The organism is Streptococcus sp. 20925_1_44 (assembly GCF_041432435.1).
GTDB lineage: Bacteria > Bacillota > Bacilli > Lactobacillales > Streptococcaceae > Streptococcus > Streptococcus infantis.
This window is the reverse complement of sequence record NZ_JAPVZQ010000004.1, coordinates 172,343-263,041: the sequence shown is the minus strand read 5'-3', so window position 1 is coordinate 263,041 and position 90,699 is coordinate 172,343. Positions and strand designations below refer to the sequence as shown.

The following is a 90,699-nucleotide window of genomic DNA, read 5'->3' as shown; positions in this document are numbered from 1 at the left end:
ACTACAACTACTGCTGAGAATCCAACTCCTGGATCTAATGGTTCAACAACCACTACAACAACTGGAAACAAACCAGGACTTCCAAATACTGGTGAACGCAATAGTCTAATTGTTTCTGTTGCTGGTGTTGCAATGCTTATCGTAGCTGTAGGAACAGTTTTACATTATCGTAAAAAATAATCAACCAATGTAGAAGTGATGAGAATAGGGATTTTAAAGATAACTATCTTTGAAAACTTTATCTAATAACTTTACTTGTTAGATTCAAAAAGCGGACATGATTGTCCGCTTTTTGTTTACTTATTTTAATCATTTGAAGTCAGAAAAAAGCTTTGGACAATGATTCCCAAAACTTTCTTATGTCTGCTTTTTACAAGGGGTAGACCTTTTGAAATTCTTCTAAAACAACCTTGCTTTCAGGTGTAAACGTCAGACCTGCTTCCTCCAGCCACTCCGTGAAAAACTCCTCATGAACCTGACGCCAATAGGCTAAGGATTTATCGCCTTCACCTTCCTTGTAGGCATGGTCGGCTGACACTTGATAGAAAGGCTGAACGGAAACCTTTGTAATTTCGACAATGCAGACAGCCTGGTTCTGACTGTCTAAAATGACATCGAAAGTCCCTTCTTGGGGAAGGGGTTCGTCCTCTACTGCGTAGAGGTCGTAGGCTGAGGCTGTTGCTGTTTTTTCGCCTCTTAGAACCAAGTCAGCCAAGAGATCTGCTTCCACTCCAAAGGCCCAGGCATCTATCTCATCACCGATAGAGGAGTTGATTTGCTTGTAGGCGTTCCACATTTCTTGCGGTGTCATGGGTTCTCCTTTGTAATTTTTTACTTTCTTCTTTTACACGTTTGAGATGATCTGGATGGTCAATCTCTAAATTAAAAATCTCTGGAATAGAACTGTAATGGATAATACATTTGATATCCATTTGATTCATTTTTTGTATGAAAGAAGCATTCAGATATCCTGCTACGGCGAAATCTATCTTTTTCGTCCTTGCTTTATTTTGCATCTGTCTCAGCATTTCTAACATAATGGGACTTTCCATATCATGCCATTGACTATTTCTCACAGTGGCAAAAACAAAAGAAGTCAAATCATTCATTCCCACTACAATCTTTGAAATACCAGTTTCCAGTATCCTGTCCAAGTCAAAATAAGCTGACGGCAATTCAATCATTGTTCCAACTTTTCCAGTAAAACCATGCTGGCGCAATACTCTAATAGCTTGTTTTAACTGTTCAGCATCATTCACAAAAGGAAAAATAACAGACAGATTGGGATTGGTTTGATAAACTTCTGTAACGACATATGCCTCAGCCTGAAATTCATCTGGACACGCCAATAAACGCCTAGTCCCTCTATATCCAAATAATGGGTGGCGTTCATTAAAATACTCTTTAGTCCCGTCTAGACTATTTGCTTCTGCATTTGTTAACTCTGAAAAGCGATACCAGACTTCTTCATCTGAGTATAAATGGCAAATAGTGTCTAGATAATCTTTTACAAATTGCTGACAACTTGGTAACAGGATGTTTTGGTTGAGCTCTCTCAACAAGTATTCCCCACGAATCAAGCCGACGTGGTTCAATAACTGGGGATAAACTTTTTCATCAATTCTTTCGCCACTAAAAGCCAGTTGATTTTGCATGTTTTACCTTCCAATTCATGTAAGAGGTCTTGTCCAATTCTGGAAATCCTCGTAACTCTGCCTTCGCCTTCAATACTAATGGTGAGGCATTTTCTTGGGTCATCTGCTCAATAGGGACCCAAATGGTATTTGCTGAATCATTGCTTCCGTCAAAAACTTCCTGAGGAAGGGATTTTTGAGAGCGTTCTAAATCAAGTACAATATCATAAAAGGCCATGATATGATGTACGGCGAAGTCTTGCCCTTCTTCATGAACCAGCACATCATAAATCCTAGGATTTAAATACTGGCTAAGCATATAACCCGTCTCTTCCAGAACTTCTCTCTTGAGGGTTTCAGTCAGTCCCTCCCCTACTTCCTGGCTACCACCTGGTAGGTCAAAACGATGCTGATAGGGGCCTCTTGTTTTTTCAATACAGAGCAATTTTCCCTCTTGAAGACAGACTCCGTATACCCCAAAGTGATTTTTGATTTCCATCAGATTCTCCTACTTCAAGCTCCAACCACCATCAATAGTCAGAATCTGTCCCTGCATAGCACTCGCTTTCCCACTTGCTAGGAAGAGGCTGACTTCAGCTATTTCACTCGGCTCAATCCAGCGTTTGATAGGTGTTTCACTTGCTACCCAGTCTGCCAGACCACCTGGCTCAAAGTCAGCTGCTGTCATACCAGTCTTAACTGCACCAGGAGCAATGCCAAAGACCTGAATCCCAGCTTCAGCATAGTCTAGAGCTAACTGCTTGGTAAATCCTGCCAAGGCATGTTTAGACGAGGTATAGGCGTGCCCACCTCCACCTGCTAGGCTAGAGGCGATCGAGCACATATTGATGATGATACCCTTCTTTTTCTCCACCATTTGCGTTAAATAATGGCGGGTTAACTCCACTGGTGTCACATAGTTGATTTCAAAAATCTCTTGGATTTCCTGGGCAGATTGTTCCAGTAAGGGTTTGTAATCATCCAAAACTCCAGCAGTATTACAAAGAACATCCACCTGAGGACACCAATCAAAAATTGGTTCCAAGTCAAGCGTTAAATCACGTTGGAAAAAGTGGAAATCACCGTCTAAGACAGGATTATCTCCTTGATCAACACCATAAACCTGATAACCTTTTTCTAAAAATAGACGAGCTTGCGCCAGGCCAATCCCGGAGCTCACGCCCGTAATCAAGACCCGTTTAGTCATGGACTTCCACCCAATCCGTCGCTAAGACATCACAAGGAGTTGGACTCCACATAGAAAAACCTTCTCCTTCACCAGATACGTTGATGAGGAAATAGGGTGTCACTTCAAGGGCGACGCCATTTTGCTCAATGGTATCAAAAAGCTGCACATAGTTTTCAGCCCCACCCCATCCAGTACGTACATATTTCTTTTTTGCCTTTAGTCCAGGTAAAATTTCTTCAAATGTCATGTTTTTCTCCTTTGTTATCTATAAATCTTAATTTCATTATAACAAAAAACCGTTTTTCAACGGCTTTTTGACTGTGATTTCTTAAAATGCATTTTTTCCTAAGGCAAATCATTCCCTGCTGCGAGGTAAATCTCATACCATTCTTTTCGAGTCAGGTTGACATGACTTGCTTGGCTTGCTTCTATCAAATGTTTAGGGTTAGTTGTTCCTACTACTGCCTGCATCTTGGCTGGATAGCGTAACACCCAAGCGATAGCAATAGCTGATGAGCTCACACCGTATTTTAAGGCTAATCGATTTAGAACTTGGTTTAGTTGTTTGAACTTCTCATTGCCGACAAAATTCCCTTTGAAATATCCAAACTGCAAGACTGACCATGCCTGAATAACCATGTCGTTTAATTTGCAGTATTCAAAGACGCTACCATCACGCAAAGATGCCTTGTCACCTTCCATATTGACATGGAAACCTGATTCAAATCCTGGCGTGAAAGCTGCGCTTAGTTGTAATTGATTGATAGATAAAGGTTGTTTGACCTCTTTCTTCAGTAATTCCATCATCATAGGATTTTGATTGGACACACCGAAGTCTCGAACTTTACCTGATTTGTGTAGAATATCAAAGGCTTGAGCCACTTGATCAGCTTCCATCAAAGCATCTGGTCGATGGAGAAGTAAACTATCTAGATAATCAACCTGCAATCTTTTTAGAATCCCGTCTACTGATTCTAAAATATAATCTTTTGAAAAATCAAAATAGGTAAATTCTTCTATGCGAATGCCACACTTGGACTGGATCCACATCTTCTCTCGCAGGTCAGGACGATGTTTTAACACTTGACCCAGTAATTCTTCGCAACGACCTCCACCATAGATATCTGCCAAGTCAAAGGCATTGATTCCTACAGATAGGGCTGTTTCAACCAACTCCTCAACCTCTTTAACCGACTTGTCACTGATTCGCATCATGCCTAGAACGATTTCGGACAATTCTCTTTTCTCTTGACCAAATGGAATGTATTTCATGGCAATTTCCTCCGTTTTTCTTCATTATAAAGCAGAATGACACTTTTATCAACTGATACCTTGCAAAAGAAAGAGAGTGGGACAGAAATCGGTAATTCGTTAGAATTCGATTTCGTCGTCCCACCTCCGCACAGTTGAGTAGGACTGTAAAAGCTGATGAAATCAGCGTAGTAGAGCCCACTCAACCACTGCGTCTTACTCGGCAATCCAAAGACAATTGAGAGGCTAGGACTTTTGTCCCAGCCTCTTTAAATCTTAGCCAATCACACTTCCGTTTGGTACAGCTGGGTCCACTGTGAGAAGGGTTAATTTGCCATCATGTTCAGCTGAGAGAATCATCCCTTGGCTGACATATTTTTTCATCATTTTACGTGGTTTGAGGTTGGCAACGATTTGGACTTTCTTGCCGACCAATTCTTGTTCGTTTGGATAGTATTTTGCAATACCAGAAAGGATTTGACGATCTTGACCATCACCAGCATCTAAGCGGAATTGAAGCAACTTATCAGAACCTTCCACTTTAGAAACTTCTTTGACCTCTGCGACACGGATTTCAACCTTATCGAAGTCTTCAAACTTGATTTCTTCCTTGTTGAGTTTGAGTTCGACTTCATCTGGATTCCATTCTTTCTCGACGGCTGGCTTGTTGCCTTCCATTTGTTCCTTAATATAGGCGATTTCTTCTTCCATATCCAGACGTGGGAAGATTGGTGTTCCTTTAGCAACTACTGTTACACCTGCAGGGAAATCAGCCAAGCTCAAGTTTTCAAGGCTAGAAACTTCTGCTAGACCAAGTTGTGTCAAGACTGCACGACTGGTTTCCATCATAAATGGCTCAATCAAGTGAGCTACGACACGAAGGCTAGCTGCCAAGTGGCTCATCACACTTGCCAATTGGTCACGGTGCGCTTCGTCCTTAGCCAGTACCCATGGAGCTGTCTCATCGATGTATTTATTAGTACGTGAGATGAGGGTCCAGACTGCTTCAAGTGCACGTGGATAGTCAACTGCTTCCATGTAGGTATTGTAGTCAGCGATTGATTGTTCTGCCACTTGAGCAAGTTCATTGTCAAAGTCTGTTACACCTTCTACATAGGCAGGGATTTGACCATCAAAATACTTGTTAATCATTGAAACCGTACGGTTGAGGAGGTTTCCGAGGTCATTTGCCAATTCATAGTTGATGCGCCCTACATAGTCCTCTGGAGTAAAGGTTCCGTCTGAACCAACTGGAAGGCTACGCATGAGGTAGTAACGAAGTGGATCGAGACCATAGCGCTCTACCAACATTTCAGGATAAACGACATTCCCTTTAGACTTGGACATCTTGCCATCTTTCATGACAAACCAACCGTGGGCAATTAAACGATCTGGCAATTTGATATCCAACATCATAAGAAGGATTGGCCAGTAAATCGAGTGGAAACGAAGGATGTCTTTCCCAACCATATGGAAGACTGTTCCATTCCAGAACTTATCAAAGTTACCATGTTCATCTTGACCATAACCAAGAGCTGTCGCATAGTTAAGAAGGGCATCGATCCAAACGTAGACAACGTGTTTCGGATTTGATGGAACTGGCACACCCCAAGTAAATGTTGTACGAGATACTGCTAAGTCTTCCAAACCTGGCTCGATGAAGTTACGTAGCATTTCATTAAGGCGACCATCTGGAGTGATGAAGTCAGGATGTGATTTGAAAAATTCGACCAAGCGGTCTTGGTATTTGCTGAGGCGAAGGAAGTAAGATTCTTCTGAAACCCATTCAACCTCGTGACCTGATGGAGCGATACCACCCGTCACATTTCCAGCTTCATCACGGAAAACTTCCGCAAGTTGGCTTTCTGTAAAGAATTCCTCATCGGATACTGAGTACCAGCCAGAGTATTCACCTAGGTAGATGTCATCTTGAGCTAGCAAGCGTTCAAAAACCTGTGCTACTACTTTTTCATGGTAATCATCTGTGGTACGGATAAATTTATCATATGAGATATCCAGTAATTGCCAGAGTTCTTTAACTCCAACTGCCATGCCATCAACATAGGCTTGAGGTGTGATGCCAGCTTCTTCTGCTTTTTGTTGAATCTTTTGTCCATGCTCATCAAGACCAGTCAGATAAAAGACATCGTAGCCCATCAGGCGTTTGTAACGCGCTAGGACATCACAGGCGATGGTTGTGTATGCAGAACCGATATGAAGTTTACCAGATGGATAGTAAATCGGTGTTGTAATATAAAAATTCTTTTCAGACATAATATTTCCTTTCCAGGCTAATGAAACCTGTTTTTCTAACACTTCATTATACCATATTTTTAGTGATTTTCGATAGAGAAATCCATACAAAAACAAGACAGACTAATGTCCATCTCGTTTTTTATCTTTTAAATTATTCATAGCGAAGAGCTTCGATTGGATCAAGCTTAGAGGCTTTGTTGGCTGGTAAAACACCGAATATCATACCGATACCTGCTGAGACCGCTAAACTAAAGAGAGCGATTGGGATGGATACTCCAACCTCGATTCCTGCAATCAAGTTTTGAAGAAGAACTCCTGCAAGCATAGTCATTCCTGCAGCAAGCAGAAGACCAATGAAACCACCTAATAAGGTTAAAATCATGGATTCAATCAAGAACTGAACTAGGATATTAGCCCGTGTTGCTCCTAGCGCTTTGCGTAGACCAATCTCACGGGTACGCTCTGTCACAGAAACAAGCATAATGTTCATAACACCAGTACCACCGACAAAGAGGGAAATTCCTGCAATAGCACTAATAATCGTTGTTATGAAGCCGAAGAGTTGTTGTACTTCTTGGAAGGCGGCAGACGCATCTGCAACTTGATACTCCCCTTGTTGAAGCCCCGCAATCTCTGTCATTCTTCTTGCCAACTCTGGCCCCAAAGTCTGAGTCAAGCTCGTATCGTTAACACGGAAGACAATATTTGAAATCTCGTCTGTGTTAAAATTAGCTGCCAAGGAAATATTGGTCGTAATTGGTAGTCCTCCAACACCAAATGCTTTGGCTGCCTTGGCTTCTTTACTTGCGTAAACACCAATAACACGGTAACTAATCTCATTTACTTCAATAATTTGATTGAGGGCTTCTTTTGCTGAACCAAAAAGGCTATTGGCTAGTTCTTCATCTAGGATGATAACACTTGCAAAATCCTTATAATCTTGTGCTTTAAGTCCACGACCTGCAATGATTTCATTTTCGACCGCATCCATATAAGTGACATTCCCACCCGTCATGTTAGCGTGTTCGACCTTTTTATCCTTATAGGTCAAGGTCACATTGGCTGAGTTGGTTACATAGTAGCTATCCACTCCCTTGAGCTTTGCAGCTTCCTTAACCCAAGCTTCTTGAGGTTTTGGTGGTTCAACAAAAACTTCTTCTTGACCACCAGACAAGGTCAGGGCAGATTGTCTTTGTGTAAAGGAACCGTCCTTACTCTTGGTAGGTGAGAAGAAGACATGAATGTCTTTCTGAGACTTGGTCATGTTTTTATTGACCTGGCGAGACATAGAGTCACCCAAGGCCATGATCACGACAACTGAGGAAACACCGATGATAATACCAATCATGGTCAGGAAGGAACGCATCTTGTGGGCCATAATGGATGAAAAGGCAAATTTCAGATTCTGCATCTTAGTTTTCCTCCTTTTCTAATTGGACACTATCAGATGAAATGACACCATCTCGGATGACGATTTGACGTTTCGCATAGGCGGCAATTTCAGGCTCATGCGTAACCATAATGATGGTTTTTCCTTCTTTGTTTAATTCAACTAAGAGTTGCATGATCTGATTACCCGTTTTGGTATCCAGAGCTCCTGTTGGTTCATCAGCTAAGATGATAGAAGGATTGTTAACGAGTGCACGCGCAATAGCAACCCTTTGTTTCTGCCCCCCAGACAACTCCGATGGCAAGTGATGGCTACGCTCAGTCAATTCAACCTTTTCCAGATATTCTTCTGCTAATTTGCGACGTTTTGAAGCAGGAACCCCCGCATAAATCAAGGGAAGTTCGACATTCTGGAGAGCATTCATTTTGGACAAGAGAAAGAATTGCTGAAAGACAAAGCCAATCTCTTGATTTCGCACCTTGGCTAATTGTTTTTCACCCAAACCAGCCACTTCTTTTCCGTCTAGAAAATACTGACCACTTGTAGGAGTATCTAACATACCGATGGTATTCATGAGGGTGGACTTACCAGAACCAGATGGTCCCATAATAGCCACGAATTCTCCCTCGTGAACTTCAAGGTTAATGTTTTTTAGAACTTGAAGCTCTTGATCGCCATTTCGATAACTACGGCAGATATTTTTGAGGCTAATTAGTTGCTTCATCAGTCTTCACCTCTTTTCCTTCTTGCAAGGAAGCTGTTGGATTACTGATGACTTTTGCTCCATCTGTCAGACCAGATGTGATTTCTTGGTTTTCTGCATCTGCATTGCCCAATCCAACTTCAACTTTTTTGGCTTTTTGATTTTCATCAAGAATCCAAACGTAGTTTTTATCTTCTTCCATCACAATGCTGGTAATCGGAACAAGCAATGCCTTACTCATACTTTTCACTTCGACACTGACAGAAAAACCTTGTTTCAAATCGCCAATTTCACTAGTTACATCGACCGTATATGGGTATTTAGAACCTGAGTTTGACCCAGCTAAGCTACTACTTGCTTCGCTACTGTTCTTTGGATAATTTGAAATATAGCTAATCTTACCATTCCAAGTTTTATCTGGGTAAACCTTTGAAGTAAAGGTAACTTCTTGGCCTACAGATAGATTGGCAAGGTTGTACTCAGAAAGTTCTCCCTTGACCTGCAAGTTGTCGTTACTAACGATATGTACCAATACTTGGCTATTTCCTGTTGGAGATTTTGAAACATTGCGATTGACTTCGACAACTGTACCTTCTACAGTACTCAAAACTGTAGCGGCATCCAACTGTGCTTGAGCTTTTTCAAGTTGTGCCGCTGCATCTGCACGAACATCACGCGCATCACTGATTTGTGAATCGATAGAAGCTGTAGCTGATGTAGAAGATTGTGCTGGGGTTTGGTCCGTAGCGCCTTCAATCCCAGCTTGAGGGAGCACAGGTGTTGCTGCGGCGGTATTTCGAGCCTCATTCAATTCATTGATATGACGGTCAGCTTTAGCAACTGCACGACTGGCAGCATCATAGGCAGCCTGAGCTTCAGTACTACTATATTTAACAAGTGCTTGGCCTTCACTTACCTTATCTCCGACAGAGACCGAAACCTCATCCAAGTCACCTTTACTAGCATCATAATAAACATATTGTTCATTTTGAGCTGTTACGGTACCAGATAAGAGAACCGATGAAGCCACTGACCCCTCTTTGGCAAGAACGATTTTTGCAGTTTCGTCTTGTGTTGCAGCTTGATTTGGTTGTCTCAATAGAAGGACAGCAGCTGCTCCTACTACAAGAACTGACGTAACTCCTATAGCTGTAAATAGGGGCCATTTTTTAGCTTTTGACTTCTTTTTCATATCCATACCTCATTTATAAACATATATTAAGATTATAGCACAAGTCATAAAAATGGACAATTGCTTTCTGACCATCCAAAAACAATCGCCAAATCTTTTATTGTTGTGTTAGTTATATAATACAACTTCTTTTTTATTTTTGCAAGCATTTTCTTAAGAAATTTAAGCGTAGCAGATTTTTGCATTGACCTCCAAAAAAAGATAGAATATGACTAGAAAAAACCAAAGGAGCTTTCTTATGAGAGAATATGATATTATCGCCATCGGAGGAGGTAGCGGGGGAATTGCTACCATGAATCGTGCTGGTGAACATGGTGCTAAGGCGGCAGTTATTGAGGAAAAGAAATTAGGTGGCACTTGTGTCAACCTCGGCTGTGTCCCTAAAAAAATCATGTGGTATGGAGCCCAAATTGCAGAGAGTATCCACAAATATGGACCTGACTATGGATTCACAAATACTGGGAACGAATTTGATTATGCAACTCTTCGTAAGAATCGTGAAGCCTATATTGATCGTGCTCGCTCGTCTTACGATGGAAGCTTCAAGCGCAACGGAGTTGATTTGATTGAAGGACGTGCCGAGTTTGTCGATGCTCATACTGTCAGCGTTAATGGTGAGTTGATCCACGCTAAGCATATTGTGATTGCGACTGGAGCTCATCCTCATATCCCTGCTATTCCTGGTGCTGAACTAGGTGGTATCTCAGATGATGTCTTCGCCTGGGAAGAGTTGCCTGAATCTGTAGCCATTCTAGGTGCTGGTTACATTGCTGTCGAATTGGCTGGTGTGCTCCATACACTTGGTGTTCAGACAGATTTATTCGTCCGTCGTGAACGTCCGCTACGTGGATTTGATAGCTATATCGTTGAGAGTCTAGTTCAGGAAATGGAAAATACAGGACTAAACCTCCACACCCATAAGGTTCCTGCTAAACTTGAAGAAACTGAACAAGGTATTACCATTCATTTCGAAGATGGCAGCACTCATACTGCCAGTCAAGTTATCTGGGCAACTGGTCGTCGTCCAAATGTTAAAGGACTTCAACTCGAAAAAGCTGGTGTCACCCTCAATGAACGCGGCTTTATCCAGGTTGATGAATACCAGAACACAGTCGTTGACGGAATCTACGCTCTTGGAGATGTCACAGGTGAAAAGGAACTAACTCCTGTCGCTATCAAGGCTGGTCGTACCCTATCCGAGAGACTTTTCAACGGTAAAACCAATGCTAAAATGGACTACACTACTATTCCAACTGTAGTTTTCTCACACCCAGCAATCGGAACAGTCGGTCTGACTGAGGAAGAAGCTATCAAAGAGTACGGCCAAGAAAACGTTAAAGTCTATACTTCAAAATTTGCATCTATGTATTCTGCCGTTACTAGTCACCGTCAAGAAGCTCGCTTCAAGCTCGTAACAGCTGGTGCAGACGAAAAGGTAGTAGGACTTCATGGAATCGGCTACGGAGTTGACGAAATGATTCAAGGTTTCGCAGTTGCTATCAAGATGGGAGCTACAAAAGCTGACTTTGATGCTACTGTCGCTATCCACCCAACTGGCTCAGAAGAATTTGTAACCATGCGTTAAAAGAAAAGAGAGACCCCTTGGTCTCTTTTTTACTTTAAATCGGCCGTTACAAATTTGTAACCTTTTATTTTAAAAAAGGTTGACATTTATATCTCATTCAGTATAATAGTTACTATAATTTATAGAAGAGGTTAACTATTTTGAAAAAAGCACACATTTACGCTATCCCAGCTATCGGGGCTGCACTGATTGCAGTATTGGCCCAAATTAGTATGCCGATTGGTCCAGTTCCTTTCACTCTGCAAAACTTTGCTATTGGACTCATCGCTACTGTTTTTAGACCAAGGGAAGCTGTTCTTTCTGTTGGACTTTATCTATTTCTAGGTGCTATCGGTATTCCTGTTTTTGCTAGCGGAGGGGCTGGTTTTCATGTTTTGGTAGGACCAAGTGCTGGTTATCTTTGGTTCGACCTTGTCTATGCGGGACTTACTTCCTATCTCATTCATACAAATAGTGGCGTCTTACGTATTTTCTTTGCAAATCTCTTGGGAGATTCTCTTGTCTTTGTAGGTGGTATTCTCAGCCTCCACTTCTTAGCTGGTATGCCTTTTGATAAAGCAGTCGCAGTTGGTGTTATTCCCTTTATCATTCCTGATCTTGCAAAAATCGTTGCCATCAGTTTTATCGGCCGACCACTCCTTCAACGTCTCCGTACACAAGCTTATTTTTCAAGCAAATAAAAGAGGCCGGGATTTTCCCTAGCCTCTTTTTAATTAATCTTAGATGAACGTTTATTGATTCTTAAAAGCATCCACCATGATTTGAAATTCTTCATTTGAGAGGGTAATTCCTTTCCCCATCTTGGTGTGGTCAGGACTCCAGCTACGAATGTCAAACTTCGCTGGTGCACCATTAAAGCTGACACGATTGATTTCTTTGGTCCATCCTTTTTCATTTTCAGATAGAGTAAGCAAGTGTTCTTCAATTTCAAATGTAAATTCTGCCATGTTTTTCTCCTTTTTGTTCTCAATTGATTATTCGAAAAATCTTGTAGATTTCATAAAATTTTTATATAATGATGTAAAGAAGGGAGGCCGGAATGAAAGATTTATTAAAACAGGCTTTGCAAAAAGTCCATGATTTTGTCAATGGACATGAAGATTCCATTCCTGAAAAAAGCGATCCCCTAATTGCTAGACTTGAAGAAGCCCTAGCCCAAAAAAAGGCTGTACATATCATCTTTGCGGAAACGAGTTTTACAGGCGATATTATCAAGTATGATACTGACCGCCAACAAATTATCGTTAAAAATTTCGCTAAAAACGTCAGCCGTATTATTCGAGTGTCGGATATTCGAAGGGTAACTTTCGTTCCCTCTACTATCCAAACTGCTCAAAAAAGAAGATTTAAGAAAGAGTGAGATGCTTCTATCATCTCACTCTTTTTATCTTAGCGAATTTGTTCAAAATGAAGGTGAACAGCAATGTGGTCGCCGTAACCACTTCTCTCCAAATCACGTTGCAAACGGTAAGAGATATAGTGTTCTGCAATAGTGATATACCCTGCACCTAGTAAGCGATGCTCAACCATTGATTGAATCATACTGATAGTTGCACGTTCTACTTTTGCTTCTTCCAAATCCAATACAACCTTTTTAGTGACTTGGGCTAGGTTTTGGCGCAAATCGTCAGTCAATACATAGACTGTTTGAGCTGCCTTAAGGATAGCTTGGTAGATTTTATCTGGATCAAAATCAGCGACTTGTCCATCACGTTTGATTACTTGCATAGTTTTCTCCTTTTAATTGTTATTTTCTTTAATTTCTGCTAACATTTTTTCTTCTTCTGCTGTCAATTCATAGTTGTCCAGCAAATCAGGTCTACGTTGGTAGGTTTTCTTGAGGCTCTCATAGAGTCGCCACTGACGTATGTTTTCATGGTGTCCACTCATAAGAACATCTGGAACTAGCATTCCACGATAATCGTAAGGTCTTGTGTACTGAGGATATTCCAAGAGTCCTGATGAAAAGCTATCATCTTGGTGACTTGCTTCCTTCCCAATAACTTCTGGAATCAAGCGAACAGTCGCATCAATCATGGTCATCGCTGCTAGTTCTCCACCAGTCAAGACATAATCTCCAAGAGATATCTCATCGGTTACCAAGGTCTTAATACGCTCATCATAGCCTTCGTAGTGACCACAGATGAAGATAAGTTCTTCTTCTTGCGCCAAATCCTCAGCGTAAGCCTGATCGAACTGTTTCCCAGCAGGGTCTAAGAGAATCACGCGCGGGTTCTTTTTTTCAATGGCATCAAAGGCGTCAAAGATGGGTTGGGCTCTAAGGAGCATCCCTTGACCACCTCCGTAAGGTTCATCATCCACATGACGGGCCTTTTCAGCGTAGTCACGAAAATTATGATAGTGGATATCTAAGAGTCCTTTTTCACGAGCCTTGCCAACGATGGAATGTTCTAAGGGTGTGAACATTTCTGGAAAGAGAGTTAAAATATCAATCTTCATCGTCTAACCCTTCTAAGAGTTCAACATCCACACGGTTATTAGGAATATCTATATTGAGAACTACAGGCGGGATATAAGGTAAGAGTAAGTCTCGTTTGCCTTTTCGTTTGACTACCCAGACATCATTGGCGCCTGGCTGAAGGATTTCCTTGATGGTTCCAATCAAGTTATCTCCCTCATAGACTTCTAAACCGATAATCTCGTGGTAGTAAAACTCACCTTCATCGAGGTCATTGAGATTCTCCTCAGCAACCTTCAGACTGTGCCCCTTATATTTTTCGATATCATTGATATGGTACATATCTTTAAACTTGATGATATCGAAGTTTTTATGTTTACGGTGGCTTGCAATGACCACTGTTCGCACAAATTGATCTTTTTCATCAAATAAGGCAAGCTCTGCCCCTTTTTTAAAGCGTTCTTCAGCAAAATCCGTCACAGACAAGACTCGCATCTCACCTTGCAAGCCTTGGGTATTGACAATTTTCCCAACATTAAAGTAGTTCATCTGATCTCCTGTATCTGTTTCTCCCTTTATTTTATCATGTTATAGGGATTTTCACAAGTTGGAGAAAAGAGCAACTATGGATGGTTTCTTGCTAAAAAGCCTTCCAAATCTTGTTCATGCTGATACTTGATGGCTGCCTTCTTGTCTTTTTCAAAAATGGTCTTCGTTAGGTCAATATCGTTGATAGCTGCAATTGCCACTGTATAGTGAATGATATCTGCCAACTCCTTTGCCAATTCCTCGTTTGAATCTTGGACACCCTCTTTTCTACCGGAACGTCCATTTAAAACCTCAGCGACTTCTCCAACTTCTTCAACTAGTTTTATAAAGAGTCCTTCTTCTGTCCTAGATTGTTGATAATGGTCAAGTAAGTATTCCTCTAGTTGTCTAACTGTTAAATCTCTCATTCCTTCTCCTTGCAAAAAAAGCGAGACTATGTCCCGCTTTTCTTATTTTTCGTCAATAACGATTCTTACTTTTTTGTCTTCAGTTGGGACAGAGTAGACAATCGTTCTTATCGCAGAAATAGTGCGACCCTTACGACCGATTACACGACCCACATCGCTTTGGTCAAGATCCAAATGATACTCCAAAAATTCTGGTGTATCTTCAATCTTGATAGTTAAGGCATCTGGTTGTGAAATCAAAGGTTTCACAATTGCAATAATGAGATTTTCAATCGTATCCATCTGTCAACCTACTTTAAACTTATTTTGAGAATTTAGAATCGTGGAATTTCTTCAATACACCTTCTTTTGAAAGGATGTTGCGAACTGTATCTGAAGGTTGAGCTCCATCAGCCAACCATGCAAGAATACGGTCTTCTTTCAAAGTTACTTGGTTTTCTTCAACAAGTGGGTTGTAAGTCCCAACTGTTTCGATGAAACGTCCGTCACGTGGTGAACGTGAATCTGCAACGTTAATACGGTAGAAAGGTTTTTTCTTAGAACCCATACGAGTCAAACGGATTTTAACTGCCATTTTTAATATCTCTTTTCTTTTTATTTTTTATTTCGGTGAAATAGCTAAGCTATTTAGCACATGTTCTATTATAGCAGATTTCTGGATGGTGTCAAGAAAAAAACTTGACAGAGTTTAAATATTTTTAAATTTTTTAGACTAATAGGGATAAATTAGAAAGAAAAAATTAACTTCTACACCTACAAAGCTTACTCTGATCGACTTTATAACTGTCTAAGAAAAAAGTAAAGATTCATACAGTATCTAGATTTTCCAAAAATTCTTTATCATCAAATACTATTAACGAAACTATCCAAACCAAATTCGATGCATTGCTTCAAAGAATTTTTTAGTTGTTTGACTAGCGAGGTATTTATTAAAAAAATTTTTCAAATAATTGCCACATTGACACATAAATTCTTGCTTTCTAAATTTAAGTGTGATATATTTATAACATAAATTTAAGTGTTATATATTTATAACACAAAAAGGAGTCTATCATGAAAAAAAGTCAAAAAATGCGTGGCCTCATTGCAATGATTGCCGTAGCTCTCTTTATTGATTTTATTGTTTTATTTGGTTCTAACCTTAGTTGGGGACCCAAGTTAGTTATTGTTGGTATTTCAGTGTTAGGTCAAATTATAGCTATTTGGAGCTGGCTACATATGAAACCACGGCCTCATAAGATTCAGAAAGGTATGGGGAAGACTATTTTTGACTTGTCTGCTAAGCTTTACACGGTACTTTTATTTGCAGCAAGCATTTTTTATACAGTAGGGATTTGGGTTGCGACCCCAAGCGAAAGTTCTGGTATTAAAGAATGGATTTTGGGAATTGGCCTCGTTATTGAAGTGATTGTATTTGGTTTTTTCTGTTTGAAAAATGTCAAGGAAACTCCAGACGAACGCTTTTATGCTAATTTAGCCAAGGCAGCTAGCTTGATGTTTGTTTTTATACTAGGCGCACTGATAATCCTAGCAGTTATCATTGGGTATATAGGGTATCTCACTCTTCACATGGGCCAGATCTTTATTAGCATAGCTGCCTTGATTTTCATCTTTGCGGTTGTCTATTTTATCTTGGAACGGAGAGGATAAGCATGGCCAAAGAAAGCAAGATTATTACTAATCTCAAATCAATTCGTGAGTCCACAGGCATGACCCAGCAGGAGTTAGCCGACCTTATCGGCATGCGACGCGAGACAATTCTGCACTTGGAAAATAATCGTTACAATCCTTCGCTGGAAATGGCTCTTAAAATTGCTCAAGTTTTTGATTTGAAAGTAGAAGACCTCTTTGAACTCAGACAGAAAGAGGAAGCATAATTCTTTTCGAGACCTAGCATTAAGTTCATTGATTAATTAGGAATTGAAGCCAAAAGAAAAAATCCTTTGAAAATGTGCTCTTTTAAAATATAGTAATTCTTATGGCATTGATATCCCAAAACATTTAGATACGCTTGTTGAAAAAGGATATGCTATTATCGAAACCGCCTTTGACTCGCTTTACCATCTAAATGCTACTATGAAAAAGAGTATCCTTAAAAAGAAGGGTGTTACTGGACTCTCCAAGATGAAGGCCACCGAATTGAATCAAGCACTTCATGATCATTTTTCAGAAGAAGAATTAGCTAACCGCTTTTCGATTCGTGGCTATAAACTAACTCCAAAAGGTGAACAAGCTCTCAAAGACCATCAAGTAATCATTGACCTCCATCCTAAAAAGAATCTTTAATCAACCAAAGCTGGTTGATTTTTTTGTAATTTTTTAAAACACTTACAAATCATTACAATTATTGACAAATGCTTATAAAAAGAGTATAGTATTAAAAAAAGGAGGAATTCCTATGTACCAAGAACAACGATTAGAAGAAATCATAAAACTTTTAGAGGATAGAGGAAGTCTGTCAGCAAAAGAAATGGTTGACCATTTCCATGTTTCCAAAGATACCATCCGTAGAGATTTTTCAATTCTCGCAAAGGAAAAACGAGCAAGAAGAACTCATGGAGGTTTATTGCCAATTCAAAAGCAAAGGATTCTTGATTTTCAAGGTAGAGCAGAACAATCTTCTAAAGAAAAAGAGAAAATTGCTCATTTAGCTACCCAACTCATTTCTGATTCACAACTGATATTCTTTGATGTTTCAACCACTATACTTGAGTTAGCAAAAATTATAGATAAAAAAGTTACTATTTTCAGTCATTCATTAGATAACGCACTTATCTTAGGAAATAATGAAAATGTCGATTTTCATATTCTCGGTGGAAAATTTCATAGACAGAATCGTTTTTATTATTCACTAGAAGAATCCAATACTTTAGAGGGAATTAGATTTGATGTAGCATTTTTTGGCGCTGCTAGTCTTTCAGACGGACAAGTTAGTTTTGAGGATCAAGAAGATGTTCTCATGAAAAAAAGAGCATTTAAAACTAGTAAAATTCGCGTCTTGTTAGCTGAAACAGGAAAGATAAACAAACACTCTCATTTTATACTTTCTGAACTAGCTGATTTTGATTACTGGATTACAGATAAAGAGCCTGATGTAGAAATACAAGAATCTTTAGATGGTAGAACAACAATACTATTTTAAAAAGGAGCAAAATATGTCAAGAATTAATTTAATTATGAGTGATATTGACGGCACTATTTTGGATAAAAATCACCAATTAGATTCTTATTTGATAGAACTGATGCCACTTTTAAAACAATGTAATATTCCTTTTGTTCTAGCTTCTGCTAGATCTCCTCTCGGTATAGCTCCAATTTCTAAAGAACTTGGCATCACCGACTGTCCTATTGCCTGCTATAATGGAGCACTCATCAGTTTAGGAGATAAAATCCTAAGTCAGTATTCTATTGATAAAAGCGAATTGCTCTTACTTCATGACTTTTTGAAAAAAGAATTCCCGACAGTTTCTATAAATGTTTATTCTGGAAAAGATTGGCTTGTGAATACTATTGATGAATGGGTAGAAATCGAAGCAACTATTACTGGAGAAAGTCCAAAAGTTACATCTTTAGCAGATTTTATAAGAGACGAGAAAACTCTTGTTCATAAACTTTTGCTGATAGATAATACGGATACCATACAGAAACTTCAAAAAACCTTATCCTCAATAGATTTCCCTCAAACCGACTTCTATCTCTCTAAAGATAACTATCTAGAAGTTACACATAATCAAGTATCCAAAAAACAAGCTCTGTTAGAATTAGCAAATTACTATCAACTTCCCCTTACCTCAATTATGACTCTCGGTGACAATTATAATGATATTCCCATGATTGAAACCGCAGGGCTAGGTATAGCCATGGGGAATGCTCCTAGAGATGTCAAAACTTGTGCAAAAGCAGTTACTGACTCTAATGAACAAAATGGAGTAAGTAAAGCTATAAAGTTACATGTGTTAGATAAATATTCTTAATTGAAAATTTGAAATCCCCTTTCTTTTACGGTACAATAGTAAAAATGATTTTTGAAAGGACTAATATGAAAAAATTAGCTACACTACTACTCATTTCAACTTTTGCTCTTGGTGGATGCACAAGCATCCAACGTGCACTTCGTGGTGATGATTACGTGGATTCTAAAATTGCTGCTGAAGAGAGTTCGAAAGCTGCTGCCCAAGCAGAAAAAGATTTGAAAGACGCCTTAACAAACGAAAATGCTAACTTCCCTCAACTTTCTAAGGAAGTAGCTGAAGATGAGGCTGAAGCTATCCTTCACACAAGTCAAGGTGATATTCGTATCAAACTCTTTCCTAAGTTAGCTCCACTTGCGGTTGAAAACTTCCTTACTCATGCTAAAGAAGGTTACTACAATGGTGTGACTTTCCACCGTGTAATTGACGGCTTTATGGTACAAACTGGGGATCCTAAGGGAGATGGAACAGGTGGTGAATCTATCTGGCATGATAAGGATAAAACCAAGGACAAGGGAACAGGTTTCAAAAACGAAATTTCTCCATATCTCTATAATATCCGTGGTTCTCTATCTATGGCCAATACTGGTCAGCCAAATTCAAATGGTAGCCAATTCTTCATTAACCAAAGTACAACAGACTATTCATCTAAACTTCCTACAAGTAGCTATCCTAAGAAAATTATCGAAGCCTACAAAGAAGGCGGAAATCCAACTCTTGATGGAAAACACCCAGTCTTTGGTCAAGTAATCGATGGGATGGACGTTGTAGATAAAATTGCTAAGGCTGAAAAAGATGAAAAAGACAAGCCGACTACTGCTATCACTATCGATAGTATCGAAATTGTTAAAGACTACGATTTCAGTAAACAATAACATCATTAGTTATAAGGAGATGTAAAATGATTCTATTTTGGGGGTCAAAAGGTTACCAAAAAGTGTTGGGACATACACAGACTACTATCGAATGTGGCCATTGTAACAATGTTGATACTTGGGAAATTACGGAATATGGACGCAAGTTCACTCTTTATTGGATTCCACTCTTTCCTTACGGAAAAACTTATTTCGTTTCTTGTCCGATTTGTCACTACGGTAAAGAAATCCAAAAATCTGAGATTGAACAATATTTAAACTATTAAAAAAAGACAGGTCATTCGGCCTATCTTTTTTATTTACACTTTTATGTAAACGCTCTCTTTTCCACTTCAAATATGATATAATTTAGTCAATAGTAACGAGGAGGTTCTCCTATGAAACCATACAAAATTAGTGTAGCTCGGCTCAGTCTTATCATGATAGGATACTTTATCTTTAATTATGCTTATTCGATTACTTATGATTCCGGAGGTTTTGCTTTTATATCCATGGGGAAAGAACTTATCTTTTCATATGGGGCAATTGTGCTAGGAAATATTTTTATGTTTAGAGATATTTCAAAATTAAAAGCCTCCTTTGAAGATAATGCGTTTATTCAAAAATCTTCTACAATACAGTTAGTCCTAGCTACAATTGGATTTTTTATGCAAATAATAGGTTTCAAGGGAGCTCCACTTAATTACATTGATAATTATCCCGTACTGGTTTGCGCAAGTATTGTATACTCTATCATTATCATGATTGCTATTTATCAGACAATAAAGCTAGGGCAAGAAAAAGATAATGCTACCATAGCTGGCTTTATCTTTGGGGGGATGATCATTTTTCTCACTATCATAGCACTAGTTATAATCACTTCTCCATCAATTAAACACACTACTAAACACACTACTCCTTCTTTCGCTGAAGAATTTCAATCACTTGGGCTTAAAGGAAAGGTTGAGGTAGTTGATAAACACAGAGAGATTGAAGCATTTTATGGAACTGCCTACAAGCTAACATATACAGAAAATTTATCCGATGGGACTATTTTAAAAGAAACTACTACTGCAAAAATTCATGGAAAGGATGGAGAACATTTATCAAATTTCTTTCTTCCTTCAGGAACAGATCTTGAAACACTTCTTAACGACAAAGAAAAGGCACTGTTTCACACTGTCAAACAAGACGAATTCAGTTTCTTGCTAGATGTATACAAAGAAAGACCAAATCTACAACAAGAAGAAGATAGTATCAAAAATGCTACTGCTGACAAAATAAATAAGCTTTTTGATACACCAGGAAAAATTGCTTCTAGTTTTGAATTTAGAAAATATCCTATAGAAAACTACTATGTTGCAATGATTAAGCAGGCTGTCAGCAATCGAGAAAAAGGGGATTCTGACGCAGCTGGTTTTTATAATATTACAACAAAAGACCTCATGAAAAACAAAGGTCTTACTCTCGATTTTGATTGTGACCTTTCGAAAATCAAGGTAGAAAATGGTAGTCCTGTGGATACCTTAAAGGAAAAATTCTTATCTTTACCAAAAAACTCATTTTCCGATGGAATTTATAACATAAATTGTTATTATGAAAATGGAATACAGAAGAAAGTTGAAGTTACCTGCCCATTTGTTGTTGAAGATGGTGTGGGACACTTTGAAGAGGATGAAATCGTGGAAAATCAAACAAATTAGTTATTTTTGATACTAAAACAAGTTGATAGCAGCACGACTTCTATTATTTGTAACCCTCGTAAAAAAAGCCAAGTCATATAGACTTGGCTTTTTTATGGCTATTTATGTTAGTTCATTGAAATCCCAGATTTGGTCCATCCAGCCTTCATAGAAGTCTGGTTCGTGGCAGACCATAAGGATAGAGCCCTTATACTCTTTTAGAGCTCGTTTAAGTTCATCCTTGGCATCCACATCCAAGTGGTTGGTAGGCTCGTCAAGTACAAGTACATTGTTCTCACGGTTCATCAAGAGACAGAAACGAACCTTGGCTTGTTCTCCACCTGATAAAACTTGAATCTGGCTTTCGATATGCTTCGTCGTCAAGCCACAGCGAGCAAGGGCTGCACGGACTTCTGCTTGGTTGAGAGCTGGAAAGGCATTCCAAACTGCTTCTAAAGGGGTCTGACGATTGCCACCTTCCACTTCTTGTTCAAAGTAGCCAAGTTCTAGATAGTCACCACGTTCAACTTCCCCAGCAATGGGTGGGATAATGCCCAAAAGACTCTTCAATAGAGTTGTTTTACCGATACCATTGGCACCAATAATGGCAACCTTTTGATTGCGCTCAAAGGTAAGATTTAATGGTTTTGTAAGTGGGCGATCGTAACCAATCTGCAAATCCTTGGCTTGGAAGATAAAGCGTCCAGGTGTACGAGCTGGTTTAAAATCAAAGGACGGCTTTGGTTTCTCACTTTGAAGCTCGATAATGTCCATCTTATCCAATTTCTTCTGGCGAGACATGGCCATATTACGGGTAGCAACACGCGCCTTATTACGGGCTACGAAATCCTTGAGATCAGCAATTTCTTTCTGTTGACGCTCATAGGCTGCTTCCAGCTGCGATTTCTTCATGGCATAGACTTCTTGGAACTGGTAGTAATCGCCAGAGTAGCGTGTCAACTGTTGGTTTTCTACATGATATACGATATTGATCACATCATTGAGGAATGGAATATCGTGCGAAATAAGGACAAAGGCATTCTCATAGTTCTGCAGATAACGCTTGAGCCAGTCAATATGCTCCGCATCTAGATAGTTGGTTGGCTCATCCAAAAGCAAGATATCTGGCTTTTCAAGGAGGAGTTTAGCCAAAAGTACCTTGGTTCTTTGTCCACCAGATAAGGCTGTTACGTCCGTATCCATACCATAATCCATGACACCAAGAGCACGCGCGACTTCGTCAATCTTAGCATCCAAGGTATAGAAGTCACGACTTTCCAAACGGTCCTGAAGTTCGCCGACTTCTTCCATTAGGGCATCAATATCAGCGCCCTCTTCTGCCATTTCCATGTAGAGTTCATTGATACGTGCTTCGGCTTTGAATAATTCGTCAAAGGCTGTACGCAAAACATCACGCACAGTTTGACCTTCTTTGAGCACAGCATGCTGGTCCAGGTAACCTGCTGTCACGTATTTAGACCATTCCACCTTACCTTCATCAGGTAGCATTTTTCCAGTTACGATGCTCATGAAGGTTGATTTTCCTTCACCGTTAGCACCGACTAGTCCGATATGTTCCCCCTTGAGGAGACGGAAGGACACGTCTTCAAAAATCGCACGGTCACCAAAACCGTGACTTAAATTTTTAACTTCTAAGATACTCATTTTAATTCCTTATCTTGTTTTTATGTAGTAGTTTATAAAGGACCCAGGCTAGGTAGCCACCCAAAGTATTGGTCCATAAATCATCAATCTCAAAGACCCTATTGAAATCAAAGAAAAAGTCTAAAACTAGCTGTGTGCATTCGATTCCCAAGCTCAATAAAAAGCTAAACAAAATCACACGCTTCGTTTTTCTTAGTGCAGGTATAAGATAGAGAAGCTGGAAAATTAAAGGGAAGAGCAAGAGGATATTTAAAGCATTTTGTAAAAAAATCCAAAATAGTTGTATAGGGCTAGTTACTTCTCCCAGATTCCAAAGGGAGTTAAAAGGCGTCAAAAGAAAAACCAGGCGTCCAAAAGTTTGAATACCTGGAGTTACCACTCCTGTAGGAAGTTGAGGCTGGGGAGTAAAACAAAAACAGACGATACAAAGACTGTATAACACGATTCCCAGGCTTAGTAATGTTTTTCGATTCATCTTATGGATTTACTTCAGCTACTGCTTTTTGGCGATCACGTTTCATAGTATTTGAACGCAACTGTCCACACGCTGCATCGATATCTGTACCGTGTTCTTGACGAACAACACAGTTGACACCTTTTTTCTTGAGAGTATCATAGAAGGCCATTACACGCTCTTTCGGACTACGACTGTATTGGTCGTGCTCACTGACCGGGTTGTAAGGAATCAAGTTGACATATGACAATTTCTTAATGTTCTTGAGCAATTCTGCCAACTCAAGCGCTTGTTCGACTCCGTCATTGACTTCATTTAGCATGATATACTCAAAAGTTACACGGCGGTTGGTTGTTTCGATGTAATACTCAATCGCTGCAAAGAGTTTTTCAATTGGAAAGGCACGGTTAATCTTCATAATGCTTGAACGCAGTTCATTGTTTGGAGCATGAAGAGAAACAGCAAGGTTAACCTGGACTCCTTCATTGGCAAACTCACGAATCTTATGAGCCAAGCCAGAGGTTGATACGGTGATATGACGAGCACCGATTGCCATTCCCTTATCATCATTGATGGTACGAATAAAGTTCAAAACGTTATTGTAGTTATCAAATGGTTCTCCAATACCCATAACAACGATATGGCTAACACGCTCATCTTGACCACGTTCGTCAAAATATTTTTGAACCAACATAATCTGGGCAACAATTTCTCCGTTATTGAGGTCCCGTTGCTTTTTGATCAAACCTGACGCACAGAAGGTACAACCGATATTACAACCTACCTGAGTCGTTACACAGACTGATAAGCCGTAGTGTTGACGCATAAGCACAGTCTCAATTAACATACCGTCTGGTAACTCAAAGAGATACTTCACAGTACCATCGGCTGACTCTTGAACGATACGTTGTTTCAAGGGATTGACTACAAACTGCTCGTTGAGTTTGGCAATCAAATCCTTAGACAAGTTAGTCATTTCTTCAAATGTCTGAACACGTTTACGGTAAAGCCATTCCCAGATTTGATCCGCTCGGAATTTCTTTTCTCCTTGCTCTAAGACCCATTCTTGCATTCCTTGACGAGTTAAACTATAAATCGACGGTTTCATCTTTTCTCCTTATTTTCTAGTCTTTCTTACGGATGACGAAATGACGTTGTCCCTTTTCTTCATTCTGAGGTTTCTGTTCTTTACGGCGACGTCTATTTCTCTTGTCTGTATGATTTTTTTTCTTATTTTGAGAAGACTTTTTCCCTTTACGGTTGTCTTTCTCTTCTTCTTTCTTGCGCATTTTTTGGTCAAATGGTGCTCGTTTCGGTGTCTCGTTTTCTAAGACAAAATAGGCACATCCATAGCTACAATACTCGAGTAGGTAATCTTGTAAACGACTGATTTTCTCGAGAGATTCTTCAGCTCGCTCATTCTTGTAGAATCCTCGCAAGCGCAACTGCTCATTGCTCCAGTCTCCTACAATATAATCATACTTGTTTAAAACTTCCGAAAAGCGTTGAGTAAAAGCTGTTGCATCAAAGGCTTCCTTACTATTTTCAACCAAGTTGAAGGTGAAACCTTCAGCCTCGACTTTATCTCCAGATAGATGAAATTCTGGACCAGGGAATTTATTGTAATTGTATAATTCAGGTGCAATTTCTTTACGCATAATATTCCTTTTTAACGTTTACTTAATACTCTATTTTACCATATTTTTGCCATATTTACATCTTTTGATTTAAAATGAAAAAAGTCTGACGATTTCACCCTTTAATTCTAAAAGACACAACTGTAATAAAAAGAAAAAACTGGGAAAACCCAGTTTTTAAATATTATAGGTAAAGTAATTTGAAAAGTGCTACAGCGGCAATAGCAGCAGCAATCGGTGCAACTACTGGTACCCAAGCATACCACCATTTTGAATCACCCTTGTGTTCACCAAGGATTGATTTAGGAAGTACTGCGTGAAGAAGACGTGGTCCAAAGTCACGAGCTGGGTTCAAACCTGGTCCTGAAGGTCCACCAAGAGATGTTACCAAGGCCATTACTAGGAAACCAAGTGCCAAGTGTGCGATACCAAGACCTGGTGACAAGAATGGAGCCACTTGAGTTTTTGCTTGTTCAAGAGCTGCTGTTACTTGTTCTTGAGGAATTGTTTGACCTTGAGCAGTCGCTTGTGCCACTTGGTCATTAATCAATCCTTGGGCTTTAGAAAGCAATTCAGCACCAAAGAAGTTCTTTGTCATACCGAGTGCTGCGAAGAAAAGAACAAATGACCCAACAAACTCATTGATAAATCCGTTCACAGTTGCTGCATAACGTGATTCTTTTGTTCCGTGGTCGATACTTGAAATTGTTGAGAAAGTTCCCAAGATGTTATTTGGATTTTCTGTCTTCAAGTAGTAAGGACGGTGAGTCGCAACAACCAAGGCTTGTCCGAAGATTGCTCCCAAAACTTGCGCGATGATGTATTGGGCTACTTGTGACCAAGGGAAGAGACCGCTAACTGCAAGTCCAAGAGTGAAGGCTGGGTTGATGTGGTTACCAGAAACGTTACCAAACATCAAAGCTGGAATCATAACCCCCATACCGTAACCAACAGCGATAACGAGCCAGCCACTTTGGTGACCTTTCGTACCTTTAAGTTCAACGTTGGCAACTGCACCATTACCCAAGATAATCAAGATGGCTGTTCCCAAAAATTCAGTGGCATATTTGACTGCCCATGTGAAATCCATTGATAGATTCTCCTTAATATTTTTTTGACAATCCCTATTCTATCAATTTTTAAGGCTTTTAGCAACAGATTTTCTAAAAGAATCCTATGGAAACGCTTTTATTTAGGGCTTTTAAAAAGAGAGTGGGACAGAAATCGGTAATTCGTTAGAATTCGATTTCGTCGTCCCACCTCCGCACAGTTGAGTAGGGCTGTAAAAGCTGATGAAATCAGCGAAGTAGAGCCCACTCAACCACTGCGTCTTGCTCGACAATCCAAAGAAAATTGAGAGGCTAGGACTTTTGTCCCAGCCTCTTCATATCCTATTACTAACGCTGACCAAAGTCCTTAATCATCTGCTCCATTTCCTCACGACTTGGTGTCGTAAGCATATAGAGATAGTCTCCTTGCAATTCAGCAAAGGCTGCCGGCATGATTTTCTTTACTTTGAACTGCTGACCATATTTAGAGAGCAAGTCTTCTTCTGAATAAACATAGTTAGCATTGGCGCGACGAGATGTTGCCAAGCAATACTGGGTTTCAAACGGAGACTCTGGGAATGCTTCACCTGCAACGATAGCTGCATAGCCCTTGTACAAATCCAAGGAATGCGCATAATTATAGACATCGATAGTGAAGCCACCCGCTGGACGGTTATTGTACTCAATAGCAATATAATCATCACCCTCACGGAAGAACTCGATATGGAAGAAACGTTCTTTCATACCAAATTCCTTGACAATTGCCTCACCATACTTGCGAAGTTTCGGATCCATATCTTTAAGAACATAATAAGAATTGTCCATCTTGTAAATCATGAGATCAAGGGGTGTATGGGCATAGTCAAAGGTAGTTGAAAAGACAATATTTCCATCTCTATCTACCAAACCATCGAAGGTACAGATTTCACTAGAGGTGACAAATTTTTCAAAGAAATAAACGGTTGAGTGGTCCCATTCAGCCTTAAAGTGGTTTACATCATCTTCTGTTTCAAGTTTGAAGGTTGCTGCCGCACCTACTCCATTGTCAGGTTTTGCAATCATGGGAAGACCGATTTCTTTCACAGCTTTGTCAACATCTGCTTCTGTTTCAATGACAGCTCCTGGAACGACTGGTACTCCCGCTTTTTTGAAGAGTTTCTTCATTTCAGACTTAAACTTAGTCTTCTTGAGATCTTCTGGTTTGGCACCAAAAACATTGAACTGTTCACGAAGAGCAGCATCCAACTCTAGCCAGTATTCATTGTGTGATTCAATGCGGTCAATTGGACCATGCTTATAGAAAAGAAAGGCAACTGCTCGTTTAACCTCATCGATATTTTCAAGATTATCAACTCGGAAGTACTCCGTCAAGCTATTGCGCAATGGTTCATCTAGCTGTTCGTAGGGTTCTTGCCCAATCCCTAGAACTGTGATTCCTTTATTGGCTAACTCAATACTAAATTGCTGAAAATTTTGTGGGTAATAGGGTGAAATTACAAGATAATTCATAAGCAACTCCTTTTATAGACTCATATGACCGAGGAAATAAGGCATTTGTTTGCGCCACCATTCCCAGTCATGGGCAACATCGTGCCCCCATTCTGCAAACCAGGCAGGAATTTGTTTTTGGTCAAAGGCTTCTTTTAACTTGTAGTAAGAAGGAAGGCCATCCTGTTCCCAAGCACCTAGTCCAGTACAAATCACAATCTCAGCCTGACGGTAACGATCAATAAACCAACCATCATTTTGATTCCAGATATAGTCTACTGGTGAATTTTAATAGATAGCATCATCGTTGTAGTAATCTCCAACAAAGAAACGAGCATCGTAGATACCACTGAGGGCAATTACCTTGGTAAAGACATCTGGATGCTGTAGGAAGAAGTTGAGTGCATGGTAAGCTCCCATAGAGCATCCTGTTGTCATCATACCGTCAAACCAGCCTGTCTTGTGCTTGATAAAAGGAATAGCTTCTTCAATCACATATCGTTCATAGGCACGGTGCATCTCAGCTTGATCATGACTATTTTTCCAAGTCGCAAGCCAGCTCTCACTATCTACACTTGAAAGGGTAAAGAACTGCACGCGACCTTCATCGATGAAGGATGTACAAGCATCAATCATGCCAAAATCATAGTATTCATTGTGGCTACCACCTGAAGAAGCAAAGACAACAACTGGGATGCCTCCATGTCCGTATCGATTGACATACATTTCACGGTTAAGATGACCACTCCAGTGGCTAAGATGTTCAATATGCATATCCTGTCTCCTTTATACTAATTACCAATTTTCTGCAAAAAAGCGTAGGCAAGCTGGAAGATTTTCTGACCATGGCACTTCATGGTGAATGGCTCCAGCCTGAACCTTGAGAGAGAGATTTTCCAACTGCACTCCTCCTGCTATCAAATCATGATAATAGCTAAGAGAAGAGTCAATATAGGCCTGCTTGATATTACCAGCCATAAGGGTCTTATCCGTGTCATCTGCTTCTTCCGTCCCGACATAGATGAAGACTCGTTGATCAGGTAATAGTTTTTTACGCTCCATATAGCGATCAAAGGCCTCTTGGTGAAGCCAGTTGGCTGATGAGAACACTCCCAAACACCCAATCTGATCCGGATACTCCAAGCCAATAAACTGGGTAATATTGCCACCTAGAGAAGACCCAACCATAGCAGTGTGTTTACGGTCTGATTTTGTACGATAGTTTTCATCGATAAAGGGTTTGACCACTTCCATGACAAACTCAGCGTACTCGACTCCCTTACCACCAAACTGTTGACCGGGAATATTAGACTCTTGGAATTTCCATGCCGCATACTCGTTCATTCGACCAAGCCCATCATTGTCAATAGCCACAACAATCATACGGCTAATATCTGGATTCCGTTTAATGGTAGGAATGATCTTCCATGAATGACCGACATAGGATTCTTTACTGTAAAAAACATTTTGACCATCATGGAAATAGACAACCGGATAAGTTCGATCCGTGTCTTTCTCGTAGTTTTTCGGGAGAAGAACACGTACACGGCGGTCCTTGCCTGTGTATGGAACCTTGAGTTTATGCTCTCGCATTTTCAGGTAAAAGTAGGATTGATTCATTGTCAGAAAACTCTCTATATTCAAAATTTTACCTAATTATATCATAAAAATAGAAAAAAAGTCAGTTTCCGTCCAAATTTAGGACAATAAACTAACTTTTTTTACTTATTTTATTTTTTCCTCTGGTTTTTCTGATTAAAGGAGGTCATCAATTAACTCATCAACCGCATCTTTCTCAGCTTGAGGGGTAATTTCAGTAATCATAATTCCTGCCACTGCTCGCTCAACCAATCCTTCAACATCCATACGGGCTTCATACTGTTCAGCATTCTTAATTTTAGGATTTGTTTTGGGACGATCAGGCGCAAAAATCGTACAGCAGTCTTCAAAAGGTTGGATAGAAATTTCAAAGGTATCAATTTCCTGCGCAATGTCAATGATTTCCAACTTATCCATAGTTACAACTGGTCGGATAATCGGTGTATTGGTTACGGCATTGATAGCCTGCATACTTTCTAGGGTTTGGCTTGCCACCTGACCAAGACTTTCACCATTGATGATGACCAAACCATTTCGCACTTCACGGATACGATCGGTAATCCGCATCATAAAGCGGCGAGTCAGAGTCATGAGATAAGCTTCTGGAGCCTTAGCCTTAATCTCTTCTTGAATCTCCGTGAAAGGTACTTCGATAAATTGGATATTACCACCGAACTTAGTCAATTTACGGGTTAAATCTTGGGCTTTTTTGAGGGCACCTGGACTGGTATATGGTGGACTCGCAAAGTGAACAGCTTCGATATCCACTCCACGTTTTAGAGCTAGATAACCAGCTACAGGAGAGTCAATCCCCCCTGACAACATGAGCATACCTTTCCCAGAAGTTCCAACTGGCAAACCACCAGCCCCACGAATGGTCTCATAGGAAAGATAAGCCGCCTCTTCACGAATCTCCACTTGCAGATTAATATCGGGATTTTTCATCTGGGCTTGAATAGTTGGAATAACATCAAAAACAGCACCACCAAGAACTTGGTTGAGTTCTCGACTATCCAGTTCAAAGTTGTGATCACTACGTTTGCTAGAGATCTTAAAGGTCATGCCTTCCTTATAAATGTCCTGCATAATTTCTTGGACAGAAGATTTAAGAACTTCTACAGATTTTTCAACCTTATACACTGGAGAAAAGTTTTGAATCCCGAAAACCTGTTTGAGAGACTCAGCTACTGCTGCATAGTCGGCTCCATTAAGATAAGCATGGGCACGGTCGCGATCAGCAGTTACCTTGACTTGAGGATAGATAGATAAAACATCTGAGATATTATTACGTAGTTTATTGATGAAACGCATACGGTTTTTACCTTTGGTTGAAAGTTCCCCGTAGCGAATCATAATTTCTGAATATTGCATGAATGCTCCTATCTTACTTTTCTAGTTTGATTGTAAATTAATTTTAGTTTGGTCAAAAATTGCTCAACTTGACTCATGTCATTTTCTAGGTCTAGGCTGACGCGTACTGCTGACTGGGCCTTATCTTTTTCAACACCCATGGCAATCAAGGTACCCGCAGGTTTTCCTGCCTTGGACGAGCAAGCAGAGGTTGTGGAAATGAAAATATCATAGTCTTCAAATGCATGAACAATGACTTCACCACGGACACCCTTAATCCCAAAGGTCAGAATATGAGGAGCAAAGTCTTCCTCACCTGAGAAAACAAAAATATCTGGATATTCGAGTAGAGCTTGCCGAATGACTGCCTTCATCTGACTCGTTTTGCTTATAAACAAATCCAGTTTTTCCATAGCTAGACGCAGAGCCTTGGCTGTCGCAGCAATACCTGATACATTCTCAGTAGTTGAACGATAGTCACGCTCTTGGCCACCACCAGTTAATAGGGGGGTGATTTTCTTGCCAGACTTGATATAGACAAATCCAACACCACGAACTCCGTGGAATTTATGACTAGAGAAGGTCGCAAAATCCACTCGGTCAGTCAAATACTTTTCTGTCGGAATCTTAGCTAAAGCTTGAACGGCATCAACGTGGAAGGAAATCGTTGGCTTATCAGCTAATAGTTCTGATATAGCTTGAATAGGCTGGATTGAGCCGATTTCATTGTTGACTGCCATGATAGAGACTAGCGTTGTATCAGGACGAAGTAGATTTTCTAAAGAAGCTACATCTACAAATCCTTTTTCATCTACTGGTGCAAAATCCACCTCAAATCCTTGAGTCTGAAGCCAAAGAGCAGACTCCTTAACCGCTGGATGCTCAATTTCTGACACGATGATGTGTTTACCAAACTGAGCTTTTTCAAAAGCGACACCTTTGATAACCCAGTTATCTCCTTCGGTACCACCAGAGGTAAAGAAGACTTCTTCGCTTTTCTTACCAATTAAATCTGCAATCTGCTGACGAGAAGCTTCTAAAATTCTGGTAGATTGGTCGCCCAATCGATGGAGACTGGAAGGATTTCCTATAATTTTTGAAGCAACTTGCATATAGGTCTCTAATGCTTCTGGGTAAGGCTTGGTCGTAGCTGAATTATCAAAGTAAATCATGGTTTCTCACGCTTTCTAAAATCACTCCTTCTATTGTAACACGAAACAGTTCAGGCGACAAGAAATGCCGTTCAGGTTCATTTAAGTTTTTTTTAAAGATTTTGGGTATAATGAATCATGGTAAAGGAGAGAAATTATGTCTAACTATCGCAGAAAATCAAAACCTAAAACTGAACATATCAAAAAAGGCTTTACCGTCTTTCAAAAAACAATTGCAACTTTAGCCAGTATCCTTGGTTTGATTACAGCTAGTATCACTATCATGAATGCTTTAGATAAAAGCAAAGATCATAAAGATACGACTCCACAAACAACCATTATCAAGGAAGTTCAAAAGGAAGCTCCCGCTGAATCCAATGCACCTGCACAAAGTCAGTCTAATAATCAAGAAACAACTCAAAAAGAAGAAGTTCAAACACCTAGCAAGAAGGAAGATACAAAATCAGATGACAATTCTCAGAAAAATGAGCAATCTGATTCTTCATCAAATACTCCAACTACTGAAGCAGGAGTTAGCGCTAATAACGGAGCATCCTAAACATTGCTCAACACCAACAGTTACTTCTTTGGTATTTTTATTTGCTAGTTTTTCATTTCATTTTTATCACAAAAAAACCAGGAACTAATATCCCTGGTTTTTCATTTTTAAAACAAGATATTCTGCATCGAATGAAGATTCGTACTTAGTCTTCTTTCCCTTTTTTGATAAAGGTTGCAGAGAGAACCAATCCAAGACTAGCTAGGAAGGCTAAGCCTACTGAATCTTGCTCACCAGTTGCTGGAAGTTGACCTTTAGCATCAGTCGCTGGTGCATTTGGTCCTTCTGGTTCTTGTTTTTGGTTTGTTGAACTTGAAGGTTGCTTGTGATCCGCGATTGGTGTAACTGAGTTTGCAACAGGCTCTTTATATTCTGGAACCTCATTCTTAGCTGCTTCAACCCAATTAACGCCACCCTTGAATTCTGGAAGCTCATTCTTGTCCGCTTCAACCCAATTAACTCCGCCCTTGAACTCTGGAACATCATTCTTAGCAGCTTCAACCCAATTAACGCCACCCTTGAACTCTGGAATGTCATGAACAGCTGCTTCTGCAGCATTAACGCCACCTGTAAATTCAGGAATTTCAACTACTGGTGGTTGCTGTTCTCCCTTACTTGAAAGAACTTCCGGTTCTGGATCCGGAGTTGGTTTCGGATCTGGAGTTGGCTCTGGATCTGGAGTTGGCTCTGGATCTGGAGTTGGTTTTGGATCTGGAGTTGGCTCTGGATCTGGAGTTGGTTTTGGATCTGGAGTTGGCTCTGGATCTGGAGTTGGTTTCGGATCTGGAGTTGGCTCTGGATCTGGAGTTGGTTTCGGATCTGGGGTTGGTTTTGGATCTGGAGTTGGCTCTGGATCTGGAGTTGGCTCTGGATCTGGAATTGGTTTTGGATCTGGAGTTGGTTTTGGATCTGGAGTTGGCTCTGGATCTGGAGTTGGTTGCTCAGGTTCTTCTGAAAGTTCTTGATAGTAAGTCGTCATTTCATAGAACTCTGGTTTGCCACCTTCCCAAATGAGTTTGACATCAAGTAACGGAGCCTTATCTCTGACTGCAAATGTTTGGAAGCTTGAAGTAATTGCTCCCAAATCTGTCCAAGCACCGTTTCTGTCTGTTTTCAGAGTGCGAGCAAGTAAACGCGCTGCTACTCCTTTAGGCAGACTAGAAACAAGTCGGATGTGGTTGGCGTCTGTTGGTTCTGACAAGTGGTATACTAACTCACCTTGGTCTTTCTCAGCCTTATAGCTTGTCAATACTTTGCCATCTACAAGATTTGTGTAAAGGTTGCCTCGACTTTCTCCACCATTTCCTTGAACAGTTGGGTCGTTGATTGGTTTCACAAATTCGCCGTCATTGATAACTAACTCAGTAAATCCAACAAAACGAGCATCGTAATTAGCAGTGAAGAGAACACGGAGATAGTTAGCTTTAACTGGACTTGCAAGTTCACCTTCAATGTAGCGATTTCCAGGCATCTTAGAATCATGTGTCCATCCATCTGTCAATGAATCATCGCGCATTTCATTAGCGACACCATCACCTACTGTCACAACATCTGTCCATGTCTTACCATCTTGACTAACCTGAATCTTACCATCACGAAGATAGTTCTTCGTACCATCTTGGATATAGGCTCTAATCTTCTTGATTTCACGTTCGCTACCAAGTTTCAAGGTAATATGACCATCTTTACGTGCATAGTCAGAGAACTCTACAAAGTTATTGTAAACACCATCAAACAACTGATCCAAATTCTTGATCTTGCGAACATCATTTGCACCGTAGTAGGCATCAATTCCCATAGATGTAGAATCAAGTTTAGTTGGCTCCACTTCTTTTGTCTTAACGAGTAAAGATGTCGCTGTCACTGCTTGTTCTTGGTCAGTCTTATTAACCAAACGAGCATAACGTACCAAGGATTTATCAGTTACTTGGTTAGCTGGATACCATTCTTGTGCATTTGGAGAGAATTCTAAGTCAAGGGCTGGATTTCCAATACCAATAGCCTGAATACTTTCAGCTTGGTGTAGACGGTCTAGCTTCATACCCAAGTAGCTATGAGCTGGAAGCTTAGTGCCACTTGGAATTTGCATGTCATAACGACCGAGACTGTCATATACTGGTGTTGATTTCAAACTTTCAACATTAGTATCTGTCATCTCGCTATTGCCAGCACGTGTTTCAACTGAGAAGTCAGCGATACGCCACCATAGATTGATATTCTTGGTGTTACGAACACGGATGTAGCGAGCTGAAATTGGAGTTTCAATCTCTTTGGTTTGTTCACCAGCTAAACGATCCAATTCTTGCCATGAAGTACCATCTGTAGAATACTCAAGAACACCTTCTGCCAATTTATCTCCTGATCCTTGAACGAGGCGGACCTTAGTTACAGGTTTGACTCCACCCAAGTCTAGTTGAACCCAACCACCGACTGGAGTTGTATCTGTTCGATCAGCATTTGCAAGCATGGCTTCAGTATTGTCACGACCATCTGTAATCTGAGCAACTGTCGTATTGTACTTGTACATAAGATTTGGACTGATGGTCACTGTAGCTGCCTGTTTAGGACGACTTACTTCTACAGGACGGTTCACAGCGATTTCTCGGACAGCAAACCAAGTGTTCTCACGATCAGAAGTTGCAATCATTCGAACAGCTTTAGCATTGATATTGAGATTTTCAAATTTAAGAAGAGGCTCATTACCAGTGTAGCTTGGTTCTGAAAGTGTTACCCACTCATCATTTTCATTTAGGTACTCAACCTTAGCATTGTTAAAGGTATCGCGTGGATTTGCTTGAGTTCCCATTGCAAATGTCAAGTTTTGAATTGGAACAGCTTTATTAAATTTCAAACCAATGTAGTCACCAGTTTGGATGCTGTTTGGTGATTTGACAAGGGCATGTGTTCCTAAATCACCGTCAGTGACTTCAGCAAGTCCACCTTCTACACCTGTACGGTTTGTGATAAAGGTGCTGATTACTTGGTCTGGGTGTAGGGCTTTTTGAACTTCAGTTGCCAATACTTCACGAAGGCCAAGCAAGAATGGACGGATATGTTGTACACCCAACTCAGCTCTTTCATCATGGTCTACATAATGGAAAGTATAAGTTTGTGATTGTTCATAAAGTTTCAAGCCCTTGTAATAGCTATCCCAAAGTCTAGCAGAATCATTGTTTTCAATAGCTTCTGATCCATCTAGGAAAGCACTCAAAGCATCCATTTGGTCAATGGCATTATCCAACCAATAGTGGATTTGAGCACGCATCTTTTCGTCACCAGATGCTTTATAAAGTTGTGCTGCAGCTTTTAGTTTAGCAAATTCTGCACGCAAGTCAGCACGCTCTGCGCTGACATCTTGACCAGCTTTCAACTTAGACATGAAGGCCGCCAATTTTGGTGCGAGTTCAACAGATTCTTCCAATTTCACAACACGACCATCCATGTTTTGGTTGATCATATGTTTACCAAGTTCACGGAAGGCAACAGATGTTTCACTGTCAGTAAATTTACCTGTTTCAACAAAGTTGAAGGCGATGTCATTTACTTTCTTAGCTTCTTCTTCAGACTTCCATTGTTTCCATGCATACTGAGCTGCAGAGAAGAGAGCAATCTTAGAAGGCTCAGATTGTTGCATTGGGTTCAACATGATACCTGAAAGGAGGCTTGGGTCCACATTTGGATGAAGGAATTTCTCACCGCCACCCAAAATCAAGTGTTGTTTAGAGTTATCTGTAACAGGCCAGTTAATCCATAGAGAAACTGGGCGGTAGGTCTTACCTCCTGCAGTCAGATTATTCTTAAGGTTTGAAAGGAAGCTTTCAGATACTTCACCCCAAATCTTACCACCAGTAAGGGTCATAGAAGTTGAAGTTGGAAGATTTTCATTTAGAGATTTCAACTCATCTTCACGACCATTACCCCAATACTGACCTGGGACAAAAATCATTTCCTTACGAAGGCCAACATAAGTTGCTTGTTTTTCAGTCAACCAATCTGTCATGTCCTTCATCAAGCGGTTGTAGCTATTGTAGCCACCAACTGGACTTGGAGCATCATCTGCCAAAATACCGAACTCACGAACACCGACATCCATCAACTGAGTGAATTTAGCCTTAATAGTTTCAAGGTCTTTTTGGTAATCAGCATCGTTGCCAAAACGGATACGGTTGTTCATGAATGGGTGGATGGTCCAAACATAACGAGTCTTGTTTTGGTTTCCGACACGCGCCAATTCACGGATTTCAGCTAATTTTTCTTCTGGATAGAGTTCACGCCATTTCTTGTTGTGGTATGGGTCATCTTTTGGTGCAAAGAAGTATTGGGTCAACTTCAAGTCACCACCAAAGCGCATCAATTCAGCACGATCAGCATTGCTCCATGGATTTCCATAGTAACCTTCGATAAAACCACGATTCTTAATTTCAGCGTAGTCTTCAACAGTTACATTACGTAAAACTGGAGCTTCGCTTTCATTAAGCATGTGTTTAAGAGTCGTCAATCCATAGAAGACAGCATCTGTATCTTTACCGACGATAGAGATTGTATTGTTCTTGATTGACAAAGCATAAGCATCAATCTTATCAAAGAGTCCTTGAGAAATACCAGATATTTCTTTTTCTGCCTGTGAATGTTGACCATGAACACCAAGATAGATATTTGTAGCACCTGCTACTGCTGCTCGACTGCTTGTGTAAGAGATTTGATGATCTTGTAGTACACTCTTCAAGCGGTTGCGAGTATAAATATCTAGCTGATTACCCATGACAAGATTCACTTGTTTTTGAAGTTTAGTGACACCTTCACCATAAGTGACTTTTTGTGGTGTTGGGAATACCTTGTATTCTTTCTTGAGATAGTCTTGGCTTTGTGCTGCAGCAGCAATCGCATCATCACTGGCTGGTTTTGTAGCTACAAAGCTATCAGCAAGTTCAGTTGTACCATCGCCCACTTCTTCAACTCTTGGTTGTTCTGGAGTCACCGGTTTCTCGGGAGTTACAGGTTTTTCTGGAACAACTGGTTCTTCTGTTTCACTATCAGAAAGCGGCTTGAGTAGTTGAATTTCTGCGGCACTACCAAATCCTGCGACACCTGACAGAACTTTAAATTCTACCTTATTAGTTTCAACTGCCGCAAAATTAACAGTTTTTTCTTTAGTATTATTTTCCCAAGTTCCTGATGCAACCTTAACCATTTGACCATCTTTTTGAGCATAGATTTCATAAGAAGTCACGACTCCGTTACCACCACCTGGACGTGGAAGATAAGTCAAACCATTGACTTTTTCAGGAGCATTCAAATTCATTGCAACTGTATATGGAGCACGGTCTCCAGTCCATTTAGAATGCCAGAAGGTATTCGGATCATTATCGAAAGCTTTTTCAACTGGTCCTTCAGTCTCTGTTCCTGGTGTTTCCTGACTAGTTGCAGAAACTGTGAAATGATCTGTTGGGATTAAACGTGGGTTTACAAATGCTTCATTCGACAACTCTGCACTATGCAAGATTCCTTGGAAGCCACCGATTGTTTCAAGTGGAAGTACCAAGCTATTGTGAGCCAAGCGCGGATGAGCTGGATTTGCAATACGCTCAACCTTTTCACCGTCTACATAAACTTCTGTTTTTTGTGGTTTCGTAACAACAGAGATTTGATAACGTTTATTCTTCTCTAGCTTCTTGTTGAATTGAATATGGAATTGTTCAAATTTATAAGCAAGATAGCCATCCTTGTCTGCAAGATAAAGTTGGTTGTCCCCACTTGTAGAGAAGACTTGCTCTCCATCACCTGTAACAGTTACATCCAATTTCAAAACATGACTCGGACCAACATCACCTACTAAACCTTCGATACTAGAATCTTTTTCAAAATTCAAACCTGCTTCTGTTTTCTTCACATTCTTAGCAAGATATTCCTTGATCGTTTCTGGTTTAATGGTGAATAGGTCGCTATCTTCTATTGTCTTTTCTGGGTTTGAACGTGGTGCATAAACACTTGTTGGTTGGATACGGTCTGCATAGGTCTTAGCTGCACGATCTGAACCCCAAGTGCGTTCTGCAGTTGATTGCATACTCTTGAAGAAGCGTTTAAAGATATCAAAAGATGTCAGTCCAGTTTCATGTAAGTCAATGTTGTCATTCCAGACTGCATGACCACCACCAAGGATATTTGGATTAGATGCTTCTAAGCGTGGTCCTCCACCAGTTGAGAAGTCATTTGGTGTCCAGCGGTTGTATTGAGTTTCATAGTTTGCATAATCCCCATAACCACCTTGACTATTGCTTCCACTTGGAACACTGTAGGTTGGAATATCTGTGATATTGATAATCTTGGCACCCTGAGCAATTGCTGCCTGTGGACGTTGCCAGTGGATACTCCAGATATCCACTTCTACATCTTTCCAATCCACTGGCGTAGTTCCTTGTTTGGCAGAGAGTGAACCCCAAATACGTGGTGTTAAGCCCTTACCTTTGATATACTGAATCATATCATTGACATAACGACGATAACTTTCAGGACTTCCATAGTACTCATCTGTACCGATATGAACTGTTGAAACGCCACGAAGTGGTGCGTCTTCACCATCGAGTAATTTATCATAGACTGATTTAACAAAAGCCAGCGTTTCTTCGTACTTGTTATCCAAGTCGAGCATTGCTACACGTTCTACATTGTGTTTTCTCGCACTAAGTTGACCCTTGTACATCAAGTCTGGACGGACCTTAACAAATGAAAGGGCGTGGCCTGGTGTATCAATTTCAGGAACAAGGTTGATATGCAAAGCTTTAGCTAACTTGATAATTTCTTGCATTTCTTCCTTGGTATAATGCTCGTCAGATGTTAATTTTTCACCATTTTCACCGACAACATCAGTTTCTACACGGAAGCCTGTCTTGGCATTTTTAAGAACATAATCCAATTCTTCTTGTTGGCTGAGATGTTTACCTTCCACGTGTTTATCGAGGAAGATATAGTTGTCGTTCAAGTGCAATTGAAGATCGTTCATCTTGTAGTAGGCCATGTTGAGCATGATATCTACAAGCGTATCATAAGGGATAAACTTACGACCTGTATCTAGCATAAAGCCACGATGGCTAAAGCTTGGGAAGTCACGGATTTCTCCGTTTTGCAAGTCATTTTCACCCATTTGAAGAAGGGTACGTGTAGCATAAAAGGCTCCTGCATTGGTCGCAGCTTCTACAGTGATAACTCCATCTTTAATGGTGATACCATAGCCTTCTTTGCCGTAACCCTTGTCTTCAACCTTCTTAAACTCAATACGGTTTTGTGCTTCTTGACCACCGGTTGCGACTTCCAAACCACGATTTTCAAGGTCAGTTTGGTAGAACTTAGCTTCCTTGTCAAATCCAGAATTCCCAACGGAAATGACAGTTTCAGACGTAATAGAAGTTTTACCTTCAGTGCCGTACCATTGTTGAACTGCTGGGGCAACTGCAGGTTTGGTTCCAACGCCTTCATCAGCATGCAAGCCTTTAATGACAACTTCAAATTCTTTTGTGAAGGTATGGTTATCATTGGTTTGTTGGACCATCACTTTGACATGTTGTTCTGTCAGCGGTGTGTAGATTTTATTATTTAGGTCGATAACACCTTGCTTATTGCTTCCAATCAAGCTAACTTGACCAGGTAATTTAGGCAATACAAGTGATTTTCCGTCTTCAGCAACCGCTATTTCTGTAACTTGACGAATATCTGTTGGTTTGCTGGTGTCTGGAATATTTGAGTAGGCACGAATTTCTTGAATACCCACATTTTTCCATTGCATAGTACCGGCTTGATAATCTGTAATTTCAAGTTTAAGATACTTAGCTTGAACGGCTTCTTTTAAGTCAACTTTTTCATCTAGAACCGGAGTTCCTGTTCGTTGATGAGCCAACTTCCATTCTCCAGGACCTGATCCATTGACTTCGTCTTGACCTGCATAATAGAGATTCCAAGATTTGATGTTTGGATCATTTTGCTCGCCACGAACACGACGGTCCCAATCGATTTCCACATGCTTGATTAAGGTTGTCTTTTCAAGCTTAAATTCGATTGTTGGTTTCACAACATCACGGTCAGTTGCCCAACGAGTATCTGGATTTCCATCAATCGCCTTCTCAGCTGTAAATGGTGTGTTCGCTTCATGGTTTGATGCTGTCGCAGTAGCCTTTTCCAAATGATTGACATCTGGAGTTTCAACCAAATCTTTAGTAACTGGCTTTTCTGCTGGTTTAGCTACTGGTGCTGCTTCTTCTTTTGGAGTCTCAGCTGGTTTTGGTGTTGCTTCTTCCTTAGGAACTGGAGTTTCAGCTGGTTTTGGAGCTACTTCTCCAGTATTTTCAGGCTGAGCTTCCGCATCAGTCGGATTCGTTTCAGTAGGATCAGTTGGTTTTGCTGATTCAGCTTTTTCAATAGCTGCTGCTATATCCGCTGGTAACTTATCCAGGGGCTGAACCTGTGTCACCGTGCCTTCTGTCTCTGCTGGCCCTTCTGTTTCTGCTGCTTGAACCATACCAGCACCAAAAATGCTTGCACCAATCATGACAGAAGCCGCGCCAATTGCAAACTTACGTATACTGTAATGACACCGTCTCTCAAAAAAATGTTTTCCCATTTTCTATATTTCCTTTCCAACGCTTAAACTGGGTAAGCGTTATCATTTCCCTTTTTAAAAAGGGAGGACCAAGAGGTCCTCTCTAGGTGTTTGGTTTTCTCCATTACAATAAGTTAGGAGTTTGAGTTTTCATAGTATAAAACTCTATTATATTTTAATCTTCTTTTCTTTTTTGAAGAAATAGAGCAGACATTGCTAATGTAAGACCAGCTATGAAGAGGTGTTCAGTTGTGCCTTCACCTGTTTCAGGAAGTTTTGACTGATCTGCTTCTTTTTGTGCTGCTTGCATAGCAGGTGTTGGTGTAAGAGCTGGTTTCTGATCAAGTTTTTCTGCAACTGGACTTGTCTGATTGTCTCCTGCACCTAATGTTTCTTTATACTCAGGAACATCATTCTTAGCTGCTTCAACCCAATTAACGCCACCCTTGAATTCTGGGAGCTCATTCTTGTCCGCTTCAACCCAATTAACGCCACCCTTGAACTCTGGAACCTCATTCTTAGCAGCTTCAACCCAATTAACGCCACCCTTGAACTCTGGAATGTCATAAACAGCCGCTTCTGCTGCATTAACGCCACCTGTAAATCCAGGGATTTCATGAACAGCTGCTTCTGCTGCATTAACTCCACCTGTAAATTCAGGAATTTCAACTACTGGTGGTTGCTGATCTCCCTTACTTGAAAGGACTTCAGGTTCCGGAGTTGGTTTCGGATCCGGAGTTGGTTCTGGATCCGGAGTTGGTTCTGGATCTGGAGTTGGCTCTGGATCTGGAGTCGGCTCTGGATCTGGAGTTGGCTCTGGATCTGGAGTTGGTTTTGGATCCGGGGTTGGCTCTGGATCTGGAGTTGGCTCTGGATCTGGAGTTGGTTTTGGATCTGGGGTTGGTTCTGGATCTGGAGTTGGTTCTGGATCTGGAGTTGGTTTCGGATCTGGAGTTGGCTCTGGATCTGGAGTTGGCTCTGGATCTGGAGTTGGTTTCGGATCTGGAGTTGGCTCTGGATCTGGAGTTGGTTCTGGATCTGGGGTTGGTTTCGGATCTGGAGTTGGCTCTGCAGTTTCTTTAATTTCTTTCAAGCCTTCTACCAATTTATTAAGTCCGTTTGGAGTTAATAAGTTATGTTCTGCAAGGCCATTCTTGTAAGCTTCAACAGCCGCCAAGTATTCTTTCGCATCTTGACGATCAATCTTACGAACACGTTCTACTTCAGCATTGTATGCAGCTTCATCTAATGGTTTATCCTCTTCAACTGGAAGAACGAAGCGTAATTCCGCTGCTGAAATATGTCCAGGATCACCGTATGTTTCGTTACCAGTAAAGATTGCTTTCTTCACTTTGATTGGAGCATCGAAGTTAATCACTTTTGTTTTCGCATTATTTTCCCATCCAGTAAAGCTAAAGTTATGTTCTTGTCCTTTTTCATCAATCACTGTAAGGCTACCGCTCATCACACGTCCATTTGGACCTGAAGGGCGAGGAACATATTCAAAGCGAGTTGATTCCATCGGATTATTGAACTCTACTGTTAATGGTTTTCCTAAGCTATTCACTCCATAAGGTGTATGCCATAAAGTATTTGTATTTCCATCAAATGCATACCATACATTATCTGCTTCTTCATAAGGAGCATCAAGATCATGAATATCGTCCCAATCTGGAGCGCTACGTTTCACCGCAAGTTTTTCTTTAGCTTCGTTAACGCGTTCTACAAGAGCTTTAGCGTCATCCACACTAATATCATCGTCTGCTTCTAATAAAGCTGCTACAGCGTCTTTATATGCATTTAATGAATCTTGTTTGTAGTTGCCATTTACGATTGGAGTATTCTTTTCGTATGCTTCATCGATGATCATCTTACCAGTTAACTTAATTTCTTCAATTTCAAGGTTATCTAACATAAAGTCTTTATAACCTTTGAAGTTGATTTCGTTGTTATCTGTAGCTCCTTTAGTATCGGCACCACGCGCATTTGAGTAAATACCAATCCAAGTGTTTCCACCTTTTTCACCAGTAACATAGAAGCTTACTTTCTTAGGAGTTGATGAATTTTCCCAAGTGTTTTCTAAGTCGTATTTCGTTAATTTACTACGACGAGAATTTTCGCCATTACCGATAACGAATGAGTATGCTCCATTTGAACCTGCTTCATACTCGAAGGTTACTTTATAAGTCTTACCTTCTTCGAAGCGGAAGTTTTGTGGAATTGTTTGGTAAACGAGTTTGTCATAACCTGATAAACCGTTCGTCTTCAATGACCAATTGCCTTCGATGACATCGTTTACTTTCTTACCATTCCATCCACGTTGAGTATATGGTTCGTGTTTCTCAGATAAGTGAGTACGGTTATCTTGTACGCCTTCAACATCGCCGACTACGAATGGGAAGATACCTTGAGGCACTTCTTCAAAGTCTTGTTTGAATTTACTATTTCCTGTATCGTGTTTTTCGTTGTACATTACAGATTGATTTTCAAATACACGAATTTCATCGAAGTAAGTTGCTGCTGCATCCGCATCACGTCCAAGTTCTAATGTCACATTAGAAACATCTTCGCCTGTTGTGAAGTATACATACATGTTTTGGAAGTAACTTGTATTATCCACAGTTGCGTTCTTCGAAAGTGTGTTATGCGCATGTGCTTGTACATAGTTCTTCGCGATTGATTTGTTAGTGTAGTTAGAAATCACTTTGTCGCCTACACGGATTGTGATATCTGCACGTGCATCACTTCGGTTATCTACACCTACATAAACAGCATATCTTGTATTTGGTTTCAAGTCTGTTAAGCGTTGTTTCAATGTCACACGTTCAGCGTTTCCTTGAATACGTAACATTTCGTTAGCCCCTTGAGATTTCACGATTTCAGCGTGTTCGCTGTCACCAGTTTTTTCCCAATGATCTAATGTTCCGCTGTTAAAACCTTGGTCATAGATGTGTAGACCTTCACTCCAAACCATTGTCTTCTTGCCTTGAGGAGCTTTGTAAAGTACATATGGTTGGTTCGCATCTCCCGTAATTTGAATCTTACGGTCTGCGCCGACTGTTAATTCTACAACATCTTTCTTACCTTGGTCTGTTAAACGGTAAAGGTATACTTTATCTCCAGTCCAATCTTCTGGAAGAGTCCATTCAGTTGTTCCACCTTCAGTTGTGTAGAAGTACATCTTTTCTTTGTCGCCTGTTAAAGCTTTACCATTTTCATCCCAGTTCCATGGTACTAAGTAGCTTCTACCATTTTCGATAACACGACCGTTTAATGTTGTGACACGTTTACGGTAATCTGGGCTATTAGGGTCGTTTGATTGACGAACAATTTTCACTTCGTCCCCATTGTCATTTGTTAAATGTACTTCCATCTCTGGAGTCCACTTGTAGTTTTGACCGTTGTCGCTCATCGCAACTGGGTCACCGTTCACCCATTTAGAAACTTTGTAGTGTTGGAAGAACTTCGTCATGATGTTGTTTTCGAAGAGGTTACGAATATATCCTTCGTAGTCGCTTCGACCTTGCCATCCTTCGAAGTCTTTCATGTTATATCCACCAAGTAATGGATAGTTAGCGGCACCACCGTAGCTTGGATAGTCACCCACCCATGAATCTTTTTGGTGGTTACGAATGAATCGAGTGATGTTTGAGTTAATACCCTTCAGTGAATATCCACCGTAAGTTAAGTCAGCTGCCCAGTGTTGGAATGTTGAGTCATATTCCGCACCGAAGCCCCACTCGATAGCCATACGCCAGCCTTGAGAGTTTAATTCTTTAGCAAGTACGTGAGTTGGCCAAGCAGTGTTATCTCCTGATTGTCCGTTACCCCAAACGTCCACATAGATGAAGTCTAAGTCAGCACCTAGTTTTTCTCTTAACTCTTTCCAACGATCCAAACGTCCATGAGCTAAGTCATATTCTGCATCGATGTTGATACCTTGGTCTAACCAGTTCCAACCGTACATATATGTTCCGTCAGAGTTTCTACGTAAAATAGCTTCACTGAAGTATTTAGATTCAGGATATGTTTCAGAAGCATTAACGTGAATACCGATTTTAGCTCCATATTCTTTTGATCTTGCTAATAATTTCTTGAAGTCTTCAACGCCACCGATTCTCTTACCGATATCCGCATAGTTTAAGTGACCTGAGTCGTGACCTTCACTACCATACCCTTTAAGTAGGATTGATTGGCCTAAACCATCTGTGTGTAAGTTAATCTTCTTAATACCATCTAATGTCATTAAGAATGGGTTTTGCGCTTGAGATGCGAAGTTCATCGCAATACGATACGCTACTAAATCTGGAACAGATTCTGCCCCTTTAGGATTGTTCATGATATTACGATATGCAATCGCACCATCTTGCCAGTCTACCACATTATCTTTGTTTAAGTCTTTTGTAATGACTACTTTAGAACTTGGTAATTCTAATGTGTATTCTGGGAATACTAAGTTCTTATAAGCACGTTGGTACCAGTAAGGTGAGCTTTGAATACCTAAGTAGTTTACGCCTTCAACACGTTCTAACGCTGTTGTTAAACGTGCAAAGTCATTTCCTCTATAAGTAAATTGAGAGTTACTCCAAACAGATGCTGCTAATTCATTAGAAGAAACAAATCCATACATGAAGCCGTAAGTATATTCATTCATCTTGCCTTTTTTCAAGTCTAAATGATAGTCTCCACGGTTATGTGTGTTTGTAGACATTTGAGCTCCGTCGAATTTTGCACCTTGTTTGTTAGAACCAACAGAAACAAGTGTGTTTCCTGGGAATTCAATGGTTTGGATTAATTTGCGAACATTGTCGACTGGTTTACCCATTTCGACATTGTTTTTGTTCACTACTTTTGTCACATCGAAGTGCATTTCGTTGCCGACTAATTGTAATTTTACAGTGATTTCAGCGTTGATGAATTCATCATCGTTTCTTACTTTCATTACATATTCTGCAGTAGTGTCATCAATCTTACGGTATTGAACTTCTGGAGTGACTAATACACCGTTGATTGACATTTTATCTAATTTTTGAACTTGACCTGTTAACGTTTTTCCATCTAATTCATATTCTTTAACACGTGGAAACGCTGTGTCGATAATCGCTTTTAATTGTTCTGATTGTAAAGTTTCATAGTGAACATCTTGGTCATTGCGACGTAACCCATCATCCACAGCAGGAGTTTCTTCTTCAGGTTTGATGTTATCTTGGTTATCCGCTTTGATCGATACAGAAGATAATTCTGTACCGTAAGTACCAGCTTTGAGGTAAACTTTATTCACATCCGCTAAAGCGTTCTTGACAACTTCTGGAACAACTTCTGTGCTAAATAAATTTTGTCCATTATTTGTAGCATTTAATTGACCGTCTTTTTTGTAAACGATAGATAGGTGGTTTTCTTCACCTACATTTGGTGCTTCTACACGAGTCTTACTATACCAAGTGTTTACATTTGGTCCTTTGTATTGCCAGAACCAACCGCCCTTGTCATACCCAACAAAGATGTTATTGTCATTATCTTTATATTTTAGATATACCCCAAAACGTGTTTCAGCTGGAGGAGTGTTTGCCTTGAACGTTAAGTCAACGCTTACATTTCCTTCCGCATCCGCCTGTAATCCAGCTTTTTCAAATAAAGCTTCGTTTGCTCCATTGTCGTTAGCTGTTGTTGAAGTTAATTTGTTGTAGCGTACTCCGCCTTCTTCAACGACTTCAACATTCCCTTTCACACGGCTTACTGAGTCCCACTCTTTTTTCACTTCGGCAGTAGCGTCGCTAGTTTCTCCCGTTGCTGCTTCAGCTGGTTTATTTTCTGAAGGTTTATTCTCAGCTGGTTTGTTTTCAACTGGTTTTTCTTCCTGAGGTTTGTCCTCTTTTGGTTTTTCTTCTTTATCTTCAACTTGTTTATCAAGTGCATCTAGACCCGCTGGTTTAGTTGTTTCAATACCTTTGATATAGTTTTGAATCCACTCTAATTGAGCAGGTGAGAAAAGAATACCACCACTACGTTTACCAGATACACCATTTTGGTGAATACCAATTAATTTTCCATTTTCATCAAAGATTCCGCCACCACTGGCACCAGGTTCACTTCCTTGGTAACTAATTCCACGAACGCCCTCTCCATGGTCATTAATATCTTCGACAGTGGTATTAAGGATTGGATCAAGCTCTCCTTTTGGATAGCCAAATACATGTACCTTATCTCCTGTCTTGATAGTTGATGGTTTATCCGCAACTTCAACTGGAGCATTTGCAAGTGGACTGCGAAGTTTGACAATGGCTAAGTCATTTTTATAACCTTTTAGGAAGCCTTCACGGTCCCAGTGTTTTACATCATTTTTACTAAACTTAACGTCTGGTGCACCTTCATAAGAAACCGTATACACATCTTTATCACTTTCGATGTTGTCTGCTACCTTACGATTATTGCCATCCGGAACATCCTTGATAAAGTTATGAGATACTGATAAGACAAGATTTTCTCCGATAACAACCCCACTACCAATACCAGCTTCGCTCTTAATTTCAACAGTCGCACCGTAGTTCAATTCACCGTTTTTTGTTTTAGCAACATCTTCTGGAACTAAACTTTTATCTTCTTTTGCTAAATCATCTTTTGAAGCAGAATGTCCACTATCTTCAGCCTTATCGAGTTTTTCACGCAAATCTTTTGGAAGTTCATTTTCGGTTGTTTCAGTTGCAGATGGTGCTACCGCTTCTTTTTCTTTCGCAAGTATTTCTTCCTCAGTTTTTGGTCCCTCAGTAACTTCAGGAGAACCTTGATCTTCCCCAGGTTTTGGCGCTTCAAAATCATGTCCATTATCATTTTTTGCATTTGCCAGAGCTGCTGCTAAATCAGCTGGCATATTTGCAGTAGAACCAGTTTGTGCTGTATCTGCCAAAACAGTGCTTGTTCCAAAGAATGTTGCACCAATGACAACAGAAGCAACACCTAATGAAAATTTCCGAATACTATATTTACAACGTTTTTCAAATAACCTTTTATCCATTATATTTTTCCTTCCTGCTTAAAAAGTAAGCGTTTGCATTTCATCTTAAAAAAATAACCCCCTTCATTATTTTCGCTTATTTTTTAAACATATAAATATTTCTTATACCATTTTAATATATCAAAAACCGGTTTAAAAATCAATACTATATTAGTTAAAATTAGTAAAAGTAAAATCTAAATTCCGAACCAGACTGAAAGTCTTTTTACTACAAGAACACCTATAATTATAGGCATAAAAAAGAAATCACCTTCGAAAAATTAGAGTAGGTTATCCCCATTTTCGAAAGGTAATTTCTTGAATTTTTATTCTATTTTCAAACAATTTATTGTTGTAAGACTTTTCGAGGTTTTGTCCCTTCAGCAGGACCAATAACTCCAGCCATCTCTAATTCTTCCATCAATCGAGTGGCTCGATTAAATCCAACCGAAAGACGGCGCTGAATCATGGATGCACTTGCTTTTTGAGTTTCAATAACCAAAGCCTTGGCTTCTTCGAAAAGTGGATCTCCAGCATCATCGCTAGAACCAAATTCACCTTCTGACTCAGATACTTCTCCTGGGTCAAAGCTTTCATCATAATCAGCATCAGCTTGAGCCTTAATGAAGTTTACGATACGTTCAACATCATCATCTGAAATAAAGGAGCCTTGGAGACGAACAGGATGGTTTTCATCAATTGGTTTAAAGAGCATATCCCCTCGACCAAGCAATTTCTCCGCACCATTTTCATCCAAAATCGTACGTGAATCCGTTCCAGAAGATACAGCAAAGGCTACACGTGAAGGCACATTTGCCTTAATCAAACCAGAGATAACATCCACTGAAGGACGCTGGGTTGCAAGAATCATGTGAATACCAGCTGCACGCGCCTTCTGTCCAAGTCGGATAATGGCATCTTCTACTTCCTTGCTAGCAACCATCATGAGGTCAGCCAACTCATCCACAATCACGACGATTAAAGGTAGAGGTACTTGTTTGTACTCTGATTGAGCGTTAAACTCGTCGACCTTAGCATTGAAACCAGCAATATTTCGAACTCCGACTTTGGCGAAAAGTTCGTAGCGGTTTTCCATCTCATCAACGACTTTTTGAAGGGCCTTGCTTGCCTTACGAGGGTTGGTCACAACTGGAATCAAGAGATGAGGGATATCGTTGTATACTGAAAGTTCAACCATCTTAGGGTCCACCATCATAAACTTAACCTGATCAGGGCGGGCCTTCATCAAAATACTTGCGATGATTCCATTAACTGCAACGGATTTACCAGAACCTGTAGAACCGGCCACTAGCAAGTGAGGCATTTTTGCCAAATCAAAACTACGAGCTGTTCCGTTAACGGCCTTCCCGAGAGGGATTTCTAGAAGATTTTCAGGCTTAGTCTGAGACTGTTCCCAAAGCTCACGGAAGGATACCGTTGCAATTTCCGAGTTAGGAACTTCGATACCTACCAAGGATTTCCCAGGAATCGGTGCTTCGATACGGACATCTTTAGCAGCCAAGGCCAGAGCTAAATCGTCTGCTAGGTTTGAAATACGGTTGACACGGACACCAACTGCAGGTTTAACCTCATACTTGGTCACCGACGGACCGATTTCTGCTCTTTCTACAGTCACTTTAATACCAAAACTTGCGAAGGTCTCTTCCAAAATTTTAATATTTTCTCGAACGATTTTCTTTTCTTTAGACTGGTCTTTTGGTTTGTCTGGCGCAAAGAGTTGCAAGCTTGGGAGCTTATACTCCAAAGCCTTTTTAGCAGAAAAATCTACTTCAACCTCCTCGTCATCATCATCTTCAGAGAAAACTTCTTCCTCTGGATAGTCTCCTTCTTCAGGGTAATCAAAATCAGCTTGTGGGAGAATAATCTCAGGTTCTACCCATTCCTCCTCTGGAAGTGGAGGAAATTCTTGCAGTGGTTGGTCTGATAAGATTTCTCCAGTTTCCATATCTACAGGCTGCATGTCAAGCAAAGCCTGCTCTTCTCTTTCTTTTTCAAGTCTTGCTTGCTCTTCAGCTTCTCTTCGTGCCTTTTCCTCTTCACGCTTGATAAAGCGCTCTTGTTTTTTCTGTTCACGGCGCTCCATCCAGATAGCAAATCGAGCTGAAAGAAAATCAGCAATATCATAGATAGACCATGGACTCATTAAAAGAGCTCCGATTAGGATTAAGATTGCCCCTATGAAATAGGTACCGATGTTTGAAAACAAAAAGGCTATCGGAATGTAGAGACCACTCCCAATCACACCTCCGCCTGCAAAGCTGGTCACTTGAAAGCTAGTTAAATCCTTAAAGATTTGTCCAATCGTTCCTTGAAAAACAGCATTTGCCATGCTAAGCTTCCAGACAAGATAAGCTTGAAAGATGAGGAGCAAGCCTGCAAAAATAAAGAAGAAACCTGCTAGCAAGCCTTCTTGTTTATGAATCCATTTAAAGAAGAATAGATAAATCAAGAGAGAGAAAATAGCTAAATATGCTAAACTCCCTACGAGTAAGCGAATCAGGTTATAAACAGTGATTCCTACAGCTCCCCATTTAAGAGCAGCAAAAATTAAACAGATAGCCAAAGCTAAGGAAATCAACATTCGTTGAATCGCTTGTTTTCTTTCCAATTCTGCTTTAGACGGTCTGCGTCTTGTTTTAGTTGTATTCTTGTTTGCCATGCTTCTATTATATCATATTTCAGAAACTTTTCGAGAGGTTAAAAAAATGACTGCCCACTTTCGTGCACAGTCATTTGAATGTGTTTGTGATTATTTTTCTAATGGTTTACGAAGGTAACCGTAAACTACACCACTGACAATTGCTCCTACCAAGACAAAGACAAGGTAAAGAAGAGCATTTGAAGTAAGGGCGATAACGAAGATTCCTCCGTGAGGAGCCATGAGTTTGATATTTGCAAGACCAACGAGTCCACCTGCTACTGCTGAACCAAGGATGAAGCTTGGGATTGCACGAGCTGGGTCTGCTGCACCAAATGGAATTGCACCTTCAGTGATGAATGACAAGCCCATAACGATGTTCGTCAAACCAGAGTTACGTTCTTCTTTGGTAAATTTATTCTTGAAGAGAAGTGTTGCCACAAAAATTGCAAGCGGTGGAACCATTCCTCCAGCCATAACTGCTGCCATGGCTACTGAACCACCTGTTGCAACTGTTGCTGCAAGAGTACCAGTACCAAAGACGTAGGCTGCTTTATTGACAGGGCCGCCCATATCGACAGCCATCATTCCTCCAAGAACGACTCCAAGAAGGACAGCTGATCCACCTTCAAGACCACCAAGGAAGTTATTCATACCAGTATTGATTGCGGCCATTGGGATATTAACAGCTAGCATGACAAAACCTGTCAAGATTGTTCCAAAAAGTGGCAAGAGAAGGATTGATTTAGCGCCTTCAAGTGAGCGAGGAACCTTCACGTATTTCTTAACCAAGAGCACCAAGGCACCTGCGATAAATCCACCTACGAGGGCTCCAAGGAAACCTGATGATACCCCTGCAAGGGCTGAAGTTGCTTCACCACCCTGAGCATAAGGGATTTTACCAAAGGCATAACCTTCTTTAGCGATAGCACCAGCTACGAAACCGGCTACCAAACCTGGTTTTTCAGCGATTGAGTAAGCAACATATCCTGCAAATACTGGAAGCATTAAACCAAAGGCAGAACCACCAATTTTCATGAACATAGAAGCTAGCTCATGGTAAGAACCAAGATTTCCAAGGCTCTCATTTGGAACCCCCAAAGCACCATCAATCAAGAAGGCGAGGGCAATCATGATACCACCACCAATAACGAATGGCAACATTTGTGATACACCACTCATCAAGTGTTTGTAGAAGGCACCACCTAGACTTTGTTTTTCATTAGATGCTGTTGAAGCTTGCGCTCCATTAGCAGCACGATAGACTTCAGTATTCCCTGAAAGAGCCAAGTTGATCAATTCTTCTGTCTTACGAATACCATCTGCAACCGGACGGTTTACCAATGGTTTACCATCGAAACGATCCATCTCAACTGCTTTATCTGCAGCAATGATAACAGCTTTGGCATTGCGGATATCTTCTGCTGTTAATTTGTTGCCTACACCACTTGCACCGTTAGTTTCAACCTTGATACCAACACCCATTTCCGCAGCCACTTTTTGAAGAGCTTCTTGGGCCATGTATGTGTGGGCAATTCCTGTTGTACAAGCTGTAACTGCTACGATAAAGTCACCAGATTCATTTACAGGAGCTTGAACTGGTTCTTGAGCTTTTTCTGAAGCTTGGTCAAAGAGTTCAATGACTTGATCCGCTGATGTTACTTGACGAAGTTTATCAGCAAATCCGTCTTTCATCAAATATTGTGACAATTCTGCCAAGGCAGCCAAGTGAGTATCATTGGCACCTTCTGGAGCAGCAATCATAAAGAAGAGGTCAGTTGCTCGTCCATCTAAGCTCTCGTAGTCAACACCCTTGTTTGACTTAGCAAAGAGAACAGTCGCTTCCTTAACAGCAGCATTTTTGCTGTGTGGCATAGCGATACCGTCGCCCAAGCCTGTAGAAGTCAAAGCTTCACGCGCTAAGATTCCTTCTTTAAAGGTTTCAAAATCTGTCACGTATCCGTGTTCAACCAAGCTATGAATCATTTCTTCGATAGCTGCTGTTTTTTCAGTTGCTTGCAAATCAAGCAACATCACATCTTTTCTCAATAAATCTTGAATTTTCATCTTTTTTCTACCTCAACTTTTTCATAAGTTTCTTTAATAAATGCTGCAGTTGCTAAATCATCTGAAAATGTAGTTGCTGTTCCACAAGCCACACCCCATTTGAAGGCTTCTACTGCGTCTTTTGATTTGACAAACTCACCAGTAAATCCAGCAACCATAGAGTCACCAGCACCCACTGAGTTTTTAACGGTTCCCTTAATCGGTTTAGCAAAGTATGCTCCATCTGATGTTACCAGAAGGGCACCATCACCAGCCATAGAGATAATAACGTTTTGAGCACCCTTAGCCAATAACTCTCGAGCGTATTTCTCTATCTCATCTAAGTTTTCGAGTTTCACTCCAAAGATAGCTCCCAGTTCATGATTATTTGGTTTGACTAAAAGTGGTTGATAATCCAAACTATCAATTAAGGTCTGACCTTCAAAGTCACAGACTACTTGAGCGCCTGTCTGACGCGTCAAAGCAATTAATTCTTTGTAAATTACATTACCCAAGTTTTTAGCACTCGAACCCGCAAAGACAACTGTATCTTCTGCTGTCAGACTTGAAAGAATGGCTTTTAACTCTTCAAGTTGTTCGGGCTCAACATTAGGACCTGTCCCATTGATTTCAGTTTCTTGGTCTGCTTTGATTTTGACATTGATACGCGTATCTTCTGCCACTTGGACAAATTGCGTTTCAATTTGTTCTTCAGCTAAAGTATCTGTGATAAATTTTCCAGTAAAGCCTCCGATGAAACCTGTCGCTGTATTTGGAATATCCAAACGCTTCAAGACACGGCTAACATTGATACCTTTACCGCCAGCAAACTTATCATCACTATCCATACGATTAACACTACCAACTTCCACTTTGTCCAAACGGACAATGTAGTCTATAGATGGATTGAGTGTGACTGTATAAATCATACTTCTATTACCTCCGTTTTCTCTTTGATAGCTGACAAGAGCTCGTGACCCTTGCTTGTAATGACAATAGCACGTTTTATAGGAGCTACCTTAGCGAAACAAGACTGACCAATCTTGGATGAATCTGCCAAGACATAGGTCTGTTTAGCATTCTCTAAAATAGCTCGCTTGACAGCGCCCTCCTCCATATCCGGAGTGGTAAAGTAACCTTCATCCACACCGTTCATTCCAATAAAGGCACGGTCAAAGTGCAGTTGGTTAATCTGATTGAGAGCTACTCCTCCAATACTGGCATCAGTTGTCATCTTGACTCCACCACCAATAATGACTGTTGGGATTTGCTTATCCACTAATTGAACCGCATGGTGAATAGAATTGGTTACCACTGTAATGTCTTTTCGCTCCAATTCTTTAATGAGAAAGGCTGTCGTACTTCCTGCATCCACAAAGATAACATCTTTTTCTTTGATGAGAGAAGATGCTCTTTGAGCAATCAACTTTTTCTCTTGAAGGTTTTTGACAGATTTTTCTTGAATGGTTTCTTCTTCTTGCAAGGAGTGAGGCAACTCTGCTCCTCCATGCACTCGACGAAGTTTATTTTCAGACTCCAATTCATCTAAATCACGTCTAACTGTTGATTCTGAAGTATCTAACAAGCCTACCAATTTCTCTAGAGAGACGATTTTATGCTTACTCAATTCTTCTAAAATCAACTGTTTTCGTTCACTTTTTAGCATTAGTTTACCTCCTGTTAACGATTACATTATTCATTCTATCATAAAAAAAATCAAAGTCAAGCATTTTTTATCACTTTCTTTCATTTTCTATCACCAACTCCTTAATTTTAAATAAATTTGCAAGAAAGAAGGCTTTATGGTAGACTAGGTTAGTAAACAATGGAAGATTACTCAAGAGGCTTAAGAGGCCGTGTTGGAAACGCGGTAGGCGTGTTAAAGCGTGCGTGGGTTCGAATCCCATGTCTTCCGTTTATTTTCAAAAAAGATACCCAAGAAATCTTGGGTATCTTTTTTCTTATATGTTTGTTTTCTAACTTGGGTGAATTTCTTAGAAAATATCAAATAACAATTTCACATTGAGAATTGTTAAGATAATGGAAACAATATAACCAAGTATGGTATTCCATTTAGCATTGGTAAATTCGCCCATCAGTGATTTCTTAGAAGTCAGATAAATCAAAGGGAAGATTGAAAACGGAAGAGCGATTGAAAGAAAGACCTGCGAATAGACCAATAACTGATCCAAGGTTTTTTCCTGATGACCAAACACAACCGCTACAATCATGACAGGCAACAAGGCAAAGAGACGAGTTGCCAAACGAATGAACCACTGAGGCAATCTCATATGCAAGAAACCTTCCATAACGATTTGTCCAGTCAAGGTACCCGTGATAGTCGAATTCTGACCACTGGCTAATAGGGCCAAGGCAAACAAGGTTGATAAGGTTGAGCTAGCTATAGCTCCTGCAATGGTAGAATCCTGCAGGGCGTTATACATTTGAGAAAAGGCAGAAATCTCGGATGCATGGCCGAAAAAGAGGGCTGCTCCTAAGATCAAAAGGAGGGAGTTAACGATAAAGGCCAAGGACAATTGAAGATTTGAATCCCAGGTCATAAAGCGCACCGCTTTTCGAACATCATCCTTGTCCTTGTGATTAATTTTCCGAGTTTGAGACAAGGAAGAATGCAAATAGAGGTTGTGGGGCATAACAGTTGCACCTACAATCCCCAGAGCTAAAGTTAATTGACTTTCATGTCCTGGCAAAGGACTCTCAAATAAGGTTGCATTTGGCAGATAACCTTCAACGATTCCTTGGAAACTTGGATGTGACAAGGCTACTAGGTAAGTAAAGATTGCTAGAATCGTTAAAATCAGTGTTGTCACAATAGCTTCTATCTTCTTAAAGCCAAATTTCATCAAAAGCAATAAGAGAAAGACATCTAGAACCGTCAAAAGGATGGCTATCATAATCGGAATCTTAAAGAGAAGATTGAGAGCAATGGCTGAACCTAGAACTTCTGCCAGGTCTGTCGCCATCAAGGCCAACTCCAAAATCACCCATAGACTATAACGAAGCCATTTTGGTGAGTGATGAGCTGTTGCTTGAGCCAGGTCCATCTGGGTTACAATCCCTAGCTTTCCTGCCATCTGCTGAAGTTGCATGGCAATGAGAGATGAAATCAAGATAACAAACAAGAGACTGTATTTATAGGAAGCACCACCGACTACACTGGTTATCCAGTTTCCTGGATCCATATAACCAACTGCGACAAGAGCACCCGGACCTAAAAAAGCCTTTAAATTTTGCCAGAAATGATTATTATTGGGAGTCTCGATGGACTGATTAATCTCAGAAAGTGAAACCTTTTTATGAGATGACATTGCTCTTTACCTCTTTCTAAACCTACCCTTTCATCGCTTATCATTACTAAAAGATAATCTAAAATTACAAGATACTGAAAATGAATGTAAAAATCTCCAATCATTTTCATTATTTTTCTTAAGGCACCTTAATTATAACACAAAATATGATAAAAACTTAAGAAAATTCGGGACTTGGACAGGCTATTTTAGAAAAAGATCAGATCACGTCTCAAAATAAGTTTCCTTAGTTTTGTTTAATCTCTGCCATAATCAAAAACAAGTAGCTCACATGAACTACTTGTTATCATTAAAATCTTAAGTTTTAGACGTTACTTTTTTCTTTTGATTTATCTTTGTCTTTGGATTTATCGGCGTCTTTAGATTTGTCGGCATCTTTAGATTTGTCTGCATCTTTAGACTTATCTGTAGATTTTGCTGAGTTCCCACGAACGATTTTATCGTAACCTTCAGTATTGTCAATCAACTCAGTTGCAAGAGTACGATAGTCTTCTTGAGAAATAAGCCAATTTCCATCCTTATCTTTTGTCAATTTGATTTCTGTGTCAAAATCTCCAGTAGTGAAAGGTGTTTGAGCAAGGTTAGGATCTACATCATTATAAGTACTGAAATCTTTTCTGAAAAGATGTTCAAAAATCCAATAAGAAATAAGTGTTTGGTAACGTTTAACGTCAGCATCTGCACCAGCTTTGTTATACTTACCTAAGTTATCAATTCCACCAATCAAAGTAGTAAGTACATCCCTTGTAGATGATGCCAAACCTTTAGAGTGCAACTTCTTAGAGTTAAATGTTACAGTTGCTGAGTCACCTGATTCATCAACCTTCACGTCTTTAATTGTATATGAACCGATTTCTTGGAACATTTTACGTCTTTGTTTTAAGAAACCTGAAATTGTTTCTTCAGGTGTCTCTACAGGAAAATCTTGGTGCCATTGTACTGAGTATGTAGATGCTGGTGTAAGACCATCATCTTTAATTTTTTCACTTGTTTGTACTGCAATTACGGCGTCAGTCCATTTTTCATAGGTTTCACCATAAACCTTCTTGAACCGAGCAGAGTCTGATGTAAGAACTGAATCTAAAAGAACTTCCGCATCTTTTGTAACTTTGTCTTCTACTGATTCCTTTTTAGGTTCTTCTGTTGTTTGCTCAGTAGTTGCAGAAGCAGACTCTGATTTTTTAGACGTTAAAGAACATGCACCCAAGGCCAATGTTGAAAGTGCCAAGATACTGAGTAGTTTAATCTTCTTCATAATATACCTCAATGTATAATATTTACTCTTGGAATCTTACTCCAAGGGTATGGTTTAGAAAAACATAACGTTATTCTAACGGAGAATGGGGGATTCGAACCCCCGCGCCGGTTACCCGACCTAACGATTTAGCAAACCGTCCTCTTCAGCCTCTTGAGTAATTCTCCTGCGATACTTGTATCTTACTTGATGAAACTTTGCAGAATGGAGCCGGTGGGAGTCGAACCCACGTCCAAACACCTGCTAACATATTTGTCTACAACCATAGGTTATGTATTGTTTTAACAGCTCCTCGACACATAACTCAAGCCTAGGAACTGCGAGTCTATCAATCTCTTATCAAACTGCTAGACAAAGTTTGATCGTATCTCGCTAATAATAAGACCTGTCATCAGACACGAGCAATCCGAATCGGGTCACGCCTGCTGGTTTTTAGGCAGCTAGAGCGTAAGAAGTGTTATTTTTTGCAGTTATATTTAACTGAGCGTTTACGTCGCCACACGAGTCGCAAAATATGCCTCATAATGCCTGTCGAATCCGTAACGACCCCAAAGACTATAAAGATATTATACCTTATCTAGGTTAAAAAAGCAAAAATGCAAGTAGATGTCTAGAAAAGTCTAGTTTTCAAGGTTTCAGATAGAGCCTGATAGCCAGAAACGCTAAGGTGAAGTCCATCTGTTGTATAGTCTGATTTGAGTTGCCCTTCCTGATCGAGTAGCTCTTCAAAAACAGACACATATTCTACCTGCATGTATGCAAAAGCTAACTCTTGATAAGCTTGGTTCCAGGCCTTGATTTTCTCATTTGTACGAATATAAACTGTCTGTTTGTATTCTTCCCCTTGATGAACTGGCAGAATAGAAACTAGCTTAATCTGTGACAGCGGATAGTCACGAGAAATACTTTGAATCACACTTTCGAGATTGGTTAGTGCTTGACTCATTGGAATATCTTTTCCAATATCATTGGTCCCAATCAAAAGCACAATTTGACCCACTGCATCACCGTAGAGGTGGGCATCAAGGTTATCAAGTAAAAGTCCAGTTTGATAGCCTCGAATACCTCTATTTACAATGGTCTTTGTTGTCCCTAGTAATTCTTGCAAGGGATAATACTCCACAATAGAATCTCCAATAAAGATAATATCTGGTTCAATTACCGAAATCTGATTGAGTTCACGATACTTGGTTTGGATTTTCTCTTGCTCTTTTAAGAGCCAGTTTTCTAATAGCTGTACTGCCAAGTTATTCTCCTCTTTCTAGCCAGTTCTCTAAAACTTGGTAAACACCTGCCTGACTGTTGGCTGGAGCTACTTTTTTCGCAACTCTCTTAACAGCCTCTTCTGCATTTTCCATAGCGTATGAAATTCCTGCCAACTCTAACATTTCAATGTCATTTTCACTATCACCAAAGGCCATGATTTGTTCAGGTTTTAAGTTCCAACGTTTGAGCAATTCTACTAGCCCCCACGCTTTATGAATCCCATCTTGTAAAATATCAATACAGCCATAACCGCTGGAAACAGCTCGAACACGACCATCAAACAAATCATTAACTTCTTGTAAAACCGAATCCAATCGCTCTTCACCAACTACCATGCTCATCTTGAGAACACCACCAAAGAGACTGGAATCAAATTCATCGACAAAATTCAATCGTTGATAGAGCTTCTCAATCATCTCTGGAGTCATAAATTTATCAAGTTCTGTAAAAACAGTACCTTTCTTTACAAAACCACCATTCATCGCAGTCACGACAAACTGATCCTGACATTCTCTACCTTTAAAGTGGCCCAAAGCTTTATCAACCATGGCATCATCCCAAGTTTGTGCTTGAATCAATTCATTGTTCTCGAATATTCGAGCACCGTTAGCAACTACGAGAACCACTCTCTCTGCTAAATGTCCCAGTAATTGTCTCATACGATGAACTTCATTTCCCGTTGCAATGACAAAACGAATATCACATTGGTCTAGCTTGTCCAAAATTTTTTCTAGACGAGATAGATCCAGTTGTCCCTTGGGGTCCAACAAGGTTCCATCCATGTCCGTCGCAATTACTCTAATATCCATCTTTTTCTTATCGCTCTCCATTGCTACCATTTCAAACCTACATGCTCATTCATTTCTTTGTAGGCTGTATCAATCCGTTCCTTGGTTTCATCATCTAACTGGCTACGATATTTCCCACCCTCAATGAAATCATCTAAGATATAGGTCTGATATAGATAGAGTGGATAACCTTCTGGAGAATAAGTTCCTTTTGGTGTTCTATTAACCCAGCTAGGATGAGCTTTAGCAGTCTCTATTGTAGTCTTTCCTGCTTTTTTCTTAATGGTCACATCCATGAGAACGCCACGTTCTGTCCATTTGGCATTTTCCTCATCCTGCATGGTTTCAATACGCTGATTCGATAGGAAATTCCCCATAGAATAGATGATAAGTTTCTTATCCCCGTCTTTTTCAACTGTCTCAGCTGGTTCAACAACGTGAGGGTGTCCACCGAAGATAATATCAGCTCCCCAGTCAATCATTTTATGGTAGAGTTCCTTTTGCTCTTCTGTTGGTTCCAATTGATACTCAATTCCCATCTGAGGCATGACGACTGTGATGTCTGCTTCTTTTTCAGCCCTTTCAATTTCGGCCTTCATTTTTTCTTCGTTGAGGTCAGAAAGATGATTCTCATAGTCTTCTTTAGAAATGTATTCTTCAATACCGTTAAAGCCATAAGAATAAGCTAGGAGAGCAACTTTTATGCCTTTGACTTCCTTGATGACGATAGGCGCCTTATCTCTTGGTTCGTGGGTGTAAACTCCGATTGGTGTCATTCCAGCTTTTTCGATAGCATCAGCAGTTGAAAAAACTCCCTCAATCTGAGAATCTAAGATATGATTGTGAGCCAAGTCTAACACTTGGTAACCAGCATCCTTTATAGCATCCATGACTTCTCCAGGTGCATTAAACAAAGGATAACCTGCAAGATAGTGGTCTTTATTTACGGTTCCTTCAAAATCACCAATAACTAGGTCTGCTTGTTTGAGCCAAGGTTTTACATACTCAAAGTTTTCATGAAAATCATAAGTCCCATCTTCCTTTAGGGCAGTTCGATAAATCGGAATATGATAGAGGAGGTCACCATTTGCCATGATGCGCACACTCGTTTCTTCTTCCGTTACGGAATTCTTACCTTTAGAGTCTGAATTCTGACTCACTGCAGTTGCATTCCTATTCCACAATGGAACTCCCTTAATTCCTTGAGCTAATAAAGTCAAAGCCATCGAAATCGCAACAACAATCAACAACACAACAACAAAGGTTTTATTACTCCACTGTCGATATTTTTTGAAAAATTGGATAGACTCTCTGACAACTGGTAATCCTGAATGATTTTTTCTTCTACTACGTTTTTCCATATCTTTTCTCCTTGCTTTTTGATGCAAGTCTCCTTACCTTATTATACCACAGACAAATAGCTATTTCCCTTTATTAGCAACTTCTGTGACTTTCTTTCTCAACTATTTTGTGTTATCATGGAATTGTAATGGAAGGAAGGAGAGAAGATGTCTGCTATAGAACGTATTACAAAAGCTTCACATTTAATTGATATGAAAGATATTATCCGCGAGGGCAATCCAACCCTACGTGCAGTTGCCGAGGAAGTCACTTTCCCATTGAGCGATCAAGATATCATCCTTGGTGAGAAAATGATGCAATTTTTGAAACATTCACAAGACCCAGTTATGGCTGAAAAGTTAGGTCTACGTGGAGGAGTCGGACTTGCTGCACCACAATTAGATATCTCAAAACGCATCATTGCTGTTTTAGTTCCTAATATCACCGAGGAAGGTGAAACACCTCAAGAAGCCTATGACTTACAAGCTGTTATGTACAATCCTAAGATTGTCTCACACTCAGTCCAAGACGCTGCTCTAGGAGAGGGAGAAGGTTGCCTATCAGTCGATCGTGCTGTCCCAGGTTATGTTATCCGCCATGCTCGAGTAACTGTCGACTACTTTGACAAAGATGGCGAAAAGCATCGCATCAAGCTAAAAGGCTACAACTCCATCGTTGTACAACATGAAATCGACCACTTAAATGGTATTATGTTTTATGATCGTATCAATGAAAAGAATCCTTTCGCAGTCAAAGAAGGTTTACTCATTCTGGAATAAAGAAAATCCCGTTCGACAACGGGGTTTTATGTTATAATAGAGCCATGAAAACAAATGATATTGTCTATGGCGTTCACGCCGTTACCGAAGCACTGTTAGCAAATACTGGAAACAAACTCTATCTCCAGGATGATTTACGAGGTAAGAATGTAGAAAAAGTCAAGGAACTGGCAACTGAAAAGAAAGTATCCATTTCTTGGACTTCAAAAAAATCTCTTTCCGAAATGACTGAAGGAGCTGTCCACCAAGGCTTCGTTTTACGTGTTTCTGAATTTGCCTATACTGAACTTGAGCAGATTCTTGCTCAGACTCGTCAAGAAGAAAACCCACTAGTATTGATCCTCGATGGACTAACTGACCCTCATAACTTAGGTTCTATCCTAAGAACAGCCGATGCAACCAATGTTTCAGGAGTCATTATTCCCAAGCATCGATCTGTTGGTGTGACACCCGTAGTTGCAAAAACAGCAACGGGTGCCATCGAGCATGTACCTATCGCTCGCGTTACCAATCTCAGCCAAACTTTGGATAAACTTAAAGAAGAGGGCTTTTGGACCTTTGGTACTGATATGAATGGAACTCCTTGCCATAAATGGAACACCAGTGGAAAGGTCGCCCTCATTATCGGAAATGAAGGAAAAGGTATCTCAAGTAACATCAAAAAGCAAGTGGACGAGATGATCACTATTCCAATGAATGGACATGTACAGAGTCTCAATGCAAGCGTTGCTGCTGCTATTCTTATGTACGAAGTCTTCCGCAATCGATTATAAAAAAGTGAGGTTGGGACAAAAGATCCCGACCTCACTTTTTATTAGCAATCAAACTTTGACGCGGTAGCTGATTGAACTTTTTGTTCGTCTTTTAGACTCCAAAAAGCTCCTAATCATCCTCGCGGGGCTGGGACTACGAAATCGAGACTTTGTCTATCGATTTCTGTCCCACCGCCTTTTTAACTGTGTTCAGTAATATATTTATAGGCTTCTTGACCTGCAATCGCACCATCTCCAACTGCTGTTGTAACTTGGCGAAGGTCTTTCTGACGAACATCTCCAACTGCAAAGACACCTGCAACACTTGTCTTCATGTGGTCATCTGTCACAATCCAACCTGACTCATCTTGGATTTGTAAATCTTTTGTAAAATCGCTAACTGGATCTAAACCAACATAGATGAAGACACCTCCAAATGCATGTTCAGTCACTTGATTTGTTTTAACATTTTCAATGACAACTGACTCCACACGGTTTTCACCTTTGATTTCTTTAACAACAGAATTCCAAATGAAGTTGATTTTTTCATTGGCAAAGGCGCGGTCTTGCAAGACTTTTTGAGCACGAAGCTCATCACGACGGTGAACGATGGTTACAGATTTGGCGAACTGTGTTAAGAAGATTGCTTCTTCAACAGCCGAATCTCCTCCACCAACAACCAACAAATCTTGGTCACGGAAAAAGGCTCCATCACAAACCGCACAGTAGGAAACTCCACGACTATTCAGTTCTTCTTCCCCAGGAACTCCTAAGAGTCGATGTTTTGAACCAGTCGCTACGATAACTGTGCGAGTTTCAAATTCTTCATTGTCTGTGATTACTTTCTTAACATCACCATGGTCCTCAATATTTTCTACAAAGCCATAGAGATGTTCAACACCTAGATTTTCAAGAGGTTCAAACATCTTTTCCGATAACTCAGGCCCACTAATGTTAGCATAACCTGGATAGTTTTCAATGTCAGAAGTGTTGTTCATCTGACCGCCAGGAAGGCCACCTTCAATCAAAGCTACTTTGAGATTGCTGCGAGCTGCATACAAGGCTGCAGTCATCCCAGCAGGACCTGCACCGATAATAATCGTATCGTACATTCTATTTCCTTCTTTCTTGTTGTAACTATTCTTATTCTAACGGATAAAATCCTATTTGACAACTATTAAGCCTTGAGAACCAACAAGATGCTCATGGTTGCAAAAGACAATACTGGAATTGTTAGAACTCCAATCATAATCATATCATAGAGGTGAGCCTGACGCTCCTTAGCAGTTTTATCGACACCTGACAGGGCTCTAAAACCAATCCAAATCCCTAAGACAACCAAGACTAGTAAAATCGTCAAAACCAAACTCTCTAAATACAAAGCAAATAGCTGAACTAGCATGCTCTCTCTCATTTCTATTATTTTTAAAGAGCAAACCCAGTTAGCTTAGCCAACTGAGTTTTTCTTATCTTCTATTATATCAGATATAGGTCCGTTTGTAACTAGCAAAGAACTCTTTTGTTCGTTCTTCTTTAGGATGGTTGATAATCTCATCCGGTGTTCCAGATTCAATAATCTTTCCTTTATCCAAGAATAAAACCTTATCAGCTACTTGAGCAACAAATGACATATCGTGACTAACCAAAACCATAGTTTGACCTGATTTTGCAGCATTAGCAATCGATCTTTCTACCTCACCAACCAATTCTGGGTCCAGTGCTGAAGTCGGTTCATCCAAGAGTAAGACGTCTGGTTTCATGGCTAGAGCACGAGCTATAGCGACCCGTTGTTTTTGTCCTCCAGACAAGTGACGCGGATAATGCTGTTCACGATCAGAAAGCCCAACCTTAGCTAGTTCTTCCTTAGCAATTTCAGTCGCTTCTTCGTCCGATAATTTTTTAACTACCACCAAGCCTTCTTTAACATTATCTAGCGCTGTTCTACGCTCAAATAAATTAAACTGTTGGAAAACCATCGATAATTTACGACGAAGAGTTAGAATTTCTTCTTGCGTAATTTGAGAAAAATCAACTTTGAAATCATCAATCTGAATACTTCCACTATCAGGAGTTTCTAGATAGTTTAGGCTACGAAGAAAAGTTGATTTCCCAGCTCCTGAAGAACCAATTAAGGCAACAACTTCTCCTTTTTGAATATCTAAATTCAGATGATCCAAAACAGTTTGACCTGAAAAGGATTTGCTTAAATTTGAAATTTTAATCATTAGCGAAGCTCTCCTTTCACATCTGTCTCAACATTATCTGGTGCTGTAATAGCCATTTTTCTTTCAATGAAACGGCCAAGATTTTCAATAACGATATTTACCACCCAGTAGACGAGAGCTACTGAGATGAAACGTTCAAAGTAACGATAGTCTGCACCACCCAAAATCTGAGCTTGAGCAAAGACTTCTACAACACCTGCACTGAAGGCTAGGGAAGTCCCCTTGGTCAAGCCAATCAAGGAGTTAATCAAGGTTGGTGTTGCAACTACTGCTGCATTGGGAATAATCACACGACGATAAACTTGCGCACGTGTCATACCAAGACTACGAGCAGCTTCAATCTCACCTGGATTTACAGAAAGAATTGCCGCACGAAGAGTTTCGCTGGCATAGGCTGCCTCGTTAAAAGCAAAAGCCACAATCGCAAATGTTGCTGCTGGAATAGCATTAATGTTCAGAGAAGTTCCCCATTGTTGATTCAAGGCTTTCAGAGCTAATGGAATCCCGTAATAGGTCAACATCAGTTGAACTAAAATTGGGGTTCCTTTTAGGAAACTAACAAAAAAGGCTTGTAATGGGTATATAAATCTAACTCGGTTGATTTTAACGATAGCAAAGATTAGGGCTAGCATGATACCAAAAAAGGCACCGAATACCGTTAACATCAATGTTGTAGGTAATTGCTGTACAATTCTTGGAATCCCATCAAAGACCGAACGCCAACTAAAAAGTTTGCCATCTGGAATATATTGCATCAAATTTTGATACCAATCAGATGCTAAAATCGTTGTAACATTCATAGAAACATCCTCTCAAGATAATGATTCATTCTATCATACTTATGCTCTAATTAAAAATATTTGCTACGAGCATATCAGACTTCATCTACCTTCTAGTTTATCATACTTTAAAAGTGGGAGGTTATATATTTTATCTATCAAGGAGATAGAAAAAAACTAATTCAAATCCAAGTCCTTGTATGTCTTACGGTAGCCAATTTGTTTTACAAGACCATTTTCAACAAGTATTGGACGTTTCAATAGCATACCATCACTAACCAAGAGTTTGGCTGCTTCTTTGTTTGACAATGTTCCAACCTTATCTTTCAATCCGAGTTCACGATATTTGATTCCACTAGTATTGAAAAATTGCTTCAATTCAAATCCCGAAGTTTCGAGCCAGTTTAAAATGACCTTTTCACTCGGAGTCTCTTCAACGATATGAACGTCTTTATATTCTAGTCCGAGTTGATCTAATTCTTTCTTAGCTTTTTTACAAGTTGTACATTTTGGATATTCGATAAATTCTAACATTTTCTTCTCTTTCTATTTTTTATTTTCTTGATAACTTGCACCTTCATGCCTCAAGAGCCAAGCCTTCTTTTCGAGTCCCCAAGCGTAGCCTGTCAGACGTCCTCCAGCACCTAGCACACGGTGACAAGGTACAAGGATAGACCAGGGATTGCGACCTACTGCTCCTCCGACTGCTTGAGCAGAAGCCACCTGCAAGTCCTTAGCTATTTGCCCATAAGTAACTGTCTGACCAAAAGGAATTCCTCTCAGGTAGTTCCAGACTCTTTTTTCAAAGTCACTACCGACAGGAGCTAAAGGCATCTCAGATAAGTCTTGATCTTGCCCCTTAAAATAAGTCTCTAAATAGGAAGTAATTTGATTTAAAATGGGATGACTCTCAACAACAGTTACATCATTTTCAGATAATCCCTTCTCAAAATCGCTCTCTTCTTCAATCCATATCCCAAACAAATAGTGGTCATCTGCTACCAGAGATAGGGGACCAATCGGTGACTTGTATAGCATCTTTACATACTTCTTAGACATTTGATTTTAATTTTTGATAGGCCAAGCGTTCCCCGTCTACTGGAACTTTACCAACCTGTTTGAAGCCAAGTTTTTCAAAGATATGCTGCATAGCCTTGTTTTTAGCGTGTGTATCTGAACGAAAATCTAGGTAATCGAAGCCTTCAATCAAGCCTTCTAAAAAGGTCTGAGCAACACCTTGACCTTGCGCGTCTCTAGCAACAGCAATACGGTGAAATACTAAGTATTCTGCTTCATTTCCCTCCCAGTTGCCATCATAAATTGCTTCATAAGCTTTTTCTGGGCTCTTAGTCACTGCTGCATAGGCTAAGAGGTCACCTTCGTCTAGGGCTACATAAGCTTGACCAGAGATGATATCTTCAATAATGGTATCTGCATCTGGGTAGCCGTTTTGCCACTGAGTGCTACCAGCTTCTGCCAAACATTTCTTGGCTCCCTCAATCACTTGCATAATTGCATCAACTTCGTTTGGAAAGGCTAAGCGAATCTCCATCATTTATCCTCTTTTCATACTATTTCTCTCATCATAGCATAAATTATTTCTTTCTACAAGCACTTGAAGCTTGACTTATTATTTCTAATATTTTATAATCTAGTTATTAAAACTAGATAAAAAGGAGTTGAAAATGAATATCACTTTTTCCTATCCAAAATGGGAAGAAATTCCAAGTATCAATCTCTATCTGGACCAGGTTCTGCTCTATGTCAATCAAATCTGTCCTCCAGCTTCTCCTGACAAAGAGAAAGGTTTGACAGCATCCATGGTGAACAACTATGTCAAACATGGATATATCAGTAAACCCGAAAAGAAAAAATACCAACGTAAACAAATCGCACGATTGATTGCTATTACCACTCTCAAGTCTGTTTTTTCTATCCAAGAAATTGCTCAAACCCTTAATACCCTACACACAGACACTAATTCAGAAGAACTTTACAATGCTTTTGTGGACTATATGAATGAAGATATTGATCCAGCTAATCCCATTATTCAGGCAAGCTGCCAAACGGTCAAACTCTATCATCAAACACTTGCACTAGTCTATACAGAAACCGAAAAGGAGGAAACAAATGAATACTAGTTTCAAACTTAGTAAACGACTTAGTTTTGGAGAAGAAATTGCCAACAGTGTCACCCATGCTGTAGGAGCATTTATCATGCTCATCCTACTTCCTATTTCATCAACCTACAGTTATGAGGCACATGGTTTCTTATCGTCTATCGGAGTTTCCATCTTCATCATCAGCCTCTTTCTCATGTTTCTTTCATCTACCATTTATCATTCTATGGCTTATGGTTCAACTCATAAGTACGTGCTTCGTATCATCGACCATTCCATGATTTATGTTGCGATTGCAGGTTCTTATACCCCGGTGGTTTTAACCCTGATGAATAATTGGTTTGGTTATCTCATTATTGCTATCCAATGGGGGACAACTATTTTCGGTATTCTTTATAAAATCTTTGCCAAGAAGGTCAATGAAAAATTCAGTCTCATCCTTTACCTCATCATGGGATGGCTTGTATTGGCTATCTTACCAGCAATCATCAGTCAGACAAGTCCAATGTTTTGGAGTCTTATGGTATCAGGTGGCCTTTGCTATACAGTTGGCGCTGGATTCTATGCTAAAAAGAAACCATACTTCCATATGATTTGGCATCTCTTCATTCTAGCAGCCTCTGCTCTCCAATATATTGCTATTGTTTATTACATGTAAAAAAGAAGTTGGGAAAATCCCAACCTCTTTTTTTATTTACACATATTCATAAAGTACTGATGCAAACGAAGATCATTTGTCAATTCAGGATGAAAGGAGGTTACCAGCATATTCTTTTCTTGTGCCGCAACGATTTGATTGTTCACAATCGCTAGAACATCAACACCGTTACCAACACTACTGATAATCGGGCCACGGATAAAGGTCATTGGAATTTTACCAACGCCCTTGCAGTCAGCTTCTGTATAAAAGCTTCCTAGCTGACGTCCATAGGCATTGCGCTCTACTACTATGTCCATAGTCGCTAGATGGCTTTCCTCTTGAAAAGTGATTTGTTTTGCTAGCAAAATTAAACCCGCACAAGTTCCAAAGACCGGTAAACCATTGAGAATAGCCTCTCTTATAGGAATGAGCATCTGCTGATCTCGCAACAGTTTCCCCATAGTTGTAGACTCTCCCCCTGGCAAGATTAACCCCGACAGGTCACTCTGGTGTTGCTGAAAATCTTCTAGGTTTCGCAGTTCAATACTTTCAACTCCTAGTTGAGCAAGCATTTTCTCGTGTTCTACAAAGGCACCTTGCAAGGCCAAGATTCCGATTTTCATCTATTTTCCTCGCTCAGCCATGAGAATTTGGATTTCATTCTCATTGATACCAACCATAGCTTCTCCCAAATCTTCAGAGATTTGAGCCAGAATTTGAGGATTCTGATAATTGGTAACAGCCTTGACAATTGCTGCCGCACGTTTAACAGGATCACCTGACTTGAAAATCCCTGAGCCAACAAACACACCTTCTGCACCTAACTGCATCATAAGAGCAGCGTCCGCTGGTGTTGCAACCCCTCCAGCCGCAAAGTTAACAACTGGTAATTTTCCATTTTCGTGGACATATTGAACTAACTCTACAGGAACTTGGAGTTCTTTTGCAGCAACATATAACTCGTCCTCACGGAGGTTTTGAATGCGGCGAATTTCTTGATTCATCATACGCATATGACGAACCGCCTGAACGATGTCTCCTGTTCCTGGCTCCCCTTTTGTACGGATCATAGAAGCTCCTTCAGCGATACGACGCAAGGCTTCTCCTAGGTCTTTAGCACCACAAACAAAAGGAACTTGAAACTCTTTCTTGTCCACATGGAAACGATCGTCAGCTGGAGATAAAACTTCGCTCTCATCAATATAGTCAATCTCGATAGCTTCTAAAATCTGAGCTTCAACAAAATGCCCAATTCGAACCTTAGCCATAACTGGAATGCTGACTGCTTCTTGGATTTCCTTAATCATCTTTGGATCACTCATGCGAGAGACACCACCCGCTGCACGAATATCAGCTGGGATTCGTTCCAAAGCCATAACTGCTGCCGCACCTGCAGCCTCAGCAATTCTTGCTTGTTCAGGGTTTTGAACATCCATGATGACGCCACCTTTAAGCATCTGTGCTAAATTCTTATTTAATTCATAACGATTTTCAGTCATTTTTTTCATCCTCAATAGTTGTATTGATAGCTACAGTTTTATTGTAAGGTATAAAAGACTGCATAACAAGATAAAATAAATCGATTTGTCCGGGTACAATTATCTCTATCACAAAAAAAGCACCCACATTGGGTACTTTTATTTCTTAGATTTTTTAATACTTTTCACAAGATAAAAGAGATATCCTGAAACCATGTAGGCAACAAAGATAGTTGCTGCCCATTTAAAGACAAAGCCCCAACCATGTTTGGTAGCATTCAAAAAGAAATAAGGGAAGGGACTATCCTTAGCATTAGGGACATCCATCTTTAGAACAAAACCGTTTAAGAGGGCAAAAATCATATAAAGCAAAGGAAGGCTAGTCCAAAGCATGGGATCGACTAACTTATATTGACGACTCTTATCAAAAATAATTGTATCTGCTAAAAACCAGAGAGGGACAATATAATGGCAAAGGAAATTTTCCAAACGGTAAAAATCTGTCGTCAAGGGAGCTAGCATGAAATGATAGATGACACAAGTAATCATAATACTCATAGTGACGCCACCTTTGAGACGTAGAATACCAGGACTCTGCCAACTATCACCTCCACCACGCATCTTTAACAAAAGATAAGCTGTAAAAAGTACAACCAAAAGGTTAGAAAGTACTGTGTAGTATAGCAACATCCCTAAACCACCGCGCTTGGTAATCTCCAAGTATACACCGGTAAAGGCTGCTATAAATAAAAAGATACGACTATAAAATATTACTTTTTCATTTTTAATCATGATTAAATCTTCTTCACAAATTCTGATTTAAGCTTCATAGCACCAAAACCATCAATCTTACAGTCAATATTGTGGTCACCTTCAACAATACGGATGTTTTTCACACGAGTTCCTTGTTTGAGGTCTTTAGGAGCCCCTTTAACCTTCAAATCTTTAATCAAGGTTACTGTATCTCCATCAGCTAGTTTGTTCCCATTTGCATCGATGGCAACAATGCCTTCTTCTGCTTCTGCTTGCTCAGCAGGATTCCACTCGTAAGCACATTCTGGACAAACTAGAAGTGCGCCATCTTCATATACATATTCTGAATTACATTTTGGGCAATTTGGTAATTGACTCATGTTATCTCCTTAAAAAATTTATGATTATTTGATTGTCAAATTTTCTTCAACAGCAACTATTATACCTTAAAACAGACTATTTGACAAATTATGATAAAAAACGACAAACCGAAATTCAGTTCATCGTTTTTATAGTTCTTATAAATGTTTTTGAGCTTCTAATTTAATTTTTTCAACAACTTCTAAAATAGAAAGGCCAGTCGTATCCAAATAGATTGCATCCTCAGCTTGCTTGAGAGGTGAAGTTTCACGATGACTATCTTTATAATCACGCGCAGCAATCTCTTCTTTCAAAGTTTCCAAATCTGTTTCGATTCCCTTTGAAAGATTTTCCTTGTAACGACGTTCCGCACGCTCATCTACAGATGCTACTAGAAAAATTTTCAATTCAGCCTGAGGCAAGACTACTGTTCCAATATCGCGGCCATCCATAACGATACCACCTAGTCGGGCAATTTCTTGCTGAAGGGCTACCAATTTTTCACGAACAGCTGGAATCGCCGCAAAAGCAGAAACAGCGTTGGTTACTTCATTTTCTCGGATTGGATTTGTTACATCTACATCTCCAACAAAAACAAGCTGTTCTCCTGTTTCAGCGCGACCAAAACTAATCGGGTATTGTTCCAATAATTCAAGAAGTTGAGATGGCTCATCTGGGCTAATTTGGTTTTTCAATGCGATGTAAGTCGCCGCACGATACATAGCGCCTGTATCCAGATAAGTATAGCCAAAGTCCTTAGCAATAATCTTAGCTACTGTACTCTTACCACTGGAAGCTGGCCCATCAATAGCAATCTGAATTGTTTTCATTGTCACTCCTATCTTGTCTTAAGGACATCACCAGGATTTGCAAACCAAGTTCCTGAAGACATATGACCGGGGTTTAGAGCTTCAAGTTGAGCAATAGAGATTCCAGCGCGAGCCGCAATCGCTGCTTCACCTTCTCCTGGCAAAACTGTAATAGTTCCTTCAGAATCAGTATGTGCCTCTGTATGTTCTTGTTGAGTTTTCTCTGATTCTGTTGACTCTGTTGACTGAGCAGTAGTAGCCACTGTTGTAACTTCTTCTACTTTTGGAGCTGAAGAATCATAAAAATCTTTCAAAGCTGAAGTGCGATCACTTCCGCCTGATGACAAGTAGACCAATACAACTACCATCCCAACAACAATCACAAAGAAGAGAATAGCTAGAACCGTTAAAATACGATTGGCAACGACACCTGAACCTTTTTTGTTTCGTTGACGGCGTTCTGTTCTTGATTCCTCTTCTTGGTTTTCATAAATATCTTCTTGCCACGGTTCCTTTTCCATACCTTACTCCTTGAGTTTTTTTTAGTTTCTTATTACAATATAAATATGAAGATTAGACTTATACCTGAACGTTGCATCGCTTGTGGGCTCTGCCAAACTTATTCAGAATTATTTGATTACCATGATAATGGTATCGTCCGTTTTTACGATGAATCTGAGCAATTAGAGCGAGAAATTGCTTGCAACGACGACATTTTAGAAGCCGTTAAAAATTGCCCTACTCGTGCTCTGATTATAGATGAATCTTAAAATTTGGTGGAACATCAATCTCTAATTTCCACTCCCTCTAGTTTAGCATATTTTTCTAGAAAATTATAGTCTTTTGCTAGCTATTTTTATACAATTTTACTTTTATTTGTTCCAGCATTTCAATAATAAATAAACTGTTCTTTTAAGACATTTTTCTATCACTTAAGCACTAATCAAATTTTTTATTTCAACCACATATAAAGTTATAAAAAAAGAGGAATTACTTCCTCTTTTTTATTTAATCAAACGATTAGTCTTCAAATCCATTTGGATGTTTGCTTTGCCAACGCCATGCATCTTCACACATTTCTGTAATACCAAGTCCAGCTTCCCATCCGAGCTCTTCCTTAGCTTTTGCTGGGTCTGAGTAGCAGGCTGCAATATCACCAGGGCGACGTTCAACGATACGGTATGGAATTGGGCGTCCAACAGCTTTTTCCATATTTTGGATAATTTCAAGAACTGAGTAGCCTTTTCCAGTACCAAGGTTATAGACATTGAGTCCTGAGCCTTTTTGAAGCTTCTTAAGGGCAGCAACGTGTCCTTTTGCTAGGTCAACGACGTGGATATAGTCACGAACACCTGTTCCATCTTCAGTATCGTAGTCATCTCCGAAGACTTGAACTTGTTCTAACTTACCAACTGCGACTTGTGTTACATATGGCAAAAGGTTGTTTGGAATGCCGTTTGGATTTTCTCCTAGGTCACCACTCTCATGCGCCCCAATTGGGTTGAAGTAACGAAGTAAGACAACGTTCCACTCTGAATCTGCTTTATGGATATCTGTCAAAATTTCTTCAAGCATAAGCTTGGTACGGCCATAAGGGTTGGTAGCTGAAAGTGGGAAATCTTCTAGGATTGGAACAGTATGTGGATCTCCATAAACTGTTGCTGAAGAACTGAAGATAATGTTCTTACAGTTGTTTTCTTCCATTGCCTTCAAAAGGCTAACTGTACCGGCAATATTGTTATCATAGTAGGCAAGTGGGATACGAGTTGACTCACCAACTGCCTTCAAACCAGCAAAATGAATCACACCTGTTGGCTCTTCATGTTTGAAAATGTCACGAAGTGTATCTGTGTCACGAATATCTGCTTCGTAGAAAGGAATTTCTACCCCAGTGATTCTTTCGACTACTTCAAGACTTTTACGACTACTGTTTACCAAATTATCCACCACAACAACCTGATGTCCAGCTTGGACCAGTTCGATGACAGTGTGAGTTCCGATAAAACCTGCTCCACCTGTTACCAAAATCTTTTCTTGCATTATTTTTCCTCTATTCTTGAATTATTTTTTTCATTTTACCATTTTTGATAGGGAAAGTCATTTACTATCCTAATACTATCGTAAAAACTAGGTAAAAAGTTGACGATTATTTCTCTTTAATATATCTTTCAGTCGGATAATCCGCTGGATCCAAGACTCCTTTTCTCCCTTGAAGCATTTGGGCTAAGTGATAGCCTATAATGGGTCCAGTTGTCAATCCTGACGATCCTAATCCACTCGCAGCAAATACTCCTGACAAGTTTGGCACTTGTCCGAAAAACGGCGAAAAATCATTCGTATAAGCCCGAATTCCTACACGTTCACCACTTATCATTGCATCTTTTAAGCTCGGATAAAACGAACTTGCTGCTTCAGCCATTTGTTGGATCAAATTCTCATCAACTGCTAGGTCAAATCCCATGTCATTTTCATGGGTAGCTCCTAGAGATAATTTACCTCCCGGAAATGGTATCAAATCCCACTCACCTTCCGGCATAACTACAGGGTAAGTTCCCATGTCTTGTGGCACTTGGTAATCTCGGAGTTGCCCCTTTTGAGGACGAACGTCTACCTCATATCCTAATGGCTCTAATATGTGGCCAAGCCAAGCTCCTGTGGATAAGATGACTTGGTCAAACATTTGATCGTCTATCTGATAGCCCGATGATAGAGGGGTTAGACTGACCTCTTTATTTATGACCTTCACTTGACTGGCTTCCAGTAAGCGACTCACTAGGAGTTGTCCATCTACTCGAGCTCCTCCAGAAGCATAGAGTAAACGTTCAAATCCCTCTAGACCGGGAAATAAGTTACTAGCAGTCGCTTGGTCCAAAATGGCTAATTCCCCAATCAAGGGAGATTCATCTCTACGTTGCAAAGCCAGTTGATAGAGCTCCTCTAGCTTAGAGTCATCGTTTTTAAGAAGAAAGACACCAGAACCTTGGTAAAAATCAACTTTTTGACCCGATCTTTCTAGTTCAGCTAATAAATCTACATAGAAATCAGCTCCTAGGCGCGCCATCTTATACCAAGCCTTATTGCGTCGTTTAGAAAACCAGGGACTGATAATACCAGCTGCTGCCTTTGTTGCCTGCCCAAGCCCATGATCAAAAACAGTGACTTCGATATCAGCTTCCTTAGAAAGATAGTAGGCAGCCGTTGCTCCTACAATTCCTGCCCCTACAATGGCAACTTTTTTCATTGTCTTTACCTTCTAACTAGATATGATGGAATGGATTGGTGGACGCTTGACTTGCGATAACCTCTAGAGACCAAGCATTCTCTTCCTTCCATTCATTCAGGAACGCTGCAATTTTTTCAACAAAGAGAACTTCAATATAGTGGCCTGGATCCAGAGCCAACAAGCCGTCTGACAACATATCTTGGGCAGTGTGGTAATAGATGTCACCAGTAATGTAAATATCTGCTCCTTTTACTAAAGCATCAGAGTAGAAAGACTGCCCACTGCCACCACAAATAGCTACTCTTGAAATTGTTTTTTGCAAATCAGTCTCTTTATAATACACCATACGAAGACTATCTAGGCCAAATACTTCCTTAACATGACTAGCAAATTCTTCAAACGTTTGAGGTTTAATATTGCCAATACGCCCAATGCCACATTCAGGACCTGTTTCCTGCAGATAAGTTGTATCCTGTACACCTAACATCTGGCAGAACCAGTCATTAAGGCCGTTTTCAACAATATCAATATTAGTATGGCTAACGTAGACTGCAATATCATGCTTGATAAGATCAATATAAATCTGATTTTGAGGGCGACTAGCTACCAAGTCCTTGATTGGACGGAAAATAGGCGCGTGCTTGACAATAATCAAATCTACACCCTTTTCAATAGCTTCTGCCACTGTATCTTCACGGATATCAAGGGCAACCATGACTTTTTGGATGTCCTTGTCTAAAGTTCCAATCTGCAGTCCACGATTATCGCCTTCCATAGAAAATTCTTGAGGACAATAGGCTTCATAACGCTTAATCACTTCACTTGCTTTCATGGAGCACCTCCTTGATGGCTTGAATTTTATCTACTAAAACTTGACGTTCTTCATGATTTTTTTCTGGGATTTGACTAAGGGCAAATTCGAGCTTACTTGCTTCTTTTTGCCACTTTTGGACAAATACGGGGCTACTTTCTTTAGATAGAAAAGGACCAAAACGGGTGTCACTTGCTGACAATTTCATTTCTCCAGCTTCCACTACTAGAATCTCGTAAAATTTTCCAGCTTCCTCTAAAATACTTTCAGCTACAATCTGAAATCCATGCTCTTGTAACCAAGAACGTAACTCATCTTCACGATTATTAGGTTGAAGAATCAATCGCTCAACATTGGCTAGTTTGTCCAAACCCTCTTCTAATATCGTAGCAATCAAACGACCACCCATTCCTGCAATAGTGATAACAGAGACCTGGTCACTTTCTTCGAAAGCTGCTAAACCATTGGCTAAACGAACCTGAATTTTCTGAGTCAAGCCATGACTTTCAACATTTCTAACTGCAGATTGATAGGGACCCTCTACAACTTCACCAGCGATAGCACGATCTATTCGACCTTCTTTCACAAGTTCAATAGGTAAATAAGCATGGTCGCTACCGACGTCCAGCAAAACAGCTCCTTGGGGAACAAAAGAAGCTACTGTTTCTAATCTCTTTGAAATCATCTTCTCTCACTTTCAAAAACTCTATTTCCCTTTATTATACCATATTTTATCTGGCTATCCCGCACCTAAAAAAGACCGCAATCTTGGATTGCAGTCTTTCTTTATCTTTTAACTTGATAACGACTTGTCAGTATGAACATCACAATAAAGACGAGCATCATAATGCCATAGATAGGCAATGTTTGACCTGTAAGTGTTGAAATTTCAAGCAATTTTTGGATTCTTGGGAATAGAGCTGTTCCAAGAAATCCACCTATTGACCAAATAATCAAAAGAACACGCCAAAGACTAAATGGCAAGCAAGCTCTAACTACAGACATGAAACCAATCGATGCCAATAGATAATACAGAAGTGTCGAAATTTCAATGGCTGACCAGCCTTGACTGGTTCCAAAAATTTTAACAAAGAGAACACTAAAGACTACCATCAAGGCACTTGGTAAAGCTCGAAGCATGGATTTTCTGAGGAAGTTTTGTTCCACAGGTTTGATATTTCGTTCAAAAGTTAATACAAACGGTGGGAATCCTTCCACGAACTGGTCAATCATAGTTATCTGAATCGGAATGAATGGGAAAATCAAAATCCATTCAGTACGTCCCAACAAAGCACTAGCAATACAGATTACTGCTAGCAAGAAGGAATAGATTGTCTTAATCAAGAAAATCGGAGCAATGTGGGCAATGTTATTGACCACACGACGACCTTCGAAGAGAATCTCAGGAACATCATTGAAATCTGAATTCAAGAGGACCAGATTTGCAATCTGACGAGTTGCTGGGTCTCCTTCAGCCATAACAATGGAACAGTCTGCCTCACGGAGAGCTAGAATATCATTGACACCATCTCCTGTCATAGCAGTGGTGTGACCTGCTTTTTTCAGAGTTTGGATAATCAGTTTCTTTTGATGAGGTGAGACACGTCCGAAAATGGCTGTTTCCTCAGCCATGGCTATCAATTCTTCATCATTAATTTTCGAACAATCTACATAGCTCTGATAGTCTGCAAAACCTGCTTTTTGAGCAATACTTGAAACAGTGACTGGATTATCACCAGAGATAATTTTCAATCCCACTTCCTGAGAACGAAGATAGTCTAGCGTCTCAGCAGCACCTTCTCGAATCGGATCTAGAATCTCAAGCAAAGCCAAAGCCTGAATATCAGATGGCTTTTGTGGCTTGTGATAGTCAAGTTTTTCTTGACTGAGCGCTAACACCAAGACACGAGATCCTCGTTCAAGAGCTTCTCTAGCTTCAGGAACTTCAGCATTCAACAACATCTCCGGTGCGCCTAGGAAAACAGTTCCTAGACCTTCCAACTCCATTGCTCCCCATTTTCGATCACTTGAAAATGGAAGGCTAGAAATCATCGGATAAGCTACCTCTCCCGCAAAACGCTTTCGAATAGCTTGGGCAGTTGGATTTTTATCCTCACTGTGTGCCATATAGCTGGTTAGTATTTTGGCAATGGCATCTTTGTCGTAAGCTTGCGTAAGAGGAAGGACCGTCTCAACCTGCATCTTCCCTTGGGTGATTGTCCCTGTCTTATCCAAGCAGAGCATATCCACACGTGCCAAGGTCTCAACAGAATACATTTCTTGTACTAAAACCTTTTTAAGTCCTAATTTTATCACTGCGGTCAAAAGCGAAGTTATAGTAAGTAACGCGATACCTTTAGGCAACATCCCCAAAAGAGCTGTAGATGAATTGACTACAGAAGACTTGAGTGGCAGACCTTTTAAGACCAAGGCTTCAAGCAAGAGAGCAATACCAAAAGGAATGATAATTTTCCCAGTAAAGCCAGCTAACCGGTCTAGCGATTTCATGATACGAGAGTTAATTGGCTTCACTGTCTTAGCTTCAAGCATGAGTTTAGCAGCATAGTTATCTGCCCCAACATGATGTACCTGAGCGAGGACAGAACCACTTGCAAGAAAGCTACCCGACAACATTAAGTCTTCTACTTCTTTTTGCACCAAGTCGCTCTCACCCGTTAACATGGCTTCGTTGACTTCTGCAAAACCTTCTAATACAATGGCATCACTTGGAATCTGATCTCCTGCTGACAAGCGAATCACATCGTCCAAAACAAGCTCCTCAGGATCCAGAGCTATCTCTTGTCCATCACGAATAGTGATAATCTTTTCTTTATTCAAGAGATTGAGTTTATCAACCATATGTTTAGCTCGTAGCTCAGTTACAATCCCAGAAAATGCATTAAAACAGATAACCGCAAAGAAAACTAGGTTGCTCCAGGCTTGAACAAAGGCGAGCGCTAGGGCAATGGCAAAGTTTAAAGCATTGAATAAAGTAAAGACATTTCTCTTCACAATCTGCCATGTACTAGTACTAGCTGAAGCTTGGAAATCATTGACCTGTCCCTGTTTCTGACGATCTTTGACTTCTGATTGGCTTAATCCCATAATTTTATTTTTATCCATAAATTCTATCATATCATTTTTTTTTGAATATTTCTAATTTCATATGAAAAGCTATTCCGCCTAAACAAAAAACATTTGCCTGTCCTAGTATGATAAGGTATAATAAAAGAAAGAAAACTGAAGGAGACATCATGTTTTATACTTATCTGCGTGGGCTGGTTATGTTGATTCTATGGTCAATCAATGGAAATGCTCACTTTCACAATACTGAAAAAATTCCAAGTTTAGATGAAAACTATATCCTTGTTGCGCCACACCGTACCTGGTGGGATCCAGTCTATATGGCTTTTGCAACAAAACCAAAGCAATTTGTCTTTATGGCAAAAAAAGAACTCTTTTCAAATCGCATCTTTGGTTGGTGGATTCGCATGTGTGGTGCTTTCCCTATCGACCGTGATAACCCAGGTTCTTCTGCTATCAAATATCCAATTAATGTTCTTAAAAAGAGCAATCGCTCACTGATTATGTTTCCTAGTGGTAGTCGTCATTCCAATGATGTTAAGGGTGGTGTAGCCCTCATCGCAAAGATGGCTAAGGTTCGTATTATGCCAGTTACCTATACTGGCCCTATGACTCTAAAAGGACTCATCAGCCGTGAACGTATTGATATGAATTTCGGAAATCCGATTGATATCTCAGATATTAAAAAGATGAATGATGAGGGAATTGAGATGGTTGCAGACCGCATCCAATCTGAATTTCAACGCCTGGATGAGGAAACAAAACAGTGGCACAACAATAAAAAACCAAATCCACTGTGGTGGCTCATCCGTATCCCCGCCTTGATTCTAGCAATTATAATCGGAATTTTAACAATCCTCTTTACCTTTGTTGCAAGTTTTGTTTGGAACCCAGATAAAAAGAGAGAGCAATTACAATAGTCTAATTTTCACAGGCCCAAGTTTATTACTTGGGCTTTTTCAATGAGTTACCATACTAATTAGCATATTGACAAAAGCTTAAATCTATAGTATACTTTCAAAGTAAGCTGATTTAGCTCAGTAGGCAGAGCGCATCCATGGTAAGGATGAGGTCGCCGGTTCGATCCCGGCAATTAGCATCAATTCATCAGTTCCTATCTGGGGAGCTGTTTTTTTCTTGACAAAGTATTGGCTCTATAGTAAAATAAAGTCTGCGATGAGTCGATATGTAGCGAAAGCTACAATTGCGCAAAGGAGGTCATAACGCAGGAGCGGACCTTGAGAAATTGTGTGAACCAGTTTCTCACATGGAGATGCCTCTCACACTCTCTGGTTTTTCCAGAGAGTTTTTTCTTTTCTTAAACAAATAGGGTCCTGGACCTTATGAAACAAAAAAAGACCTATCATACAAGCTGTAAAGCCTGATATGATAGGTTTTTAATGCTAGATTAACGTACTGTACGGATACGCATTGTGTTTGTACGAACAGCTTCGCCAAGTGGCACACCTGCAACGATAACGATATCGTCACCAGATTCTACAAGACCTGCTTCAACTGCTTTACGTTCAGCGATTTCGAACATATCATCAGTTGATGATGGAGCTTCAGTCAACATTGGGATAACACCCCAGTTCAACATCAATCCACGCTCTGTCAATTCGTCGAATGTCAATGCCAAGATATCAGCATTTGGACGGTATTTAGAAATCAAACGAGCTGTGTGACCAGTCTTAGTAAGGGTAACAACCAATTTGATATTCATTGAGTTAGTAGCGTCTTTAACAGCTGAAGCCATAACTTCTGTCTTAGAGTTACGTTCGAAAGTATCTGAGTTCAAACGTCCGTATTCGTTAAGAAGAGTTTGAGCGTTCTTGTCGATGGTAGCCATTGTTGTTACTGACTCAAGTGGGTATTTACCGTTTGCAGACTCACCTGAAAGCATTGTAGCGTCAGTTCCGTCGATAACAGCGTTAAATACGTCTGAAACTTCTGAACGAGTTGCACGTGGTTTTTCAGTCATTGTTTCAAGCATGTTTGTTGCTGTGATAACAACTTTACCAGCAGCGTTTACTTTAGTGATGATCATTTTTTGGTAAACTGGAACCATTTCGAATGGTACTTCGATACCCATGTCACCACGAGCGATCATGATACCGTCAGCAGCTTCAATGATTTCGTCCAAGTTATCGATACCTTGTTGGTTTTCGATCTTAGCGAACAATTGAACGTGACCGTTACCAGTTTCTTCACAGATTGCACGAACTTCGTTGACATCTTTAGCAGTTCGTACGAATGAGATCGCAATGAAGTTGATACCTTGTTCAAGACCGAAGCGGATATCAGCGTTATCACGTTCAGCAAGAGCAGGGAAAGGAATTTTCGTGTTAGGGATGTTCACACCTTTTTGTTTAGCGATCACACCGTCATTTTCAACTTCACAAACGAATTCACGACTTGCGTCATCTTTTTCTACAACACGAAGACCCAATTTACCATCGTCAACCAATACTTGGCGACCAACTTCAACGTCATCATAGATGTCAAGCGCACCTGCAACGTTCAAAGCAATCACTTCACGAGTTGATTTGATTCCTTGTTTAGTAGCAACACGGATCTTTTCACCAGTCTTGTATGAGTACTCTTTAGCATCGCCTTCGAACAATTCAGTACGGATTTCTGGACCTTTAGTGTCAAGAAGGAAACCAACTTTTTTACCTGCAAGTTTTTCTGCAAGTTTAACAGTTGCCATACGGTCACCTTGTTCTTGGTGGTCACCGTGTGAGAAGTTGAAACGGAAAGTGTTAGCTCCTGCTTCAATCAATTGAGCAATGTTTTTAGCTGAAGCTTCAACGTCAAGTTTTTCACCCCAGTATCCGTCATCACCGAATTTTTTACCACCACGGATTTCTACCGCAGGACCCAAAGTTGCAACGATTTTTACACGTTTGTTCATGATTTTGTGACTCCTTTATATAATTCGACCTTTTATGGTCATTTTACCAGATTAGTTAAAGTTGATTATGACAAGCTCTTGTTCAAGTCAGAAAGTTCAATATCAGCTTTGTGAGGGTTATTGACAACAATCTTACCATCAGCTGTTAAGCTAAACAAAGCTCCCTCTTCTGCAGTTCCAAGAATTGGATTTTCAACCATTTTCTCGTTACGAATACCGACAGCAACACCACCGATTCCTTGTTTAAGGAGTTTAACAGCGTGTGCACCCATACGTGACGCCAATACACGGTCACGAGCTGTTGGTGAACCACCACGTTGGATGTGACCAAGTTCAGTTACACGAAGGTCGCTTGTATCGCCAGCTTCTTTTAGTTTTTGACCAAATTCAGCTGCTGACATGACACCTTCTGCTAAAACGATAATGTTGTGTTTTTTACCGTGTTCATATCCAGCTTTGATGCTTGCTACGATATCTTCAAATTTGAAGCCTTCTTCAGGGATGATGATTTCGTCAGCACCTGTTGCGATACCTGCCCAAAGAGCGATATCACCAGCGTTACGTCCCATTACTTCAACAACGAAAGTACGACGGTGACTTGATGATGTATCACGAATCTTATCGATTGCATCCATTGCAGTTGTTACTGCAGTGTCAAATCCGATTGTAAAGTCAGTACCTACGATATCGTTATCGATTGTTCCAGGAAGTCCAATAGCAGGGAATCCATGCTCAGTCAGGCGCATAGCTCCATGATAAGAACCGTCACCACCGATAACCACGACACCTTCGATACCGTGTTTTTTCAATTGCTCAATCCCTTTAAGTTGACCTTCGAGTTTTGCAAACTCAGGGTAACGAGCTGAGTGAAGGAAAGTACCACCACGTGAAATGATGTCTCCTACTGATGCAGCATCAAGTGGATAAATTTCACCAGCAACCATACCAGCGTATCCATCATAGATACCAAAAACTTCCATTCCTTCTGAGATTGCTTGACGAACAACTGCACGAATGGCAGCATTCATACCAGGGGCGTCCCCACCACTAGTCAAAACAGCAATACGTTTCATTTGGTTTTGCTCCTTTTTCTTTAACATTCTAACTGATTATACCATATTTAAAGTTAAAATTCTTTTATTTTCATTGATTTTTAACGATAAATCGTTTTCATGACAATCTGTTTTAAAGATTCTTGTAAGCCAGCGTCTTTTGCAACTAAATAACCAGGCAAAAGAATATTTTTTTGTTCATTTTCATAACGAATGACAACAGGAATTTGTCCCTTGTACTGATCTAAAATATGATAAATTTCAGAATCGTGGTCATGATTGAGAACTTGAATCCAAAAACGCTCACTCACTGCCTCTTTTAAATTATTTAAAACTAATTGAAGACGACCATCTCTGGCTTGCACTTTCCCGTTTAGGTAATAGAAACTTCCTTCGTGCAAGAGATTTTTAAATTGGCGGTACTGTTCAGAAAAAACAGTGACCTCCAGACTTGTTTTACTATCGGTAACTTTCAAAAAGGCCATGTTTTCACCTTTTTTAGTTCGAATCACTCGGATAGACTGAATTTCAACGAGCACTGTAGCTGTCTGTCCCTCGGAAAGCTCAGATAAACTCACAATTGGATACAAAGGATTCTTCGCTAAAACCAGCAATGGGTGTTGGCTAATTCCTACACCTAACCAATCCTGCTCTTTATGGAATTTTTCAATATTTGAAAAGTCCTCTGTATCTGTCCAACTATAGCTAGAATCTGCAAAGAGGCTACCTAATTCTTCTACAAAGATAAAGAGAGTTGGTAGATTGGTTAAGATTTTTTGACGGTTTTTATCAAATCCATCAAAAAGTCCTACTTCCACTAAAGGGGTTAAGAGGCCAATCTTTTGATAATTTTTGGGTAATCGTGTGATAAAATCTTCAACACTGCTAAATGGACGATGCTCGATAATCCAGTAGGCAAAATCACGGGGCATTCCCTTGATACTCTTGAGTCCTAGATGAATTGTCTTATCAGCTAACTTATCTTGATATGGAACCGTATTGATAGAAAGCGGAGCTAGTTCAAAGCCCATTTCAAGCGCATCTAGAATATAATCTCCGCTAGCATAATTGAGCATGACCTGATAGAAGATTGCTGGAAAATGTGTTTTAAAGTAGGCAAGCTGAAAAGCTAAGGCAGCATAAGCATAAGCATGCGAACGGTTAAAACCATAACCTGCAAATTTCTCCATTACAGCAAAGACTTCTTGAGCTTGTTTTTGTCCATGCCCTTTTTCGAGGGCCCCTTGGATAAAACTCTCCTCCATTCGATGCATCTCAGCTGCGTTCTTTTTCCCCATGGCGCGACGTAACATATCGGCCTTCCCAAGGCTAAAACCAGCATAGCGTTGAGCTACTTGCATCACCTGCTCTTGATAAAGCATGATGCCATAGGTTGGAACTAGGATATCTTCTAGCACAGGGTCCAGAACCGTAACCTTTTCTTTACCATGTTTTCTGGCAACAAAGTTATCGATATAGTCGCTCGCACCTGGTCGGTTCAAGGAAGTCGTCGCCACTACTTCTTCAAAATTTTGTGGTTTCACTCGTTTCAATAAGCGTATGGCTCCAGGTTGTTCAAACTGAAAGATTCCCTTGGTCTTCCCAGCTGCAAAGAGGGCTAAGGTTGCCTTATCTTCAAGATCAATATCCTCAATTCTTAGTGAAATACCTTGAGTTTCATATAAGAGCTCCTGCATTTTTTGAGCGAAGGTTAAGTTTCGTAGGCCCAAGAAATCCATCTTGAGCAAGCCATTTCCTTCAACTCCATGCGCATCATATTGGGTAATCAGCATATCCTCTCCATACTTGAGAGGGATGTAGTCTGTTAGATTTTTATCACTGATAACGACTCCAGCTGCATGGATAGAAGTCTGTCGTGGATATCCTTCAATCTTTTTAGCAATAGAAAAGGCCTTTTGGTACTCAATCTTACTTTGAATGAGTTGTCTAAAACCAAGATTTCCTTCATAGGCTGTCGTTAGAGTATCTTTAGAACCTATTTTTTTTGTAATAGCTGTCAACTCATACTCAGGGACACCATAACGTTTGAAGATATCTCGGATGGCTTGCTTGGCTCCAAAGGTCGAGTAAGTGACAATCTGCGCAGCGTGGATACTACCATAACGGTCACGAACATAACGAATAAACTCAGGGCGATAGATATCTGGAATATCAATATCGATATCTGGCATGGTGTAGCGTTCACGATTTAAGAAGCGCTCAAAGATAAGATTTTTAGCTACAGGATCAATTCCTGTAATATCCAAAGCGTAGGCCACTAAACTTCCAACTGCGGATCCGCGTCCCATCCCCATATAATAACCTTGAGAACGACCAAAACGTAAGAGGTCCCAGACAACCAAGAAATAGTCATCGAATCCCATATCATGAATCACTGATAACTCTTCTTCTAAACGAACCTGATAAATCTGATTCCATAATCCTTTCTCTTCCAATCCCTTGATAGCTCTCTCCCGAAGTTCTTCAACAGCAGGTCTCTCTGGATTGAAACGTGGAAGCTTGAGACTACTATCAATCTCGTAGGAAGTATCCTTGACCAATCTTGCAAGATTATCCAGTGCGATTGGGAACTTCTCTAGAAAAACCTGTTCAAGACGTTCAGCAGGCAAAAACAAGCCTTGTTGAGATTGAACATCAACCTCTCTCAAGGTCACGTTTTCCTTAATCGCCTTGAGCATTTGAAGTGTTTCTAAATCCTCAGCTTCAAAAGAATTAACACGATAAAGTGGGAGAATAGGGTGAGAAAAATTCGATTGAGCTGTATCTGGAAACACTCCGATATAGTATTCATGCCCTAAGTCCAAGGAATCAATTTCAGGATAGTAAGGAACAATAACACAAATATCTTCAAGGTAGGAAGAGTAATCAGCCCATTCTTTTTTACCTGTCATCTTTAAAGACGACAGCTTCATCAGGTTTTGATAACCTCGGTTTGACAGGGCTAGAAAACGTAGATTGATCCATTCATCTTTATGATGAAGTGTTATCTCAAGGCCTAATAAAGGCTGAATTCCTTGTTTTTGGCATTCTTTGATAAAATAATAGGCTCCATAGAGATTATCTTCATCCATGATGCCAAGTGATGAATAGCCATATTCTTTCCCAAGGCTGACATATCTCTTGATTGAAACCATACTCTCCATGAAACTATAGACAGTTTTCGTATCCAGTTGGGCAATCATTCTTTCTCACCTCCCTTTTTCTTTTTCTATTATACCATTTTAAAAAATAGAAGCACAATTTCTTTCTAATCATTAAACTAAAAAACCACAGCCTTAAAGGCTATGGTTTTATGAGATGAAATAAATTCGAAGAAGAATTGCGCCTAGCTTTTTTAACTTAGTTACTTGTATCTTTCGTTAAAAATATCCCGATTAAAACTAGAACTAGGGAGAGAAAAGGAAAAAACCTAAACATCTCCCAATCCGGGTCGAATGCTAAAAGTCCGGAAAGCAGGTAAAATCCTGCACTCGCATACAAGAACTTTCTATTTACTTTCTTGATTCCTATCCTAGTTAAAAAAGTTGCTATAGCGTAAGCAATTAAATTAGGACCTAGAAAAATCAAGAATACAATTCCCCATGGAGCAGTAAATAAAGCAAGAGTTATAAATAGAAGAATATAGGTAAGTGACAAATAAAATGAGAAAGATAGAAGAGTCGAAGGTTTCTTGACTGCTTTTGGACCATTCTTCATATCTTCCACCGAATTATTTTCTACAATTAGTTTATCTTCTTCTTTGTTTAGTTCTACTTTTGGATTTTGGTCTGACATCTTTTTCTCCCACTAATTTGTTTAATTATTTTTATTATATCCCAATTTGTCACATTAAGCTAGATAGAAAAAGCCATCTATGTTAGTCTCAGATAAACGCACACATTTGTCTGAAAGAAACTAACATAAATGACCTACACTACTCCCTATCAAGTTTTTCTGAGACAGGTGAAATTGTCTCGCTCAATTTGAAAAAGAGGAGTTTTTATTATTTTTCACGAATCACTTCTACCTTGTATCCATCTGGATCTTTAACAAAGTAATAGTTTGGTTGTGTTCCTGGAAGTCCATTTGGATTTGTCACTTCGTAACCCTTGTCGCTATGTTCTTTATGAAGAGCCTCAAGGTCAGGTGTGCTTAGAGCGATGTGCGCAAAACCGTCACCCACAACATAAGGCCCATGATCGTAGTTGTAAGTCAACTCCAATTCATAATCATCGCCATCAAGACCTAGATAAACAATGGTAAAAGCGTGTTCTGGGAAGTCCAGACGACGCAATTCCTTAAATCCAAATGCATCTTGATAAAAAGCAATTGATTTTTCAAGATTCTCTACCCGCAAGCAAGTGTGTAACATTTTTGAAGCCATTTTTTCTCCTTTGTTTAAAAAAGACTGGGACAAATTTGCACCAGTCTTGTGAATAATTATTTACCAAGTTTTGCTTTAGCTGCATCTGCAAGAGCTGTGAAAGCTGCTGCATCGTTAACAGCCAAGTCAGCAAGCATTTTACGGTTAACTTCGATCTCAGCCAATTTCAAACCATGCATCAATTGTGAGTATGAAAGTCCGTTCATACGAGCTGCCGCATTGATACGTGTGATCCACAATTTGCGGAAGTCACGTTTCTTTTGACGACGGTCACGGTATGCATAGTAGTAAGAGTTCATTACTTGTTCTTTCGCAGTACGGAACAAGATGTGTTTAGCTCCATAGTAACCTTTTGCTAATTTTAAAATACGTTTACGACGTTTGCGTGATACAACGCCACCTTTAACACGTGCCATTTATATTTCCTCCAATATTTCCTAGAATTGTTAACTTACAAATACGCGATTATTTCAAGCGAGTAAGCATTGCTTTGATACGTTTGAAATCTCCTGAATGCACCATAGATGCTTTACGAAGATGACGACGTTGTTTCTTAGTTTTTCCGTGGAAACGGTGAGAAGTGTAAGCACGGAAACGTTTAAGTCCACCAGAACCTGTACGTTTGAAACGTTTAGCTGATGCGCGGTGTGTTTTTTGTTTTGGCATGATATTTTCTCCTTTTTTTAACTTTCTGACAGATTATTTCTTGTCAGTTGCTGGGGCCAACTGCATGAACATTTGACGACCATCCATTTTAGCACGTTGTTCGATGATAGCAATATCTTGAGTTGCTTCAGCGAAATCGGCTAAAACTTTTGCTCCAATCTCTTTATGGGTAATCATACGACCCTTAAAGCGAATGGAAACCTTCACTTTGTTCCCTTTTTCAAGGAACTTGCGAGCACTGCGAAGTTTCGTATCGAAATCACCCTTATCAATAACTGGGCTCAATCGAACTTCTTTCACGGTCACAACGCTTTGTTTTTTTCGTTGTTCTTTTTGTTTCTTCTGGTACTCAAATTTGAACTTACCGTAGTCCATAATTTTCGCAACAGGAGGTTTAGCTTGAGGTTGAATGAGAACCAAGTCCACATTAGCGTCGTCCGCAAGTGCTTGCGCTTCACCAAGTGGTTTGATACCCAATTGTTCGCCCTCAAGACCGATTAAGCGAACTTCACGTACACGAATTTCATCATTGATGAATAAGTCTTGCTTTGCTATGGTTTTCACCTCTTTTTTTATTTTAGAGAAAAACAAGAGCGGACTTGCTAACGCAAATCCGCTCTACATGATTATAGTCCATTTCTGAAACTTGATCTGTAGGGGCCAGACAACGTTAGTCGCAAGGCGAGAAGTTCTCACTTCTGCTTTTCTCATCTTGTATATGATATCAAGTTTTTCCCTACTTGTCAAGATAAAAATAATCTTTTTTAGTTTTTTTCTAATAATTGAATTTAAATCCAATTATTGGTTACGAGAATAGTATATCTCATGTGGTTTTACATGATTCCCTAGTAACTCAGAGACTGTAACAAAGCTATACCCTTGTCCCTGTAAATATTCAATAACTTTTGGCAATGAGTTAACAGATGTTTGATGGATATCGTGCATAAGGATAATAGAACCATCAGTCGTCTGACGTTGAATTTCTGTTAGAATGGCTGCTTCGTTTTTACTCTTCCAGTCTAAGCTATCGACATCCCACATAATAAAGCTCAAATCAAGACTATTACGGATATCATCTGAGATGGCACCATATGGTGGGCGCATCAATTTTGAACTCTTTCCGAGAACACTAGTGATTGCTGATTCTGTATCCGTAATTTGTTTCTTAGCATCTTCTAATGAGAGTTGTGTTAAAACTGGATGGTTCCAACTATGATTTCCGACTTCATGCCCCTCAGCCTGCATACGTTTGAGGATAGCTTCATTACCTACAATATTTTTCCCTTGGACAAAGAAGGTTGCTTTGATTTTGTACTTAGCTAAGATATCCAAGGCTTGTGGTGTTGTATTACCATCAGGACCATCATCAAAGGTAAGAGCTACCACTTTTTTATGTTTTTCTGCTTGAACTTTTTTATATAGTTCAGCATCTTTTTCTGTTAGATAGGATGTTTGAATATAATCAAAGAAATCTGAAATAGGCATTGCTATTTCTTCTACATTAGTCGTTGCTTTGACTGGATATAGAACCAATTGACTATCTTTGTAAGCAAACTTCCAGCTTGACAATTCTGCTGCTGAGAAATCAGCTGAAACTTGGTCAACAATTGATTGCTCTATTTTTTTATCTTGGAGAGCTGACTTAACACCCTCAAGGATTTTTTCTTTAGCTGTGGATGGGTCTGTAAAGAGTTGATCCAAGGTAAAGATAGAGCCATCCTCTTTCAGATACAGCTGGTCTAAAGTAGTATTTTCTAATTCAACGACATTAGAATTTGCTAAGTCATAGGCCTGTTTTTTAATCAAACGATTTTCAACCCCAGTTAAAGAGGAATCCCCTTTTTCTGAGTAATAAAAAATTAACTGTTCTTTACCTTCTACTTTGTCAGTGATGTCTTTTACGATGATATCCTTGATAGGGGAAATAAGGCTGTCACCGACTAGTGGATAATAGGTGATAATTTCAGATTTTTCTTTGCGGAAATGCTCTTTTTGACTTCCTTGGGAGTAGGCTTCATCTTTTTCCTTCTTGAGACTCTCAATCTTCTGTTCAAAGGCTTGTCTATTCAGCACTTTATAGGTAATCACACTACCGAGTGCTATCATTGTGAGAAACAAAAGCAAGACAAGAATGCCAAGTTTTTTATTGTTTTTCTTCTTTACTTTATTCTGGGGTAATCTCTTTTTTGTCATAGTCTTATCATATCAAATATGAGCTATAATTTCAATGAAAACATGGCACAAAAAGATTTAAAATAGGTAAAGAAAAGTAAAAGAACCCTAGAAAAATCTAGGATTCTTTTATAAATTAGAAACGAATACTTTCTCTTGTTTTTTCATAAGAAGTAACGAAGCGATTGGTAACACCAGGCTCAGCAACTTCTAATGCTTGAGAGATTTTTTCGAAAGATGCTTGATAATCAAATGTTGTTTCAAAGATATTCAAAGCTTCTTGGAAAGCTTGTTGAATACGATCATCAAATGATCTGTAACGGTTCGAATATTGAAGCAATTGTTCTGTCAATGTTGCATTTTGAACGATACTGTATGTTTCTTCTTCTAACATATTCATATCATTTGTCGCAATCTCAAGGATACGATTCACAGATTCGATATTCACTTGCGCTTGTTCCAGCTCAGCCATCAAGTCTTCTGTACTGTGGCTTGCATCAAAGAAGAGCTTCAAGAATTTTTGTGGAATTCCTGGAAGATTTCTCTTCTCCATGTAGCGTTTAATCGTATGCAGACGGTTGACATATACATTTGCTTTTTGACGAGCATTGATGTCATCTTTTTCAATTTTAACGAGACGTTCACTAACACCGATTTGGTTATCTTCAATATCTTTTAATGTAGATTGGAGATTTTCCAAACGTTCTTGTAAGACAGAATATGCTTCTGAAACTTCTGACTCTGAATTGGTCATTTCTTCAATAGTAGCATTCAAGGCTGAGATATCAGCTTGAAGACGACGAACTCGATTCACATCGCTTTCTGAAATCAAATAAGTTTTCCCAAGACGTTCGATATCTTTAACTAGTACCTGATTGTTTTCTTTCAAGTGTTTAAGATAGGTAGGAAGGGTAGTTACCAATTTCTCAAAAGCTTTATGAGCGTTAACTTCACGTGTGAAAATATCATAAAGTGCATTGATTTCTTCTTGGATTTGAGTGTTTTCATACTCTGCATTATCCAACTCCAATGTACGGATATTTTCGTGATTATTCTTCAAGGCTTCATAGAGAAGTTGGAGACGAGATTCGATATCAGTTTCTACAAAATGGTAGTTTTCATCTAAAAGCTTGCGGTAACCAGCTTCTAAATCTTCAAGTTGTTCTGGCAATTCAGTAGTAAGCTTAGTGACAATCGCTGGAATTCTTTCAACGATATGTGTCAAAGCTAAAATATGATTTTCAGCGTTATCTAAAATGCCTGCTGCTTCAACCGGATCTCCCGATGAATTCAAGGTTACAAATTGAGAAAACTCAGATTGGATGTTCTCCAATTGTTTTTCAATTTCTGGAAGAGCTTGACCATATTTTTCAGGATCTTCAGCTACAGTGTTTTGTAG

84 protein-coding genes, 3 tRNA genes, 1 other RNA gene, 1 pseudogene and 1 other annotated feature (1 of these 90 running past the window's edge) are annotated in these 90,699 nt (G+C 39.9%); of the genes and pseudogenes, 21 read left to right on the top strand and 68 right to left on the bottom strand.

All coding sequences use genetic code 11. The features are described from left to right. Positions 1–180, top strand: a 180-nt coding sequence (locus O3643_RS06840) for an LPXTG cell wall anchor domain-containing protein (RefSeq protein ID WP_371500753.1), incomplete at its 5' end; no start/stop codon positions are given. 190 nt (positions 181–370) lie between these two features. Here O3643_RS06840 and O3643_RS06835 read toward each other — a convergent pair. The 10 genes from O3643_RS06835 to O3643_RS06790 all read right to left on the bottom strand — a co-directional run bounded on the left by O3643_RS06835 (position 371) and on the right by O3643_RS06790 (position 9,615). After that, positions 371–811 (bottom strand): ASCH domain-containing protein, encoded by a 441-nt coding sequence (locus tag O3643_RS06835; protein ID WP_371500751.1) that lies wholly within the window; start codon positions 809–811, stop codon positions 371–373. Then, complete coding sequence (locus O3643_RS06830) at positions 756–1,655, bottom strand: putative PEP-binding protein (protein ID WP_371500749.1); 900 nt, start codon at positions 1,653–1,655, stop codon at positions 756–758. Before O3643_RS06830 ends, O3643_RS06835 begins: the two co-directional genes overlap by 56 nt. Beyond that, the gene (locus O3643_RS06825) at positions 1,633–2,133 is read right to left on the bottom strand and encodes an NUDIX hydrolase (protein WP_371500747.1); all 501 of its coding nucleotides are present in this window, start codon (positions 2,131–2,133) and stop codon (positions 1,633–1,635) included. The genes O3643_RS06830 and O3643_RS06825 overlap by 23 nt, the downstream gene beginning before the upstream one ends. 9 nt (positions 2,134–2,142) lie before the next feature. After that, positions 2,143–2,841, bottom strand: coding sequence for a 3-oxoacyl-ACP reductase (locus O3643_RS06820; protein ID WP_371500745.1), 699 nt, complete (start codon positions 2,839–2,841; stop codon positions 2,143–2,145). Beyond that, positions 2,834–3,070: a DUF2829 domain-containing protein gene (locus O3643_RS06815; protein ID WP_000141913.1), complete on the bottom strand. Its 237-nt coding sequence runs from the start codon at positions 3,068–3,070 to the stop codon at positions 2,834–2,836. Before O3643_RS06815 ends, O3643_RS06820 begins: the two co-directional genes overlap by 8 nt. Positions 3,071–3,168: 98 nt before the next feature. Next, complete coding sequence (locus O3643_RS06810; RefSeq protein ID WP_371500743.1) at positions 3,169–4,095, bottom strand: aldo/keto reductase family oxidoreductase; 927 nt, start codon at positions 4,093–4,095, stop codon at positions 3,169–3,171. Positions 4,096–4,350: 255 nt separating this feature from the next. Beyond that, a complete protein-coding gene (metG, locus tag O3643_RS06805; RefSeq protein ID WP_371500741.1) occupies positions 4,351–6,348 on the bottom strand; it encodes a methionine--tRNA ligase in 1,998 nt (665 codons plus the stop codon). 133 nt (positions 6,349–6,481) lie between these two features. After that, a complete protein-coding gene (locus O3643_RS06800; protein WP_371500739.1) occupies positions 6,482–7,741 on the bottom strand; it encodes an ABC transporter permease in 1,260 nt (419 codons plus the stop codon). A gap of 1 nt (position 7,742) precedes the next feature. Continuing rightward, positions 7,743–8,444 carry an ABC transporter ATP-binding protein gene (locus O3643_RS06795; RefSeq protein WP_371500737.1) on the bottom strand — a complete coding sequence of 234 codons (702 nt, stop codon included), beginning with the start codon at positions 8,442–8,444 and terminating at the stop codon, positions 7,743–7,745. After that, positions 8,428–9,615: an efflux RND transporter periplasmic adaptor subunit gene (locus O3643_RS06790; RefSeq protein WP_371500735.1), complete on the bottom strand. Its 1,188-nt coding sequence runs from the start codon at positions 9,613–9,615 to the stop codon at positions 8,428–8,430. The genes O3643_RS06795 and O3643_RS06790 overlap by 17 nt, the downstream gene beginning before the upstream one ends. A gap of 238 nt (positions 9,616–9,853) precedes the next feature. Between O3643_RS06790 and gor the strand changes: the two genes are divergently transcribed. Both gor and O3643_RS06780 read left to right on the top strand, forming a co-directional pair. After that, positions 9,854–11,200 carry a glutathione-disulfide reductase gene (gor, locus tag O3643_RS06785; RefSeq protein ID WP_371500733.1) on the top strand — a complete coding sequence of 449 codons (1,347 nt, stop codon included), beginning with the start codon at positions 9,854–9,856 and terminating at the stop codon, positions 11,198–11,200. Positions 11,201–11,340: 140 nt separating this feature from the next. Continuing rightward, entirely contained in the window at positions 11,341–11,880 is a 540-nt protein-coding gene (locus O3643_RS06780; RefSeq protein ID WP_371500731.1) for a biotin transporter BioY, read from the top strand. 51 nt (positions 11,881–11,931) lie between these two features. Here O3643_RS06780 and O3643_RS06775 read toward each other — a convergent pair whose 3' ends face one another. Beyond that, positions 11,932–12,147 (bottom strand): YdbC family protein, encoded by a 216-nt coding sequence (locus O3643_RS06775; protein ID WP_004253080.1) that lies wholly within the window; start codon positions 12,145–12,147, stop codon positions 11,932–11,934. Positions 12,148–12,239: 92 nt separating this feature from the next. Here O3643_RS06775 and O3643_RS06770 point away from each other — a divergent pair, with 92 nt between their 5' ends. Beyond that, on the top strand, positions 12,240–12,560 hold the full coding sequence (locus O3643_RS06770) for a hypothetical protein (protein WP_049494608.1): 321 nt from the start codon (positions 12,240–12,242) through the stop codon (positions 12,558–12,560). A gap of 29 nt (positions 12,561–12,589) precedes the next feature. Here the strand turns inward: O3643_RS06770 and O3643_RS06765 are convergent, their stop codons facing one another. The 6 genes from O3643_RS06765 to rpsP all read right to left on the bottom strand — a co-directional run bounded on the left by O3643_RS06765 (position 12,590) and on the right by rpsP (position 15,149). Further along, positions 12,590–12,928 carry an ATP cone domain-containing protein gene (locus O3643_RS06765; protein ID WP_004253071.1) on the bottom strand — a complete coding sequence of 113 codons (339 nt, stop codon included), beginning with the start codon at positions 12,926–12,928 and terminating at the stop codon, positions 12,590–12,592. 12 nt (positions 12,929–12,940) lie between these two features. Further along, positions 12,941–13,660 (bottom strand): tRNA (guanosine(37)-N1)-methyltransferase TrmD, encoded by a 720-nt coding sequence (gene trmD, locus O3643_RS06760; protein WP_178894816.1) that lies wholly within the window; start codon positions 13,658–13,660, stop codon positions 12,941–12,943. Further along, positions 13,650–14,168, bottom strand: a complete 519-nt coding sequence (gene rimM / locus O3643_RS06755) for a ribosome maturation factor RimM (RefSeq protein WP_178894815.1) — start codon at positions 14,166–14,168, stop codon at positions 13,650–13,652. Before rimM ends, trmD begins: the two co-directional genes overlap by 11 nt. A 74-nt stretch (positions 14,169–14,242) precedes the next feature. Further along, positions 14,243–14,575, bottom strand: coding sequence for a MazG nucleotide pyrophosphohydrolase domain-containing protein (locus O3643_RS06750; protein ID WP_178894814.1), 333 nt, complete (start codon positions 14,573–14,575; stop codon positions 14,243–14,245). A 42-nt stretch (positions 14,576–14,617) separates the two neighbouring features. Beyond that, a complete protein-coding gene (gene kphA, locus O3643_RS06745; RefSeq protein WP_000379617.1) occupies positions 14,618–14,857 on the bottom strand; it encodes an RNA-binding protein KphA in 240 nt (79 codons plus the stop codon). Between the two features lie 19 nt (positions 14,858–14,876). Continuing rightward, the gene (gene rpsP / locus O3643_RS06740) at positions 14,877–15,149 is read right to left on the bottom strand and encodes a 30S ribosomal protein S16 (RefSeq protein WP_004253064.1); all 273 of its coding nucleotides are present in this window, start codon (positions 15,147–15,149) and stop codon (positions 14,877–14,879) included. 479 nt (positions 15,150–15,628) lie between these two features. On the opposite strand from rpsP, the gene O3643_RS06735 reads away from it, so the two are divergent. The 8 genes from O3643_RS06735 (at position 15,629) to O3643_RS06700 (ending at position 21,103) form a co-directional block, all read left to right on the top strand. Continuing rightward, positions 15,629–16,225 carry a DUF3796 domain-containing protein gene (locus O3643_RS06735; protein WP_371500728.1) on the top strand — a complete coding sequence of 199 codons (597 nt, stop codon included), beginning with the start codon at positions 15,629–15,631 and terminating at the stop codon, positions 16,223–16,225. Between the two features lie 2 nt (positions 16,226–16,227). After that, the gene (locus O3643_RS06730; RefSeq protein ID WP_049509150.1) at positions 16,228–16,452 is read left to right on the top strand and encodes a helix-turn-helix transcriptional regulator; all 225 of its coding nucleotides are present in this window, start codon (positions 16,228–16,230) and stop codon (positions 16,450–16,452) included. Positions 16,453–16,651: 199 nt separating this feature from the next. Next, positions 16,652–16,861, top strand: coding sequence for a hypothetical protein (locus tag O3643_RS06725; RefSeq protein WP_004253056.1), 210 nt, complete (start codon positions 16,652–16,654; stop codon positions 16,859–16,861). A 112-nt stretch (positions 16,862–16,973) separates the two neighbouring features. Then, positions 16,974–17,717, top strand: a complete 744-nt coding sequence (locus tag O3643_RS06720; RefSeq protein WP_004253055.1) for a DeoR/GlpR family DNA-binding transcription regulator — start codon at positions 16,974–16,976, stop codon at positions 17,715–17,717. A gap of 13 nt (positions 17,718–17,730) precedes the next feature. After that, positions 17,731–18,549: an HAD family hydrolase gene (locus tag O3643_RS06715; protein WP_371500763.1), complete on the top strand. Its 819-nt coding sequence runs from the start codon at positions 17,731–17,733 to the stop codon at positions 18,547–18,549. Positions 18,550–18,614: 65 nt separating this feature from the next. After that, positions 18,615–19,421 carry a peptidylprolyl isomerase gene (locus O3643_RS06710; RefSeq protein ID WP_004253053.1) on the top strand — a complete coding sequence of 269 codons (807 nt, stop codon included), beginning with the start codon at positions 18,615–18,617 and terminating at the stop codon, positions 19,419–19,421. Positions 19,422–19,447: 26 nt separating this feature from the next. Beyond that, a complete protein-coding gene (locus tag O3643_RS06705) occupies positions 19,448–19,687 on the top strand; it encodes a zinc-ribbon domain-containing protein (RefSeq protein ID WP_004253050.1) in 240 nt (79 codons plus the stop codon). 111 nt (positions 19,688–19,798) lie between these two features. Further along, complete coding sequence (locus O3643_RS06700) at positions 19,799–21,103, top strand: hypothetical protein (RefSeq protein WP_371500725.1); 1,305 nt, start codon at positions 19,799–19,801, stop codon at positions 21,101–21,103. Between the two features lie 102 nt (positions 21,104–21,205). On the opposite strand, the gene abc-f is transcribed toward O3643_RS06700, so the two are convergent. The 10 genes and pseudogenes from abc-f to O3643_RS06650 form a co-directional block, all read right to left on the bottom strand. Continuing rightward, the gene (abc-f, locus tag O3643_RS06695; RefSeq protein WP_049509151.1) at positions 21,206–22,747 is read right to left on the bottom strand and encodes a ribosomal protection-like ABC-F family protein; all 1,542 of its coding nucleotides are present in this window, start codon (positions 22,745–22,747) and stop codon (positions 21,206–21,208) included. Position 22,748: 1 nt separating this feature from the next. Continuing rightward, positions 22,749–23,222 carry a VanZ family protein gene (locus O3643_RS06690; RefSeq protein ID WP_254804245.1) on the bottom strand — a complete coding sequence of 158 codons (474 nt, stop codon included), beginning with the start codon at positions 23,220–23,222 and terminating at the stop codon, positions 22,749–22,751. 1 nt (position 23,223) lies between these two features. Continuing rightward, positions 23,224–24,309, bottom strand: coding sequence for a 23S rRNA (adenine(2503)-C(2))-methyltransferase RlmN (gene rlmN, locus O3643_RS06685; protein ID WP_004253810.1), 1,086 nt, complete (start codon positions 24,307–24,309; stop codon positions 23,224–23,226). A gap of 16 nt (positions 24,310–24,325) precedes the next feature. After that, positions 24,326–24,859: a YutD family protein gene (locus O3643_RS06680; RefSeq protein ID WP_004253808.1), complete on the bottom strand. Its 534-nt coding sequence runs from the start codon at positions 24,857–24,859 to the stop codon at positions 24,326–24,328. Between the two features lie 163 nt (positions 24,860–25,022). Then, positions 25,023–25,928, bottom strand: a complete 906-nt coding sequence (gla, locus tag O3643_RS06675) for an aquaglyceroporin Gla (protein WP_371500722.1) — start codon at positions 25,926–25,928, stop codon at positions 25,023–25,025. Between the two features lie 307 nt (positions 25,929–26,235). Beyond that, complete coding sequence (locus O3643_RS06670) at positions 26,236–27,396, bottom strand: acetyl-CoA carboxylase biotin carboxylase subunit family protein (protein ID WP_371500720.1); 1,161 nt, start codon at positions 27,394–27,396, stop codon at positions 26,236–26,238. A gap of 12 nt (positions 27,397–27,408) precedes the next feature. Continuing rightward, a pseudogene (locus O3643_RS06665) lies at positions 27,409–28,149 on the bottom strand (esterase family protein). A 21-nt stretch (positions 28,150–28,170) separates the two neighbouring features. After that, a complete protein-coding gene (locus O3643_RS06660; protein ID WP_371500718.1) occupies positions 28,171–28,995 on the bottom strand; it encodes an alpha/beta hydrolase in 825 nt (274 codons plus the stop codon). A gap of 135 nt (positions 28,996–29,130) precedes the next feature. Next, positions 29,131–30,345 carry a tRNA uracil 4-sulfurtransferase ThiI gene (gene thiI, locus O3643_RS06655; RefSeq protein WP_371500716.1) on the bottom strand — a complete coding sequence of 405 codons (1,215 nt, stop codon included), beginning with the start codon at positions 30,343–30,345 and terminating at the stop codon, positions 29,131–29,133. 8 nt (positions 30,346–30,353) lie between these two features. Then, positions 30,354–31,496, bottom strand: coding sequence for a cysteine desulfurase family protein (locus O3643_RS06650; RefSeq protein ID WP_371500714.1), 1,143 nt, complete (start codon positions 31,494–31,496; stop codon positions 30,354–30,356). Positions 31,497–31,632: 136 nt separating this feature from the next. On the opposite strand from O3643_RS06650, the gene O3643_RS06645 reads away from it, so the two are divergent. Beyond that, positions 31,633–32,034: a DUF6556 family protein gene (locus O3643_RS06645; RefSeq protein ID WP_371500712.1), complete on the top strand. Its 402-nt coding sequence runs from the start codon at positions 31,633–31,635 to the stop codon at positions 32,032–32,034. A gap of 145 nt (positions 32,035–32,179) precedes the next feature. Here the strand turns inward: O3643_RS06645 and O3643_RS06640 are convergent, their stop codons facing one another. The 6 genes from O3643_RS06640 to O3643_RS06615 form a co-directional block, all read right to left on the bottom strand. After that, the gene (locus O3643_RS06640; RefSeq protein WP_371500710.1) at positions 32,180–40,645 is read right to left on the bottom strand and encodes an SIALI-17 repeat-containing surface protein; all 8,466 of its coding nucleotides are present in this window, start codon (positions 40,643–40,645) and stop codon (positions 32,180–32,182) included. Between the two features lie 154 nt (positions 40,646–40,799). Then, a complete protein-coding gene (locus O3643_RS06635; protein ID WP_371500708.1) occupies positions 40,800–47,636 on the bottom strand; it encodes a SpGH101 family endo-alpha-N-acetylgalactosaminidase in 6,837 nt (2,278 codons plus the stop codon). A gap of 325 nt (positions 47,637–47,961) precedes the next feature. Continuing rightward, a complete protein-coding gene (locus O3643_RS06630) occupies positions 47,962–50,244 on the bottom strand; it encodes a DNA translocase FtsK (protein ID WP_371500761.1) in 2,283 nt (760 codons plus the stop codon). Positions 50,245–50,385: 141 nt separating this feature from the next. Then, the gene (locus tag O3643_RS06625) at positions 50,386–52,341 is read right to left on the bottom strand and encodes a fructose-specific PTS transporter subunit EIIC (RefSeq protein WP_371500706.1); all 1,956 of its coding nucleotides are present in this window, start codon (positions 52,339–52,341) and stop codon (positions 50,386–50,388) included. Further along, a complete protein-coding gene (gene pfkB / locus O3643_RS06620) occupies positions 52,338–53,249 on the bottom strand; it encodes a 1-phosphofructokinase (protein ID WP_371500704.1) in 912 nt (303 codons plus the stop codon). The genes O3643_RS06625 and pfkB overlap by 4 nt, the downstream gene beginning before the upstream one ends. Next, entirely contained in the window at positions 53,246–53,986 is a 741-nt protein-coding gene (locus tag O3643_RS06615) for a DeoR/GlpR family DNA-binding transcription regulator (protein WP_371500702.1), read from the bottom strand. The genes pfkB and O3643_RS06615 overlap by 4 nt, the downstream gene beginning before the upstream one ends. Before the next feature lie 161 nt (positions 53,987–54,147). Between O3643_RS06615 and O3643_RS06610 the strand changes: the two genes are divergently transcribed. Beyond that, positions 54,148–54,235: transfer RNA gene (locus tag O3643_RS06610), tRNA-Ser, on the top strand. A gap of 79 nt (positions 54,236–54,314) precedes the next feature. On the opposite strand, the gene O3643_RS06605 is transcribed toward O3643_RS06610, so the two are convergent. From O3643_RS06605 to O3643_RS06575, 7 genes are all read right to left on the bottom strand, one after another. Next, complete coding sequence (locus O3643_RS06605) at positions 54,315–55,649, bottom strand: Nramp family divalent metal transporter (RefSeq protein WP_371500700.1); 1,335 nt, start codon at positions 55,647–55,649, stop codon at positions 54,315–54,317. Between the two features lie 304 nt (positions 55,650–55,953). Then, complete coding sequence (locus tag O3643_RS06600; protein ID WP_371500698.1) at positions 55,954–56,904, bottom strand: hypothetical protein; 951 nt, start codon at positions 56,902–56,904, stop codon at positions 55,954–55,956. Between the two features lie 79 nt (positions 56,905–56,983). Next, positions 56,984–57,071, bottom strand: a tRNA-Ser gene (locus tag O3643_RS06595). Between the two features lie 35 nt (positions 57,072–57,106). Then, positions 57,107–57,454: a transfer-messenger RNA gene (gene ssrA / locus O3643_RS06590) on the bottom strand. Positions 57,455–57,514: 60 nt separating this feature from the next. Further along, positions 57,515–58,150, bottom strand: a complete 636-nt coding sequence (locus O3643_RS06585) for an SGNH/GDSL hydrolase family protein (protein WP_371500696.1) — start codon at positions 58,148–58,150, stop codon at positions 57,515–57,517. A 1-nt stretch (position 58,151) separates the two neighbouring features. Then, positions 58,152–58,979, bottom strand: a complete 828-nt coding sequence (locus O3643_RS06580; RefSeq protein WP_371500694.1) for a Cof-type HAD-IIB family hydrolase — start codon at positions 58,977–58,979, stop codon at positions 58,152–58,154. A gap of 23 nt (positions 58,980–59,002) precedes the next feature. Beyond that, a complete protein-coding gene (locus O3643_RS06575) occupies positions 59,003–60,319 on the bottom strand; it encodes a CapA family protein (protein WP_371500692.1) in 1,317 nt (438 codons plus the stop codon). Positions 60,320–60,466: 147 nt separating this feature from the next. Here O3643_RS06575 and def point away from each other — a divergent pair, with 147 nt between their 5' ends. Beyond that, positions 60,467–61,078, top strand: coding sequence for a peptide deformylase (gene def / locus O3643_RS06570; protein WP_371500690.1), 612 nt, complete (start codon positions 60,467–60,469; stop codon positions 61,076–61,078). A 44-nt stretch (positions 61,079–61,122) separates the two neighbouring features. After that, positions 61,123–61,851, top strand: coding sequence for a 23S rRNA (guanosine(2251)-2'-O)-methyltransferase RlmB (rlmB, locus tag O3643_RS06565; RefSeq protein ID WP_371500688.1), 729 nt, complete (start codon positions 61,123–61,125; stop codon positions 61,849–61,851). Positions 61,852–62,030: 179 nt separating this feature from the next. On the opposite strand, the gene trxB is transcribed toward rlmB, so the two are convergent. The 7 genes from trxB to O3643_RS06530 form a co-directional block, all read right to left on the bottom strand. Then, complete coding sequence (trxB, locus tag O3643_RS06560; protein WP_371500686.1) at positions 62,031–62,942, bottom strand: thioredoxin-disulfide reductase; 912 nt, start codon at positions 62,940–62,942, stop codon at positions 62,031–62,033. A gap of 65 nt (positions 62,943–63,007) precedes the next feature. After that, a complete protein-coding gene (locus tag O3643_RS06555) occupies positions 63,008–63,232 on the bottom strand; it encodes a DUF4059 family protein (protein ID WP_004253933.1) in 225 nt (74 codons plus the stop codon). Between the two features lie 79 nt (positions 63,233–63,311). Beyond that, on the bottom strand, positions 63,312–64,055 hold the full coding sequence (locus O3643_RS06550; RefSeq protein ID WP_004253930.1) for an amino acid ABC transporter ATP-binding protein: 744 nt from the start codon (positions 64,053–64,055) through the stop codon (positions 63,312–63,314). Continuing rightward, positions 64,055–64,855: an amino acid ABC transporter permease gene (locus O3643_RS06545; RefSeq protein WP_004253929.1), complete on the bottom strand. Its 801-nt coding sequence runs from the start codon at positions 64,853–64,855 to the stop codon at positions 64,055–64,057. The genes O3643_RS06550 and O3643_RS06545 overlap by 1 nt, the downstream gene beginning before the upstream one ends. 156 nt (positions 64,856–65,011) lie before the next feature. Then, positions 65,012–65,368, bottom strand: coding sequence for a Spx/MgsR family RNA polymerase-binding regulatory protein (locus O3643_RS06540; RefSeq protein ID WP_371500682.1), 357 nt, complete (start codon positions 65,366–65,368; stop codon positions 65,012–65,014). Positions 65,369–65,380: 12 nt separating this feature from the next. Next, complete coding sequence (locus O3643_RS06535) at positions 65,381–65,872, bottom strand: methylated-DNA--[protein]-cysteine S-methyltransferase (RefSeq protein ID WP_247913006.1); 492 nt, start codon at positions 65,870–65,872, stop codon at positions 65,381–65,383. Between the two features lie 13 nt (positions 65,873–65,885). After that, complete coding sequence (locus O3643_RS06530) at positions 65,886–66,386, bottom strand: N-acetyltransferase family protein (RefSeq protein WP_371500759.1); 501 nt, start codon at positions 66,384–66,386, stop codon at positions 65,886–65,888. A 133-nt stretch (positions 66,387–66,519) separates the two neighbouring features. On the opposite strand from O3643_RS06530, the gene O3643_RS06525 reads away from it, so the two are divergent. Further along, the gene (locus tag O3643_RS06525; RefSeq protein ID WP_314945443.1) at positions 66,520–66,975 is read left to right on the top strand and encodes a DUF1836 domain-containing protein; all 456 of its coding nucleotides are present in this window, start codon (positions 66,520–66,522) and stop codon (positions 66,973–66,975) included. Continuing rightward, positions 66,965–67,612, top strand: a complete 648-nt coding sequence (locus O3643_RS06520; RefSeq protein ID WP_371500680.1) for a hemolysin III family protein — start codon at positions 66,965–66,967, stop codon at positions 67,610–67,612. The genes O3643_RS06525 and O3643_RS06520 overlap by 11 nt, the downstream gene beginning before the upstream one ends. Positions 67,613–67,644: 32 nt before the next feature. On the opposite strand, the gene pdxT is transcribed toward O3643_RS06520, so the two are convergent. The 6 genes from pdxT to O3643_RS06490 all read right to left on the bottom strand — a co-directional run bounded on the left by pdxT (position 67,645) and on the right by O3643_RS06490 (position 71,515). Continuing rightward, positions 67,645–68,217, bottom strand: coding sequence for a pyridoxal 5'-phosphate synthase glutaminase subunit PdxT (gene pdxT, locus O3643_RS06515; RefSeq protein ID WP_371500678.1), 573 nt, complete (start codon positions 68,215–68,217; stop codon positions 67,645–67,647). Further along, positions 68,218–69,093: a pyridoxal 5'-phosphate synthase lyase subunit PdxS gene (pdxS, locus tag O3643_RS06510; protein WP_004253907.1), complete on the bottom strand. Its 876-nt coding sequence runs from the start codon at positions 69,091–69,093 to the stop codon at positions 68,218–68,220. Positions 69,094–69,231: 138 nt separating this feature from the next. Further along, positions 69,232–69,864 (bottom strand): Pr6Pr family membrane protein, encoded by a 633-nt coding sequence (locus tag O3643_RS06505; RefSeq protein ID WP_036757713.1) that lies wholly within the window; start codon positions 69,862–69,864, stop codon positions 69,232–69,234. A 2-nt stretch (positions 69,865–69,866) separates the two neighbouring features. Continuing rightward, positions 69,867–70,205: a zinc ribbon domain-containing protein YjdM gene (locus O3643_RS06500; RefSeq protein WP_006152514.1), complete on the bottom strand. Its 339-nt coding sequence runs from the start codon at positions 70,203–70,205 to the stop codon at positions 69,867–69,869. A gap of 138 nt (positions 70,206–70,343) precedes the next feature. Next, entirely contained in the window at positions 70,344–71,015 is a 672-nt protein-coding gene (gene cmk / locus O3643_RS06495; protein WP_371500674.1) for a (d)CMP kinase, read from the bottom strand. Positions 71,016–71,023: 8 nt separating this feature from the next. Continuing rightward, positions 71,024–71,515, bottom strand: a complete 492-nt coding sequence (locus tag O3643_RS06490; protein ID WP_371500672.1) for an SAG1386/EF1546 family surface-associated protein — start codon at positions 71,513–71,515, stop codon at positions 71,024–71,026. A gap of 45 nt (positions 71,516–71,560) precedes the next feature. Here O3643_RS06490 and O3643_RS06485 point away from each other — a divergent pair, with 45 nt between their 5' ends. Beyond that, complete coding sequence (locus tag O3643_RS06485; RefSeq protein WP_006148835.1) at positions 71,561–71,764, top strand: ferredoxin; 204 nt, start codon at positions 71,561–71,563, stop codon at positions 71,762–71,764. Positions 71,765–72,014: 250 nt separating this feature from the next. Here the strand turns inward: O3643_RS06485 and galE are convergent, their stop codons facing one another. The 5 genes from galE to O3643_RS06460 all read right to left on the bottom strand — a co-directional run bounded on the left by galE (position 72,015) and on the right by O3643_RS06460 (position 78,151). Further along, the gene (galE, locus tag O3643_RS06480) at positions 72,015–73,034 is read right to left on the bottom strand and encodes a UDP-glucose 4-epimerase GalE (RefSeq protein ID WP_006152548.1); all 1,020 of its coding nucleotides are present in this window, start codon (positions 73,032–73,034) and stop codon (positions 72,015–72,017) included. Between the two features lie 106 nt (positions 73,035–73,140). Then, positions 73,141–74,235 (bottom strand): NAD(P)/FAD-dependent oxidoreductase, encoded by a 1,095-nt coding sequence (locus O3643_RS06475; RefSeq protein ID WP_371500669.1) that lies wholly within the window; start codon positions 74,233–74,235, stop codon positions 73,141–73,143. A gap of 16 nt (positions 74,236–74,251) precedes the next feature. Further along, positions 74,252–75,049 (bottom strand): Nif3-like dinuclear metal center hexameric protein, encoded by a 798-nt coding sequence (locus O3643_RS06470; RefSeq protein WP_371500667.1) that lies wholly within the window; start codon positions 75,047–75,049, stop codon positions 74,252–74,254. Next, positions 75,036–75,713, bottom strand: coding sequence for a tRNA (adenine(22)-N(1))-methyltransferase TrmK (locus O3643_RS06465; RefSeq protein WP_371500665.1), 678 nt, complete (start codon positions 75,711–75,713; stop codon positions 75,036–75,038). The genes O3643_RS06470 and O3643_RS06465 overlap by 14 nt, the downstream gene beginning before the upstream one ends. Before the next feature lie 101 nt (positions 75,714–75,814). Then, on the bottom strand, positions 75,815–78,151 hold the full coding sequence (locus tag O3643_RS06460) for a cation-translocating P-type ATPase (protein ID WP_371500663.1): 2,337 nt from the start codon (positions 78,149–78,151) through the stop codon (positions 75,815–75,817). A gap of 131 nt (positions 78,152–78,282) precedes the next feature. On the opposite strand from O3643_RS06460, the gene O3643_RS06455 reads away from it, so the two are divergent. Then, positions 78,283–79,032: a lysophospholipid acyltransferase family protein gene (locus O3643_RS06455; RefSeq protein WP_371500661.1), complete on the top strand. Its 750-nt coding sequence runs from the start codon at positions 78,283–78,285 to the stop codon at positions 79,030–79,032. 106 nt (positions 79,033–79,138) lie between these two features. Beyond that, positions 79,139–79,211, top strand: a tRNA-Thr gene (locus O3643_RS06450). Between the two features lie 309 nt (positions 79,212–79,520). On the opposite strand, the gene pyk is transcribed toward O3643_RS06450, so the two are convergent. The 10 genes from pyk to ezrA form a co-directional block, all read right to left on the bottom strand. Continuing rightward, on the bottom strand, positions 79,521–81,026 hold the full coding sequence (pyk, locus tag O3643_RS06445) for a pyruvate kinase (RefSeq protein ID WP_371500659.1): 1,506 nt from the start codon (positions 81,024–81,026) through the stop codon (positions 79,521–79,523). A gap of 65 nt (positions 81,027–81,091) precedes the next feature. After that, the gene (gene pfkA / locus O3643_RS06440) at positions 81,092–82,099 is read right to left on the bottom strand and encodes a 6-phosphofructokinase (RefSeq protein ID WP_303407130.1); all 1,008 of its coding nucleotides are present in this window, start codon (positions 82,097–82,099) and stop codon (positions 81,092–81,094) included. An 80-nt stretch (positions 82,100–82,179) separates the two neighbouring features. After that, a complete protein-coding gene (locus O3643_RS06435; protein ID WP_371500656.1) occupies positions 82,180–85,281 on the bottom strand; it encodes a DNA polymerase III subunit alpha in 3,102 nt (1,033 codons plus the stop codon). 157 nt (positions 85,282–85,438) lie between these two features. After that, positions 85,439–85,873, bottom strand: a complete 435-nt coding sequence (locus O3643_RS06430; protein ID WP_371500654.1) for a hypothetical protein — start codon at positions 85,871–85,873, stop codon at positions 85,439–85,441. 208 nt (positions 85,874–86,081) lie between these two features. Beyond that, a complete protein-coding gene (locus tag O3643_RS06425) occupies positions 86,082–86,462 on the bottom strand; it encodes a VOC family protein (protein ID WP_004253875.1) in 381 nt (126 codons plus the stop codon). 56 nt (positions 86,463–86,518) lie between these two features. Next, complete coding sequence (rplT, locus tag O3643_RS06420) at positions 86,519–86,878, bottom strand: 50S ribosomal protein L20 (protein WP_000124834.1); 360 nt, start codon at positions 86,876–86,878, stop codon at positions 86,519–86,521. Between the two features lie 49 nt (positions 86,879–86,927). Then, the gene (gene rpmI, locus O3643_RS06415; protein WP_001125942.1) at positions 86,928–87,128 is read right to left on the bottom strand and encodes a 50S ribosomal protein L35; all 201 of its coding nucleotides are present in this window, start codon (positions 87,126–87,128) and stop codon (positions 86,928–86,930) included. Between the two features lie 33 nt (positions 87,129–87,161). Continuing rightward, positions 87,162–87,692, bottom strand: a complete 531-nt coding sequence (infC, locus tag O3643_RS06410) for a translation initiation factor IF-3 (RefSeq protein ID WP_004253871.1) — start codon at positions 87,690–87,692, stop codon at positions 87,162–87,164. A 15-nt stretch (positions 87,693–87,707) separates the two neighbouring features. Continuing rightward, positions 87,708–87,838 (bottom strand) — a sequence feature (ribosomal protein L20 leader region). A gap of 88 nt (positions 87,839–87,926) precedes the next feature. Further along, entirely contained in the window at positions 87,927–89,321 is a 1,395-nt protein-coding gene (gene pgdA, locus O3643_RS06405; RefSeq protein ID WP_371500651.1) for a peptidoglycan-N-acetylglucosamine deacetylase PgdA, read from the bottom strand. Between the two features lie 115 nt (positions 89,322–89,436). Then, positions 89,437–90,699: the 3' portion of a septation ring formation regulator EzrA gene (ezrA, locus tag O3643_RS06400; protein WP_371500649.1), read on the bottom strand. It continues 465 nt past the right edge of the window; 1,263 of the gene's 1,728 nt are visible here — the last part of the coding sequence; its start codon lies beyond the right edge, outside the window; its stop codon occupies positions 89,437–89,439.

Excerpts from the sequence above, each read along its gene's own strand:
- O3643_RS06835 (WP_371500751.1), bottom strand. The coding sequence starts at position 811 with ATGACACCGCAAGAAATGTGGAACGCCTACAAGCAAATCAACTCCTCT.
- O3643_RS06830 (WP_371500749.1), bottom strand. The coding sequence starts at position 1,655 with ATGCAAAATCAACTGGCTTTTAGTGGCGAAAGAATTGATGAAAAAGTT.
- O3643_RS06825 (WP_371500747.1), bottom strand. The coding sequence starts at position 2,133 with ATGGAAATCAAAAATCACTTTGGGGTATACGGAGTCTGTCTTCAAGAG.
- O3643_RS06820 (WP_371500745.1), bottom strand. The coding sequence starts at position 2,841 with ATGACTAAACGGGTCTTGATTACGGGCGTGAGCTCCGGGATTGGCCTG.
- O3643_RS06815 (WP_000141913.1), bottom strand. The coding sequence starts at position 3,070 with ATGACATTTGAAGAAATTTTACCTGGACTAAAGGCAAAAAAGAAATAT.
- O3643_RS06810 (WP_371500743.1), bottom strand. The coding sequence starts at position 4,095 with ATGAAATACATTCCATTTGGTCAAGAGAAAAGAGAATTGTCCGAAATC.
- metG (WP_371500741.1), bottom strand. The coding sequence starts at position 6,348 with ATGTCTGAAAAGAATTTTTATATTACAACACCGATTTACTATCCATCT.
- O3643_RS06800 (WP_371500739.1), bottom strand. The coding sequence starts at position 7,741 with ATGCAGAATCTGAAATTTGCCTTTTCATCCATTATGGCCCACAAGATG.
- O3643_RS06795 (WP_371500737.1), bottom strand. The coding sequence starts at position 8,444 with ATGAAGCAACTAATTAGCCTCAAAAATATCTGCCGTAGTTATCGAAAT.
- O3643_RS06790 (WP_371500735.1), bottom strand. The coding sequence starts at position 9,615 with ATGAAAAAGAAGTCAAAAGCTAAAAAATGGCCCCTATTTACAGCTATA.
- gor (WP_371500733.1), top strand. The coding sequence starts at position 9,854 with ATGAGAGAATATGATATTATCGCCATCGGAGGAGGTAGCGGGGGAATT.
- O3643_RS06775 (WP_004253080.1), bottom strand. The coding sequence starts at position 12,147 with ATGGCAGAATTTACATTTGAAATTGAAGAACACTTGCTTACTCTATCT.
- O3643_RS06770 (WP_049494608.1), top strand. The coding sequence starts at position 12,240 with ATGAAAGATTTATTAAAACAGGCTTTGCAAAAAGTCCATGATTTTGTC.
- O3643_RS06765 (WP_004253071.1), bottom strand. The coding sequence starts at position 12,928 with ATGCAAGTAATCAAACGTGATGGACAAGTCGCTGATTTTGATCCAGAT.
- trmD (WP_178894816.1), bottom strand. The coding sequence starts at position 13,660 with ATGAAGATTGATATTTTAACTCTCTTTCCAGAAATGTTCACACCCTTA.
- rimM (WP_178894815.1), bottom strand. The coding sequence starts at position 14,168 with ATGAACTACTTTAATGTTGGGAAAATTGTCAATACCCAAGGCTTGCAA.
- O3643_RS06750 (WP_178894814.1), bottom strand. The coding sequence starts at position 14,575 with ATGAGAGATTTAACAGTTAGACAACTAGAGGAATACTTACTTGACCAT.
- kphA (WP_000379617.1), bottom strand. The coding sequence starts at position 14,857 with ATGGATACGATTGAAAATCTCATTATTGCAATTGTGAAACCTTTGATT.
- rpsP (WP_004253064.1), bottom strand. The coding sequence starts at position 15,149 with ATGGCAGTTAAAATCCGTTTGACTCGTATGGGTTCTAAGAAAAAACCT.
- O3643_RS06735 (WP_371500728.1), top strand. The coding sequence starts at position 15,629 with ATGAAAAAAAGTCAAAAAATGCGTGGCCTCATTGCAATGATTGCCGTA.
- O3643_RS06730 (WP_049509150.1), top strand. The coding sequence starts at position 16,228 with ATGGCCAAAGAAAGCAAGATTATTACTAATCTCAAATCAATTCGTGAG.
- O3643_RS06725 (WP_004253056.1), top strand. The coding sequence starts at position 16,652 with ATGAAAAAGAGTATCCTTAAAAAGAAGGGTGTTACTGGACTCTCCAAG.
- O3643_RS06720 (WP_004253055.1), top strand. The coding sequence starts at position 16,974 with ATGTACCAAGAACAACGATTAGAAGAAATCATAAAACTTTTAGAGGAT.
- O3643_RS06715 (WP_371500763.1), top strand. The coding sequence starts at position 17,731 with ATGTCAAGAATTAATTTAATTATGAGTGATATTGACGGCACTATTTTG.
- O3643_RS06710 (WP_004253053.1), top strand. The coding sequence starts at position 18,615 with ATGAAAAAATTAGCTACACTACTACTCATTTCAACTTTTGCTCTTGGT.
- O3643_RS06705 (WP_004253050.1), top strand. The coding sequence starts at position 19,448 with ATGATTCTATTTTGGGGGTCAAAAGGTTACCAAAAAGTGTTGGGACAT.
- O3643_RS06700 (WP_371500725.1), top strand. The coding sequence starts at position 19,799 with ATGAAACCATACAAAATTAGTGTAGCTCGGCTCAGTCTTATCATGATA.
- abc-f (WP_049509151.1), bottom strand. The coding sequence starts at position 22,747 with ATGAGTATCTTAGAAGTTAAAAATTTAAGTCACGGTTTTGGTGACCGT.
- O3643_RS06690 (WP_254804245.1), bottom strand. The coding sequence starts at position 23,222 with ATGAATCGAAAAACATTACTAAGCCTGGGAATCGTGTTATACAGTCTT.
- rlmN (WP_004253810.1), bottom strand. The coding sequence starts at position 24,309 with ATGAAACCGTCGATTTATAGTTTAACTCGTCAAGGAATGCAAGAATGG.
- O3643_RS06680 (WP_004253808.1), bottom strand. The coding sequence starts at position 24,859 with ATGCGTAAAGAAATTGCACCTGAATTATACAATTACAATAAATTCCCT.
- gla (WP_371500722.1), bottom strand. The coding sequence starts at position 25,928 with ATGGATTTCACATGGGCAGTCAAATATGCCACTGAATTTTTGGGAACA.
- O3643_RS06670 (WP_371500720.1), bottom strand. The coding sequence starts at position 27,396 with ATGAATTATCTTGTAATTTCACCCTATTACCCACAAAATTTTCAGCAA.
- O3643_RS06660 (WP_371500718.1), bottom strand. The coding sequence starts at position 28,995 with ATGAATCAATCCTACTTTTACCTGAAAATGCGAGAGCATAAACTCAAG.
- thiI (WP_371500716.1), bottom strand. The coding sequence starts at position 30,345 with ATGCAATATTCAGAAATTATGATTCGCTACGGGGAACTTTCAACCAAA.
- O3643_RS06650 (WP_371500714.1), bottom strand. The coding sequence starts at position 31,496 with ATGATTTACTTTGATAATTCAGCTACGACCAAGCCTTACCCAGAAGCA.
- O3643_RS06645 (WP_371500712.1), top strand. The coding sequence starts at position 31,633 with ATGTCTAACTATCGCAGAAAATCAAAACCTAAAACTGAACATATCAAA.
- O3643_RS06640 (WP_371500710.1), bottom strand. The coding sequence starts at position 40,645 with ATGGGAAAACATTTTTTTGAGAGACGGTGTCATTACAGTATACGTAAG.
- O3643_RS06635 (WP_371500708.1), bottom strand. The coding sequence starts at position 47,636 with ATGGATAAAAGGTTATTTGAAAAACGTTGTAAATATAGTATTCGGAAA.
- O3643_RS06625 (WP_371500706.1), bottom strand. The coding sequence starts at position 52,341 with ATGAAAATTCAAGATTTATTGAGAAAAGATGTGATGTTGCTTGATTTG.
- pfkB (WP_371500704.1), bottom strand. The coding sequence starts at position 53,249 with ATGATTTATACAGTCACACTCAATCCATCTATAGACTACATTGTCCGT.
- O3643_RS06615 (WP_371500702.1), bottom strand. The coding sequence starts at position 53,986 with ATGCTAAAAAGTGAACGAAAACAGTTGATTTTAGAAGAATTGAGTAAG.
- O3643_RS06605 (WP_371500700.1), bottom strand. The coding sequence starts at position 55,649 with ATGTCATCTCATAAAAAGGTTTCACTTTCTGAGATTAATCAGTCCATC.
- O3643_RS06600 (WP_371500698.1), bottom strand. The coding sequence starts at position 56,904 with ATGAAGAAGATTAAACTACTCAGTATCTTGGCACTTTCAACATTGGCC.
- O3643_RS06580 (WP_371500694.1), bottom strand. The coding sequence starts at position 58,979 with ATGGATATTAGAGTAATTGCGACGGACATGGATGGAACCTTGTTGGAC.
- O3643_RS06575 (WP_371500692.1), bottom strand. The coding sequence starts at position 60,319 with ATGGAAAAACGTAGTAGAAGAAAAAATCATTCAGGATTACCAGTTGTC.
- def (WP_371500690.1), top strand. The coding sequence starts at position 60,467 with ATGTCTGCTATAGAACGTATTACAAAAGCTTCACATTTAATTGATATG.
- rlmB (WP_371500688.1), top strand. The coding sequence starts at position 61,123 with ATGAAAACAAATGATATTGTCTATGGCGTTCACGCCGTTACCGAAGCA.
- trxB (WP_371500686.1), bottom strand. The coding sequence starts at position 62,942 with ATGTACGATACGATTATTATCGGTGCAGGTCCTGCTGGGATGACTGCA.
- O3643_RS06555 (WP_004253933.1), bottom strand. The coding sequence starts at position 63,232 with ATGCTAGTTCAGCTATTTGCTTTGTATTTAGAGAGTTTGGTTTTGACG.
- O3643_RS06550 (WP_004253930.1), bottom strand. The coding sequence starts at position 64,055 with ATGATTAAAATTTCAAATTTAAGCAAATCCTTTTCAGGTCAAACTGTT.
- O3643_RS06545 (WP_004253929.1), bottom strand. The coding sequence starts at position 64,855 with ATGAATGTTACAACGATTTTAGCATCTGATTGGTATCAAAATTTGATG.
- O3643_RS06540 (WP_371500682.1), bottom strand. The coding sequence starts at position 65,368 with ATGTTAGAATTTATCGAATATCCAAAATGTACAACTTGTAAAAAAGCT.
- O3643_RS06535 (WP_247913006.1), bottom strand. The coding sequence starts at position 65,872 with ATGCTATACAAGTCACCGATTGGTCCCCTATCTCTGGTAGCAGATGAC.
- O3643_RS06530 (WP_371500759.1), bottom strand. The coding sequence starts at position 66,386 with ATGGAGATTCGCTTAGCCTTTCCAAACGAAGTTGATGCAATTATGCAA.
- O3643_RS06525 (WP_314945443.1), top strand. The coding sequence starts at position 66,520 with ATGAATATCACTTTTTCCTATCCAAAATGGGAAGAAATTCCAAGTATC.
- O3643_RS06520 (WP_371500680.1), top strand. The coding sequence starts at position 66,965 with ATGAATACTAGTTTCAAACTTAGTAAACGACTTAGTTTTGGAGAAGAA.
- pdxT (WP_371500678.1), bottom strand. The coding sequence starts at position 68,217 with ATGAAAATCGGAATCTTGGCCTTGCAAGGTGCCTTTGTAGAACACGAG.
- pdxS (WP_004253907.1), bottom strand. The coding sequence starts at position 69,093 with ATGACTGAAAATCGTTATGAATTAAATAAGAATTTAGCACAGATGCTT.
- O3643_RS06505 (WP_036757713.1), bottom strand. The coding sequence starts at position 69,864 with ATGATTAAAAATGAAAAAGTAATATTTTATAGTCGTATCTTTTTATTT.
- O3643_RS06500 (WP_006152514.1), bottom strand. The coding sequence starts at position 70,205 with ATGAGTCAATTACCAAATTGCCCAAAATGTAATTCAGAATATGTATAT.
- cmk (WP_371500674.1), bottom strand. The coding sequence starts at position 71,015 with ATGAAAACAATTCAGATTGCTATTGATGGGCCAGCTTCCAGTGGTAAG.
- O3643_RS06490 (WP_371500672.1), bottom strand. The coding sequence starts at position 71,515 with ATGGAAAAGGAACCGTGGCAAGAAGATATTTATGAAAACCAAGAAGAG.
- O3643_RS06485 (WP_006148835.1), top strand. The coding sequence starts at position 71,561 with ATGAAGATTAGACTTATACCTGAACGTTGCATCGCTTGTGGGCTCTGC.
- galE (WP_006152548.1), bottom strand. The coding sequence starts at position 73,034 with ATGCAAGAAAAGATTTTGGTAACAGGTGGAGCAGGTTTTATCGGAACT.
- O3643_RS06475 (WP_371500669.1), bottom strand. The coding sequence starts at position 74,235 with ATGAAAAAAGTTGCCATTGTAGGGGCAGGAATTGTAGGAGCAACGGCT.
- O3643_RS06470 (WP_371500667.1), bottom strand. The coding sequence starts at position 75,049 with ATGAAAGCAAGTGAAGTGATTAAGCGTTATGAAGCCTATTGTCCTCAA.
- O3643_RS06465 (WP_371500665.1), bottom strand. The coding sequence starts at position 75,713 with ATGATTTCAAAGAGATTAGAAACAGTAGCTTCTTTTGTTCCCCAAGGA.
- O3643_RS06460 (WP_371500663.1), bottom strand. The coding sequence starts at position 78,151 with ATGGATAAAAATAAAATTATGGGATTAAGCCAATCAGAAGTCAAAGAT.
- O3643_RS06455 (WP_371500661.1), top strand. The coding sequence starts at position 78,283 with ATGTTTTATACTTATCTGCGTGGGCTGGTTATGTTGATTCTATGGTCA.
- pyk (WP_371500659.1), bottom strand. The coding sequence starts at position 81,026 with ATGAACAAACGTGTAAAAATCGTTGCAACTTTGGGTCCTGCGGTAGAA.
- pfkA (WP_303407130.1), bottom strand. The coding sequence starts at position 82,099 with ATGAAACGTATTGCTGTTTTGACTAGTGGTGGGGACGCCCCTGGTATG.
- O3643_RS06435 (WP_371500656.1), bottom strand. The coding sequence starts at position 85,281 with ATGATTGCCCAACTGGATACGAAAACTGTCTATAGTTTCATGGAGAGT.
- O3643_RS06430 (WP_371500654.1), bottom strand. The coding sequence starts at position 85,873 with ATGTCAGACCAAAATCCAAAAGTAGAACTAAACAAAGAAGAAGATAAA.
- O3643_RS06425 (WP_004253875.1), bottom strand. The coding sequence starts at position 86,462 with ATGGCTTCAAAAATGTTACACACTTGCTTGCGGGTAGAGAATCTTGAA.
- rplT (WP_000124834.1), bottom strand. The coding sequence starts at position 86,878 with ATGGCACGTGTTAAAGGTGGCGTTGTATCACGCAAACGTCGTAAACGT.
- rpmI (WP_001125942.1), bottom strand. The coding sequence starts at position 87,128 with ATGCCAAAACAAAAAACACACCGCGCATCAGCTAAACGTTTCAAACGT.
- pgdA (WP_371500651.1), bottom strand. The coding sequence starts at position 89,321 with ATGACAAAAAAGAGATTACCCCAGAATAAAGTAAAGAAGAAAAACAAT.